This is a genomic window from Micromonospora chersina, from assembly GCF_900091475.1.
Classification (GTDB): domain Bacteria; phylum Actinomycetota; class Actinomycetes; order Mycobacteriales; family Micromonosporaceae; genus Micromonospora; species Micromonospora chersina.
In genome coordinates, this window is record NZ_FMIB01000002.1 from 1 (window position 1) to 115,343 (window position 115,343).

Sequence of the window (115,343 nt, forward strand, 5' to 3'; positions counted from 1 at the left end):
GGGCGTCGACCTGCTCACCGGGGAGGGCCTGGACCGGGCGCTGGAGGGCGCGCAGGTCGTCGTCAACGTCGCCAACTCGCCGACCTTCGACGACGCCTCGATCGACTTCTTCCGTACCACCATGAACACCCTGCTGGCCGCCGGGGAGCGGGCCGGCGTGGGGCACCAGGTGGTCTCTCGATCGTCGGCGTGGACCAGGTCCCCGAGCTCGACTACTACCGCGCCAAGACCGTCCAGGAGGACCTGCTGCGGCAGGGGCCCACGCCGTACTCCATCGTGCGTGCCACCCAGTTCTTCGAGTTCATGAACGCGGTCCTGTCCTGGACCGCCGACGACAGCACCGTCCGGCTGCCCGCCACCCGGATCCAGCCGATGGCCGCCGCGGACGTCGTCGACGCGGTCGTCGACGTCGCCACCGGGGCGCCGCTGAACGGCATCCGCAACGTCGCCGGCCCGGACGTGTTCGCCCTCGACGAGCTCGGCGGATCACCCTGACGACGACAACGACCGACGTCGGGGCGCATGTTCGCGGTGGCCGGGCAGGACGTACTGATCGGGGGCCCGGACGCGCACCTCGCGCCACGCACTACCGGGACTGGATCCGGTCCACCCGCTGACCTGGGCGCGGGCGCGCAACCGCCGGCGGACGTCTCCCGGGAGGCGTCCGCCGAGCCCGGGGGCGCCGTCCCGGATCACCGTGACTCCGGTCCGGCGGCTCGCGGAGGCGGTCGACCAGCTCGCGCGCCGCCTGGGCGAACCGCCGGTCGGACTCGCACGGCCGGTGTCCCTGGATCGGCGGCGGGACGCTGTCGCCGGGCGGGCCACCACCTCGGCGGGATCCCGCAGTCGGCGGTCCACGGCCGCGGCGCCCCGCCGACCGTGGCCGGCGCGCCCGGCCGGTGCGGGGAGAAGATCCAGCCGCCGACCGGGTCGGTGTCGCGCCACAGGTTCAGCCACCGCCAGCCGACCCGGGCGCCGACTCGTGCAGCACCTCGTCGTCGAGGTAGGCGGGAAGAGCCGGGCGTAGAGTCGGCGCAGGGGCGAGGCGTGGGTGAGCAGGGCGACCCGGTCGCTGATCCCGGGCGGCAACTGGAGCACCGTCGCGGCGGCCAGGACCGAACCGTGGCTGTGTCCCGTGAGCAGCACCGCGTGGCCCCGGCCGACCAGGTACGTGATCCGCCGGGTCAGCTCCGGCACGGCCCGTTCGGCGTAACAGGGTGGCGCGAAGGGGTGCGCGGCCCGGGGCCAGAACGTGCCCAGGTCCCACAGGACGCCGACGTGGCGCCGGAACTCCACCGTCCGGTAGGCGAAGATCGCGCCGACCACCAGGCCGAGGATGATCGCGGCGATCACCCAGCTGCCGAACGCGATGCCGAAGGTGACGAGGCCGGCCGGCACCCCGGCGTACCGCTCGAAGACGTCGCCGGGGCGCAGGTCCAGCACGCCGATGGTGGTGGTGGCCGTGCCGAGCCCGGCGAGGCAGGCGTAGACCACCGCCAGCGGGATCAGGCGCTCGGTGAACCGGGCCTTCGCGATCGCCCGCCGCACCTGCCGCAGCCGCGGCCCGGCTTCGGCCGGCGGGTCCGGATGGTCGCGCGCGACGATCGCCGCCGCGGCGCGCGACCGGCCGGGTCGGGTGGCCAGCGTCACCAGGCCCGCCACGGCAAGCGTGACGAGCGCCGCCCGGAAGAAGCCGTAGATCGCCCAGGTGTACGCCCGGGGCGGCCCGGCGGCCGGTCCCGCCGCGGGCGGCGCGTTGCGGTCCAGGAAGTCCGCCACCCGGTAGACCGTCTCGGCGGAGTACGCCACGGCCAGGCCGATCGCCGCGGCGGTGCTCGCCAGCGCTCCCAGCCCGAGCAGCGGCGTGGCGCCCGGCCGGCGGTCCCGGGGCCACAGCAGCACGGCTCCCAGCGCGGCAAGCAGGGCGGTCTGGGTGACGAACAGCCAGGTGAGGGTCGCGTCGTAGCCGGGGAGGCCACCCCCCTCGGGCCAGCGCGCCGGGCCGGTCAGGACGTGAAGCCCGACCACGACGGTCAGGACGACGGCGCTGGTCCGCAGCATGCTGGTGACCCGGTCGAGTCGCCGGTCCTCGGCGGCCCGGTCGATCAGCGCGGGCGTGCAGAGCATCACCACGCAGGCGGCCAGGACGGCGCCGGTCACGACGGCCAGCGCGACGGTGCCGGCCGAGGCGCCGGGGGAGGCGCGGGCGGCGAGCAGGGTGACGTCGAGTGTCGCGAACGCCGCCGCGACGTGGAGGGAGCGCAGCCGACCCACCAGCGGCTCCGCGTCCCACCTGCCGACGGTGCCGAGCCGGTGCCCGGAGACCCCCGCCTCGGGTGGGCGGAACGCGTCGAACGCCCGTCCCGGCCGGGTGCTGGCACGCCAGACCAGGCCGACGGCGGCGGCCGGGACCAGTCCCAGGACCGCCAGCCGCAGCCCGGCCGGTCGCCCGCCCAGCCAGGACAGCCAGCTGCGCCCGGCCAGGCAGTGCGGCGAGGCCAGGCAGCGCCAGGCGACGAGGTCCAGCGCGACGCCGGCGAAGGCGAGCACGTACAGCGCGGTGAGCGTGAGCGCCAGCAGGCGGCACAGCGCCCGGACCGTCGCGTCCGAGCCGTGGTTCCCCGGGCGCATCCAGATGGCCAGGTTGGCCAGCATGAACGGCAGCAGGAACACCAGCGACAGGGTCCGGCCCATGGTCCCGGAGGCAGGTCACCCCAGCGGTACGCCTCCACCGTCGCCCCGTCGGCGCCGGCGTCGGGACAGCGGTGGCGGAGCCGGTAGAAGCCGCCGTCGCGGTCGCCCGCGACCTGCTCGACCGGCGGCAGGTCCGGGGCCTGGCCGGCGCCCGCGCTGGCGGCCCCGTGCACCCGCAGCTCCACGACGTCGTCGGACGTCCCGGGCCCGCTGCGCCGCGCTGCTGCATCCGACATCGGCCCCCGAGCCGTCCTGAGGGTCCGAACCGGGTCGACCCGGTCGCGGCCCGCCCCGCGCCAACGGGCGGTCTACCCCACCCGGTCGGGCCCAACCCCGCGCCGGGTGCCGGTGCCGGGCGGGGTCGTTGCGCTCGCTGGTGCGGGTGGTCCCTGCGCACCACGGAGAGCAGCAGGCCGGCCGCGGCCAGGGCGGCTCCGGCGACGGCGGCGTACGCCGGGAGGTCGGTGGGAATGCCCAGGTAGACGGTGATGCCGAGGATGCGGGACAGGCCCCAGGGCAGCAGCGCCATCTGGTCGTTCCACACGGTCAGCGCCCGCTCCAGGCCGATCGCCGTGACCAGGCCGGCCAGCAGCCCGAGCGGCACGCCCGCAGCGGTCAGGGTCAGCCCGACGGCGCGGCGGCGCGGCAGGCCGTACCGGTCGCGGAGGACGACCGCGGTGGCCACGAAGAGCCAGCAGAACGCCGCGAACGCGACGGTGAGGTAGGCGGCGCGCAGCGCCGGCGCGGTCCAGAAGGCGAACCAGTACCGCCCCGGCCCGCGCCCGGCCAGCGCAGCCAGGAGCAGCGTGCTGCGCAGCAGCGCGACCCCGCCGACCACGGCCCACAGGTGGAACGGGTCGCGCCGGCCGACCACGAGGCGGACGACGAGGGCGAACAGCGCCCATCCGCCGAGGGTGACCAGCAGGTGCGCGGGGGCCGCGAACCAGGTGAACACGAGCCGGCTCGCCACCAGGACCACAGCCGGCAGCAGCCAGACCAGGATCCGGTCCGCCCGGGGCACGGGCGCCGGCAGCGCCGCCACCCGCCACGGCCGGACCGCGCCGAGCAGCAGCCCGCGCGCGGCGCCGCCACCGACCCCGCGACCCCGCAGGCCGAGCAGCACCACCGCGAGGATCAACGCGAGCAGCGCCCGGGCCGCCCACGCCATGGCCGGGTCCCGGTCCGCGCGCCGCGCCCCGAGGTCGGCGGCCGTGAAGTTGTACGCGGGCAGGTCCAGGTCGGCGCCGTAGCGCTGGCGGTGCGCGTCCCGCGCCGCGTGGTACGCCGTCTCGGCCGCGCGCCACCCCGCGTAGGCGTCGGGGGCGCCGGTGTCCAGCCACTGCGCGTGCCGCAGCACCATGGTCCGGTAGGCCGCCAGCGCCTCGAACAGGTTCACCTCGTAGTCGAGCGTGTCGGTGAAGTGCTCGCGCAGCCCGGCGTCGCGCCACGTGCCCGGGTCGGTGGCGGCGACCAGATCGCGCATGCGCCGGGCCAGCGCCACGGCCTGCCCGCCCTCGTCGATCGCCGCGTCGACCCGGTCGCCGGTCACCGCGTAGATGCTGTCGAGCGCGGCGGAGTCGCCGGTCGGGATGTCCCACTCGAAGATCCACATCATGGGCGGCGGCTCCAGCCCGAGCGCCCGCACCGACCGGTCGGCGTACGGCCCGATGTAGAGGCCCTTGGTGACCGCCTCCCGGGACAGCGCCATGGCCTGCCCGATCGCGGCGACGGTGGCCGGGTCGGCGGAGAACGTCCGGTACGCCCAGTCCGCCGTGACCTGCGCGGGGTCGGCGTCCGGGTCCCAGGCCAGCCGGGCGACGGCGTACGTGTTGAGGTCGTAGAGCTGCCAGAACCCGCTGCGCAGGTAGAGCGACATGGGCCCGGCGCGCAGCGGGCCGCCGTCCTGCGTCCAGTTCCAGACGCCCTCGACCCTCGGGTTGGCGGCGAGGAACGCGCGCAGCGCCTGGCGGTGCAGCGGGCCGAGGTCGTTGGGCAGCGCGCCGAACCCCTCGAACTCGCGCCGGGCCTGGAACTCCACGATGCGGCGGTGCGCGCCGGCCAGCAGTGTGGTGTTCAGCGGCAGGTGGCTGTAGAAGTCGCCGAGGACGTACTTGGTGGACACGATCAGGTGCGGGTCGTCGAACCCGCCCAGCACCCGCGCGTACGACCCGGGGTTGGTGTGCAGGTCGCCGACGGCGCCCACGCCGACGGTCCAGGTGCGGAAGATGATCTCCCGGCCGGCCTGTCCCGCGGTGTCGAGCAGCGCCCGCAGCATCGCGCGCACGGACGCCTCGGTGGTGACGGCGAGCTTCGAGGAGTAGTCCCAGCCGTCCCCGGCGTACACCTCGCCGCCCTCACCGACGCGGACCATCAGGCCGTCGACGAAGGGCAGGCTCTCGAACAGCTCGGCCAGCCCGGCCCGGTAGACCGCCCACAGCCGGGGATCGGTCACGTCGAGGCCGCCGACGGTCCTGGTCAGGTACGCCTCCAGCGGCGGCGACACCGCGAGCATGTCGGTGAGCAGGAAGACCTTCACGCCCATCTCCTCGGCGTACCCGAAGACCGGGCCGAAGGCCGCGACCATGGCCCGCGCGCGGTCGACGTGCGGGTCGCCGGGCGGGTAGACGGCGTGCCCGTCGCCGACCTTCGCGAAGGTGACGTACTCCAGGAAGCCCGGCACGACGACGGCGTTGTAGCCCTGCGCCACCGAGTGGTCGACGAACTGCCGGAACTGCGCCCCGATGCGGGCCACCGCGGCGGCGTCCACCCACGGCGCCCGCGGCAGCAGCGCCTCCCGGACCACGTCGGTGTTCAGGTTGTAGTCGTCGCCCGCCGCGAAGGCGGCCGGGTCCGGCTCGCGGCCCACCGAGCCGACGTCGGTCAGCCGTAGGCCGAGCCGGGGCGTGACCAGCCGGCCCGCGTCGGCGGCGGGCAGCGCCTCGGCGCCGGAGCGGATTCGGTCGGCGAGCCGGTACAGCCCGGCCGCGACGCCCGCCACGTCGCCCCCTCGACGGTCAACTCGTTCCCGCGGACGTCCATCCGGTACGACTCGGGCGCCGGGTCCGGCGCGGCGAGCACGCCCGCCCGCAGCGTGGTCACCGCCGCGAGGTCCGGTGCGCGCGGTCCGGCCGGTGCGTCGGTCCGGGGCGCGGTCGGGCCCGGCGGGGCCGGTGTGACGACCGGGCGGGGCAGGCCGCGGGAGACGAGCGCGTCCGCGACGGCGGCGGCGGCCTTGCGGGTACGCAACTCGTCCGGCACGACCACGGCGGCCAGCGGCGGCGCCGGCGCCGCGACCCGTGGGGGCGCGGCCGCGACGTCCTCGCGCGGCACGGTGGCGGGGCGGTGGCTCAGCCCGAGCGCGCCGTCGACGCCCCAGGCCACGCCCGCGCCGAGCAGCAACACGACGAGGGCGGCGGCGAGCAGCGGGTACGGCCGCCGGACCGGAGCAACGCGAATCACGCTCGCATGGTAGGGGCGCTTCCGCCGCCGCCGGCTCGTCGAATCCGGTGAGCGGCCCTCTCCGTCCGGACCCCGAAACGCAACTATTGGTTGCGCGAGGCGCGCCGCCGGGGTAGCGTCATGTGCAACCAAACGTTGCAGGAGGATGCCGTGGAATTCGGAACCATCGAGCGCGAGATCTACGTCGAGGCGTCGCCCGAGGTCGTCTTCGAGGTGGTGAGCAGCCCCGACCACCTCAAGCAGTGGTGGCCGGACGACGCCCGGTACGACCCGACGCCCGGGTCGACGGGGGAGATCGTCTTCGGCGATCCCGACGCGGGTGGGGCGGTGGTGCCGTTCACCGTCGTCGACGCGCGGCCCCCGCAGCGGTTCTCGTTCCGGTGGACGCAGCCGGCCGGCGAGGTCGCGGCGGAGGGCAACTCGCTGCTGGTCACCTTCGACCTGACCCCGTCCGGCGGCGGAACGCTGCTCAGGATGACCGAGACCGGCTTCCGCGAGATGGGCTGGGAGATCGCCGTCCTGGAGCAGCAGTACCGGGAGCACGTCACCGGCTGGGACTTCTACCTGCCGCGGCTGGTGTCGTACGCGGCGACGGTGGAGGTGCGGGCGTGAGCACCGGGGTGGCCGAGCAGGTCGACGACGATCTCTGGTCCGCGATCGGGGATCCGACCCGCCGGCGGATGCTCGACCTGCTGCTGGTCGAGGGCCACGGCACCGCGACCACGCTGAGTCAGCAGATGCCGGTCACCCGCCAGGCGGTGGCCAAGCACCTCGGCGTCCTCGACCGGGTCGGCCTGGTCCGGGGGACGCCGGAGGGCCGCGAGAAGCGGTACCGGGTGGACGACGCGCAGCTCGCCCGCGCGGTGGCCCAGCTGGCCTCGGTCGGATCGGCGTGGGACGCCCGACTGCAGCGCATCAAGCGGATCGCCGAGGCGATCCAGCGCACCCGACAGGACTGACGAACGAGAGCAGGGAGAGACGAGATGGTGGACATCCTGCACCGCGTCGGGGTCAAGACCCCGACGCCGGCGAAGGTGTACGAGGCGCTGACGACCGTCGAGGGCCTCGCCGGTTGGTGGACGGACGACACGAAGGGCAGCGCCGACGTCGGTGGTGTCCTGGAGTTCCGCTTCCCGCCCGGCGGCTTCGACATGGAGGTCGTCGAGCTGCGGCCGTCGGAGCGGGTGGCGTGGCGGGTGGCCGACGGCCCCGAGGAGTGGCTGGGCACCACGATCGACTGGGACCTGCGCCAGGACGGTGACTACACGATCGTGCTGTTCGCGCACCGGGGCTGGCGGGAGCCGGTGGAGTTCATGCACCACTGCAGCACCAAGTGGGGCTCCTACCTGATGAGCCTGAAGTCGCTCGTCGAGACCGGCGACGGGGCGCCGTCGCCGCGGGACGTGCAGATCAGCGACTGGCACTGAGCCCGGTGATGATGCCGTTCGAAACCATGCCGACCGGGTAGACGCCGCCCGTGCTCGCGCTCGACGGGCCACGGACGGAAGGGACGGCCATGACCAGGATCGGCATCATCATCGGGAGCACGCGTCCCGGACGCAACGGGGAGGCGGTGGCCCGCTGGGTGCACGAGATCGCCTCCCGGCGCGACGACGCCCAGTACGAACTCGTCGACATCAAGGACTTCAACCTGCCCCACCTCGACGAGATGGCGCCGCCGTCACTCGGCCAGTACACCCAGCCGCACACCCTGCGATGGGCCGAGAAGATCGCCTCCTACGACGGCTACGTCTTCGTCACACCGGAGTACAACCACTCCACCTCCGGCGCGCTGAAGAACGCGATCGACTTCCTCTACGCCGAGTGGAACAACAAGGCGGTCGGGTTCGTCAGCTACGGCAGCGTCGGCGGCACCCGGGCGGTGGAACACCTCCGCCTGGTTGTCGCCGAACTGCAGATGGCGGACGTACGGGCCCAGGTCGCGCTCTCCCTCTTCACCGACTTCGAGAACTTCAGCGTCTTCAAACCCGGTGACCACCAGGTCGGTGCGGTGAACACGATGCTCGACCAGTTGGCCGCCTGGAGCGGCGCCCTGGCGCACCTGCGCGCCGGCACCACGATGGCCACCCCGCAGTCCGGCGCGTAGCCGGCCGGACCGATGAGTTCCGCCCACCGAGGCGGTCTGCCGAGGGACGGAGTACGCACCGAAGGGGGAGGAATCCCATGGGCAGGCTCGTCGTGACGGAGTTCGTGACGCTGGACGGGGTGGCGCAGGCACCGGGGCAGCCCGAGGAGGACCGCGCCGGCGGCTTCGCCCACGGCGGGTGGCAGGCGCCGTTGCTGGACCACGAGTCCGGCGCCGCCATGTTCGCGCAGGCCAGCAGCATGGACGCACTGCTGCTGGGCCGCCGGACCTACGAGATCTTCGCCGACTACTGGCCGACGGCGCCCGCGGAGATCCCCTTCACCGGGCTGCTCAACCGGGTGCCCCGGTACGTGGCGAGCCGCACCCTCCACGAGCCGCTGGGCTGGGAGGGTGCGACGCTCCTCCGCGGCGCCCTCGCCGAGGCCGTCACCGGGCTCAAGGAACGCCACGACGAGGTGCACGTGATCGGCAGCCTCGACCTGGTGCAGTCGTTGCTGCGCCTCGGCGTCGTGGACCGCCTGAACCTGTGGCTCTACCCGCTGACGCTCGGCAGCGGCAAGCGGCTCTTCGCGGGCGGCACGGTCCCGGCGGCGTTCCGGCTCACCGAATCGGTCACCCACCCCTCCGGCGCGCTCCAGTTGACGTACGAGACGGCGGGCACCCCGACCTACGGCAACCTCGCGCATCCGGCCGACGGCCGGGACGGTTGACCCGCCTCGGTCCGGGCCGGTGGACAGCCAGTCAGCGGCTCGTCGCCGCCTCCCGGTCGCGACCCGCCGCGGCGCCGTCGAGGGCGTCCATGCGGTCAAGGGCGACGGCGCCATCCGCGCGGGCCCACGCATCGCCGGCGGGCGCCGCTCCCGCGCCGCGCCGCCCTGCCCGCAGGACCGCCAACCCCACCGTCACCGCGGACAAGGACAACACCGCCGCCTGCAGCAGCCGGCTTCTCCTGGCGCGCCTACGCTTCACCTGATCTCTCCCTTCACCACGGGTGTCTCCGGTCCCATCGTGAAGGCGCGGGAGCGAAAGCGCGGCACGTTCGGTGCGGTTGACCCGTTCGGGCTGTTCCGGCCGGCGTGGCGGCACACCCACCCCCGTGGCATCCCACCTGGCCAGCGGGCGGGCATAACTCCCGCGCCGGCGGGCATTCCCCGACCGGCCCGAGCCGAACACGACATATTCGACGCCGCCTCCGCGCGCACGTCAACGAGGCCCGATCCCGTCCTTCACAGGGGAGTCTGGCGTCGCGGGGGAGTTTCCCGGCCGCGTCGGCGGCCGGGAGCGAGGGAGGGAGCAGGGCCATGACGGCAACGAACCAGAGCCGCCCGCCGGGCGGCACCGGCGAGCAGGCCCGGCAGGAGGCTTCCCGGGTCGGCCAGGCCGCCACACAGACCGGTGGCAGGGTCGCGCACGCCGCGAGCGAACAGGGCGGGCACGTGGCCGCCGAGGCGTGGCAACAGACCCGGAACCTGACCGGGCAGGCCACGACGCAACTGCGGGACCAGGCCCGAACCCAGCAGCACAGGGCCGCCGACGGGCTGCGCGACCTCGGCCGCGAGCTGGGCTCGATGGCGGAGCGCAGCGGTGAGTCCGGCCTGGCCGGCGAGGCGGTGCGACGGGCGGCGGACGCCGCGCAGCGGGCCGCCGGGTGGCTGGACCAGCGGGAGCCCGGAGAGGTGCTGGACGAGGTGCGGGGGTACGCCCGGCAGCATCCGGGCACGTTCCTCGCCGGCGCCGTCGTGGCGGGTCTGCTGGTCGGCCGCCTCACCCGCAACATGACCGCCGCCGACGGGGCAGGCCCCGGCGCGCAGCCGGCCCAGCCCGCGCCGACAGCGCCGGCGTCGTCCGAGCGGACGGTCGAGGCGCCGTACGCCGGAGAGCAGCCGTACACCGGGGTGGCCCGGGCGCAGAACGTGTCGCCTCCCGGCCGGCCCGAGCCGGAGGTCCCGGGCGGGGTGGCGCCGTGAGCGCCCCGGAGAAGGAGCGGAGCCAGGCCTCCGTCGGTGACCTGCTGGGCGACGTGACCCGGGATCTCTCCACGCTGGTCCGCCAGGAGGTCGAGCTGGCCAAGGCGGAGCTGCGCGAGGAGGCGAGCCAGGCCGGCAAGGCCGGCGGGATGTTCGGCGGGGCGGCGCTGGCCGGTTTCCTGGCCGTGCTGTTCGTGTCGTACGCCGTGTGGTGGGGCCTGTCGAACGTGATGGACGAGGGCTGGGCCGCGCTGATCGTCGCGGTCGTCTGGGCGGTCGCCGCCGCCGTCCTGCTCGCCAACGCCCGGACGAAGATGCGGCAACTCCGTGCGGTCCTGCCGCGGACGAAGCAGACCGCGCGGGAGATGCCGCAGGCCATGCGAGGTCGGTGACCGAGCCAGGGAAGGAGCGGGTCATGTCCAACGATCCGGACCGGATCCGATCGGAGATCGAGAACACCCGCAGCGAGTTGAGCAGCGACGTGGATGCCTTGACCGACAGGATGAACCCGCGTCGGATCGCCGGTGAGCGCGTCGGGCAGGCACGCGGCGCGCTCAGCCGGGCAAAGGAGAAGGTGATGGGCGCACAGATGGACGGGCACGGCGTAGGCCAGCGGATGTCGCAGGCCACGGGTTCGGTCCGCGACGAGGCGCGGTCACTCGGACAGCAGTCGCGGGAGCAGGCGCAGGGCAACCCGCTCGCCGCCGGCCTGATCGCCTTCGGCGCCGGCCTGCTGGTCTCCTCGCTGATCCCGCCCAGCCGCCACGAGCGGCAGTGGGCCGGGCAGGCGCGGGGCATGGTCGGCGAGCACTCCGCCGGGCTGCGCGAGCAGGCGAGCCAGGTCGGTCACCAGCTCCGGGACAACCTGCGGGAGCCCGCGCAGCAGGCGGCCCAGTCGGTGCGGTCCACCGCCACCCAGGGCGCATCCGCTGTCCGGGACCAGGGTCGGTCGGCCGCCCACCAGGTTCGGGAGGAGACGCAGGCGGCCGCCGACGACCTCCGCCATCGGTGAGCGGACCCTGCTCACGCTTCAGACCGGGGCCTCGTACTGATCGTGGCGGGCGTACAGCGCGGTCCACTCCCGCCGGGTGAGCCGGCGGCCGGAGGTGACGATCTCGGCCAGTTCCCGGAAGTACGGCTCGCGGGGGGCGCCCGGCGTGAACAGGACCAGCATCGACGCCGCGAGACCCGAGTTGTTGGCGAAGGCGTGGATGCCGCCGGGCGGCACGTACAGGTAGTCCCCGGGCCCGGCGTCGATCCACCGGTCGCCGGTGAGGAGGGAGACCGTCCCGTCGAGGATGAAGAACGACTCGGCGAACGTGCGGTGGTAGTGGCCGCGGGGCGTGGTGTCGGCCGGGGGTGTGGCGGCCATGTCCCACCGGTAGAGGCCGAACGCGCCGTCGGTGGTCGCCCCGGTGGCCAGGTGACCCACCGTGGTCCGGCTTCCGATCACCACATCGGGCGGCGCGTCCGCCGGCCGGAAGGTGGCGGTCAGCGCGCCCGCGGGGCCGGAATACCGCGGCGGTGGATAGGACATGGGGGCTCACCTCGGCAGATCGTCGCTCTCGTCGGATTCGAGCCTACGAAGGCGGCCGGCCGGTCGGGGAGGGCCAATTCCAGGCCGTGCCGCTGGGCCGATGCGGGTCCTGCGGTGCACCTGAGCCCTCGATCACGGCGATGCGGAAACGGGGCAGTTCGGGCGTGGGGGAGCAGTAACGTGGCGGGCGAGAGGCCAGGCCACCAGGGAGGTCGCGATGAGCGCGACGGATGTCCGCCGCAACGACGCGAGCGGCACGCCGAGCCGGAACATCGACCTGAAGCTCGAGGTGGTCGTCATCCCGGTGGCGGATGTCGACCGCGCCAAGGAGTTCTACGGGCGCCTCGGGTGGCGGCTCGACCGCACGCCGCCCGGGATCGTCCAGTTCACGCCGCCGGGCTCCGGGTGCTCGGTCCAGTTCGGCCCCACCCTCACCGCCGCGGCGCCCGGGTCGGGCAAGGCGTACCTGATCGTCGCGGACATCGAGGCGGCCCGGAGCGCGATGCTCGCCGCCGGTGTGGAGGTGAGCGAGATCTTCCACCCCGGCCCGGGCGGCCCGGCCAGCGGTCCGGACCCGGAGCGCCGCAGCTACTATTCGCGCGCCGAGTTCAGCGACCCGGACGGCAACACCTGGCTGCTCCAGGAGATCACCGCGCGGCTGCCGGGGCGCGTCGAGTCCGACGCGCCGTCGTTCGCCTCCGGCAACGACCTGGCCGCGGCGCTCCGCCGGGCGGCCGCCGCCCACGGCGAGCACGAGAAGCGGACCGGCCAGACCGACCCGAACTGGCCCGACTGGTACGCGGCGTACCTGGTCAGTGAGCAGACGGGCGCGGAACCGCCGAGGTGAGCGGGCCGCCGGAGCGGCTCAGCCCACGGCGGTCGGGGAGGGCGGCGCGCTGCCGCCCTGCGGCGCCTCGGCGGTCATCAGCCGGATGATCTCGGCGCGGTCGGCGGCGGAGGGCACCCCGTACCCGGGCCGGTACCCGTACACCCGGTCCAGCGGGGTGGAGGCGGTGCGGCCGTCGAGCACCTCGACCGCGCCGGTGTCGATGAGCCCGGGGTGCTCGACGCCGCACGCCTCGGCGACCTTGAGCAGGTCGCGTCGCAGCGTCCGGACGTAGTTGGCGGCCCGCACCGACTTGCGGGCCGGGTCGACGCCCCGGGCCAGCCACGGGTTCTGGGTCGCCACGCCGGTGGGGCAGGTGTCGGTGTGGCACTTCTGCGCCTGGATGCAGCCGATCGCCAGCATCGCCTCCCGGCCGACGTTCACCATGTCGGCGCCGAGCGCGAACGCCACCACGGCGTTGTCCGGCAGCCCGAGCTTGCCGGCGCCGACGAAGACCACCTGCTCGTGCAGGTTCCGTTCGGCGAAGACCCGGTAGACCCGCGAGAAGCCCTGCTGGAACGGCAGCGACACCGAGTCGGTGAAGATCAGCGGCGCCGCTCCGGTGCCGCCCTCGCCGCCGTCGACGGTCACGAAGTCCACGCCCCGGCCGGTGTCGCGCATCAGGGTGGCCAGTTCCGCCCAGAAGCCCAGGTCGCCGACGGCGGACTTGATGCCGACCGGCAGGCCGGTCTCGGCGGCGAGCAGTTCCACCCAGTCGAGCAGGCTGTCGCAGTCGGAGAACTCGGCGTGCCGCGACGGGCTCACGCAGTCCTGTCCCTGGGGGATGCCCCGGGTGGCGGCGATCTCGGCGGAGACCTTGGCGGCCGGCAGCAGGCCGCCGAGGCTCGGCTTCGCGCCCTGGCTGAGCTTGATCTCCAGCGCCCGGACCGGCGCTCCGGCCACGAGGTCCTTGAGCCGGTCGAGACTGAACCGGCCGCGCTCGTCCCGGCACCCGAAGTACGCGGTGCCGATCTGGAAGACCAGGTCACCGCCGTTGCGGTGGTACGGCGACAGCCCGCCCTCGCCGGTGTTCTGCAGGCAGCCGGCCAGGGCGGCGCCCCGGTTGAGCGCCTCGACGGCGTTGCCGGAGAGCGAGCCGAAGCTCATGCCGGAGATGTTGACCACCGATTCCGGGCGGAACGCGCGGGCGCGGCCCCGGGCGGCGCCGAGCACCTTCGCACAGGGAAGCGTGACGTCGTGCCCGGCGGCGGGGGAGGACGGCGGCACCGCCCGGCCGAAGGTGCGGTGCTTGATGATCGGGTACCCGGGGGTGTACTCGATGTCGTTGTCGGTGCCGAACCCGAAGTAGTTGTTCTCCTGCTTCGCCGACGCGTACACCCAGCGCCGCTGGTCGCGGGTGAACGGCCGCTCCTCGTTGTTGCCGGCCACGATGTACTGGCGCAGTTCCGGCCCGATCGACTCCAGGAGGTAGCGGGCGCGGCCGAGGACGGGGAAGGTGCGCAGCAGCGCGTGGTCGCGCTGGAGCAGGTCACGGGCGGCGAGCGCCGCCACGGCGGCGACGGCGGCGGGTACGGCTCTTCGGGCCCAGCTCATGCCGCCACTCTTTCCGGGATCGCCGCCGGCCAAACGGCCCCGCGGGGAGCGTCGCCCCGGTCTGCCAATTTTCTTCAAACCGCCCGGCCGGGGGTCAGCCCGGCACGGGCCGGCCCATCTCCGCCAGGATGCCGGTGCCCTGGCCCAGCTCGATCAGGTATCCGTCGGGGTCGCGCAGGTAGCACCGGATCTCCATCCCGTGGTCCTTCGGCTCCGTCAGGAACTCGCCGCCCCGGGACCGCCACAGCTCGTAGACCGCCCGTACGTCGGTGACCCGGATGTTGAGCGCCCCGCTCAGGGTGTCGGGGTCGGCCGGCGCCCGCGCCGTCACGGTCGGCTTGTCGTCGGTCGGGCCGCCCTCGTCGTTGAGCACGAGGTAGCTGTTGTGCAGGCGGAGCACGGCCGGCCGCCGGTCCCGCACCACCGTGGCGCCGAGCACGTCGCGGTAGAACTCCCGCGAGCGGTCCACGTCCCGCACGATCAGCAGGTGGGTGACGACCAGGCCGTGCTCGGGCTGGAAGTAGTCCGGTGCCTCATCCGTCACGACGCCCCCTCCCTCGGCCCCGCCGGTTACCCGGGTGCGCGCGGGCCACACCCGTCCGGGGCCCGGCCGGGCGGCCGGGCCCCGGACCGCACCTGACGGCCGGGTGTCACCAGCCCACGGCGACCAGCAGCCACTCCGGGTCCGCCGCCGACACGAACGAGGACTGGTCGGCGACGTCGTCGTACGGGAAGCCGTAGGACCGGCCGCCGATGGCGCGGTCGTGCCAGAACTTCGCGTAGTAGTTGGCCGGCGCCTGCTGGTAGAACAGGCTCGGGTCCGACCACTGCGCCGACGGCAGGTGCGCGACGTGGCGGTTGAGCGCCGCGCAGCCGGCCGGGTTGCCGGCGAGCGGCCCGGCGCAGCCGAAGATGTCCGAGGTGGTGGCCGGCAGCCCCACCGACGACGCGTAGCCGCTGAGGTAGTTGGCGTACTGCCCGCCGGGCCGGAACTGCGGCGTGTTGCCCGGCGACGGGATGCGGTACGGCGCCTCGATGGTGGCCAGGTGCTTGAACTCGGCGGGCATGGCGTCCGCGAACCGCTGGAACGTCACCGCGCGGTCCTCGGTGAAGGTCGCCTCGGTCTCGCCGACGGCCACGTCCCGCCCGTCGTGGGCGCGCAGCCGCATGGCCAGCTTCAGGCCGAACGCGTCGACCCGCGTGGTGTTGCCGTTGAACTGGTCCGGCCCGACGGTGAACTCGATGAAGTCGCTGTACTGGCTGGTGGGCGACCCGAGGTGGAAGTACATCCGGCCGGCGGTGTTGACCGGCATGTCGAAGTAGGGCTGCTCCGCGATCGAGTGGGTCTGCCCGTTGTAGCTCCAGTACACCTGGCTGTCGGGATAGCGGCCGTTGGTCCGGTTGAGCACCTTCACCATGAGCACGTTCGCGGCCGGGGGGATCGAGCCGGTGTCGCCCCAGAACCCGCCCGAGGGCGGCGGAGTCGTCGGGGGCGGGGTGGAGCCGGACGTGGTGCGCACCGCGAACTCCCAGAGCGAGTAGCCGTAGGCGGTGGCCCGTGCCGTGCCGTACACCCGCACGTAGCGACCGGAGCCGGTCACGTCGAGCGTCTGGGTGCCGCCGCCCCCGGTGGTCGTGGCGTAGACGGTGGTCCACGGACCGTCCGGGTTGGCGGAGACCTGGACCTGGAAGGCCCGGGCGTACGCGGCCTCCCACTGGAGCGTGACCTGGCAGAGCGTCTGCGTCGCGCCGAGGTCCACGCGGAGCCACTGCGGATCGGCGAAGCCGCTGGACCAGCGGGTGCCGGCGTTGCCGTCGACCGCGGCGGAGGCCGGTGTGGTGGCGTTCTCGGTCGACGAGGCGACCGCCGGGCGGTTGAGCGCGGCGTTGCCGGCGCAGCCGGCGGACCCGATGGCGCCGTAGACCTGGAACTCCCAGAGGGAGTAGCCGTAGGCGGTGGCCCGGGTGGTGCCGTACACCCGCACGTAGCGACCGGTGCCGGAGACGGCGAGGGCCTGCGTGCCGCCGGTCCCGGTGGTGGTGCTGTACACGGTGGTCCACGGGCCGGCCGGGTTGTCGGCGACCTGGATCTGGAAGGCCCGGGCGTAGGCGGCCTCCCAGACCAGCCGCACCTGGTCGACAGTCGCGGTGGCGCCGAGGTCGACCTGGAGCCACTGGGGGTCGCCGAACTGGCTCGACCAGCGGGTGTTCGGGTCGCCGTCGGTGGCGGCGGAGGCGGGCGTGCCGGCGTTCTCGCTCGACGACGCGGTCGTGGGCCGCCCCTGGGAGATGAGGGCGGACGCGGCGCTCGCGGTGAACGGTCCGGCGGCGACGGTGCCGCCGGCGAGCAACGCCAGGACGGCGGCCAGGGCGGTGAGGAGGCGGCGGTGGTGGGGTGGGGCGGTGTGCATGGCATCTCCTACGGGTGTGATCCGGCGGAGAGCGCTCTCGGACCCGAGAGTCGGCCCCGTCCGCGCTTCTGTCAAGAGACCGGTCCGAGGGCCGGGAAAGATCGGTTCCGGACTTTCCCCATTTCATTGACTGATTGAAGCGACTCGATGGAACCTGTTCGCGAGCGCTCTCACCCTCTCGGCCATCAGCCCGTTCACGGGAGCCGCCATGCGCACGCCACCACCCCCGTCCCGCCGGCCGCGCCGTCTCGCCACCACGATCGCGGCGCTGCTCGTCCTGCTCGCCGCCTACCTGACCGTCCCCGTGCGACCTGCCACCGCCGCCGGGCCGCTGCTGTCGCAGGGGCGACCGACCACGGCGTCCTCCGTCGAGCAGGGCGCCACCCCGGCCGCCGCCGCCACCGACGGCGATCCCGGCACCCGCTGGTCCAGCTCCTTCAGCGATCCACAGTGGCTCCAGGTCGACCTCGGTGGCACCGCCACCGTGGACCAGATCGAGCTGGTCTGGGAGGCCGCCTACGCGAGGGCGTTCCAGCTCCAGGTCGCCACCGATCCGGCCGGCCCGTGGCAGACGATCTACAGCACCACCACCGGCACGGGTGGCACCCAGACCCTCGCCGTCTCCGGCACCGGCCGGTACGTGCGCCTGTACGGCACGGCCCGGGCCACCGGCTACGGCTACTCGCTGTGGGAATTCAAGGTTTACGGCACCACCGGCCCGGGCCAGCCCCCGAGCGGCCGGCCGATCTCCGAGTTCAAGACGGTCGCCGCGTCCTCCTGGGAGGGCGGCAACGCGCCCGCCGCCGCGCTCGACGGCCGGACGGCCACCCGCTGGTCCAGCCAGTTCAGCGACCCGCAGTGGCTGAGTGTCGACTTCGGCGGCGTGGCCACGATCAGCCGGGTCGTCCTCAACTGGGAGGCCGCCTACGCCACCGGCTACCGGCTGGAGACCTCCGCCGACGGGAACACCTGGACCACGATCTACTCCACCACTACGGGACGCGGCGGCGTCGAGCAGCTCGCGGTGACCGGCAGCGGACGCTACCTGCGCCTGTACGGCACCGCCCGGGCCACCGGCTACGGGTACTCGCTGTGGGAGTTCCAGGTCTACGGCGCCGTCGACGAGGCGGCCACCACGGCGCCGATGCTGTCCGGCCCCACCCGGCCGCCCGGCACGCTCAACCAGTTCGCGCTCACCGCCCCAGCCGACGGGGCGATGGTCACCACCAACCGCCGGCCCGTGCTCACCTGGGCCGCCGTCGCCGGCGCCACCCGCTACCAGGTGTGGATCAACATCAGCCGCACCGACTACGACTTCGCCGCGCCGGGCAACCTCCTCGACCTCTACACCAAGGTCGCCGAACCGACCGGCACGTCGTACACGCCGACCTGGGACCTGCCGGACCGCTGGACATACAAGTGGTACGTCACCGCCACCGGCGCCACCACGACCACCTCCACCATCCGGCGCTTCAGCGTCTACCTGCCCACGCTGGAGACGGTCGCCGACGGCGTCGGCATCGTCGGCGGCAGCCGCGACCTCAACCGCAACGGCGCCGTCGAGCCGTACGAGAACTGGCGGCTCCCGGTCGACACCCGGGTCGACGACCTGCTGGGCCGGATGACGGCCGAGGAGAAGGCGTACCAGATGTTCTACAACGCCCAGGCGTACCCCCGGGCCGGCTGGCACTTCGGCCCGGCCCAGGCGCAGGATCTGCACGACCAGCTCCTCGCGTCGTCCGGCACCCGGCTGGGCATCCCGTTCGTCTCGGCGGGCGACACCATCCACGGCTACCAGACCACCTACCCCATGCAGAGCGCCCTGGCCGCCGCCCGCGACTACGCCCTCGACTACAAGCTCGGTGACATGCAACGCCGGGAGCAGCTGGAGGTCGGCACCCGGGGCGTCCTGGGACCGCTGGCCGAGGTCGGCACGAAGGTGATCTACCCGCGCATCCAGGAGGGCAACGGGGAGAACGCGCAGGTGGCCGCGGCCCAGGTGCGGGCGCTGGTGGCCGGACTCCAGGGCGGCCCGGAACTGAACCCCGCCTCCGTGCTCGCGACGGTCAAGCACTGGCCCGGCGAGGGCGCCGGCGGTGAGGCGCTGATCGTGTACGACGGCGTGACGATCAAGTACCACATGATCCCGTTCCGCGCGGCCATGGAGGCGGGCGCCGTCAACATCATGCCCGGGTACGCGGGCAGCTCCTACCTCGATCCCGGCGGCCCGGGGGCCGGCGACAGCGCGCCGATCCTCGCGTACCTGCGGCAGAACCTCGGCTACCAGGGCCTGATCACCACCGACTGGCTGCCGTCCGGCTCGTGGGCCGGTGCGGCGAAGGCCGGCTCCGACGTCATGGGCGGCGCGGACCCCGGGGCGGCCGGCTTCTCGATGGCCACGTTCCTCGCGAACGTGCCGGCCGCCCGGATCGACGACGCGGTCCGCCGGGTGCTGCGGCTCAAGTTCCAGTTGGGCATCTTCGAGCGCCCGTACGGCGACCCGGTCAACGGCCCGTACCGGTTCCACCAGCCGGCGTACACCGCGCTGGCCAACCAGGCGTCCCGGGAGGCCATGACGCTGCTCAAGAACGACGGCGCGGTGCTGCCGATCCGGCTGAACGCCGGGGACAACATCGTGGTGGCCGGGCCGCGCGCCGCCGACACCACCGCCTGCTGCGTCTGGACGAGCTTCTTCCACGCCGAGTACGGCTCGCAGACCATGCTGGACGCGATCCGCACCCGGGCCGCCCGGGCCGGCGTCAACGTCTACTCGGGCGACGGGCCGAACCCGAAGCTGGCGATCGTGGCGGTGGGGGAGACCTCGTACACCCACGCGACCAACTGGCCGAAGGAACAGCCGTACCTGCCCCCGGACCAGCTCAAGCTGATCCAGGACTTCCGCGCCCGCGGGATCCCCGTGGTGGTCGCCCTGGTCCTGCCCCGGCCGTACGTCATCACCGAGTGGCGTGACCTGGCGAGCGCCATCGTCGTCACCTACCGGGGTGGCGAGGAGATGGGCCCGGCGCTGGCCGGCCTGCTGTTCGGCGACTACGCGCCGAGCGGCAAGCTGCCGTGGCAGCTCCCGCGCAGCCTGGCCGACGTGTTGCGGCCCGGCGGCACCGACGTGCCGGCCGACGCCGTCGAGTCCTGGGACCTGCCGTACGACCTGGGGGCCACCACTACCGAACGGGCCCAGATCCGGGCCAGCATCGACGCCGGACAGCCACCGGCGACGACGTACGGCAACCCGCTCTACCCGTACGGCGCCGGCCTGACCGGCTTCTGACCGCCGCGGGCGGTGGCGGGGTCGCCGGTGCCTCACGCGCCGGCGACCCCGCCCGTCCCGCTTCGGGAAGTCGCCGCCGTTCGCGGGCCGATGGTATGAATGCAGCGTGGCGCCGTCGCAGAACGCAGACCTGATGGGCAACGTCCGCGCTCTGGTCGAGGCCGCGCTGCCGGCCCGCCTGCCCGGAGCGCGCGTCGCGGCGGACCGTGACGAGATCGTCGTCCCCGTGCCCGGCGGCCGCGCCCGGGTGTCCCTGGTCCCGCTGCTGCGCGGCTGCGAGGACCAGCCCCGGCAGGCGTGGCCCGAGCTGGTGGCCGACTGGATCGCGACGGTCCGCCGGGAGCTGCCGGACAGCGTCTCGGCCGACCTCGGGCCGGTCGACCTCGCGCAGCTCCGCCTCCGCCTCACCCCGGCCGCCCCGACCAGCGAGACCGACGACTACCTGGCCGTGCCGTTCGGTGCGCACTTCACCGCGGCGGTGGTGGTGGACCGGCCCGGGCGGCTGGACCTGCTGACCCTCGCCCAGGCCGCGCGACTGGACCGCGAGCCCGCCGAGCTGGTGCGCATCGCCGTGCGGCAGACGGTGGAGCGCGAACTCACCACCCTCGACATGCGGGACCACGAGCTGCCCACCGGCGGATCGGTGCGCCTGCTCGCCGCCGACGGCAACCCGTACGTGACGACCGCCCTCATGTCGGTCAGGCGGTTCCTGCCCGAGGCCGCCGAGCACGGCGCGCTGGTCGCGGCGCCGCGGTACAGCGCGGTGCTGCTGCACCCCGTGGACCAGGGCCTGCGGGAGGCCGCCGTGGCGCTGCACCGCCTGGCCGGCTCCATGTTCGAGGCCGCCGCCGATCCCTGCTCCGAGCAGGTCTTCTGGTGGCGCGACGGCGAGTTCCACCCGGTGCGCGTCGTGCCGGGGGAGTCCGGCGGGGCCGTGCAGGTGCGGCTGCCCGAGGCGCTGGCGCCGGTCGTGGCGCGGCTGGACCCTCCTACGCGGTGAGCGCCCGGTCGAGCTTCCGGGCGGCCAGCGCCTGATCCCGCCGCGCGGTCAGGAACTCCAGCGCCGCCTCCCGTTCCCCGTCCTGCCAGGCCCGCACGAGCCCGTCGTGGAACGCGGCCTGCTCCGCGAGCTGCCGGGCGCCCGTGCCGGAGGTTCCGGCGGCCCGTTCGCGGCACAGCGCGACGAGCTGGGTCGCCGGCTCGACGGGGGAGGCGGTGCCGTTGACCACCCGCCACCCCGGCAGCTGGTGCCAGTGCGTGCGGCGCCGGCCCGGGTCCTGGGCGAAGTCCCGCTCGGCCACGTCGGCGAGGCGCTCGGCCGGCCAGCCGTCGATCTTCGCCAGGCCGGCGTCCAGCACGAACCGCCGCGCCTGCTCCACCGCCTGGTCGGCGGACAGGTCCAGGGTGGACGGGCCGGTGCGGACCTCGTCCATCCGGATGCCGTACGTCATGATCCAGCTGGTGAAGGGCGTCACGAGCGGCTGCACCCCGGCGGCGGCCCAGCCCACGGGCCGGGTGGGCGAGCCCGAGTAGCCGATCCAGGCCAGTGCCCAGTCCAGCGGCTCGCGCACCAGCACCGTGCCGAGGCCGGTGCCCCGCACGGACCACTCTCCCGGCAGGTCGGGCCGCAGCTCGGTGAGGACCTGCCGCCACCGCCGCGCCCTGTCAGCAGAGGACATACGCACCTTTCGCGGGTCGGTGGCCGGGCCGGGTCAGTCTACGCTCAGCGGACGTTGCGTCGGCCGTAGCTCCTCCGGCGGCTCGGGCAGGCCCAGCACCCGCTGCACCTTGTTGGCCCAGCTCGGCTCGATGCCGGTCTTCAGGCCGGTCTTGAGGTCGTACGCGTGCGCGACCTCCCAGTCGGTCTCCTCGGTCACCGGGTCCCTGTGCTGCCGCTCGAGGATGACGTCCGGCCGGAAGTCCTGGTCCTTCACCTTCGGCGTCTCGACCCCCTGGGCGTCGTAGCCGACCTCGGTGCGCAGCCGGAAACCCGTCTCCGGGTCCAGCATGGTGGTCGCCTCGCTGTCGATCGCGTTGGCCAGCCCACGGTGGGCCTCGGTGCCCATCGCCGTCCGCTCCACGATCAGGTCCGCCACGTCCTCGGGGTAGCCCTTCTCGATGAGCTTCTCCCGCTGCCGCTGGTAGCCCTCCTGCTGGAGGATCGAGTCCCGGTTCTGATCGACGTGGTCCCACGCGTCGTCGACCATCTCCTGGAGCTGGCCGGCGATCTGCTTGCGGGCCTTGGCGATCTCCTCCAGGCTCTTCGGGTCGTGCTTGTCCAGCTCCGGGTCGTTCTGCGGGCGCTGCGCGTCGGCGTCCCCCTCGGACCCGCCGGGCCTGCCGTCGGTCGACCTCGGGCCGCCGGGCCGGCCGCTCTCCGCCGCCTCCGTGACGGCCCGGTGGGTCTCGGCGACCGTGGTGGGCCGGCCGTGTTGTCCGCCACCCCGCTGCCGGGGCACGCCGCCGTCGCCGACCTCCCCGCCGTCGCCGACGTGCCCGCCGTCGCCGCCGTCACCGGTGCCGCCGTGCGGTCCCCTGGGCTTCGCCACGATCCCCCCGGTCAGCCGTTGACGAGCTTGGACAGGTTGGTGAGGCTGGTGACGAGCGCCGTGGTGTAGCTCAGGATCCGGCCCGCCCACTTCAGCACGGCGGCGGTGATCTGCGCGGCGATCACCGGGATGGTGACCACGAAGATCGCCTCGACCGCCCAGACGATGACGCGCGCCACGAGGTCCGCGATGAGGTCACGGACGATGTCGCGGGTGAACGAGACGAGGTTCCCGGCGGCCTGCGTGGCGGCCGCCATGGCCGCGGACGCGCCGCCCAGGCCGGCGATCGCGTCCACGTTGTTCTTCATCAGCGACTGGTACGCCTCGGCGGCGTGCCCCCGCCAGTCCGGCACGTCGCCGGCCAGGTGCGCCTGGAGGTCGGCCGCCATCCGCTGGAGGTGCCCGGCCATGTTGTCCCAGGTCGCCGCGTGCGAGGCGACCACGTCGGGCATGCCGGTCAGCCAGTCGAGCATCTCCCGCAGCGGCTCGAAGTACTCCATCGCCCAGCCGAGGCCGTTGGCCAGCAACGCGCTGAACGGGTCCAGCACCGTGGCGGCGACGTCCAGCCCGAAGGCCGCCCCGGCGAGCAGGTCGTCGACCCAGCCCTCGCTGCGGATCGCGTCGACCAGGCCCTCGACGCCGTCGGCAAGCGACGACCCCGTCCACACCTCCCGGGTGGACCGGACGCCCGCGACCAGCGACTCGTCGGTCATGCCCGCAACCGCCGGCCGATCGCGCTCATCGAACTCGCCGCGTCACCGTCCACGCCGTCGTAGTTGTCGGCGGTGCGGCGCAGCCCGTCGGCGACGAGCCGGAGGTTCTCGTCGACGTACGCGACAAGCTCGTCCTGGCGGGTGTGCCGGTCCTCCAGGATCCCCGAGATCCACCCGCACAGCAGCCCGTACGCCCGGTCGTCCCGGGCGATGTGCGCGCTCGCGCCGCGGACCGCCTCGAACCGGGCGCGCAGCGCCTCGATGTACGCGGCGTGGGCCCGGATCTGCTCGGTGTCGGCCACCCAGCCGGCCGGGCCGCTCATCGCCGCCAGCCGTGGCCGTCGTACGGGCCGGGCTCGCCCCAGCCGGACTCCGGCTCGGGGCGCAGCTGCCGGCCCACCCGCTCGGCGATCGCCCGCGCGGCCGACGAGTCGGTGCCGACGGTCTCCGCGATGATCTCCTGCGACCGCTCGGCGAGCTGCCCCTTCGCCCGCCGGATCGCCGCCATGACCGCCTCGGCCACCACCTCGGGGGAGACCCGCTGGATCTGGCGGCCCAGGCGCAGGTCCAGCAGCGCGCCGGCCGAGTCGACGGTGACCTCGGCCAGGCCGTTGTCGTCCTCGGCCGTGACCCGCAGCTCCTGGAGGCGGTCGCTCATCGCCTTCGTGTCGGCGGCGAGCTTGTCGATGCGGCCCTTCCAGGCCCGCATCTGGTCCATGGCGCCGTCCGGATCCAGCACGCCCCCGCCCAGAGCCCCGCTCACCATGCGCCTCCCCCGAGTAGGCCCGGATCCCGTGACGACTGCCGACGGGCAGCCCCCGCAGGGCGGCGTCGATTGTAGAACACACCGTCACGTTCGGGAGGCGCCGTCACTCCGGTGTGGACCGTCGACCGTCAGCCGGCCGGGCCGGTGCTCTCCCGGGGCAGGATCGCGTGCGGCGCGGCGATCCGGGCGGGCGGGGCGTCCGGGCGGTCGAGCCGGGCGACGGCCAGGGCGACCGCCGTCCGGGCGAGGAACGCCGGGTCGGCCGACACCGAGGTCAGCGTCGGTTGCGAGTAGCGGCCCTCCGCGCTGTCCCCGATCCCGATCACCGCCACGTCCGCGGGCACCCGCAGCCCGGCGTCGGCGGCGGCCCGCAGGGCGCCGATGGCGAGCCGGTCGGAGTAGCAGAAGACGGCGTCCGGGCGGTGCTCGTGGGCGAACAGCCGGAGGGCGGCCCGGTAGCCGTCCTCGTACCGGTGCTGGGCTGTGGTGCGCAGGTAGCCGGCGGGCAGGTCGAGGCCGGCGCGGCGCACCGCCCGCCGGTAGCCGAGGGTGCGCGGCTGCGCCGGTCCGGTCGCCTCACCGGGCCGGGCGCCGATGGCGGCGATCCGCCGCCGTCCGGTCCGGAGCAGGTGCTCGGTGGCGTCCGCCGCGGCCTGCGCGCCGTCGAGCGCGACCCGGTCGCCGCGCGGGTCACCGCCCTCGCCGAGCAGGACCAGGGGAATGCCGGTGCCGAACCGGGCGTCGACCAGGCCAGCGGGCGCCACGTCGGTGGCGACGAGGACGGCGTCGACGCCCGGCGGGCCGGCGGGCGGCGCGGCCGGTCCGGGGTCGGGTACGTGCGGCTCGACGACGACCCGGAAGCCCTGGCTCGTCGCCGCGCGCACGACCTCACGCGCCAGCCCCTGCAGGCCGGGCGCCTCGACGTCGGCCACGACAAGCGCGAGCAGGCCGGTGCGGCCGGTGCGCAGGGTGCGGGCCGCGAGGTTGGGCCGGTAGCCGAGCGCCCGGACGGCCTCCCGTACCCGGCGGCGCACGTCGTCGCTGACGTGCGGGTGGTCGTTGACGACGTTCGAGACGGTCTTCACGGACACGCGGGCGTGCCGCGCCACGTCCCTGAGCGTGGTGGCCACGATCCGTCCTCCCGCCGGGCCGCCGGCCGGCGACGGGACCGGGCGGTCCCCGTTCACACCGGCCAACCGGCTTCGCTGGTGTACCCACCGGACGATCCCAGAGGTGGCTACACCGGTCAAGGGATTACGCTGGTGTGGACGCGAGGAGGACGACGATGGGCGACGAGCGACCGGTGCCGGCCGCCGTGCGACTCGTGCGCGACTTCGTCAACACCTACGAGCCGCAGGTCGACGAGGAGTCGCTGGCCACGCCGGACGCGCTGCGGGACTGGCTCGTCGAGCGCGCGGTGGTCCCCGCCGGCGCCCGGCTCGGCCCGGCGGACCTCGCCGCGGCCCGCACGGTCCGGGAGGGCCTGCGCGCGGTGCTGCTCGGCCACGCCGGCCATCCCGCCGACCCCGGCGCGCTGCGACGCCTGGACGAGGCCCTGGCCGCGGCGCCCGTGCGGATGACGTTCGCGGACGGCGGGCCGCGCCTGGTGCCCGCCCGGCCCGGCCCCCTCGACGCGGCGCTGGCCGCCCTGGTCGACGCGATCCGGCAGTGCGCGCAGGACCAGGTGTGGACCCGCCTCAAGGTGTGCGACCGGGACACCTGCCGCTGGGCCTACTACGACGCCTCGCGCAACCAGGCCCGCCGCTGGTGTTCCATGGCCGGCTGCGGCAACTACGTGAAGATGCGCCGGGCCTACGCCGTCCGGCGCGACCGCCGGTCCCGGGCGCCGGACTCCTGACCCGGCAGCCGGTCGCCCGGCCCGGCCGGGTCCCCGCGCCCGGCGGGGCACGGTCAGGACGGGGCGGTGCCCCGTACCGCCCAGGCCCGGGCGGTGAGCCGGACGGACCCGTCCGCCCCGACCGGCAGGCGGCTGACGAGCAGGTCGCGCAGCGCCGCCCGGTCCCGCTCGGCCAGCGACGCCACGTACGCCGGCGCCGCGCCCTGGCCACCGAGGAAGGGCTCCCAGTAGGCGTCGACGTCGGCGAACACCGTGGGCACCACCACGGGCTCGACGGCCACCGCGATGAATCCGGCATCCGTCCACACGGCACGCAGCGCCTCCGGGCGGCACAGCGGGAACCGGCGCCCCTCGGACAGCTCCGCCACCGCCGGGTCGAGCGCCTCGGCCGCCGCCCAGAAGTGGCGCATCATGGCCATGCCCTCGGCGTAGTCCCAGACGTACGCGGCCGCCACCCCACCGGGCCGGAGGACCCGGGCGAACTCGGCCACCGCCCGCGCCGGGTCGGGCACGAAGTTGAGCGCCAGCCCGCTCACCACGACGTCCACCCGGGCGTCGCCCACCGGCAGCGCGCGGGCGTCACCGACCGTGAAGGCGGCCCGCGGGTCGTCGACCCGGTCGCGGGCGTGGGCCAGGAAGCCCGCCGCGGGATCGACGCCGGTGACGTGCGCGGGATCCGCCCCGGCCAGCACGGCGGCGGTCAGCGCGCCGGTGCCGCAGCCCACGTCGAGCCAGCGCAGGCCGGGCGGGACCGCCAGCCGGCGCAGGAAGTCACGCGCGACAAGCCGGCTCCACCGGCCCACGTACGCCTCGTAGGCCGCGCCATCGGCCCAGACCGGCTTCGCCACTCCGGCAGGATACGGCCGCGGGCCCGCGCCCACACGGCCGGCCGGACGCATGTGGCCTGCCGATCCGGGAACGCCCCCGCATGGCCAGGTACACGAAGCCGGAGCTCCGGGAGCAGCTCAAGGCGGAGATCCAGGCGTCCGACAAGGGCGGCCGGCCGGGGCAGTGGTCGGCGCGGAAGTCCCAGCTGCTCACGAACGAGTACAAGAAGCGCGGCGGGGGCTTCGAGGGACCCCGGGACCAGCGGCAGCGGTCGCTCCAGCGGTGGGGCGCCGAGGACTGGCAGACCCGGTCCGGCTCCACCCGGGCGCGCCGCGACGGCGAGACCGCCCGATACCTGCCGAAACGGGCATGGCAGCAGCTGTCGGAGGAGCAGCGCCGCGACACCGACACGAAGAAGCGGCAGGCGTCCCGGTCGGGGCGGCAGTTCGTCTCCAACACGGGGTCCGCGAAGCGTGCCCGCCGCGAGGCCTCCGCCGCCGGCCCGTTGTCGGACCTGCCGGTCACGGAGGCGGTCAAGCTGGTCCGCGGCCTGGACACCCGCCAGCTCCGCTCGGCGCTGCGGCGCGAGCGCGACGGCAAGGCCCGCAAGACGCTCCTGCAGCGGATGGAGGCGGAGCTGGCGCGACGCTGACCGAGGTGGCGTGCCGGGCGGGACACCACCCGCCCGGCACACCGCCGGTCACTGGTAGACGCGGACGTGGTCGACAAGCATCCGGGCCGGGAACGGCGTCGACGCGTCGGGCGCGCCGGGCCAGTCCCCACCGACCGCGAGGTTGAGGATCAGATAGAACGGGTGGTCGTAGACCCACGGGCCGCGGGTCGCCTCGACAGTGGCCTTGCTGGCGTAGAAGACCTCGGTGCTGTCGACGAAGAAGCGCATGCCCCGGCTGTCCCACTCCACGGCGTAGACGTGGAAGTCGGCCGACAGGTCGACGGTCCACACCCGCTCCTGACCGTAGCCCCCACCGCCGTTGTACGCGGGCGCGTGCAGCGTCGTGTAGCTGCGGTAGGTGTCCCGGCCGAGGATCTCCATGATGTCGATCTCACCGTTGTACGGCCACGGGCGCCCGGTCAGGAAGTCGGCGCCCATCATCCAGAACGCCGGCCAGAACCCGTTGCCCTTCGGCACCTTGACCCGGGCCTCCACCCGGCCGTACTGGACGTGGAACCGGTTGCCGGTGTTCATCCGGTGCGAGGTGTACGCCCGCCCGCCGGCGGACTCCCGACGGGCCTCCATGACCAGCTGCCCGGCGCCGTTCATGGCGGCGTTGCCGTTGTCCGTGTAGTACTGCAACTCGTTGTTCTGCCCGGTGCCCGGGTCGACGGTCCACTTCGCGGGGTCGGGCCGGCTGCCCGCCGGGCCGTCGAACTCGTCGGCGAAGACGAGCCGGGTGGCCGGGAAGGTCGGGTCCGGCGGCATGGGCGGGGGAGCGGTCGGCGCGCCGCCCGTGCCGTACACCTGGAACTCCCAGAGCGAGTAGCCGTAACCGCTGCTGCGGGCGGTGCCGTACATCCGGACGTAGCGACCGGTGCCGGTGACGTCGAGGGTCTGTTTGAAGCCGGCGCTCGTGGTGGTGCTGTAGATGGTGGTCCAGGTGGCCGCGTCCGTCGAGGTCTGGATCTGGTAGGCGGTGGCGTACGCCGGGTCCCACTGGAGGACCACCCGGTGGATGGTCGCGGTGGCGCCGAGGTCGACGTAGATCCATCCGGGGTCGACCCAGCCGGTGGTGGCGCTGGTCGCCCAGCGGGACGCCGGGTCCAGGTCGAACGCCCGCGCCGGGAGGCACTGCCAGCAGGCGCCGTCGTCCTGGTGGGACGAGGCGACCGCCGGCTTGTTGTACGACAGCAGCACGTCCCCGCCCGGCGGCGGGCTGGACGGTGGCGGGCTGGACGGCGGCGGGCCGCCCGAGGTGCGTACCGCGAACTCCCAGAGCGAGTAGCCCCACACCGTGGCCCGCGTGGTGCCGAGCACCCGGACGTACCGGCCCGAGCCGGAGACGGTGAGCTGCTGGTTGCCGCCGGTCGCGGTGGTCGTGCCGTAGACCGTCGTCCAGGCGACGCCGTCGGCGGAGACCTGGATCTGGTACGCCGTCGCGTACGCCGCCTCCCAGGTGAGGTCGACGCGGCAGATCGTGCGGGAGGCGCCGAGGTCCACGCGGATCCACTGCGGGTCGGACGCGGCGCTGGACCAGCGGGTGCCGGGGTTGCCGTCGACCGCCGCGGAGGCGGGGGTGCCGGCGTTCTCGGTCGACGAGGCGGTGGCCGGGCGGTTGAGGGCGGCGTTGCCGGTGGTGTCGCAGCCGCCGGCGGCGGTCGTGCCGTACACCCGGAACTCCCACAACGACACGCCGTAGGCGGTGCCCCGGGCGGTGGTGTACACGCGCACGTAGCGGCCGGATCCCGCCACGGTGAGCGTGTCCACGCCGCCGTCGCCGCTTGTCGTGCCGTAGACGGTCGACCAGGCCGCGCCGTCGGCGGAGACCTGCACCTGGTACGCCGTGGCGTACGCGGCCTCCCACTGGAGCACGACCTGGCTGACGGTCGCGGTGGCGCCCAGGTCGACCCGGATCCACTGGGGATCCGCGGCGGCGCTGGACCAGCGGGTTCCGGCGTCGCCGTCGACGGCGGCCGACGCGGGGAAGGCCGCGCTCTGGACGGACGACGCGGTGACCGGCCGGCCCTGGGAGAGCAGCGGGTCGGCGGCGCTGGCGGCGCCGGTGACGGCGGTGACGAGGGTCGCGACGAGGGCCGCCACCAGGGCGAGAACGGCGGCGGGCCGCCACCGGATGGGCGGAGGAGGGGCAGGGTGGGCCGGGACGGGACGGGGGTTCATGACGTCTCCAGGAGGGAGCGGCGGCCGTGACACGGGCCGGCGTGGGCCAGGTGTGCCCGGCCGCCGGGTGGTGGTGGGGGGCGGCGGCCGGGCCGGACGGCGGACACCGGTCGGCGACGACCGGCTGAGAAAGCGCTCTCTGGCAGACAGGGTCAGCCCGGTCATCGGGTGGTGTCAATAGAATCGAACGGTTCCGGAACCGATCGACCGGCTCGTCAGCTACCCGGTACCCGCCCACGAACGACCGCCGCCGGCCAGGGTCGGCCGGCGGCGGAGGTGGTGACGGGCGCTAGCGCGTCGCGAGGCCCGCGCTGATCGTCCGGGTCAGCGTGGCGTTGTCGTCGTCGCCGTCCAGCGACCAGACCATCGCCCCGGCCAGGCCGGCACGCCGGATGTACAGCGTCTTCTGGAACACGACCGCCGGATCGTCGTACGTCCAGAAGGTCGTGCCGTCGAACAGCCAGGCGTGCCCGGCTCGCAGGTCGCGGTGGACGGTGAAGCCCTTGCCGGGCAGGGTCTTGAGCTGCTTGTAGTCCTCATAGCCGGCCTCGAAGGTGGCCGGCGCGGGACCGGTCGCGGGCTTGAACAGCCCGTCGCCGCCCCCGGTGACGCCGGTCCAGCCGCGCCCGTAGTACGGGATGCCCAGCACCAGCTTCCCGCGCGGCGCGCCCCGGGCGAGCCACCCGTCGATCGCCACCTCGGCGGAGAAGTCCGGGTTGTCCGGCGCGCCGGTCGGCACGCGCAGCGCGGACTGCTGGTCGGTCACCTGGTCCCAGGAGCCGTGGAAGTCGTACCCCTGCACCGTGGCGAAGTCCAGGTACCGGAAGATCTTCCGGCCCTCGTACCCGGCGTCCATGGCCGCCGGGTTGGCCGGCAGGAACGCGGTCAGCGCGTAGTGCTTCCGGGTCTGCCGGCCGTACGCGTCGAGCTGCCGGCGGAACTCGGCGAGCAGCTTGGTGAAGTTCTCCCGGTCCTCGGCGCGGACCACGTTGCCCGGCTCGCCCGGCCAGTTCGGCCACTCCCAGTCCAGGTCGACGCCGTCGAAGACGCCCGCGGCGGCGCCCGGGCCGCCGCTGCCGCCGTCGAGGACCGGGAGGTTTCCCTTGAGGTAGAGGTCGATGCAGGACGCGACGAACGCCCGGCGGGACGCGTCGGTGCGCGCGGCGTTGGAGAAGTACGTCGACCAGCTCCAGCCGCCCAGCGAGATCATCACCTTCAGGTCGGGGTGGCGCTCCTTGAGCTTGGCCAGCTGGCCGAAGTTGCCGTTGAGCGGCTCGCCCCAGGCGTCGGCCACGCCGTCGACGCTCTCCTCCGCCGGGACGGGGCGCTGGTAGTCGGCCCAGGCGTCCCCCTCGCCGGGCCCGCCGTCCACGTAGCACCGTCCGTCCTCACTGACGTTGCCGAAGGCGTAGTTGACGTGGGTGAGGCGGTCCGCCGCCCCGGAGGTGTCGAGCTTCTTCACCGGGAAGGCCCGGCCGTAGATGCCCCACTGGGTGAAGTAGCCGACCCGGTGGTACCCGTCCCGGCGGGGCGAGCCCTCCGCGGCGCCCGCGGCGGTCGGTGGGGCGGCCGCGACCAGCATGGTCGACAGGGCGGCGAGGGCGGTGAGGCGGCGGTGGCGGAACGGTCGCATCGGCACTCCCAGGGGGCCGGATTAGTAAAGAGACCTTTCTGATCGATGAAGCTAAGCCGGTCGTGATTCGCGGTCAAGAGCGCCGCGTGGAGTTGCTAGGCTGGCAGGTGCGCGCGTCGGGAGACGGTGCGCTTGACTCGAAGGAGACCGACATGACGGGCGACGACGACATCTCCGGGTGATTCCCGGCCCCTCGTCGCATCCCTGTCCCGTCATCCGGGCGGCCGTGCCCTGCCCGGCTCCACCGTGAGGTCTCTCCGATGTCCGACGCCTGCGTCGTCTGCACCAACCTCTCCTTCTCCTGGCCCGACGACACCCCCGTGTTCCAGGACCTGTCCTTCACCGTGCCGCCCGGTCGCACCGGCCTGGTCGCGCCCAACGGCGCCGGCAAGACCACCCTGCTGCGGCTGATCGCCGGCGACCTCACCCCCACCGGCGGCGCCGTCACGGTGGACGGCCTGCTCGGCTACCTGCCGCAGAACCTGCCCCTCGCGGGCGACCTGACCGTGGCCCAGGTGCTGGGTGTCGACGCGGTGCTTCGGGCGCTGCACGCCATCGAGGCCGGCGACGCCCGCGAGGAGCACTTCACCACGGTCGGCGACGACTGGGACGTGGAGGAGCGCAGCCGCGCCGAACTCGACCGGCTGGGCCTGGGGGACGTCCCGCTCGACCGACGGCTGGCCACGCTCAGCGGTGGGCAGGTGGTCTCCCTCGGCCTCGCCGCGCAACTGCTCCGCCGCCCCGACGTGCTGCTGCTCGACGAGCCGACGAACAACCTGGACCTCGACGCGCGGCACCGCCTGTACGGGGTGCTCCAGGAGTGGTCCGGCTGCCTGCTGCTGGTCAGCCACGACCGGGCCCTGCTGGACCGGATGGACCGCATCGCCGAACTCGACCGCGGGGAGGTGCGACTGTTCGGCGGCAACTTCACCGCGTACGAGGAGGCATCCCGGGCGGCCCGGGAGGCGGCCGAGCGCACCGTGCGTGGCGCCGAGCAGGAGGTGAAGCGGGAGAAGCGCGAGATGCAGCAGGCCCGGGAGCGGGCCGAGCGGCGGGCCGGCAACGCCGCCCGCAACCTCGACAGCGCCGGCCTGGCCCGGATCGTCGCCGGGGGACTCAAGCGCAGCGCCCAGGAGTCCGCCGGGCGGTCCCGGCAGTTGCACGCCAACCGGGTGAGTGAGGCCCAGTCCCGCCTCGACGAGGCCAGCAGAGCGCTGCGCGAGGACCAGACGCTGACCCTGGACCTGCCGGACACCACAGTCCCCGCCGGACGGACGGTCGTGGCGGGGGAGCGGATGCAGGTCCACCACGACGGCCGGCCCGTCTTCGCTGGGGCGGGCGTGGACGTCACCATCCGGGGACCGGAGCGGATCGCCCTGACCGGCCCCAACGGCGCCGGCAAGTCCACCCTGCTCCGGCTGCTGCGCGGGGACCTCGACCCCGAGGGCGGGGAGGTGCGCCGGGGCGACGGCCGGGTCGCGTACCTGTCGCAGCGGCTGGACCTGCTCGACCCGGACCGGACGGTGGCGGAGAACTTCGCCGCGTACGCCCCGGACCGGCCACCGGCGGAGCGGATGAACCTCCTCGCGCGGTTCCTCTTCCGCGGCCCGCGCGCCCACCTGCCGGTCGGCGTGCTGTCCGGCGGGGAACGGCTGCGGGCCACCCTCGCCTGTGTCCTGTACGCCCAGCCGGCTCCCCACCTGCTGCTGCTGGACGAGCCGACGAACAACCTCGACCTGGTCAGCGCGGGCCAACTGGAGAACGCCCTGGGCGCGTACCGGGGAGCGTTCGTGGTGGTGAGCCACGACGAGCGGTTCCTCGCCGAGATCGGCGTGCGGCGGTGGCTCCGCCTCGACGGCGGCCGGCTCCGCGAGGTGCCCGCGCCCGACCCGGTCTGAGTCTCGTCGCGGCTCGGCGGAGACGGGGTCTGGACGGACTTAAACTTGCACCGCTAGTTTATGCCGCATGGACCTTCAGCTCTCCGCCGAGCAGGCGGCGGCCCGGCGGCTCGCCGCCGAGTTCGTCGACCGGGAGGTGGCGCCGCACGCGACGGCCTGGGACCGGCGGGAGGCGGTCGACCCCGACATCGTCGGGAAGCTCGGGCGGCTCGGGTTCCTCGGGCTCACCGTCCCCGAGGAGGACGGCGGGTCCGGCGGCGACCACCTCACCTACTGCCTGGTCCTGGAGGAGCTGGGCCGGGGCGACTCCGCCGTCCGGGGCATCGTCTCGGTGTCGCTCGGGCTGGTCGCGAAGTCCGTCGCCGGCCACGGCACAGCCGCGCAGAAGCAGGAGTGGCTGCCCCGGCTCTGCTCCGGCGCCGCGCTGGGCTGCTTCGCCCTCACCGAAGCGGACAGCGGCTCGGACGCGGCCGCGCTGCGCACCCGGGCGGAACGCGACGGCGGCGACTGGCTGATCACCGGCACGAAGACGTTCATCACCAACGGCACCACCGCCGACGTGGCCCTGGTCTTCGCTCGCACCGGCGGCCCGGGGCACCGGGGCATCACGGCGTTCCTGGTGCCCACCGGGGCCGCCGGGCTGACCCGGCGGGAGATCCACGGCAAGCTCGGCCTGCGCGGGCAGGCCACCGGGGAACTCCGGTTCGACGCCGTCCGGGTGCCCGACTCGGCGCGCCTCGGCCCGGAGGGCGGCGGCTTCCGGCTGGCCCTGGCCACCCTGGCCAAGGGCCGCATGTCGGTGGCCGCCGGCTGCGTCGGCATCGCGCAGGGCTGCCTGGACGCCGCGGTCGGCTACGCCGGGCAGCGCGTCCAGTTCGGCAAGCCCATCGCCGGGCACCAACTCGTGCAGCAGCTGATCGCCGGCATCGCCGTCGACACCGCCGCCGCCCGCCTGCTGGTGTGGCGGGTGGCCGACCTCGTCGACCGCGGCGAGCCGTTCGCCACCGAGTCGTCGATGGCCAAGCTCTTCGCCAGCGAGGCCGCCGTCCGCGCGGCCGACAGCGCCGTCCAGGTCTTCGGCGGGTACGGCTACATCGACGAGTTCCCGGTCGGCAGGTACCTGCGCGACGCCCGCGTGATGACCCTCTACGAGGGCACCAGCCAGATCCAGCAACTGCTCATCGGACGCGCGCTCACCGGCGTCAACGCCTTCTGAGCACAGGACGAACCCACCGACCCGGGAGGGCATCTGACATGAGGAGCTTCGCGCGTATCGAGGAGCCGGACGGCCGCCCGCTCCGGAGCGCGGCCCGATGACCGCGCTGTCGCTGGCCATGGTGCTGGCCGAGGCCGCCCGGCGGCACCCCGACACGGTGGCCGTGGTCGACGGCGACACCCGGGTCACGTACGCCGAGCTGTGGCGGCAGGCCCGGGGTTACGCCGCCGGGTTGCGGGAGCTGGGCGTCGCCCCGGGCGACCCGGTGGCCCTGCTGGCCCCCAACGTGGTCGACTTCCCCCGGGTCTACTACGGCGGCCTCGCCGCCGGCGCGGTGCTGGTGCCCGTGCACCTGCTGCTGACCGTCGACGAGGCGGTGCACGTGCTCCGCGACAGCGGCGCGAAGCTCCTGGTCTGCCACGGCTCGCAGCTCGCCCTGGGCGCCGCCGCCGCCGAGGCCGCGGGCGTCCCGCTGGTCACCGTCGGGCCGGCCGGCGCCGGTGCGCCCCGGCTGGAGGAGGTGAGCGGGCCGCTGCCGGCGCTGCCGTCGTACGTCACCCGGCAGGCGGAGGACACCGCGGTCGTGCTCTACACCAGCGGCACCACAGGCGTGCCCAAGGGCGCCCTGCTCACCCACCTCAACCTGGTCATGAACGCCACCGTCAACGTCTTCGACGCCAACGACGCGCGGTCCACCGACGTGGTGCTCGGCTGCCTGCCGCTGTTCCACAGCTTCGGCCAGACCGTGGCCATGAACGGCACCTTCCGCGTCGGCGGGACCCTGGTGCTGCTGAGCCGCTTCACCGGGCCGGCCGCCATCGACCTCATGCTGAGCGAGGGGGTGAACGTCTTCCACGGCGTGCCGACCATGTACGTGGCGCTGCTCGACGCGGCCCGGGACCGCGACACCCTGCCCCGGCTGCGCCTCTGCGTCTCCGGCGGCGCGTCGCTGCCGGTCGCCGTGCTGGAACGGTTCCACGCCGCCTTCGACACCACGATCTTCGAGGGCTACGGGCTCTCCGAGACCTCCCCCACGGCGACGACCAACCAGCCGCACTTCGGCACCCGGCCCGGGACTATCGGGCACCCGGTCTGGGGCGTGGAGGTGGAGATCGCCCGCGCCGACCTGGACGACCGGATCGAGCTGCTGCCCACCGGCGACCTCGGCGAGATCGTCATCCGCGGCCACAACGTCTTCGCCGGCTACCTGGGACGGCCGGAGGCGACCGCCGAGGCGCTCGTCGACGGTTGGTTCCGCAGCGGGGACCTGGGGCGCAAGGACGCCGACGGCTTCATCACCATCGTGGACCGCAAGAAGGACATGATCATTCGGGGTGGCTTCAACGTCTACCCGCGCGAGGTCGAGGAGGTCCTGGCCCGGCACCCGGCGGTCGGCCAGGTGGCGGTGATCGGCGTGCCCGATCCCCGGCACGGCGAGGAGGTCTGCGCCGTGGTCGTGCCCGACCCGGCCGGCCCCGGCCTGCCCGGCGAGCAGGAGCTGATCGACTGGTGCCGCGAGCACCTGGGCCGCCACAAGTACCCGCGCCAGGTCCGGTACGTCGACGCGCTGCCGATCGGGCCGAGCCACAAGGTGCTCAAGCGGGAACTGCGCCGCACGCTGGCGCCACCTGTCGACTGACCCGGTGAGCGGGTCCGCGCAGCCCCGGAACCGGTGGCTGCGCGGACCCGTCCGGACGGGCTCGCCGGCGCTACTGCCCGGATTCATCCTTTCGCGCCTTTTGTCTCATATAGGCGTTATGCCGAACATGGCTCATTAGGCTCCACGGTGTCATCCAGTCCTCGCCCGGGACATCCGGGAACCGGTCGCGCCAGCGGCCGGACCCGTCGCGCCCACGCCTGTTCGGCGTCGCGCCCGGGCGGCTGGGCCTCGGTCGCCGGCACCCACAGGAATGCGTGAGTCAACGATGATGGACGCGGACACCATGGTCCTGCCCCGGATCGGGCCGGGGGAGATCCGGGTCGAGGACCCGTGGGGCGAGGACCGCGCGGTCGGATCCCGAGCCCGCGCAAACCGTCCACCGGCCGACACCTCCCGGTGGCGGCTCGCCGCGTGGCTGCTTCCGGCGCTGCTGGCCGGGGCGCTCGGCGTCGTGGGAGCCGGCACGCCCGGCCTCCGCCTGGCGGAGCTGGCGACCTGGCGGGCCGCCACTTCCCCCTGGCCGGACCGGCTGCCCGGCGGCGACGTCACGCTCGTGCCGTACCACCTGCTCATGCGCGCCTGGGCGGCCGCGTTCGGCGCCTCCGACCTCGCCCTGCGCGTACCGTCCCTGCTGGCCGTGACGGCGGCCGCGGCGCTCGTCGGGGCGCTGGCCGCCCGGATGTTCGCGCCGGGCGCGGGGGTCCTGGCCGGAGTGATCTTCGCGGTGCTGCCGAGCGTCACCCGGTACGCCCAGGAGGCCCAGCCGTACGCGCTGGCACTGTTCGCCGCGGCGCTCGCCACGTGGTTCCTGCTGCCCGCCATGGACCGGCCGAGCCTGCGCCGCCTCGCCCCGTACGCCGCCGCCGTGGTCCTGCTGGGCCTGTGCCACGCCGTGGCGCTCCTGCTGCTGGTCGCGCACGGCTGGGTCGTGCTCGCCTTCCGGCGCGGGGCGGCCGGCCGGTGGCTGGCCGCCGCGGCCCTCGGCGCGCTCCCCGCCGCCGCGCTGCTCTGGTCCGGGGTACGCGCCGGCGGCCAGATCGCGCCGGCGGCCCGCCCCGACCTGTCGGCCCTCGCCGCGACCCCCGGGGAGTTGTTCGGCGTCGCCGCGCTGGGTGCGGTGCTGCTGGGGCTGGCGCTGTTCAGCCTCCCGCTGCGGCACGCGGCGGCGGTCTGCACGGCCTGGGCCGTGGTGCCGCCGCTCGGCCTGCTGCTCGTGGCGCAGGCGACGCCGGTCTGGTCACCGTCGAGCCTGCTCTTCACGCTGCCGGCCTGGGCGGTGCTGGCCGCGGCCGCGTTGTCCCGGGTGCGCGCCCGCTGGTGGGTGGTGGCGCCGGTGGCGCTGGCCCTGATCGGCGCGCCGGCCCAGGAGGCCCTCCGCGCGCCCGACGGGCACGGGCAGGCCACCCGCGAGGTCGCCGAGATCGTCGGCGCCCGTCGGTTGCCCGGCGACGGCGCGGTCTACGGCGACGCGGACGCGCGGACCCTGGTGGCCCGCTATCTGCCGGCCGACCGGCGGCCGACGGACCTGCTCGCCGCGGCGCCGGGGCACGGCTGTGCCGGTTGCCTGTGGGGCGTCCGGCGGCTGTGGGTGATCCGCCCCGGCGACCGCACGGATCCCGTGCCGCCCGTCGGCGGCGCGACGGAGCGGCTGCTCAGGACCGGATACCGGGTGGCGCAGGTCTGGCACCCGACGGGGTTCACCGTGGCCCTTCTGGTGGACGAGCGCGGCGCACTCTAACCGATCCGTACCTTCCGAACCCCACTGCCCGCGCAGGATCGGCCTCTGTCGGGTTCGTGGCGAGAGCACCATGGGGGAAATGTGGCCATCGCCGCCGACACACGTCCGTCCCGGACCACCACACCGGGCACCTCGGGCAACCGCCCACCGGCGCCCGCCCCGGGCGGACCGCCCGCCCGGAACGGACCGGACCGGCGGCAGTTGAACATCCGGGCCCGCCTCGCGTACGCCAGGTGCGGCGCCACCGCGGGGCCGCTGGTCGCGCCGGGGCGCGCCGGCGCGGCCGTGGAGTTCCGGCACGTCGCCTCGCCCGCGGCGCGGCTGGTGCTGACCCTGCTCGTGCTGGTCAACAGCGCGGCCGGGCTGCTGTTCGTCGGCTGGCTGCTGCTGCCGCAGCACGTGCCCGGCCCCGGCGTGGTCGGGCCCGGCGGCTGGGAGACGATCGCGGCCCGGCTGGCCTTCTGCGTGGTCGTCGGCGTCGAGTTGATCCGCCTGGCGCAGAACGTGGTGGTGTGGGTGTTCGCGTTCCACGCCCGGGACCCGGTGCCGGTCGACCCGCCGGTCGGCCTGCGGGTGGCCCTGCTCACCACGATCGTGCCGAGCAAGGAGCCGCTCGACGTGGCGGAGCGGACGCTGCGCCGGCTGCGCCAGCTCGTCTACTGCGGCCAGGTGGACGTCTGGATCCTCGACGAGGGGGACGACCCCGCGGTGAAGGAGATGGCCGCGCGGCTCGGCGTCCACCACTTCAGCCGCAAGGGCCGGCCGGAGTACAACCAGCCCGGCGGGGAGTTCCGGGCCCGGACCAAGTCCGGCAACCACAACGCCTGGCGGGCCGAGCACGAGAACCGGTACGACGTGGTGGCCAACGTCGACCCGGACCACGTCCCGCTGCCCAACTTCCTCGAACGCACCCTCGGCTACTTCCGCGACCCGGACGTCGCCTTCGTGGTGACCCCCCAGGTGTACGGAAACATGCACCAGAACTTCGTCGCGCACGGCGCCTCCGTGCAGCAGTACCTCTACAACGGCCTCATCGCCCGTGGCGGGAACGGGCTGGACGCGCCGCTGCTCACCGGCACCGGCCACCTCTACCGGCCGGCGGCCTGGCGGACCATCGGCGGCTACCAGGACTCGATCATCGAGGACCACCTGACCAGCATCCGGATCCACGCCGCGACCAACCCCGAGACGGGCAACAAGTGGAAGGGCGTCTACACGCCCGACGTGGTGGCCATCGGCGAGGGCCCGACCTCCTGGGCGGACTACTTCAACCAGCAGAAGCGCTGGGCCGCCGGGATCTGCGAGATCCTCGTCCGGCCCGAACTGCGCGCACCGCGCGAGCTGCCGTCCCGGCGCCGCTGGCAGTACCGCCTGCTCCAGTTCTACTACCCGAGCGTCGCGGTCAGCCTGCTGCTGGGCAACCTCGCCACCGCCATGTACCTGCTCACCGGGATCGGTTCGGCGCAGCTCGACGTCACCGTGTGGGCGGTGCTCTGGGGCTCGACCTTCGGCACCTGGTTCGTGCTGTGGCTCTGGCTGCGCCGCTTCAACATCGCCCCGCACGAACGGGAGGAGATCGGCCTGGTCGGCATGGCGCTGGCGCTGTTCGCCGGGCCCGTCTACGTGGCCGCCGGGTTCACCGCTCTGCTGCGCCGCAAACTCGGGTTCGTGGTGACGGCCAAGGGGCGGCTGCGCACCATCGAGTCGTTCCGCACGTTCCGGCTCCACCTCTGCTGGGCGGGCGTCTCCGCCGCCCTGCTCGGCGCGAGCGTCGTGCTGGACAACAGCTCACCCCTGCTGCGGGTGTGGCCGGTGCTGACCCTCCTGACCGGTCTCGGTCCGCCACTGATCGCGCTCGTGTCGAACCTGCGGGCCGGCCGGCAGGACGACGAGGCGGACGTGCCCGCCCCCGCTCGCGCGGAGGCCGAGGAGGTCCATCCGCCGAGGTCACGGGTCGCCGTCGAGGAGGTCCTGCGATGATCAGGTTCACCTTTCCGCGGATCGTGCTGGTGTTGGCCGGCGCGCTGCTGCTGACGTACGCCTTCGCCGTGGCGCCCACCGTCAGCCCCGAGCGCCGGGGCGGGACGGTGACGGCCGAGGCGAAGGCGCCCCGACCCCGGGGACCCTTCCCGCCGGCGGGGAAGACCTTCATCGGTGTCATGACCGACAAGGGTCCCCACGACTTCACGCCTGTGGACCGGTTCACGGCGGCCGCCCGGCACCAGCCGCAGCTCATGCTCTTCAGCGAGGGGTGGGCGTCCGCCACGTTCGACCGGGCGCTCTTCGACCGGATCCGCGACCGCGGCATGATGCCGATGCTGGGCTGGGAACCCTGGGACTACCGCCTCGACGAACGGGCCCGGCAGCAGAAGCTGACCGCCCAGCAGATCGACGCGATCCGCTCGGATCAGCCCGACTACCGGCTGTCCCGCATCGCGGGCGGCGAGTTCGACACGTACGTGCGGTCCTGGGCCGAGGGCGTGAAGTCGCTCGGCTACCCGGTGGCCATCCGCTTCGCCCACGAGATGAACGGCTACTGGTACCCGTGGTGCGAGCTGGTCAACGGCAACCAGCCGGGTGACTACGTGAAGGCCTGGCGCCACGTGCACGACGTGTTCCGGGCGGCCGGCGCCACGAACGTCACCTGGGTGTGGAGCCCGAACGTCAGGTACACCGACCTGACCCCCGCCATCTCCACCTACTACCCGGGCGACGACTACGTGGACTGGGTGGGCGTCACGGGCTACTACGGCAAGTACGACTTCGCGCCGTACCTCTCCTTCGACGAGGTCTTCGAGAAGACCATCGCCGAGATCCGCACCGTGAGCAGGAAGCCGATGGTCGTCACCGAGACCGGCGCTTCCGACCACATCGGGCGGAAGGCGGAATGGATCACGGAGGCCTTCCAGACCCTGCCCCGGTATCCGTTCATCATCGGTCTGATCTGGTTCGAGGTGAACAAGGAACTCGACTGGCGCGTCGTCAGTTCCCCGGCCGTGACGGCGGCCTTCGCCGGGGCCGTCGCCGCTCCCCGCTACCAGGTCACCTGGTCGCCGGACATGCTCCCGCGCACGAATCTGGCGGACTGATGAGGGTCACCGTACCCCGGGTCCTCATGGTGCTGGTCGGCGCGCCGCTGCTGACCTACGCGGTCGCCATGGCGCCGGCCACCGTGTTCGGAGACCGGGAGGACGCCCGGCCCGACCGGCGCGCGGAGGCCGGGCCGGCCGCGGAACTCTTCCCGCCGGCCGGCAAGGCGTTCGTCGGCGTCATGACGGAGAAGGGCCCGCAGGACTTCGCGGCGGCGGACGCGTTCGCGGCGGCCGCGAGGTACCGGCCGCAGGTGATGATGTTCAGCTCGTGGTGGGGGACCGACAGGTTCGACCGGACGCGGTTCGACCGGATCCGTGACCGCGGCATGCTGCCGCTGCTGGCCTGGGAGCCCTGGGACAACACGGTGGACGAGGCGGCCCGCAGGAAGGGCCTGCCGGTCCGGGAGATCGATCAGCTCCGGTCGAACCAGCCCACCTACCGGTTGTCCCGCATCGCCGGCGGGGACTTCGACGGCTACCTGCGGTCCTGGGCGGACGGGATCAGGTCGCTCGGCTATCCGGTGGCCATCCGGTTCGCGCACGAGATGAACGGTGACTGGTATCCGTGGTCCGAGGCGAGCAACGGCAACCGGCCGGGGGAGTACGTCCGGGCGTGGCGCCACGTGCACGACGTCTTCCGGGCGGCCGGGGCCACCAACGTGACCTGGGTGTGGAGCCCGAACGCCAGGTGGGACGACTCGACGCCGAAGCTCTCCGGGTTCTATCCGGGCGACGACTACGTCGACTGGGTCGGGCTCTCGGGCTACTACGGCATCGGGTTCCACTCGGACTACCGGTCCTTCGACGAGATCTTCGGCCCCACCATCACCGAGATCCGCGCGTTCAGCGGCAAACCGTTTGTCGTGACCGAGACCGGCGCCTCCGACGCCACGGGGCGCAAGGCCGAATGGATCACCGAGACCTTCCGCGCGCTGCCACGCCACCCGGAGATCATCGGGCTCATCTGGTTCGAGGTGGACAAGGAACTGGACTGGCGCATCGTCAGTTCGCCGGCCGTGGCGCGGGCCTTCGCCGCGGCGGTCGCCGACCCCCGCTACCGGTTCGGCTGGTCGCCCGACATGCGCCCGCGCGCAACGGTGGGAAGCTAGTTTTCCGGACAGAAAGGGGCAATGGGGATAAACTCGCTGGGTGGAGAGGGTCATGACGTGGTTCGGTTGACCCGGCCGCGGGTCTTCATGGTGGCGATCGCCGCGCTGCTGCTGGCCTACGCCTTCGCCCTGGCGCCGGTCACCGCGGGCCGGGGCGGGAAGGGCGCCGCGTCCGGCCCGCCGACGACAGCCGAATCGGGCACGGTGGTGCCGGCTGGCGCCGACGGCCCGCCACTCCAACCGGCCGTGGAGTTCTTCCCGCCCGCCGGCAAGGCGTTCTTCGGCGTGATGACGGACAAGGGGCCGTACGACTTCACGGCGGTGGACCGCTTCGCCGCGGCCGCACGGCGCGAGCCGCAGGTGATGCTCTTCGGCCTGGGCTGGGAGTCCGGCACGTTCGACCGGGTGCTCTTCGACCGGATCAAGGATCGCGGCATGCTGCCCATGCTGGGTTGGGAGCCCTGGGACTACCGCGTGGACCAGGCGGCCCGGAAGCAGAAGAAGCTGAGCGCCCGCCAGATCGACCGGCTGCGGTCCACCCAGCCGCGTTACCGGCTGTCGCGGATCGTGAACGGCGACTTCGACGGCTACCTGCGTTCGTGGGCCGAGGGCGTGAAGTCGCTCGGCTACCCGGTCGCCATCCGGTTCGCCCACGAGATGAACGGCGACTGGTACCCGTGGTGCGAGAAGGCCAACGGCAACCGGCCCGGCGAGTACGTCGAGGCGTGGCGGCACGTGCACGACCTCTTCGAGCGGGCGGGAGCCACAAACGTCATCTGGGTGTGGAGCCCGAACGCCAGGTGGAGCAAGACGACCGCCCACCTCTCCGGCTTCTACCCGGGCGACGACTACGTCGACTGGGTGGGCACCACCGGCTACTACGGCACCGGAACGTGGTCCAGATACTCGTCCTTCGACGCCATCTTCGGCCCCACCATCGCGGAGATCCGCACCTTCAGCCGCCGGCCGCTGGTGGTCACCGAGACCGGCGCCAGCGACGCCGACGGCCGCAAGGCCCAGTGGATCCGGGAGACCTTCCGGGCGCTGCCGAAACACCGGGACGTCATCGGGCTCATCTGGTTCGAGGTCGACAAGGAGGTGGACTGGCGTATCGCCGGCTCACCCGCCGCCGCTACCGCGTTCGCCCAGTCGGTCGCCGCGCCGCGCTACGACCTCCGCTGGTCACCCGACCTGCTCCCGCGCACCGAGCTGGAGTAGCTCACCCGTCGCACCCCGGCGGGCGGCCGGATCGGGGCAGCAGCCGCGCCGCCACCCGTCGCAGCGGGCGGCCGTTCCCGGCGAGCTTCCGCATGCGCCGCCAGGCCGTACGCCCCGGCGGGCCGGCCGCCCCACCCGCGGCGTCGGCCGCCTCCTGGAGCGTCCGGGACGGCGGCTCCTGCGGGCCGAGCGCCTGCTGGGAGGTCCGGCCCTCCTGGTCGACAGTGGTGTCGACGGTCCCGACCGCCGCCTCGACGATCTGCGGGTTGCGGTCGACGGTGCTCAGGGCCCGGTCGAGGATGCCGTTCAGCTCGTCGAGCCGGACCTCCAGCATCGCCTCCGTCGTCACGCCCCGGACGTCGACGCGGGCCGTGCCCAGCCGGGCCTGCACCCCGACGTCGAGCTGGAGCAGGCTGCCCAGCCGGGCGCGCAGCGACACATGCGCGTCGACATCGTCGCCCTCCACGCAGACGTCGTCCACCCGCAGGTGGGGGATCTGGAGGACCACATCCGGGTCGGACATCGTCGGGGCGCTGTGGTGCGCGCCGGCGGGCTGCCGGCGGTCACCCTCTGCCGCCTCGCGCGGATCCTGCCTCCCACTGCCCACCTGACCTCCGTCGCCCGTCGCCGGTCCGCCGCCGTGCCATTCCCCGACAGGGCGACGGCACACCTGGGGGCCCGGACGGATCGGGCTCACACCAGCCCGCGTACCGCCCTGAGCGCCGCGTCGACGTCCGCCTCGCTGTTCGCGATGGTCGCGCCGAAGCGCAGGTAGGACGGGTTGTACGGGGTGCTGCTGGCGATCACGCCGGCGGCGTACAGCCGGCCCACCGCCTCACCCAGCGGGATGTCGGGCACCTGGCAGCAGACCACCCCGGCGGAGAGCTCGGCCGAGCGCGGGGTGACCAGCCGGATGCCGCGGATGCCGGCGAGGCCCTCCTTGAGCCGGTCGGCCAGCTCGCGGTTGCGGGCGGCGACCCGGTCGGGACCGATCCGCCGGTGGAACTCGAACGCGTCGGCGAGCGCCCACCGGTGCTCGAAGCTGTGGTAGCCGCCGGGCGTGTGCGCGGGCCCCGGCGGCGTGGGTTGCCCGCCCGTGCCGGCGTACAGCCAGCGGCCGATGCTGCGCCGGTCGAAGGTGGGGATGACCGCTGTCATCCGGCTCCACGCCCTGGTGCTGCCCCAGACCAGCCCGGTGCCCCGCGGCCCCAGCAGCCACTTGTGGCAGCCCGAGACCAGCACGTCGCAGCCGAGCTGCTCCGGGGTCGCCGCGTCGGCGGCGAAGCCGTGCACCCCGTCGACGCAGACCAGCGCCTCGGGGCTGCGGGCGCGGACCGCCTCGGCGAGCCGCCGGACGGGCAGCTTCACCCCGGTGCTGGAGTGCACCCAGGTCAGGGCGACCACGCGGGTGCGGGCGGACACCGCGGCCGCGAGGTTGCCGACCATCTCGTCGACGCTTGTCACCGCCGGGTCGCGGTAGAGGCGCACCCGGCGCACGGTCACCCCGTCCCGCTCGGCGCGCAGCCGCAGCGACTCGTGGGTGGCGTAGAAGTCGTGCTCGGTGGTGAGCACCTCGTCTCCCGGCCCCAGCCGGACCGCCGTGTAGACCAGCCCGAGGCCCATCGTGGTCGAGTCGGTCAGCGCGATCTGGTCGGGGCGGGTGTCGAGGTGGCGGGCCGCCGCCCCGAGCACCGCGCCGTCGAGGCGTTCCTCGTTGGCGCCCAGGTAGCCCATCGCGTCGCGGTCGAGCCCGTCCCGGTGTGCGGCGACGGCGGCGCGGACCGGGGCGGGGTGGGGCGCGAAGACGAAGGTGGCCAGGTGCGCGCGGCCGCGGTCGAGCGCGAACTGGGCCCGCACGCTGTCCCAGTTCGCCGGGTCCAGGGCCGGCGCGTCGCTCGCCGCCGGGTCGGCCGCCTCCGGTCGCTCCGGCTCGCAGCCGGTGGCCAGGCCGGTCACCCCGGCCGCCGCGGTCACGCCGAGCAGATTCCGTCGGGTGAGCTGCATCCGCCCATCGTCCACTGTCCACGTCACGGTCAGGTCACCGCGCCGACGACAGGTGATTTCGCCGATGCGGCCGCCCGCGACCAGCTCCAATACTGACACATGTCGATGGATCTCCGACCCGACAAGGAGCAACCGACGTGCGATCAGCCACCACCACCCGTCCCCGTACCCCCGTCACCGCCCTGGCGCGGCTCGCCGTGGCGGCCGTCCTGGCCGTCGGCGGCGCCGTGGCCGTCCCGGCCGGCGCGCAGGCCGCCGACAACCCCTACGAGCGCGGACCCGCGCCCACCAGCGCCATCCTGGAGGCCAGCCGCGGCCCCTTCGCCACCTCGTCCTACAGCGTCTCCTCGCTGAGCGTCACCGGCTTCGGCGGCGGGGTCGTCTACTACCCGACCAGCACCAGCGAGGGCACCTTCGGCGCCATCGCCATCTCGCCCGGCTACACGGCCACCTGGTCGAGCCTCAGCTGGCTCGGACCGCGGATCGCCTCGCACGGCTTCGTGGTCATCGGCATCGAGACCAACACCCTGCTCGACCAGCCCGACAGCCGGGGGCGCCAACTCCTGGCCGCGCTGGACTACCTGACCCAGCGCAGCAGCGTGCGCGGCCGCATCGACGCCAGCCGGCTCGCCGTGGCCGGGCACTCCATGGGCGGGGGCGGCACCCTGGAGGCGGCCGCCGCCCGGCCGTCGCTGCAGGCCGCCGTCCCGCTCGCTCCGTGGAACCTGGACAAGACCTGGAGCGGGGTGACGGTGCCGACGCTCATCGTCGGTGGCGAGAGCGACACCGTCGCCCCGGTCGCCACCCACTCGGAGCCGTTCTACAACAGCATCCCGGCGTCGTCCGAGAAGGCGTACCTGGAGTTGAACGGCGCGAGCCACTTCTTCCCGCAGTCGGTGAACACGCCGATGGCCAAGCAGATGGTGGCCTGGCTGAAGCGCTTCGTCGACAACGACACCCGGTACGAGCAGTTCCTCTGCCCGGGCCCGAGCGGGCTGGCCATCGAGGAGTACCGCAACACCTGCCCCAGTTCCTGAGCCGCGAAACGCGGGGCGGCCGCCACGGTGGCCGCCCCGCCAACCTGTCTACACTCGGTGTGCACAAAGGAGGCGGACGGGATGGGCGCCACCGGCCGGGTCGACGGACGGACCGCGCGGGCCGCGCGTACCCGGGCGGCGATCGTCGAGGCGCACCTGGGGCTGGTCGGCGAGGGTGACCTGCGGCCGACGGGCGATCGGATCGCCGAGCGGGCCGGCGTCTCGCTCCGCACGCTGTGGACCAACTTCAAGGACATGGAGACGCTCTTCGAGGCCAGCGGCGAGGAACTGCTCCGCCGGCAGGACGCCGCGTGGCGGCCCGTCCCGGCGGCGCTGCCGCTGGCCGAGCGTGTCGACGCCTACTGTCGGCAGCGGGCCCGGCTGCTGCAGCTCATCGCCCCCTCCGCCCGGGCCGCGCAACTGCGCGAGCCGCTCTCGCCGCAACTGCACCGCAACCGCCTCAAGCACGTCGATCGAGTCCGCAACGAGGTCGAACGGCTCTTCGCGGCCGAGCTGGACCGGGCCGGTGCGGGGCGGGAGCACCTGGTGCACGCGCTGGTGGCGGCGAGCATGTGGTCGGCCTGGTCCATGCTGCGCGACGGGTTGGGGCTCGACGTGGGCGCCGCCCGGGCCGTGATGGCGCGCACCGTGGCGGCGTTGCTGGCGGATCCCGCGGGGCCGGCTCTTTTCCGGGAGGTTGCCGAGAGGTAAAACTGAACGCATGGTTAGTGCATTGAGAGTGCAAATAACCTTGCACGGTCGCGACGGCGAGTGCCGGGCGATCCGTCACCTTCTCGACGGGCCGGACGGCGGCGCACTGCTCCTGCACGGCGAGCCCGGCTCCGGACGCGGCGCGCTGCTGGCGTACGCCCGGCGGCACGCCGGGGAGCGGGCCGTCCTCGCCGGCGCCGGGCTGGCCGCCGAGGCGACCCTGCCGTACGCCGGCCTGCAACGCCTCCTCGATCCGGTGCTCGACCGGTCCGGCTCGCTGCCCGACCCGCAGCGGCGGGTGCTGCGGCGCGCCCTCGCCGGCGGCGGCTGCCCGGCCGCGCGGCGGCTGGCCCTGGCCACCGCCGTGCTCGCCCTGCTGGCCGCCGCGGCCCGCGACCGCCCCGTGCTGTGCACGATGGACGACGTCGACGCGGGCGACCCGGAGACCGCCGAGACGCTCGCCGTCGTGGCCCGCCGGCTGCACCGGCTGCCGGTCGCGCTCCTGCTCACCGCCGGCGGCGCGGCGGCCGCCGACGGCATCCCGGCCCACCGGCTGTCCCCGCTGGACGAGGAGCAGTGCGCGGCGTTGCTCGCCGACCGCCGGCCCACGCCGCCGCCGGCCGCGGTGGCCGCCGCCCTGGCGGCGGCCAGCTGCGGCAACCCGCAGGGGCTCGTCGACCTCGCCGACGCGCTCACCCCCGCGCAGTGGCACGGTGAGGAACCGCCGCCCGCGGGCCCACCGGCCGACGGGGCGCTCGGCGCCGCCTACCGGGCCCGCCTCGACCGGCTTCCCGCGGACACCCGCCGGGTGCTGCTGCTCGCCGCGCTCGACAGCGACGGGGACCCGGCCACCCTGGCCCGCGCCGCGCGGACCGCCGGACTGTCCGTCGAGGCGCTCGCGCCGGCCGAGGCCGCCGGCCTGCTGCGCGCCGGCCCGGCGGGCGTGACCTTCCCCAGCCCCCTGGCCCGGACGATGATCGGGGCCGTCACGCCGCTGGCCGACCGGCGGGCGGCCCACCTGATGCTGGCCCGGGCGCTGGACGGCCGGCCGCTGCGCCGGGCCCTGCACCGCGCCGCCGCCACCGACGGCCCCGACCCGGCCCTCGCCGACGAACTGGAGGCGGCGGCCGCCGACGACGCCGACCGAACCGACGCCGCCGCCGCGCTGCGCCGCGCCGCCGAACTCAGCGACGACCCCGCCCGCACCGTCCAACGGGCGGTCGCCGCCGCCCGCTGCGCCTGGACGGCCGGCCACCCCGACGAGGCCCGACGCCTGCTCGCCGGGCTACCCGCCGACCCGGTCGCGGCCGGCCACGCCGACCTGCTGCGCGGCGAGCTGCAACTGCGCTGCGACGCACCGACCACGGCGGTCGCCACGCTTCTCGCCGCCGCCCGGGCGGTCGCACCGGTCGACCGCGGTGCGGCCCTGCTCGGCCTGGTCCGGGCGGGCGAGGCCATCTGCCTCACCGGCGACCACTACCGGTACGCCGAGGTGGCCCGACGGGCGTGGGCGCTGCGCCGACCCGGCGACCCGCCGGCCCTGGAACTGCTGACCACGTTCGCGGCCGGCGTCGGGGCGACCCTGCGCGGTGACCACGACCAGGGTGGACCCGCCCTGCGCCGGGTCGTCGTGCTGGGCGGTCGGCTGGCCGGACCGGCGCTCACCCCGGCCGCGCTGCTCTGTGGCGCGGTCGCCGGACTGCTGGTGGCCGTGGACGGCGCGGCGCACCGGCTCGCCGACCGCGCCGTCGAGCTGGCCCGGGCCCGCGGCGACCTCTCCGTGCTGCCCCGCGCCCTGGAGCTGCGGGCGGTCGCCGAGTACTGGCTGGGCCGGCACGCCACGGCCGCCGAGACCGCCCGCGAGGGGCTGGCGACCGCCCGCGCCACCGGCCAGCGCACCTGCGCCCGGGTCCACCTGGGCATCCTCGCCGTGCTGGCCGCCGTACGGGCCGACCGGGCCACCAGCCTCGCCCGCATCGCCGAGATCGGCGACGGCGCCACCCCGGGCAGCCGCCCCTACGCGTACGCGCAGTGGGCGCTCGGCGTGCTCGACCTCGTCGACGGCCGGCACGCCGACGCGGCCGCCCGGCTGGCGTCGCTGGCCCGCACCGGCACCGCCCGAGGTCAGGTGCTCGTGCAGGTGATGGCCACGCCCTACCTGGTGGAGGCCGCCGCCCACGACGGCGGGCGGCCCACCGCCGCGCTCGCCGTCTTCGACCGCTGGGCCAGCAGCACGGCCAGCCCGTCACGGCGCGCGCTCTCCGCCCGCTGCCACGCGCTGCTGGCGCCCCGGGGCAGCGCCGAGGCCGAGCGGGAGTTCCGCACGGCGCTGCGGCTGCACCCCACCGACACCGACCGGTTCGAGCGGGCCCGCACCGAGCTGCTGTTCGGCCGGGACCTGCGCCGGGCCCGCCGGCCGCGGGACGCCCGGGCGTACCTGCACCGGGCACGGGAGACGTTCACCCTGCTCGGCGCGACGGTCTGGGCCGAACAGGCCGGCGCGGAGCTGCGCGCGGCGGGGGAGTCGGTCGGCTTCTCGCACCGGCCGCCGGCGCAGCTGCTGACCGGCCAGCAGCTGCACATCGCCCAACTCGTCGCCGAGGGAGCCACCAACCGGGAGATCGCCAGCCGGATGTCGCTCTCCACCCGGACCATCGACCACCACCTGCGCAACATCTTCCACCGGCTCGGCGTCCGCTCCCGCACCGAGCTGGCCCGCCTCTTCGCCTAGGGCTTGCAGGTGTGCGACTGCGGACGGTCCGCAGTCGCACACCTGGGTGTGTCCGGCTCAGGCGCTGCGATCGGCGCCCTGCTGTTCCAGCGTCTCGGCGAACTCCTGCCACTCCTGCGCGCACTGCCGCGCCACGTTGGCGATGACGTACGCGCAGTGCGGCGGTACCTTCTCGACCAGCCCGTCCCATTCGTTGTTCTGGATGGCGCGGGCGAACATCCAGCGCAGCAGCTCCCGCCCGGAGTCCGTGAAGCGCAGCGACGGGTCCTGCTTGAGCCCTTGGAGCATGGAGACGAGGTTCGGTCGGGGCGCGGGCGGGGGGTCCTTCGGTTCGAGCGTGAGGTGCGCCCCGCCGGGGCGCCGGTTGGTGGCGCACCGGGCGGGCGGCAGCGGGTCCTCGCCCCGTTGCAGCCGGTTGCGCACGTCGCGTGCCGTGGACGGGGACACCCCGGCGTTCTTGGCGATCTCCCGCAGTGACGCGTCGGGCTGGCTCTTGATGTAACTGACCGCCTTGAGCCGGCCCTCCACGTTGTTCAGTGGCCGGACCCGCCCGTCCCGGCCGATGCGGGCCGTCACCTGTTCGCCCGCGCCGCCCTGGGACTCCAGGCGGCGGCGGATGTTGCCGATGGTGCGGGCGCTCAGCCCGGTGGACGCCGCGATGGTCCGGTCCGACCAGGACGGGTGGCTGGTGATGATGCGTTCGGCGGCGGTGGTGCGCTCGGCCACCGACAGCGGCAGGCCGTGCGCGATGTTCGCCTTGACGCCGAGGACGAACGCCTCGCGCTCGGAGCCCTCGAACATCCGCGCCTCGATGACCTCGTCACCGCGGATCCGGGCGGCGCCGAGGCGGTGCGCCCCGTCGATGACCCGCATGGTGGCGCGGTGCACGATGATCGGCGGGAGCGGGGCGTCGATGCTGGCCAGCATGCGCGTGTGCTCGGGGTTCTCGCCGTGCAGGCGGGGTGAGTCGAGCATCTGGAGCGATTCGACGGGCAGTTGTTCGATGGGCAATTTATCAATCAGTTCGCTGTAATTCTGCTCCGCCTTCATTCGATCAGCGAAATCGTTTACCATCTGATGTTCCAACACCAACCCCCCGTTGGCTCTGATTCCCCTCAGCGCGGTGATGTGTCGACCTGGCGTTGAACGGGACCGACCGCTCGCGTAACGCCGCGACGTATCGATGACTGACTCTATCCACCACGGGGCTCCGCTGCAAAGTATTGCACGCGGGATTAGTGCGGGACGCGACTGCGGAGCGCTTGACCGCGGCGTCGATCCATGATCCGCACGTACGAGTGGCGCGCGAACGGGACACAATACCCAAAGCGCACGGTTCCCGATCGGTGGCGATGCGTGGTGTCCGCCATTCCTGATGAATGCTGGCGTGACGGTTTTTTCGGACGCCGGGCAGGACCTGGGCGACCGAATCTGCGGCAGATGAGGTGCTTGCCGGGTTCGCAGCGGATGCCGGTACTGACCGGCTGTGTCCGGACAAATAGGCACGGGATTGCCGGTCTGCGTGCGACTGGACGCCGAAGGCGCCGCACACGGTCCGTCAACCCGCGGCGGTGGCGTTCGCGTAAATCCCTCGCACATCACGGTTCGGTTAACCAGTAGGAAAAGATTGGTGGACGGGGGCGCCGCCGAGATACGTGCGTAAACGGATACTGCGGAGGGCTGGCCCGTCCTCCGTGCTTTCCGCCGAATTCGCAGGTCATCGCGCGGTTCCGGCACGGGATTGCGGCGCGTCGAGCGGGTGGCCGGACACATTCGGCCGCCCAACCCGCTGTCGGATATCGGCGTCCCGACGCCGTGTGGCGAGCGCCACACATCGGTGGTCTCTCTCGCCGCCCTATTCACAGAGAAGGAGGTGGCGACGCGTTTTCGCGCCGCCACCTCCCTCCGAGCGGATCAGGACGCGGCCGCCTCCGCCTCGACGAACCGGGCGAGCCGCGTGACGCCCTCGTCGATCTCCTCCTGGGTGAGGTAGCTGATCGACAGCCGGATCCCGTGCTTGCCGCCGCCCTCCGGATAGAAGTACGACATCGGCGTCCAGATCACGCCGAAGTCCCGGGCGCAGCGGGCCAGCGCGGCGTTGTCGGCCCGGAACGGCACCGTCAGGGCGAGGAAGAACCCGCCGGCCGGCCGGTTCCACCGCACGCCCAGTTCGGACCGGCGCGGCGCCGGCAGCCGCTCGTCGAGCCGCTTCAGGGTGTGCCGCATCGCCTCGCCGTAGTAGGCGGACGTCTCGGCGTTCAGGTCGGCGGCCGTCCCGCCCGCGGCGAGCAGCATGCCGGCCACCGCGGCCTGGCTCAGCGGCGAGGTGTTCACGGTGACCATGCTCTTGATCTTGCTGAGCTCGTCGGCCAGCAGGCCGGTGCCGCCCGCGCCGTCCGCGACCTCCTGGTCGGCCACGGCGAAGCCCACCCGCGCCCCGGGGAAGAGCGTCTTGGAGAACGAGCCGAGGTGCACCACCCGCCGGGCGGTGTCCAGCGACTTGAGCGTGGGCAGTTGGCGGCCCGGGCTCACCAGCCGGTACGGGCTGTCCTCCAGCACCAGGAAGTCGTGCTCCTCGGCAAGCCGGAGCAACTCGTGCCGGGCCGCCAGCGACATCGACAGCCCCGACGGGTTGGTGTGGTCGGGGATGACGTAGCACGCCCGGGGGCGGCGACCCCGCGCCCGCTCGGCGCGCAGCGCGGCCACCAGGTCCTCCGGGTGGAACCCGTCCTCCCGCTCCGGCACCGCCGTGGTCGCGATGTCGAGCAGCCGGGCCGCGCCCGTGATGCCGACGTAGCAGGGGCTGGAGACGAGCAGAGCGTCCTCCGGGCCGCGGATGAGGGCCCGCAGCGCCAGCACCATCGCCTCCTGGCAGCCGACCGTGACCACCACCGACTCCGCCGGCACGTCGATGCCCTCGTCGCGGCGCAGCCAGTCGGCGATGATCTCGCGGATCCGGCCGGCTGCCGGGCCGTACTGGAACATCGCGTCCTTGATGGCGGCGGGGGAGCGGCCCTGCGCGGCGAGGTGGTCCAGGTACGCGCGGATGCTGTCGAAGACCTGGTCGAGGTCGAAGAACCCGTCGAACGGGCGGCCGGGCGCGAACGAGATCGCCCGCGGGTAGCGGGAGGTGACCTCGTTGAGGAAGTTCATCGTGTCCAGCAGCGGATCGGAGAGGCTGTCGTGCAGCTCGTCCCGGCGCAGGACGCGCCCGGAATCCGGATTCGGCAACGTGGTCATCTCACTCCCGTCGTGGTGGCGCACCGGTCTGGCGCGGGCTCACCGGCCCAGCCAGACCGGCGCGCGTTTCTCGGCGAAGGCCCGCGGGCCCTCCACGGCATCCCGGCTGGCGCGGCGGCGCTCCTCCCAGCCGTACCGGCCGGCGAACGCCTCCGGCAGCGGCCGGTCCAACGCCCCCAGCACCGCCTGCTTGATCGCCCGCAGCGCCAGCGGCGCGCAGGCCAGCAGGTCGGCGACCCAGTCGGCCACGCAACGGTCCAGCTCGGCGGCCGGCACCACCTCGTTGACCAGCCCCAGGGCGTAGGCGGTGCCGGCGTCCATCCGGCGGCCGGTGAGCAGGTAGCCCATCGCCGCCTTCAACGGCACCTGCCGGCTGAGCCGGAACGCCCCGCCCGCCCCCGGCACCAGACCGAGGCGCGGCTCGGGCAGGGCGAAGACGGCCCGGTCGGAGGCGACGACCAGGTCGCAGGCCAGGGCCAGCTCGAAGCCGCCGCCGAGGGCGTACCCGTCGACCCGGGCCAGCACCGGCTTGGACAGGTCGAACCGCTCGGTGAGCCGGGGCCAGCCGGGCTGTCCGCGCGAGCCGAAGCTGCTCGGTGGCACGCCGTCGGCGTCCAGCCGGGCCCGCTCCCGCAGGTCCTGTCCGACCGAGAAGGCCCGGTCCCCGGCGCCGGTCAGCACGACGACCCGGATGTCGTCGTCGGCCTCCACGTCGTCCCAGACCTCGGCCAGCTCGGCGTGCATGCGCAGGTCCATCGCGTTCAGCACCTCCGGCCGGTCCAGCGTCACCCGGGCGACGTGGTCGGCCTTCTCGTACCGCACGCGGGGGGTCACCGGGGCGGTCCTCCCGGGCGGCCGAACCGGCCCACCTTGCCGATCACGTCGTCGCTGTAGAGCCGCAGCGCCTGCTGCACCGCGAACTCGGCCAGGTAGCGGCGGAACTCCTCCGGCGACTCCTCGCCCACGCTCAGCATCCGCCGGTTCGGCGCCACCGCCGGCTGCCGCAGCCGGGCCACCGCGTCCTCGACCGCCGCGTCCACCGCGGCCGGCTCCACCACCTCGTCCAGCAGCAGGCGCGCCTCCGGCTCGATGGCCCGGATGCGGCGGCCCAGCAGGATCACCTGCCGGGCCAGCCGGGGTCCGGCGATCCGGGTCAGCCGCAGGTTGGCCACCCCCGGCACGATCCCCTCCTGGGCGGCCGGCAGGCTGAGGTACGCGTCGTCGGCGGCGATCACGTGGTCGAAGACCAGCAGCAGCTGCATCCCCCCGCCGATGGCGAAGGTGTCCACCGCGGCGATCCACGGCTTCTGCACCGTCGGCGCGTGCCACGGCGCATCCTCGTCGCGCAGCCCGCCCCGGATCTTGGCCAGGTAGCCCAGCTCCCGGCGGAGCAGGAAGCCGGTCAGCGTGATCTGCCCGGCGTGCAGCGCCTTGAGGTTGATGCCCGCGCTGAACACCCGCCGCCCCTCGTACCGGGGATGGCTCATCACCCCGCCCCGCACCACGCCGACCTCGACCCCCGGGTCCAGCAGCGCCAGGTCGACGGCGGTCTCCATGTCGTCGACCTGGCGCTCGTCCTCGGCGTTGAGGCAGTCGTCGCGGCACATGGTGATCCGCGCCGCCCCGTCCTCCCGGCGCAGCCGCACCGAGCCGAGGTCGAGCGCGCCGGTGCGACGGAACTCGGGCAGCAGCTCCCGGGCCCGGGGCGTGGGCCGCAGCATGGCGTCCATCAGGCGCCGGCCGGACGTGGGGGAGCCGAGCACGCGCCCCAGGAAGAGGCCCTGGTCGATCTCGTGCCCCTCCTTGCGCAGCTGCGGGCGGGCGCGCTGGGCCCTGAGCCGCGCCGCGTCGGGCACCAGCCCGGGGAAGGCCCGGGCGGCCGCCGCGCAGAGCTCGGCCAGCCGCAGCTCCCGGCCGGCGGTCACCTCGTCGTAGACGGCGTCCACGTGCGCGTCGAGGAAGGCCGCGCGCAGCCGGCGTACCCGGTCCTTGGCGCTCTCCGCGGCGGCCCGCTGGTGCGGCGAGCGCAGGTCCGGCACGGGCAGCGCGGCGAGCACCGCCTCCACCCGGCGCGCCTCCCGGGTGAGGGCCGCGCGGGCGGTGGCCAGGTCGGCCCGGACGGCCTCCGCCGCCGGGGCCTCGGAGAGCACGCCGGTCACGACGCCTCCTCCCGCCGGCGCAGCATCCGGTCGCAGGCGGCGAGGTGGACGCCGAGCGCCTCGTCGAAGCCGGCAGTGGCCGCCTCGAAGAGCAGCCGCCGCCGCACCGCCAGCTCCGCGCCGGGCAGCCCGGCGGCCCGGCCGGCCGCCGCGGCGAGCGCCGCGGGGACGTCGTCGGTCACCTCGTCGAGCAGGTGCCCGGCCAGGGCGGTGGCGGTGTCCAGCGGCGTGCCGTGCAGGACCGCCCGGCGGACGGCGGCCCGGTCGGCGCACTGCTGGGTGAGCCGGTAGACGGCCATGCCCGGCCAGGTCACACCGGTGACCAGCGGCAGCACCAGGCGGGCCGCGCCGGCTGCGATCCGGTGGTCGGTGGCGAGCAGGGCGTCCAGCGCCGCGCCGCCGCAGTCGCCGTGCGCCACCGCCACCGAGGTCGCCGGCAGGCACTCCAACCGGCGCAGCTCGCGTTCCCAGCGACTGACCAGGGCGACGGTGAGATCGTCGGCCCAGCCCGGACCGGGCGCGCCCGACAGGTGCAGGACGACCAGCCGGTCGCCCCGGTCCTCCACCCGGTCGCAGAGGGCGCGCAGCGCGGCGACCGTCTCGGTGGTCAGGGGGGCGGCGCCGTCGACGCGCAACGTCGGCAGGTCCGGCTCGGGGCTCGTCTCCGCGAAGCCGTTCGCGGTCGGCGCGGTCACCACTGGACCAGCGCCGTCTCGATGGTGGATCCCGGACCCATGGTCATCATGACGCCGTGGTCGCCACGCCGCACCACGCCCTCCTCTATCAGCCGCCGGTAGGAGAAGAGGAACGAACCGCTCGACAGATTGCCGTGGTCGCGCAGCACGCCGATGGTGTGCCGGACGTCGTGCCGGGACAGACCGAGGTTGACGCGTACCGCGTCGATCACCTTCTTCCCGCCGGAGTGCACCAGCCAGTGCCGGATGTCGCTGCGGCGCAGGTGGTGCTCGCCGAGGAGCCGGTCGACGACCCGCTCGGCGTGCGCGCCGACCACGTAGGGGATGTCCGGGTCCAGGTAGAAGCTGAACTTGTGCTGGTCGTCGTCCCAGTCGTAGCGCATGGCGCCCATGGCGTCGGTGATCAGGTGACTGGCGAACGACAGGATCCGCGGCCCGGCCGGCTCCGCGGCGGCGTCGCCGTCCGCCGGGGCGACCAGGGCGATCGCGGCCGCGCCGTCACCGAACAGGCTGTTGACCACCGCCGTGCGCATGCTCCCGTCGATCACGTACGCGGCGGAGCACGCCTCCGTGCACACCATGAGGGCGAGCCGGCCGGGGTGGGCGGCGGACCAGGCGGCGGTCCCGCCGAGGGCGTTCAGGCCGGCGTTGCAGCCCATGCCCACCACGTCGACCCGGTGGCAGCGGACCTCGATGCCCAGCTCCCGGATGAGGAAGGCGCTCAGCCCCGGGGTGAGGAAGCCGGTGGTGGTGACGCAGCACAGGTAGTCGATGTCGCGCGGGTCGGCGCCGATGCGGGCGAGGCATTCGCGTACGGCGTTCGCGCCCATCTCGACGGCCAGCCGCCGGTGCTTGGCCAGGAGCGCGCCCTGGCTCTCGGGCAGCACCGTGCCGGCGGCGTCCCGGGGCGGCAGGGTGAGGTGCCGGCGGTCGATGGCGCTGTTGAGGAAGACCGACCGGATCCGCGGGTCGGTGATGTCGAAGATGTCGAGCAGCTCCCGCTGGCTGTAGGAGTCGGCGGTCACCGCGGTGCCGACCCCGGTGATCCGGGCCGCCGGCGGGGCGGCCGGGCGGCTGCGGGGGCGGGTGGCGGGAAGGCGGAGGACGCCCTGCTCGGGGGCGCTGAGCGTGGTGGTCATCGGAAAGTCCATCCCCACATGCGGGGCTTGCTGCGCGGACGGCACACGACCGTGGTCATGTCGGTCACCCTCTCCAGTCGGACGGCGGGCCCTCCCCGGGCGGTCGGCGGCGCGGGGCCGTCGCGGCGGGTCGGGGAAGCGGGGTCGGGGCGCGGGCGGCGGGGCGCCCGGGCCGACCGGTCTCGGCGCCGCGTCGGCACCCCGGCGGCGGCGCGGATCGTACTGTGGCACCGCTTCCTGCCCCGATCAATCGGGCACGGACCGGCGACCGGGCACAGTGGCCGGTCGCGGCGGGTGTCCAACTGACGGCGAAGCGCAGTCGCACAGCAACCCTCCCCGGGCCCGTGACCGGCCCGGTAGCGGCGCATTGATGGACGCCGTGACGGTGGGCCATAGTGACCGTGCGTAGGAAACGGGCAGCTCTCGGCCTCGGCTCCGTCCGGCGGGGCGACGGCTGTCGCGCTCGCGCCGGCCTCCGGCCCGGCGGACGGAAACCCCTCTTGGTGATGGTCGGCGGTCCCTGCCGTGTCGGCGTGGACGCGTCCCCTTCCGCCATCCCCGGCTGCGAAAGGAAGCTCCGTGGTTGCACGAGAGATTGAATACGTCGAGCTGTACGTGGGCGATCAGCAGTCCGCGGTCGACTACTTCGTCTCCCGCTTCGGATTCCGGCAGGTCGCCGAGTCCGCGGTGGACGACACCCGCTCCACCCTGCTCCGGCACGGCACCGTGAAGATCATCGTCACCGCGGGCCCGAAGACCTGGAAGTTCCTCGACGGGCACGGCGACGGCATCGCCGACATCGCGCTGACCTGTGACGACGTGGACGCCACAGTCGAGGCCGCCGCGGCGGCCGGTGCCACCGTGAGCCGCTCCTTCCGCGGCCACCCCGTCGTCACCGGCTTCGGCGACGTCGGCCACACCCTGCTGCCCGCCACCGGCGGCCCGGCCGACCGGCTCCCGGCGATCGGTGACTGGACGCCGTCGACCGCCCCGGACGGCCCCGCCGGCCGCATCCGCAAGCTCGACCACGTGGCGGTCTGCCTGGCCGGCGGCACCCTCGAACAGCACGCCGACTACTACGGCGCGGCCCTCGGGCTGAACCGGTACTTCAGCGAGTACGTGGCGGTGGGGGACCAGGCCATGGACTCCATCGTGGTCCGCAGCGCCTCCGGCGAGGTGACCTTCACCCTGGTCGCGCCGGACCCGACCAAGAGCCCGGGGCAGCTCGACGCGTTCCTCGGCCGCAACGGCGGCCCCGGCGTGCAGCACCTCGCCTTCCTTGTCGACGAGATCGTCCCCGCGGTACGCGAGTACGGTGCCCTGGGCGTGGAGTTCCTCAACACCCCGGACGCCTACTACGAGATGCTCGCCGACCGGTTCACCGGGATGACCGAGGAGATCGGCCAGCTCCGCGAGACCAACGTGCTGGCCGACCGCGACGAGTGGGGCTACCTGCTCCAGCTCTTCACCCGGTCGCCGTACGAGGCGAACACCCTCTTCTACGAGCTCATCCAGCGACGCGGCTCGCGCGGCTTCGGCAGCCGCAACATCCGGGCGCTGTACGAGGCGGTGGAGCGGGACCGCCTCATCGCCGACTGACCCCGACGGCGGGCCGGCCCGGTCCGGCCCGCCACCCCGCCCGACACCCGCGACCGACCGCCCGACGACCGCTCGGCCGATGGCGGCGGCGGGCCGGGCACGTTTAGCTGACTACCACGGGGTGGGCCGGAAGCCTGTCGATGGCGTGGTGGTGGTCGGCATGTTGGCGATTCGTAGCGGCGCCGCGTTCGACGGCGTCGGTCCTGCCCTGGTCGAGCGGCCCCTGGTGCTCGTCGACGAGGGGCGGATCGCCGAGGTGCGGGCCGGGGGTGTGCCACCGCCCGGCGCGGAGGTGATCGACCTGGGCGGCGCGACGCTGCTGCCCGGCCTCATCGACGCCCACGTACACCTCGTCTTCGACGGCAGCGCGGACCCGGTCGGCGCCATCGAGCGGCTGTCCGACGAGGAACTGCTCGATCGCATGCGCACCGCGGCGCGCACCTGCCTGGCGGCGGGCATCACGACCGTGCGGGACCTGGGCGACCGGGCCTATCTGGCGGTGCGGCTCCGCGACGAGCTGGTCGCCGAGCCGGCTGCCGGTCCAGAGATCCTCGCGGCCGGCCCGCCCGTCACCACCAGCCAGGGCCACTGCTGGTTCCTCGGCGGCGCGGCGGACGGGGTCGACGGCGTCCGGGCGGCGGTACGCGCCCGCGCCGAGCGCGGCGTCGACGTGATCAAGGTGATGGCGACCGGTGGCGAGATGACGCCCGGGACGCGTTCGCACGAGGTGCAGTACGGCCCGGACGAGCTGCGCGCGGCCGTCGAGGAGGCGCACCGCCACGGGCTGCCCGTGGCGGTGCACGCCCATGGCGTGGCGGGGATAGAGAACGCCGTCGCCGCGGGCGTCGACACGATCGAGCACTGCTCGTTCATGACTGTCGACGGGGTGGACTCACGCCCGGATCTCATCGCGGCGATCGCCCGGGCGGGCATCGTCGTCTCGACGACCCTCGGGGTCGTTCCCGGATTCGCACCCCCGCCGCGGATATCCGCCCGGCTCGACGGGTTCCTGGCCAACGTGCGCCAGATGCGGGACGCCGGCGTCACGGTGGTGTGTGGCAGCGACGCCGGCATCGGGCCGCCGAAGCCCCACGACGTCCTCCCGTACGGCGCCGCGATGCTTGTCGAGTGCGGTTTCCCGCCGGTCGCGGCGCTGCGCGCGGTGACCTCGTCGGCCGCGTGGGCGTGCCGGGTCGGCGAGCGCAAGGGGCGGCTGGCGCCCGGCTTCGACGCCGACCTGCTCGCCGTGGACGGCGATCCCCTCGCCGACATCACCGCCCTCCGCGCCGTCACGGCCGTGTTCCGCGCCGGCAGTCGGGTGCGCTGAGATCGGCCTCCAGGCGCGATCGACCAGGACGTGCGCGCCTGTTTCCGGACGCGCACGTCCTGGTCGACAACGGCGGGTGCGGGGTCAGGCGGGGTGGGCGGCGGGGAGGAGTGGATCGGGGTCGGCGCCGCGCTGGTGGGCGAACTGGGTGCGGTACAGCTCGGCGTACAGGCCGTCGAGGGCGAGCAGCTCCTCGTGCGTGCCGCGCTCCTGGATCCGCCCGCCGTCGATGACCAGGATCTGGTCGGCGTCCAGGATGGTGGAGAGGCGGTGCGCGATGACCAGCGAGGTACGCCCGGCCAGCGCCGTCTTCAGCGCCCGCTGGATGGCCGCCTCGGACTCGGAGTCCAGGTGGGCGGTCGCCTCGTCGAGGACCACGATGGGCGGGGACTTCAACAGCAGCCGGGCCACCGCGAGGCGCTGCTTCTCGCCGCCGGACAGCCGGTAGCCGCGGTCGCCGACCACGGTGTCCAGCCCGTCGGGCAGCTCCGAGATGGGCTCCCAGATCCGGGCCGCCTCGCACGCCTCGACCAGCTCCCGCTCGGTGGCGTCGGGGCGGGCGTAGAGCAGGTTGGCCCGGATGGTGTCGTGGAACAGGTGCGCGTCCTGGGTGACCACGCCGACCGTGTCGCCGAGCGAGCGCAGGGTCAGCTCGCGGACGTCGTGCCCGCCGATCCGCACCGTGCCGGCACTCGGGTCGTAGAGCCGGGGCACCAGGTGGGTGATTGTGGTCTTGCCTGCGCCGGACGGCCCGACCAACGCGGTCAGCGCGCCCGCCGGCGCCACGAAGCTCACGTCGGTGAGGATCTGGGTGCTGCCGCCCTTCTCGCGGCCGGGCAGCGAGATGGTCTCCAGCGAGGCCAGGGAGACCTCGTCGGCGGCGGGGTAGCGGAACGTCACCCCGTCGAACTCCACGTCCGGGGCGGTGCCGGCCGGGGTGGCCGGCAGGTCCCGGGCGCCCGGGCGCTCGGCGATGAGCGGCTTCAGGTCCAGGACCTCGAAGACCCGGTCGAAGCTGACCAGGGCGGTCATCACGTCGACCTGGATGTTCGTGAGCTGGTTGATCGGGCCGTACAGCTGGAGCAGCAGGGCCACCATGGCGACCAGGGTGCCGACGCCGAGGCGGCCGTCGATCACGAGGCTGCCGCCGAAGCCGTACACCAGTGCGGTGGTGACGGTGGCGAGGAGGGTGGCCAGGATGAACAGGATCCGGCCGTGCACCGCCATGGAGATGGCGATGTCGCGGACCCGGGCGGCCTTGCCGGAGAAGGTCTTCTCCTCCTCGGCCGGGCGGCCGTAGAGCTTCACCAGCATGGCGCCGGAGACGTTGAACCGCTCGGCCATCATCGAGCCGAGTTCGGCGTCGATCTGCATGCCGCCGCGGGCCAGCCGCTCCAGCCGCCCGGCGACCAGCTTGCCGGGGAGGAAGAAGATCGGGATCAGCACCAGCGCCGCCACGGTGAGCGGCCAGGACAGCCAGAACATGGTGACCAGCACCAGGACCAGGGTCAGCACCGTGGAGACCGTCTGGGACAGCAGCGAGGTGACCGCCTGCTCGGCGCCGACCACGTCGGTGTTGAGCCGGCTGACCAGCGACCCGGTCTGGGTGCGGGTGAAGAACGCCAGCGGCTGCCGCTGCACGTGGGCGAAGACCCTGGTGCGCAGGTCGTAGATGAGGCCCTGCCCGACCCGCCCGGAGAACCAGGTCTGCGCGTAGATCGCCACGACGTTGACCAGGGCCAGCCCGGCGACAAGTGCGGCGAGCCCGACCACCACCGACTTCTTACCGGGGATGATGCCGTCGTCGATGATCATCTTGAGCAGCAGCGGGCTCGCCACCGTGATGACCGACTCGACGATCGTGGTCAGCAGCACCACGAGCAGGGACCAGCGGTAGCGCAGGGCGTACGGCAGGATCCGGCGTACGGTGCCGGGTTTGATCTTCTGCGGTTCAACCAGATTCTCGACGCGGAGACCGAGCACGCCCAAACCTGGGCCGTCCATCGTGGCCACGGAACCCTCTTCGTGGTCGCGCCGTCGCCGGGGTGGCCGGCGGGCGGCTAGTGGGTGTCGAAAAATTCGATGAGCGCCCGGTTCAGCTCCTCCGGGCGCTCCAGGTAGCCGAGGTGGCCGCAGTCGGGGATCTCGACCAGGTCGCAGTCGGGGATCGCCTCGGCCACCTCGGCGCACAGGTGCGGCGGGGTGATCAGGTCGTCGGCGAAGGCGACCACCCGGCACGGGGCGGTGACCCGGCCCAGCGCCGCGAGCCGGTCGCCGGTCAGGTCGGCCCACGCCTGGCCGCTGGACGTGAGGCCGGCACCGGACAGCTCGAAGAGGTCCAGCCAGCCGGCCACCGCCGTGTCGTCGTTCAGGGTGGCCGGCGAGAACATGGTGAACACCTTGTGCGCCGCCTCGTACGCGGCGGGCAGCCGCAGCCCCGACTCGATGAGCGCGAGATCGGCCTCGTGCTGGGCCCGCCGGGCCGCGTCCAGCCGGCCCCGGGTGGCCACCAGCACCGCGCACCGCACCAGCTCGGGGTGGTCGATGGCCAGCTCCTGGGCGATCATCGCGCCCAGCGAGGTGCCGACGATCCGGCACGGGGCCAGGTCCAGCGCCTCGATGAGGCCTCGGGTGTCGGCCACCATGTCGGCCAGCGCGTACTTGCCGGCGGGCGCGTCCGACGGTGGGATGCCCCGGTTGTCGAAGACGACAGTGGCGTAGCCGGCCCGGTGCAGGGCGGGGGTCTGGTGTATGGTCCAGGCCCGCCCGGCCGAGTCCGAGCCCATGATCAGGAGAACCGGCTCGCCCGCGCCGGAGCGCTGGTAGGCGAGCCGGATCCCGTTGCTGGTCAGGAAGTCCATGGTGGGGACGTCACCAGCGCCATTCGCGCTTGTTGAACAGGTGCTCGCCGGTCAGCCCCCGGTCGGCGCACCAGCTCAGGAACTCCTCGATCTGCTTGAGCTGGTAGGTGTCCTCGGTGTACGTGGTGGCCATGACGTGGCCCTGCCAGCTCTCCTCGCCCATCGCGTAGATGTAGCCCTCGTCCGCGCCCAGCTCGGTCATGATCTGGCCTGCCTGGGCGGCGTTCGAGCCGGACAGCTTGCGCGAGTCGCTCATCTTCTTGCTGACCGGCCTGGTGAGCAGGCCCTTGTAGAGCCAGGTCAGCGGAGCGCCGTCGCACTCCATCCCGAGGAAGGCGATGTCCGCCTTCCCGAGGTGGCCGCGCACGTAGCGGTAGAGGGTCGGGTCGATGCCGGAGGAGTCGGCGCCCACGAAGATCGACTTGCCGGCCAGCCGGAGCCAGTAGGTCGACTTGCCGCGGATGTCGAGGTCGGCGTGCTCGCCGAGGAACGGCGTGGCGGTCACCGTGCCGCCGGGGAAGGCCACCTCGTCGAAGTCGTCCACCTCGATCACCGGCAGGCCCAGGTGCTTGAGGTAGAGCCCCATCGAGGGGTCCGGCAGGTTGCCCCGGGAGGTGCGCGGCACCACCACGGCGCCGATCCGGCCGCGCAGCTGGAGCAGCGTCTCCAGCACGATGTGGTCCTGGTGGCCGTGGGTGATGAGCACCAGGTCGATGTGGTCCGGCAGGTCGTCCAGGGTGAACCGGTCGCCGTGGCGGTTGTCGGTGCTGATGAACGGGTCGGTCACGATGGCCGCCTGCTCGGTCTGGAACACGAGGCAGGCGTGGCCGTAGTAACGGATCCGGCCGCCGCCGTCGATGTGCCGGTCGGGGGAGAGGCTCGGCCGGTCGGTGAGCAGCCGGTCCAGCGCGCCCGCCTGGCCGTCGTCCAGCTCCAGCGCCTCGCGCAGCCGGTCCAGCGTGGTGGGGCGGACCCGGGCGGCGACAAGCTCGGCCAGGCCCGGGTGCCGGAACGGCAGCGGCAGGTCGAGCACGCCGGGCTTCGGCAGCCGCGGCGTGCTGAGGATGAACGGCCGCTCCACGCCGTCGTCGAGCGAGAGCTGCACCGACTGGCGGCCCTCGTCGTACGCGGGGCTGTGGTACAGCAGCGCCTCCAGGAAGTGCAGCGATGCCTGGTTGCTGGTGTCGTACGCCATCTCCACCAGGCCCTTCAGCGCGGCCGGCAGCTTCGGGTAGAGCGGCGTGAGGTCGAAGCCCGTGGCCTCCTGGCGGATCATGTCCTCGGCCTCGGCGACACCGGCCGCGAAGGCCAGCATGTCCGCCCGGTCCTCCTTGATCGACTTGACCAGGTCGGCCACCTCGCCGGCGCGTTCCTCCTCGATGCCGACGAAGTAGCCGCCCCGCATCGCCGGGTTGGTGCTCGCCGCGACGTGCACCGACGGGTTCTGCAGGTACGACTCGAGCAGCGGCAGGTGCAGGAACGCCAGGTTCATCGACGCCTGCACGGGCGCGACCGTGTGCAGCCACGCGTAGAACCGGTCGACAAGCGGTTCGAGGATCACGTTCGAGCGGAGATACCTCGGCTCGGCGGCATCGCCCATGTCGTCTCTCCATCCTGGGTGTCGTACGCCGGAGCGCGACCGGCGGAAGAGGTAGGCCGCGGCACGCCGAGCGGACGGCGCGTCACAGGACACGGCACTGCGCTGCCAGCGACGCCGGTGGGTGGACCCGGCGCGGGCGCGGTTCACTATGGCACCGTGCCGGGAGGCGGTACAGCCTGTGCGCGGACACCCCACGAGGGGTGTGCGACAGGTGCGCGGGCGGGTGTGCAACCGGCGCGATGTCGCAGTTGAACAGGGCCGTGCACGGGTGTTCCGGGCTTGTTGATCGTCCGCTCGGGGCTGCGCCATAGTGGACCGCCGTGGAGCCCGTGCATCCACGACCGTACATGCACCGACCATCCACGCGGCGGCGTCCGGCCGCCGGCCCGGCGGCGTGGTGGCGCCGCCCGAGACCCGCTTGACGTCGCCGTCGAGCCGTACCGCTCCCCACTGACGCGCCCGGCGGCTGCCGGGTCGAGGAGGTACCCCATGTCCGAGACCGACCTGGCGGCCTACCGGCTGACGCCCGACCTCGTCCGGTCCTGGCTTGTCGAGCGGGTCGCCGACTACCTGCGCTGCCCGGCGGAGGAGATCGACGCGGACGCGCCGCTGACCGAGTACGGGCTGGACTCCGTGTACGCCTTCGCGCTCTGCGGCGACATCGAGGAGACCTTCGGGCTGACGGTCGAGCCCACCCTGCTCTGGGAGGCGGACTCGCTGGCCGCCGTCGCGACCGAGCTCGTGGCGCTGGCCGGGAAGTGAGGCGGAGGTGACAGTGGTGTCGGGACAGGAGCCCCGCGAGCTGACCGCCGCCCAGCTCGGCGTCTGGTACGCCCAGCAGCTGGCGCCGGAGAGCCCGGTGTTCAACGTGGGCGAGTATCACGAGCTGCACGGCGACGTCGACGTCGACCTGCTGGTCCGGGCGCTGCGCGGGGCGCTGGCCGAGGCGGACGCCCTGCGGCTGCGCTTCCGGGTCGACGGCGGCACGCCCCGGCAGCACGTCGCCGACCCGGTGCCGCACCCCGTCCACGTCGCCGACCTCAGCGCCGAGCCCGACCCGCGGGCCGCCGCCGAGCGGTGGATGGCCGACGACCTGGACCGCCCGGCGGACCTGCGCGACGGCCCGCTCTGCGGGTTCGCGGTGTTCCGCATCGCCCCGGACCGGGTGCTCTGGTACCAGCGCGCCCACCACCTCCTCCTCGACGGCGGCAGCCTGGCCGCCCTGGCCGCCCGGGTCGCGCAGCGGTACACCGCGCTCGCCACCGGCACGGCCGAGGGGGCCCCGCTGCCGCCGCTGTCCGTGCTGCTCGACGCCGACCGCGCGTACCGGGAGTCGCCGGAGCGGGACCGGGACCGGCGGTACTGGCGCGACGCCCTCGCCGAGCTGCCGGACAGCGTGACCACCGGCGGGGAGCACCTGCGCCGGCTGCCCCCGCGCCCGCTGCGGCACCGGCACGACCTCACCCCGGACACCGCGGCCGGCCTGCGCGCCGCCGCCCGCCGGCTGCGTACCGGCTTCGCCACCCTGGCCGTGGCCGCCGCCGCGCTGCTCCAGGCGCGCACCACGGGGGAGCGGGACGTGGTGGTCGGCGTGCCGGTCGCCGGCCGGACCACCCGCCGCGAGCTGGGCGTGCCCGGGATGACCTCGAACGTGCTGCCGATCCGGCTGCGGGTCCGGCCGGCGGCCACCGTCGCCGAGTTCCTGCGGGAGACCGGCGAGGCGGTCCGCGCGGGCCTGCGCCACCAGCGCTACCAGCACGGCGAGATCCTCGGCGACCTCGGCCTGGTCGGCCGGGGCTCGCTGCGCGGCCTCACCGTCAACGTGCTCACCCTGGACCGGCCGCTGCGCTTCGGCGACACCGTGGCCACCCGCACCGGCCTGGCCGGCGGCCCCGCCCACGACGTCACCGTCGACCTGTACGAGCGGGCGTCCGACGGGACCATGCAGACGCTTGTCGAGCTGAACCCGGAGCTGCACGAGCCGGACGCCGGCGCGGTGATCTCGCGCCGGTTCCGGACCGCCCTGGCGCTGCTCGCCGGCGCCGCGCCCACCGACCGGGTCGGCCGGCTCGACCTGCTCGACGCCGACGAGCGGCGGCGGGTGGTCGTGGAGTGGAACGACACGGCCGCCGACGTGGGCGCGGAGAGCGTGCCGGCCCGGTTCGCGGCGCGGGTCGCGGCCGACCCCGAGGCGGTCGCCCTGGTCTGCGGTGACCGGCGGCTCACCTACCGGGAGCTGGACGCGCGGGCCAACCGGCTGGCCCGGCTGCTGCGCGAGCGGGGTGCCGGGCCGGAACGGGTCGTGGCGCTGTGCCTGCCCCGGGGTGCCGAACTGGTCACCGCGATCCTGGCCACCTGGAAGGCCGGCGCCGCCTGGCTGCCCGTCGACCCGGACCTGCCCGCCGAGCGGGCGGCCCACCTGCTGCGGGACAGCGGCGCGGTGGTCCGGGTGTGCGCCGGCCCGCAGCCGGCCGACGGTCCGGCCGCCACGGTCGACGTCCACGACCCGGCCCTGGCCGCCCTGCCCACCACCGCCGTCGGGATCGAGCCGCTGCCGGCGCAGGTGGCGTACGTGATCTACACGTCGGGCTCGACCGGGCTGCCCAAGGGCGTGGCGGTCACCCACGCGGGGCTGGCCAACTACCTCGGCTGGGCGGCGGGCGCGTACGCCACCGGCGGCGGGGCGCCGCTGCACTCGTCGCTGGCCTTCGACCTGACCGTGACGAGCGTGCTGCTGCCCCTGGTCACCGGGTCGGCCGTCGTGGTCAGCGAGGAGGGTGGCGCGACCGGGCTGGCCTCGCTGATCCGGACCGAACCCGGCTTCGGTCTGGTGAAGGTGGTGCCGGGTCACCTGCCGCTGCTGGCCGAGCTGCTGCGGCCGGAGGAGGCCGCCCGCTCCTGCCGGACGCTCGTGGTCGGCGGGGAGGCGCTGCCCGGCGCCGACGTCCGTGCCTGGCTGGACCGGTCGCCGGAGTCGGTGGTGGTGAACGAGTACGGCCCGACGGAGACGGTCGTCGGCTGCTGCGTGTTCCAGGTGGCCGCCGGCGACCCGGTGGCGGATGTCGTCCCGATCGGCCGGCCCGTCGCGAACACCCGGCTGTTCGTGTTGGATGAGGCGTTGCACCCGGTGCCGCCGGGCGCGGTCGGCGAGCTGTACATCGCCGGCGCCCAGGTGGCCCGCGGCTACCCGAACCGTCCCGGGCTGACCGCGTCGCGCTTCGTGGCGTGCCCGTTCGTGGCCGGGGAGCGGATGTACCGCACCGGTGACCTGGCCCGCTGGACGGCTGACGGTCAGCTCGTCTTCCTGGGGCGCACCGACGACCAGGTGAAGATCCGCGGCTACCGCGTCGAGCTGGACGAGGTGCAGGTGGCCGTCGCCGCCCACCCGTGCGTGGCCCAGGCCGCCGTCGTGGCCCGCGCCGACGCCGCCGGCGAGCGGCAGCTCGTCGGCTACGTCGTACCCGCCGACCGGGAGGCCGACCCGCGCGCCCTGGCCGACGCGGTCCGCGCCGACCTCGCCGACCGCCTGCCGCACTGGATGGTGCCGGTCGCCGTGGTGGTGCTGGACGCCCTGCCCCTGGCCCCCAGCGGCAAGGTCGACCGCCGGGCCCTGCCCGCCCCCGACCTCACGGCCACCGCCGGCCGCGCGCCCGCCGACCTCCGCGAGGAGGCGCTCTGCCAGGTGTACGCCGAGGTGCTCGGCCTGCCCCGGGTCGGGCCGGACGACGACTTCTTCGCCCTCGGCGGGAACTCGCTGCTCGCCGTCACGCTGCTGGAGCGGCTGCGCTCCCGCGGGCTGTCCGTGTCGATGCGCACGCTGTTCCGCACCGCCACCCCGGCGCGGCTCGCCGCCGAGGCCGGGCCCGAACCGGTGCCCGTGCCGCCGAACCGGATCCCGGCCGGCGTCACCGCGCTCACCCCGGCCATGCTGCCCCTTGTCGACCTCGACGAGGACGCGCTCGCCCGGCTGGTCGCCGCCGTGCCCGGCGGCGCCGCCAACGTCGCCGACATCTACCCGCTCGCCCCCTTCCAGGAGGGCCTCCTCCTGCACCACCTCACCCGCGGCGAGCACGAGGTGGACGTCTACCTCTCCTCGGCCGTGCTCCGCTTCGACTCCCGGCCCGCGCTCGACGGCTTCCTCGACGCGTTCCAGCGGGTGGTCGACCGGCACGACATCTACCGCACGGCCATCGTCTGGGAGGGGCTGCCCGAGCCCGTCCAGGTGGTGCTCCGCGCGGCCCGGCTCCCGGTCGAGGAGACCGTCCTCGACCCGGCCGGCGGCGACCCCGCCGACCAGCTCATGGCCGCCGGCCTGCCCCGGCTGCCGCTCGACCGGGCCCCGCTCCTGCGGTTCCGGGTCGCCGCCGAGCCGGGCACCGACAGGTGGCTGGCGCTGTGGCAGGTGCACCACCTGGTCCGCGACCGGACCACCACCGAGGTGCTCTTCGCCGAGCTGCGGGCGTTCCAGGCCGGACGCGGCGACGACCTGCCGGCGCCGCTGCCGTTCCGGGACTTCGTGGCCCGGCTGCGCGCCGGCGCCAGCCGGGCCGAGCAGGAGGCGCACTTCGCCGCGCTGCTCGGCGACCTCACCGAGACCACCGCCCCGTACGGGCTGGTCGACGTGCACGGCGACGGCAGCGGCATCACCCGCGCGCACACCGTCATCGACGGCCCGGCCGCCGCCCGCGTCCGCGAGGTGGCCCGCGCCCGGAACCTCAGCCCCGCCACCGTCCTGCACCTCGCCTGGGCGCGGGTGCTCGGCGCCGTCTCCGGCCGGGACGACGTGGTCTTCGGCACCGTCCTGTTCGGCCGGATGCAGGCCGGCGCCGGCGCCGACCGGATCTCCGGGCCGTTCCTCAACACCCTGCCCGTGCGGGTCCGCCTGCGCGGCACCGTCGCCGACGCCCTCACCGCGCTGCGCGACCAGCTCGCCGAGCTGCTGGTCCACGAACACGCCCCGCTCGCCGTCGCCCAGCAGGCCAGCGGGGTACGCGGCGGCAGCCCGCTGGTCACCTCGGTCTTCAACTACCGGCACGGCGCCACCGTGCAGGAGGCCGACGTCGACCTGCCCGGCGTCGAGCTGCTCACCGCCGAGGAGCGCACCCACTTCCCGCTCAACGTCTCCGTCGGCGACCTCGACCGCGGCTTCGCGGTCACCGTCGACGCGGTCGCCCCGGCCGAGCCGGCCCGGATCGCCGCCCTGCTGGAGACCGCCCTGGACGGCCTGGTCACCGCGCTGGCCGACGCGCCGGACACGCCGCTGCCGGCCGTCCCGGTGCTCGACGCCGAGTTCCGCCGGCGGGTGCTGGTGGAGTGGAACGACACCGCCGCCGACCTGGGCGCGCAGACCGTGCCCGCCCGGTTCGCGGCGCGGGTGGCGGCCGACCCGGACGCGATCGCCGTGGTGTCCGGCACCGACCGGGTCAGCTACCGCGAGCTGGACGAGCGCGCCAACCGGCTCGCCAACCATCTGCGCTCCACCGGCGTCGGCCCTGAGTCGACGGTCGGCATCTGCCTGCCCCGCGGCACGGCCGCCCTGGTGGCCATCCTGGCCACCTGGAAGGCCGGCGCCGGCTACCTGCCGATCGACCCCGGCTACCCCGCCGAGCGGGTCGGGTTCATGCTCACCGACAGCCGCGCCGCCGTGCTGCTCGGCACCACCGACCTGCTCGACGAGCTTCCCGTCGGCCCGGTCCCCACCGTGGACCTGGACGACCCCATGGTGGCCGCCACCCTCGCCCTGTGCCCGCCCACCGCGCCCGAGGTCCGGCTGCTGCCGGCCCAGGTGGCGTACGTGATCTACACGTCGGGGTCGACCGGGCTGCCGAAGGGCGTGGCGGTGACCCACGCCGGGCTCGACAACTACATCGCCTGGGCGGCGGGCGCCTACCGGATGGCCGCCGGCGGCGGGGCGCCGCTGCACTCGTCGCTGGCCTTCGACCTGACGGTGACGAGCGTGCTGCTGCCGCTGGTCACCGGCTCGGCCGTGGTGGTGAGCGAGGACGGCGGGGCGACCGGCCTGGCGTCGCTGATCCGGGAGACCGCCGGCTTCGGCCTGGTCAAGGCGGTCCCCGGCCACCTGCCCCTGCTCGCGGAGCTGCTGACCGCCGAGCAGGCCGCCCGGTCCTGCCGGACGCTCGTGGTCGGCGGCGAGGCGCTGCCCGGCGCGGACGTCCGCGCCTGGCTGGACCGGTCGCCGGACTCGGTGGTGGTCAACGAGTACGGCCCGACCGAGACCGTTGTCGGCTGCTGCGTGTACGAGGTCGCCGCCGGCGACCCGGTGGCGGACGTGGTGCCCATCGGCCGCCCCATCGCCAACACCCGGCTCTACGTGCTGGACGACGCGCTGCACCCGGTGCCGCCGGGCGTGGCGGGGGAGCTGTACATCGCCGGCGCGCAGGTCGCCCGCGGCTACGCGAACCGCCGCGGGCTGACCGCGTCGCGCTTCGTGGCGTGCCCGTTCGTGGCCGGGGAGCGGATGTACCGCACCGGTGACCTGGCCCGCTGGACGGCTGACGGTCAGCTCGTCTTCCTGGGCCGCACCGACGACCAGGTGAAGATCCGCGGCTACCGCGTCGAACCCGACGAGGTGGCCCAGACGCTCACCGGCTGCCGGGGCGTCTCCCGCGCCGCCGTGATCGCCCGCGAGGACGTCCCCGGCGACCGGCGCCTCGTCGCGTACGTGGTGCCCGACGACCCCGACGCCGACCGCGACCGCCTCGCCGGCGCCGTCGGGGCGCACGCCGCCGCCCGGCTCCCCGACCACCTCCGGCCCGACGCCGTCGTGCTGCTCGACACGCTGCCGCTCACCTTCAACGGCAAGGTCGACCGGGCCGCCCTGCCCGCCCCCGACCACGCCACCGGCGGCGGAGCCGACCGCGGCCCTGCCAACGCCCGCGAGGCGGCCCTCTGCGGCGCCTTCGCCGAGGTGCTCGCCGTGCCCACGGTCGGCGTCGACGACGACTTCTTCTCCCTCGGCGGTCACTCGCTGCTCGCCACCCGGCTGGTCAGCCGGGTCCGCGCCCTGCTCGGCGAGGAGCTGCCCATCGAGGAGCTGTTCGCCACCCCCACCCCGGCCGAACTGGCCGCCTGGCTGGCCGCGAACGCCGACCACGCCGCCGACACCCGACCCGCACTGCGCCCGATGCGCCACAGGGAGGCGTCCTCGTGATTCCCATGTCGTACGCCCAGCGGCGGCTCTGGTTCCAGTGGCAGGTCGAGGGGCCGAGCGGCACCTACAACAGCCCGACGATCGTGCGGCTGGCCGGCCGGCTCGACCCGGCCGCGCTCGACACCGCACTGCGCGACGTCATCGGGCGCCACGAGCCGCTGCGCACCGTCTTCCCGGCGACCGGCGGCGAACCCGCCCAGCGGGTGCTCGACCCGGACGAGCTGACCTGGGAACTCACCCGGGTCCGGGTGACGCCCGCCGCCGCCGCGCCGCCGGTGCCGCTGGTCGCCTTCGCCGAACTGCCCTGGGACCGGCCGACCCCCGAACTGCCCGCCGTCGCCCCCGCCACCGACCTGCCCGGCGCCGAGATCACCGCCGCCGAGTTGCCCGCCACCGTCGCCCGGGTCGCCGCGTACGCCTTCGACCTGGCCACCGAGATCCCCGTCCGGGCGTGGCTGTTCACCGTCCAGCCCGACGAGCACGTCCTCGTCGTGGTGGTGCACCACATCGCCACCGACGGCTGGTCCGGTGAGCCGTTCGCCCGCGACCTCGCCGCCGCGTACGCGGCCCGCGCCGCAGGGCGGGCGCCGGAGTGGACGCCCCTGCCGGTCCGGTACGCCGACTACGCCCTCTGGCAGCGGGACCTGCTCGGCGCCGCCGACGACCCGGACAGCCGGCTGTCCACCCAGCTCGCCTGGTGGCGGGAGGCGCTGGCCGGCGCCCCCGAGGAACTGCCGCTGCCCACCGACCGGCCCCGCCCGGTCGAGCCCTCGTACCGCGGCCACACCCGGGGGCTGAGCCTCCCCGCCGACGTGCACCGGCGGCTCGCCGCGCTCGCCCGGCGGCGCCGGGCCACCCTGCCGATGCTCTACCAGGCCGCCACGGCCGTCACCCTGTCCCGGCTGGGCGCCGGCACCGACCTGCCGATCGGCACGCCCGTCGCCGGCCGCGCCGACGAGGCCCTGAACGACCTCGTCGGCTTCTTCGTCAACACGCTCGTCGTCCGGGCCGACCTCACCGGCGACCCGACCTTCGCCGAGGTCCTCGACCGGGTACGCGGCGCCGCCGTGCGCGCCCTCGCCCACTCCGACGTGCCGTTCGACCGGCTGGTCGAGGAGTTCGCCCCGGCCCGGGTGCTCGGCCGGCACCCGCTCTTCCAGGTGGTCGTCGCCCCGCTCGACACGGGCGCCACCCTCGACCTCGACGGGGTACGCGCCGACGCCCTCACCGTCGGCCGCCCGACCGCCCGGTTCGACCTGGAGGCCACGCTCGGCGAGACGTACGACGGGCAGGGCCGGCCGGCCGGTGTCCGCGGCGTGGTCACGGCGGCCGCCGACCTGTTCGACCCGGCGACCGTCGCCCGGCTCACCGCCTGCCTGGGCCGGGTGCTCACCGCCATGGCCGACGACCCGGACGCCCGGGTCTCCGCCGTCGACCTGCTCGACGCGGCCGAGCGGCGGCAGGTCCTGGTCGACTGGAATGACACGGCGGTGCCGGTGGCGGACGTGTCGGTGCCCGAGGCGTTCGCCGCGCGGGTGGCCGCCGACCCGGACGCGATCGCCGTGGTGTCCGGCGAGGTGTCGCTGTCCTTCGCCGAGTTGGATGCCCGGGCCGAGCGGCTGGCGCGCCGGCTCGTGGCGGCGGGCGTGGGTCCTGAGTCGGCGGTGGCCGTGGTGCTGGAGCGTTCCGCTGAGCTGCTGGTGGCGCTCCTGGCGGTCCTGAAGGCCGGTGGGGCCTATCTGCCGTTGGACGTGGCGTGGCCGCTCGCGCGGATGCGGACGGTGGCCGCCGACGCGGGGGCGCGGGTGGTGGTGCTGCATGAGGCGACGGCGGGGCACGAGTTCGTGACCGGCGCCGAGGGGCTGACGCTGCTGCGGGTGGATCTGGCCGGCTCGCCTGACGCCGTCGCGGAACTTCCGGCGGCGGTGTCGCCGTCGTCGGTGGCGTACCTGATGTACACGTCGGGCTCGACCGGTGTGCCGAAGGGCGTGGTGACGACCCACCGGGACGTGGTGCGCCTGGCGCGGGACCGGTGCTGGGGCGAGACGCCCCGCGTCCTGTTCCACGCGCCGCACGCGTTCGACGCGTCGACGTATGAGATCTGGGTGCCGCTGCTGTCCGGCGGGGCCGTGGTCGTCGCCCCTGCGGGGGTGCCGGACGTGGCGGCGATCCGTGCTCTGGTGACCGGCCACGACCTGACCCACGTCCACGTGACGGCGGGCCTGCTGCGGGTGCTGGCCGACCGCGACCCGGCCTGCTTCGCCGGGCTGCGCGAGGTGCTCACCGGCGGTGACGTGGTGCCCGCGCAGGCGGTGCGCCGGGTTCTGGACGCGAACCCTGGCCTGCGGGTGCGGCAGCTCTACGGGCCCACGGAGATCACCCTCTGCGCCACGCAGCACGAGGTCACCGATCCCGCCCAGGTCGGCGATGTCCTGCCGATCGGCCGGCCCCTGGACAACACCCGCGTGTACGTCCTGGACGACCGGCTCCAGCCGGTCCCGGTCGGCGTCCCGGGCGAGCTGTACGTGTCCGGGGCCGGTGTGGCCCGGGGCTACCTGGGCCGCGCCGCCCTGACCGCCGAACGCTTCGTGGCCGACCCGTTCGACGGCGGCCGGATGTACCGCACGGGCGACCGGGTGAAGTGGAACGCCGACGGGCGGCTCGTCTTCGCCGGGCGCACCGACGACCAGGTGAAGATCCGCGGCTACCGGGTCGAGCCCGGTGAGGTCGAGGCGGTGCTGGCCGCCCACCCGGCGGTGGCGCAGGCGGCCGTGCTGGTCCGCGAGGACAGCCCCGGGGACAAGCGCCTGGTCGCCTACCTGGTGCCCGCCGAGGCCGGACAGCCCGTCACCGACACCGTGCGGCAGCACACCGCCGAGCGGCTGCCCGGGTACCTCGTGCCCTCCGCGTTCGTGGAGCTGGACACCCTGCCGCTGACCGGCAACGGGAAACTCGACAGGGCCGCCCTGCCGGCGCCGCAGACTGTCGCCACGAGGGCGGGGCGGGCCCCCGCCGACGCGCGGGAGGAACTGCTCTGCGCGGCGTTCGCCGAGGTGCTCGGCCTGCCCGCCGTCGGCGTGGACGACGACTTCTTCGCCCTGGGCGGGCACTCCCTGCTGGCCGTGTCCCTGGTGGAGCACCTGCGCCGGCGTGGGGTGGCGGTGTCCGTGCGTACCCTCTTCGTCAGCCCCACGCCGGCCGCGCTCGCCGCCGTCGCCGGCCCCGAGGCGGTGGCCGTGCCGCCGAACCTCATCCCGGCCGGCGCCACCGCGCTCACCCCGGAACTGCTGCCCCTTGTCGACCTCACAGCGGCCGAGGTCGACGCCGTGGTGGCCACCGTGCCGGGCGGCGCGGCAAACGTGGCAGACGTCTACCCGCTCACCCCGCTCCAGGAGGGCATCCTCTTCCACCACCGGATGGCCGACCAGGGCGGCACCGACGTCTACGCCATGCCCTTCGTGCTCCGCGCCGACACCCGGCAGCGGGTCGACGAGTTCCTCGACGCGCTGCGTCGGGTCGTCGACAGGCACGACGTCTACCGCACCGCGATCGTCTGGGAGAACCTGCGCGAGCCCGTCCAGGTCGTGTGGCGCCGCGCCGACCTGCCGGTCACCGAGGTGACCCTGGAACCCGGCGGCGACCCCGTCGACCAGCTTCGCGCCGCCGCCGGCGGCTGGCTGGAGCTGCACCGCGCACCGCTGATCGGCGCGCACGTCGCCGCGGACCCGTCCGGCGACGGCTGGCTCGTGCTGCTGCGCATGCACCACCTCGTGCAGGACCACACCTCCCTGGAGGTGGTGCTCGACGAGATCCGCACCCTCCTGGCCGACCGCGCCGACCGCGCCGACCGGCTGCCCGCGCCGCTGCCGTTCCGCGAGTTCGTCGCCCACTCCCGGCACGGCGTGCCCGAGACGGCGCACCGGGAGTTCTTCGCCGGGCTCCTCGGCGACGTCACCGAGACCACCGCCCCCTACGGCCTGCTGGACGTGCACGGGGACGGCACCGACGCCGCGCAGGCGCAGCTCGCCGTGACCGACGACCTCGCCGGGCGGATCCGCACCCTGGCCCGGACGCTCGGCGTCAGCCCCGCGACGCTGTTCCACCTGGCCTGGGCGCGGGTGGTGGCCGCGGTGTCCGGCCGCGACGACGTCGTCTTCGGCACCATGCTGCTCGGCCGGCTGTTCGCCGGCCCCGGCGCCGACCGGGCCCCCGGCCTGTTCATGAACATGCTGCCCGTCCGCGCCCGGCTCGCCGGCCGGACCGTCCGCGACGCGCTGGGGGAGATGCGCCGGCAACTCGCCGACCTGCTCACCCACGAGCACGCGCCGCTGGTCCTCGCCCAGCAGGCCAGCGCCCTGCCCGGCGGCAGCCCGCTGTTCACGTCGATCTTCAACTACCGGCACAACCAGGTCGACGTCCGACGCTCCGGCACCGGCATCGACGGGGTCGACGCGCTGCTCACCAAGGAACCCACCAACTATCCCCTCGACGTGTCGGTCAACCAGGGCCCGGACGGCTTCGAGGTGATCGTCGAGGCCACCGCCCCCGCCGACCCGGCCGAGGTCTGCCGGCTCCTGGTCACCTGCCTGGCCAACCTTGTCGCCGCCCTCGAACACGCCCCGGACACCCCCATCGCCGCGGTCGACCCGCTCGGCCCCGCGCAGCTCGACCGCATCCTGCGCGAGTGGAACGCCACCGCCGTGCCGGTGCCGGACGGCCTCGTGCCCGCGCTGTTCAGCGCCCAGGCCACCCGCACACCGGACGCGGTCGCGCTGGTCGGCGGCGAGGTCGAGTGGACCTACCGGGAGGTCGAGGAACGCGCGAACCGGCTGGCCCGGCACCTGGTCGCCGCCGGCGTCGGCCCGGAGTCCGTGGTCGCGCTCATGCTGGAACGCTCCCCGCAGCTGCTCGTGGCGATCCTCGGTGTGCTCAAGGCCGGCGGCGCGTACCTGCCCGTCGACCCGGACCAGCCGCGCGAACGCGTCGGCCACGTGCTGTCCGACGCCCGGCCCGTGGCCGTCCTCGCCCAACTCCGCACCGCCCCGTGGGTGCCGCTCGACGTGGCGACCGTCGTCGTCGTGGACGCCCCGCCGACCGTGGCCACGCTGGCCGCGCTCGACCCGACCCCGCTCACCGACGCGGACCGGTCGGCGCCGCTGTTGCCGGGTCATCCGGCGTATGTGATCTACACGTCGGGGTCGACGGGTCGGCCGAAGGGTGTGGTGGTCTCGCACGCCGGGTTCGTGAACCTGTCGGCCAGTCATGGCCGGTTCGGGGTGGGCCCCGGTGCGCGGGTGGCGCAGTTCGCGTCGGTGGGTTTCGACATGTTCTGCGAGGAGTGGCTCCTCGCTCTGTGTTCGGGTGCGGCGCTGGTCACGGTGCCGCCGGAGCGGCGGCTCGGCGCGGATTTCGCGGCGTTTCTGAACGAGCAGGGGGTCACCCACGCGACCCTGCCGCCGGCGGTGGTGGCGACCATCCCGGACGGCGCCCTGGATCGGTCGTTCGTCCTCGATGTGGGTGGTGACGCGTGCCCGCCGGAGTTGGTGGCCCGGTGGACGGCCGAGGGTCGGGTGATGTTCAACAGTTACGGCCCGACCGAGACGACGGTGAACGCGGCCGTGTGGCGGTGCCGGGCGGATCTTCCCGGTGGCGCGGTGCCGATCGGCTCCCCGATCGCGAACACCCGCGCCTACGTCCTGGACGACGCCCTGAACCCGGTCCCGCCCGGCGTCATCGGTGAGCTGTACGTCTCCGGTTCCGGGCTCGCCCGTGGCTATCTGGGTCGGGCGGGGTTGACGGGGGAGCGGTTCGTGGCCTGCCCGTTCGAGCCCGGTGCGCGGATGTACCGCACGGGTGACCGGGTGCGGTGGACGGCCGACGGGGAACTGGTGTTCGCGGGTCGGGCGGACGACCAGGTGAAGATCCGCGGGTTCCGCATCGAGCCCGGCGAGGTCGAGGCCGTGCTTGCCGAACACCCCGACGTCGCCCAGGTCGCCGTGATCGCCCGCGAGGACAGCCCCGGCGACATCCGGCTCGTCGCATACGTCGTACCCGCCGACGGGGCCGAGCGGGACGGGCTGGCCGAGACGCTGCGGGGGCACGCCGCCGGGCGGCTGCCCGCGTACATGGTGCCCGCCGCCGTGGTGCTCCTCGACGCGTTCCCGCTCACCGTCAACGCCAAGCTCGACCGGAAGGCGCTGCCCGCCCCCCGGTACGCCGCCGGCGCCGGCCGGGCACCCACAAGCGCCCGCGAGGAACTGCTCTGCGACGCGTTCGCCGAGGTCCTCGGCGTCGACCGGGTCGGCGTCGACGACGACTTCTTCGCCCTCGGCGGGCACAGCCTGCTCGCCGTCTCCCTCGTCGAGCGGCTGCGGCAGCGCGGCGTCACCGTCTCCGTCCGCGCCCTGTTCACCACCCCCACCCCGGCCGGGCTGGCCGCCGCCGCCGGTCCCGGGACGGTGGCCGTGCCGCCGAACCTCATCCCCGACGGCGCCACCGCCCTCACCCCGGCCATGCTGCCGCTCGTCGACCTCACCGAGGCCGAGGTCGCCACGATCGTGGCCGCCGTGCCCGGCGGGGCCGGCAACGTGGCCGACGTCTACCCGCTCGCCCCGCTCCAGGAGGGGCTGTTCTTCCACCACCTCATGGCCGACCGGGACGGCACCGACGTCTACGTCACGCCCACCGTGCTGCGCTGCGACAGCCGCGAGCGGCTCGACGCCTTCCTGGCCGCCCTCCAGCAGGTGGTCGACCGCAACGACGTCTACCGCACCGCGATCGTCCACGAGGGGCTGCGCGAGGCCGTCCAGGTCGTCGTCCGCCACGCCGACCTGCCCGTCCACGAGGTCACCGTCGACCCCGCCGACCCGGTCCAGGCGCTGCTCGCCGCGGCCGGCGGCTGGATGGAACTGCGCCGCGCGCCGCTTGTCGACGCGTACGTGGCCGCCGAACCCGGCGGCGACGGCTGGCTCGTGCTGGTCCGCATCCACCACCTCGTGCAGGACCACACCGCCCTCGAGGTGCTGCTGCACGAACTGCACGCCTACCTGGAGGGGCGCGGCGACACGCTGCCCGCCCCGGTGCCGTTCCGCGAGTTCGTCGCCCAGGCCCGGCTCGGCGTGTCCCGCGCCGCGCACGAGCGCTGGTTCGCCGACCTGCTCGGCGACGTCACCGAGACCACCGCCCCGTACGGGCTGCTCGACGTGCACGGCGACGGCGCCGCGTACGTCCAGGGGCGGCGCACCGTCGAACCGGCGCTCGCCGCCCGGGTCCGCGACCTGGCCCGTACCCTCGGGGTCAGCCCCGCCACCCTGTTCCACCTGGTGTGGGCGCGGGTCCTCGGGGTCCTCGCCGGCCGCGACGACGTGGTCTTCGGCACCGTCCTGTTCGGCCGGATGAACGCGGGGGCCGGCGCCGACCGGGTCTCCGGCCTGTTCATCAACACCCTGCCGGTGCGGGTCGGCCTGCGCGGCACCGTCGGCGGCGCCCTGGCGGCGCTGCGGGACCAGCTCGCCGACCTGCTGGTGCACGAGCACGCCCCGCTCGCCGTCGCCCAGGCGGCCAGCGGCGTGCCCGGCGGCAGCCCGCTGTTCACGTCGATCTTCAACTACCGGCACAACCAGGTCAGCGCCGAGGAGGCCGGCGCCGCCCTGCCCGGCATCACGGTGGTCTCCGCCCGCGACCTCACCAACTACCCGGTCACCGTCGCCGTGGACGACGACGGGACCGGCTTCGACCTGGTCGTCGAGGGGCCCGTCGACGCCGACGGGGTGTGCGCGCTGCTGCGGACCGCCCTGGCCGGGATCGTCGCCGCGCTGACCGACCGACCGGACACCCCGCTGGACGCCGTCGACGTCCTCGACGCCGACGAGCGCGCCCGGCTGCTCACCGCCTGGAACCCGGCCCCCGTGCCGGTGGCGGACCGCACCCTGCCGGACCTCTTCGACGCGCAGGCGGCCCGGGCTCCGGAGGCGGTCGCGCTCACCTTCGACGGCCGGCACCTCACCTACGCCGAGGTCGCCGAACGGGCCAACCGGCTGGCGCGGCTGCTCGTCGCGCGCGGCATCGGGCCCGAGGACCTGGTCGGCGTGCTCATGGACCGCACCCCCGACCTCGTGGTGGCGTTGCTGGCCGTGCTCAAGGCCGGCGCCGGCTACCTGCCCGTCGACCCGGCGTACCCGGCCGAGCGGATCGGCTTCGTGCTCGCCGACGCCGGCGCGGTCTGCGCGGTCACCACCGCGGCCTCCGCCGCGGCAGTGCCGGCGGGCGTGCCGCCGCTGGTCCTCGACGACCCCGCGGTACGCGAGACCCTCGCCGGCCTGCCCGGCACGCCGGTCACCGACGCCGACCGGACCGCGCCGCTGCGCTCCGGGCACCCCGCGTACGTGATCTACACGTCCGGCTCCACCGGCGCCCCGAAGGGCGTGCTCATCCCGCACCGCGACGTGGTGGCGCTGTTCGCCGCGACGGAGGGGCTGTTCGGATTCGGGGCGGACGACGTGTGGTCCTGGTTCCACTCGTTCGCGTTCGACTTCTCGGTCTGGGAGATCTGGGGTTCCCTGCTGCACGGCGGCCGGGTCGTCGTGGTGCCGTACGCCGTCTCCCGCTCCCCGCAGGAGTTCGCCGACCTGCTGGTCCGCGAGCGGGTCACCATGCTCAGCCAGACCCCGTCCGCCTTCTACCAGCTCATGGACTCCGACGTGCTCCGCGACGGGGCGCTGCGCGCGGTCGTCTTCGGCGGTGAGGCCCTGGAGCCGGCCCGGCTGGCGGACTGGTGGGCGCGGCACGGGGAGTCCGGGCCGCGGCTGGTCAACATGTACGGCATCACGGAAACCACCGTGCACGTCACCTACCAGGCCCTCGAACCGGCCGACGCGGACGCCGGCAGCGTGATCGGCCGGGGCCTGCCCGGCCTGTCGGTGTACGTCCTCGACGAGCGCCTCCGGCCGGTGCCGGCCGGCGTGGCCGGCGAGGTCTACGTGGCCGGCGCCCAGCTCGCCCGCGGCTACGTGGGTCGCGCCGCCCTGACCGGGGAACGCTTCGTGGCCTGCCCGTTCGGCGCGCCGGGCGGCCGGATGTACCGCACCGGCGACCGCGCGAGGTGGACGACCGACGGGCGGCTGGTCTTCGCCGGCCGCGCCGACGACCAGGTCAAGGTGCGCGGCTTCCGCATCGAGCCGGGCGAGATCCAGGCCGTCCTCGCCGACCACCCGGCCGTCGGGCAGGCCGCAGTGGTGGCCCGGCAGGACACCGGCGACACCCGCCTCGTCGGCTACCTGGTGCCCGCCGAGGGCGCCGCCACCGACGGGCTCGCCGAGGCGGTCCGCGGCTTCGCCGCCGAGCGGCTGCCCGCGTACATGGTGCCGGCCGCCCTCGTGCTGCTCGACGCGCTGCCGCTGACCGTCAACGGCAAGCTCGACCGCCGCGCCCTGCCCGCACCCGAGTACACCGCCGCCACCACCGGCCGCGCACCCGCCACCCCCGCCGAGGAGCTGCTCTGCGCCGCATTCGCCGAGGTGCTGGGCCTGGACCGGGTCGGCGTGGACGACGACTTCTTCGCCCTCGGCGGCCACTCCCTGCTCGCCATCGCGCTCGTCGAACAGCTCCGCCGGCGCGGGCTGAGCGTGCCGGTGCGCGCCCTGTTCCAGACCGCCACCCCGGCCGGCCTGGCCGCGGTGGCCGAACCGCACCGCGTGCAGGTGCCGCCGAACCTCATCCCGGACGGCGCCACCGCCCTCACCCCGGCCATGCTCCCGCTTGTCGACCTCACCGAGGCCGAGCTGGCCCGCGTCGTGGCCACCGTTCCGGGCGGCGCCGCCAACATCGCCGACGTCTACCCCCTGGCCCCGCTCCAGGAGGGCATCTTCTTCCACCACCTGATGGACGACGACACCGACGTCTACGCCCTGCCGTACGTGCTGCACCTCGACACCCGCGACCGCCTCGACGCCTTCCTGGCCGCGCTGCGCCACCTGGTGGCCCGCAACGACATCTACCGCACGAGCGTCGTCTGGGACGGGCTGCGCGAACCGGTCCAGGTGGTGTGGCGCCACGCCGACCTGCCCGTCGAGGAGGCCACCCTCGACCCGGCCGCCGACCCGGTCGAGGCGCTGCTCGCCGCCGCCGGCACCCGGATCGACCTCGGCGCCGCCCCGCTGATGCGCGCCCACGTGGCCGCCGCCCCCGACGGCGGCTGGCTGCTGCTCCTGCGTATCCACCACCTCGTCCAGGACCACACCACCTTCGACGTGGTCCTCGATGAGCTGCGCGCCGTTCTCACCGGCCGCGCCGAGGAACTGCCGCCGCCGCTGCCGTACCGCGAGTTCGTCGCGCGGGCCCGGCTCGGGGTCTCCGACGAGGAGCACGAGCGGTACTTCGCCGACCTGCTCGGCGACGTCACCGAGACCACCGCCCCCTACGGCCTCACCGACACCCACCACGACGGCACCACCGCCGTCCAGGTGCAGCTCACCGCCGACCGGGCGCTCACCGCCCGGGTCCGGGACCTGGCCCGGGCGTACGCGGTCAGCCCGGCCACGATCCTCCACCTGGCCTGGGCCCGGCTGCTCGGCACGCTCGCCGGCCGCGACGACGTGGTCTTCGGCACCATCCTCTTCGGCCGGATGAACGCCGGCGCCGGCGCCGACCGGGCCCCCGGCCTGTTCATCAACACGCTGCCCGTGCGGGTACGGCTCGCCCGGCACGGCGTCGCCGACGCGCTGACCGCCCTGCGCGACCAGCTCGCCGACCTGCTCGTGCACGAGCACGCCCCCCTCGCGCTCGCCCAGCGCGCCAGCGGCGTCCCCGCCGCCGCCCCGCTGTTCACCTCGCTGTTCAACTACCGGCACAACCTGCCCACCGACGGGCACCCGGGCGCCGGCCTGGACGGGGTCACGGCGGTCCTGCACCGGGACAACACCAACTACCCGATGGTCGTCTCCGTCGACGACGACGGCACGGACTTCGCGCTGGTCGTCGAGGCGGTCGCCCCGGCGGACCCGACCCGCGTCGGTTCGCTGCTGCTCACCTGCCTGGACAGCCTCACCGCCGCGCTGGAGCAGGCGCCGCAGACCCCGCTCGGCGCCGTGGAGGTGCTGGACGCCGCCGAGCTGCGCCAGGTGGTCGAGGAGTGGAACGCCACCGAGGCGCCGGTCACCGACGAGCCGGTGCCCGCGGCGTTCGCCCGGCGGGTGGCCGCCGACCCGGACGCCGTGGCCGTGGCCGCGGCCGGGGCCGCCGCGCTGTCGTACCGGGAACTGGACGAGCGCGCCGACCGGCTGGCCCGCCGGCTGGTCGCCGCCGGAGTCCGCCCCGAGACGCCGGTCGCGGTGGTCATGGAACGCTCCGCCGAGCTGGTCGTGGCGCTGCTGGCCGTGCTGAAGGCCGGCGGCGTCTACCTGCCGCTGGACGTCGCCTGGCCGGCGGCCCGGATGCGGGCCGTCGCCGCCGACGCGGGCGCCCGGGTGGTCCTGGTGCACGCGCCGACCGCCGGGCACGACTTCGTCACCGCCGCCGCGGCCGAGGGCGCGACGGTCGTCGCCGCGGACACCGACGAGGACGGCCCCGGCGTGCTGCCGGCCCCGGCGCCGCCGTCGGCCGGGGCGTACCTCATGTACACGTCCGGCTCGACCGGGGTGCCGAAGGGCGTGCTCACCACCCACCGCGACGTGGTGCGCCTGGCCGCCGACAGGTGCTGGGGCGAGACGCCCCGGGTGCTGTTCCACGCGCCGCACGCCTTCGACGCCTCCTCGTACGAGATCTGGGTGCCGCTGCTCTCCGGCGGCACGGTGGTCGTCGCGCCGCCCGAGGCGGTCGACGGCCCCGCGCTGCGCGCCCTGGTCACCGGTCACTCGCTGACCCACGTGCACGTCACCGCCGGCCTGCTCCGGGTGCTCGCCGAGCAGGACCCGGCCTGCTTCGCAGGGGTCCGGGAGGTGCTCACCGGCGGCGACGTGGTCCCGGCCGGCGCGGTCCGCCGCGTCCTCGACGCCAACCCGGGCGTCCGGGTCCGGCAGCTCTACGGCCCCACCGAGGTCACCCTCTGCGCCACCCAGCACGAGGTAGCCGACGCCGGCGAGGTCGGCGGCGTGCTGCCGATCGGCCGGCCGCTGGACAACACCCGCGTCTACGTCCTCGACGACGCCCTCGCCCCGGTGCCCGTCGGGATCACCGGCGAGCTGTACGTCGCCGGCGCCGGGCTGGCCCGCGGCTACGCCGGCCGGCCGGCGCTGACCGGCGAGCGGTTCGTCGCCGACCCGTTCGGCTCCGGCGGGCGCATGTACCGCACCGGCGACCGCGTGCGGTGGGACGACGACGGCCGGCTGGTCTTCGCGGGCCGCGCCGACGACCAGGTGAAGATCCGCGGTTTCCGGGTCGAGCCCGGCGAGGTCGAGGCGGTCCTCGCCGCCCACCGGGCGGTGGCGCAGGCCGCCGTGCTGGTCCGCGAGGACACCCCCGGCGACAAGCGGCTCGTCGCCTACCTGGTGCCCGCCGAGGCCGGCGCGCCGATCGCCGACACCGTGCGGGAGTACGCCGCCGAGCGGCTGCCCGCCTACCTCGTGCCGGCCGCGTTCGTGACCCTCGACGCGCTGCCGCTGACCGTCAACGGCAAGCTCGACCGGGCCGCCCTGCCCGCCCCCGACCTGGCCGGCGGCGGCACCGGCCGGGCCCCGGCCACCGTCCACGAACAGCTGCTCTGCGAGATCTTCGCCGAGGTGCTGGGCCGGACCGCGGTCGGCGTGGACGACGACTTCTTCGCCCTCGGCGGGCACTCGCTGCTCGCCACCCGCCTGGTCAGCCGGGTCCGCGCGGTCTTCGAGGTGGAGGTCACCGTCCGGACCCTCTTCGAGGCGCCCACCCCCGCCGCGCTCGCCGCCCGGCTGGCCGGCGCCGACCGGGGCCGGGCCGCGCTCACCCGAGGGGTACGCCCCGAGCGCGTCCCGCTCTCCTTCGCCCAGCGCCGGCTGTGGTTCCTGGCCCAGCTCGACAGGGCCGCCGCCACCTATCACATCCCGGTGGCGCTGCGCCTCACCGGCGACCTGGACCGGGCCGCCCTCGACGCGGCGGTACGTGACGTCCTCGACCGGCACGAGGTGCTGCGGACCGTCTACCCGGTCGCCGACGGCGAGCCGTACCAGCGGGTGCTGCCCGTGGCGGAGGCCGGCGTGCGGCTCGACCTCGTGGAGGTGGCCGCCGACCGGGTCGCCGGCGCGGTGGCCGAGGTCGCGTCGCGCCCCTTCGACCTGGCCGTGCAGGCGCCGCTGCGGGCGACGCTGCTGGCCGTCGCGCCCGACGAGCACGTGCTGGTGCTGGTCGTGCACCACATCGCCGGCGACGGCTGGTCGATGGGCCCGCTCGCCCGTGACCTGTCCGCCGCGTACGCGGCCCGGCACGCCGGCCGGGCTCCCGAGTGGACCCCGCTGCCCGTCCAGTACGCCGACTACGCCCTCTGGCAGCGCGACCTGCTCGGCGCCGAGGACGACCCGGACAGCCTCATCGCCCGGCAGGTCGCCCACTGGCGCACGGCCCTCGCCGGTGCGCCGGAGGAACTGGCCCTGCCCACCGACCGGCCCCGCCCGGCCGAACCGAGCCATCGCGGCCACCCGGTCGACGTGACAGTCCCCGCCGACCTGCACCGCGACCTCGTGGCGCTGGCCCGCGCGTCCGGGGTGACCCTCTTCATGACCGTGCAGACCGCCCTGGCCGTGGTGCTGTCCCGGCTCGGCGCCGGCAACGACCTGCCCATCGGCGCGGCCGTCGCGGGCCGTACCGACCAGGGCCTCGACGACCTCGTCGGGTTCTTCGTGAACACCCTCGTCATGCGCACCGACCTGGCCGGCGACCCGACCGTCGCGGAGGCCCTGGCCCGGGTCCGCGACACGGCCCTGGACGCCTTCGCCCACCAGGACGTGCCGTTCGAGAAGCTGGTGGAGGAGCTGGCCCCGGCCCGCTCGCTGGCCCGGCACCCGCTGTTCCAGGTCCTGCTCACCCTCCAGAACACCACAGGCGACGGCGCCGGGCCGGCCCTGGACCTGCCCGGCGTGCGCGCCACCCCGCTCACCACCGGCGACGTGCCGGCCAAGGTGGACCTCGACCTCAGCATGAGCGAGGCGCTCGGCCCGGACGGGACGCCGGCCGGGATGACCGGCACCCTGCTCGCCGCCGCCGACCTCTTCGACCGGTCCACCGCCGAGCGCATCGCCGACCGGCTGGTCCGGGTCCTGCGGACCATGGCCGCCGCCCCCGACACCCGGATCTCCGCCGTCGACCTGCTCGACCCGGCCGAACGGCAGCGGCTGCTGGTCGACTGGAACGACACGGCCGTGCCGGTGGCGGACGTGTCGGTGCCCGAGGCGTTCGCCGCCCGGGTGGCGGCCGACCCGCACGGGCTGGCCGTGGCCTCGGGCGATGGATCCCTGTCCTACCGGGAGCTGGACGCCCGCGCCGAGCGCCTCGCGCGTCGCCTGGTCGCGGCGGGAGTGGGCCCGGAGTCGTCGGTGGCCGTGGTGCTGGAGCGGTCCGCCGACCTGCTGGTGGCGCTGCTGGCGGTCCTGAAGGCCGGCGCGGCCTACCTGCCGCTGGACACCGCCTGGCCCGTCGCCCGGATGCGGACGGTCGCCGCCGACGCGGGCGCCCGCGTGGTGCTGGTCCACGAGGCGACGGCCGGGCACGAGTTCGTGACCGGCGCCGACGGGCTGACACCGCTGCACGTCGACCGGTCGGGGGCGGTGGAGGTCGACAGCGTCGACGGGCCGGTGTCGCCGTCGGCGGCGGCGTACCTCATGTACACGTCGGGTTCCACGGGCGTGCCGAAGGGCGTGGTCACCACCCACCGCGACGTGGTGCGCCTCGCGCGGGACCGCTGCTGGGGCGAGACGCCGCGGGTGCTGTTCCACGCGCCGCACGCCTTCGACGCCTCCGACTACGAGATCTGGGTGCCGCTGCTGTCCGGCGGGACCGTGGTCGTGGCGCCGCCGGAGTCGATCGACGGGGCCCGGCTGCGGGCGCTCGTCGCCGGCCACGACCTGACCCACGTGCACGTGACGGCGGGCCTGCTGCGGGTGCTGGCCGACCGCGACCCGGCCTGCTTCGCCGGGCTGCGCGAGGTCCTCACCGGCGGTGACGTGGTGCCCGCGCAGGCGGTGCGCCGCGTGCTCGACGCCAACCCTGGCCTGCGGGTGCGGCAGCTCTACGGCCCCACGGAGATCACCCTCTGCGCCACCCAGCACGAGGTCACCGACCCCGCCCAGGTCGGCGATGTCCTGCCGATCGGCCGCCCCCTGGACAACACCCGCGTCTACGTCCTGGACGACCGGCTCCAGCCGGTCCCGGTCGGCGTGCCCGGTGAGCTGTACGTGGCCGGGGCCGGCGTGGCCCGGGGCTACCTGGGCCGCGCCGCCCTGACTGCCGAACGGTTCGTGGCCGACCCGTTCGACGGCGGCCGGATGTACCGCACCGGCGACCGGGTGAAGTGGAACGCCGACGGGCGGCTCGTCTTCGTCGGGCGCGCCGACGACCAGGTGAAGATCCGCGGCTACCGGGTCGAGCCCGGCGAGGCCGAGGCCGTGCTCGCCGCGCACCCCGCGGTGGCACAGGCCGCCGTGGTGGTCCGCGAGGACACCCCCGGCGACAAGCGCCTCGTCGCCTACCTCGTGCCCGCCGAGGCCGGCACGCCGGTCACCGACGCGGTCCGGCAGCACGCCGCGCGGCGGCTCCCCGGCTATCTGGTGCCCTCCGCCTTCGTGGAGCTGGACGGCCTGCCGCTGACCGGCAACGGGAAGCTCGACCGGGCCGCCCTGCCGGCGCCGTCGGCCGTCGCCGCCGGAGGCGGGCGGGCGCCCGCCGACGCGCGGGAGGAACTGGTCTGCGCGGCGTACGCCGAGGTGCTCGGCCTGCCCTGGGTCGGGGTGGACGACGACTTCTTCGCCCTGGGCGGGCACTCGCTGCTCGCCGTCTCCCTCGTGGAACACCTGCGCCGGCACGGGATCACCGTGTCCGTGCGTACCCTCTTCGTGAGCCCGACCCCGGCGGGCCTCGCCGCCGCCGCGGACGGCGCGACCGTCGCCGTGCCGGACGGGCGGATCCCGGAGGGCGCCGAGGCCGTCACGGCGGCCATGGTGCCGCTTGTCGACCTGACCGACGCCGACCTGGCCGCCGTGGTGGCCCGGGTGCCCGGCGGCGCGTCCAACGTCGCCGACATCTACCCCCTGGCGCCGCTCCAGGAAGGCATCTTCTTCCACCACCTCATGGCCGACCGGGACGGCGACGACGTCTACGTGCTGCCCACCGTGCTCGGCTTCGACGACCGCGCCCACCTGGACGGCTTCCTCGCCGCCCTCCAGCGGGTGGTCGACCGGCACGACGCCTACCGCACCGCCGTCGTCTGGCAGGACCTGCCCGAACCCGTCCAGGTGGTATGGCGCCGCGCCGAGCTGCCGGTCACCGAGGTGACCCTCGACCCCGGCGGCGACCCCGTCGACCAGCTGCGCGCCGCCGCCGGTGGCTGGCTGGAGCTGGACCGGGCGCCGCTGCTCACCGTGCACGTCGCCGCCGAGCCGGACGGGCCGGGCTGGCTGGCGCTGCTGCGCATGCACCACCTCGTGCAGGACCACACGGCCCGGGACGTGGTGCTCGACGAGGTCCGCGCGTTCCTCACCGGCCGGGACGACGAGCTGCCCGCGCCCGTGCCGTTCCGGCGGTTCGTGGCCGAGGCCCGGCTCGGCGTGTCCCGCGCCGAGCACGAACGGTACTTCGCCGGCCTGCTCGGTGACGTCACCTGGACCACCGCCCCGTACGGCCTGGTCGACATCCACGGCGACGGCAGCGACGCAGGGCGCGCCCACACCGCCCTCGACGCCGGCCTGGCCGACCGGCTGCGCGCCACCGCCCGCACCCACGGGGTCAGCCCGGCCACCCTGTTCCACCTGGCCTGGGCCCGGGTCCTCGCCGCCGTCTCCGGCCGCGACGACGTGGTCTTCGGCACCGTCCTGCTGGGCCGGCTGAGCAGCGGCGCCGACCGGGTGCCCGGCCTGTTCATGAACACCCTGCCGGTCCGGGTCCGGCTCGCCGGCGCCGGCGTGGCCGACGCGCTCACCCAGGTGCGGCACCGCCTGGCCGAACTGGTCGCCCACGAGCACGCCCCGCTCGCGGTGGCCCAGCAGGCCAGCGGTCTGCCCGCCCAGGCGCCGCTGTTCAGCTCGCTGTTCAACTACCGGCACGCGCAGCCGCCCGCCGTCGACCCCGACGACCCGCTCAGCGGCGTGCGGACCCTGTTCACCGAGGAACGGAACAACTACCCGGTCACCGTCTCCGTCGACGACCACGGCACCGGCTTCACGGTCACCGTCGACGCCGTCGCGCCCGCCGACGCCGACCGGGTCGCCGCGCTGCTGCACACCGCGCTGGACCAGCTCACCGCCGCTCTCGACCGGACCCCCGACCTGCCCGTCGCGGCCGTCGACGTCGGGCCGGTGCAGACCCCGGCCCCGGCCACCCGGGCGGTGCTCGTCCCGGCCGCCGAGGTGGCCGAGGGCGGCGGGCGGGCGCCCGCGAACGCGTACGAGGAGCTGATCTGCCAGGCGTACGCGCAGGTCCTCGGCGTCGAGCGGGTCGGCGTCGACGACGACTTCTTCACCCTGGGCGGCAACTCCCTGCTCGCCACCCGGCTGGTCAGCCGGATCCGCTCCGCGCTCGCCGCCGAGGTCTCCATCCGGGCGCTCTTCGAGTCGCTCACCCCGGCCCGGCTGGCCCGCCGCCTGCACCGCGCCGCCCCCGGCCGGCTGCCGCTGACCGCCCGGGAACGCCCCGGGCGGCCGCCGCTGTCCTCCGCGCAGCGCCGGCTCTGGTTCGTCGGCCAACTGGAGGGCAGCACCGCCAGCTACAGCAACACCATGGCGCTGCGGCTCACCGGCGCCCTCGACGTGGCCGCGCTGCGGTCGGCGCTGCGTGACGTGGTCGGCCGGCACGAGGCGCTGCGCACCGTCGTCCCCCTCCACGACGGCGAGCCGTACCAGCGGGTGCTGCCGGCCGACGAGGTCGACCTGGACCTGCCGGTCGCCGAGGTGACCCCGGACGGGCTCGCCGACGCCGTCGCCGGGGTCACCGGCCACGCCTTCGACCTGGCCACCGAGATCCCGGTCCGCGCCTGGCTGTTCGCCATCGCCCCCACCGAGCACGTCCTCGTGCTGGTGATCCACCACATCGCCACCGACGGCTGGTCGATGGCCCCGTTCACCCGGGACGTCTCCGCCGCGTACGCGGCCCGCGCCGAGGGGCGGGCGCCGGAGTGGACGCCGCTGCCCGTGCAGTACGCCGACTACGCCCTCTGGCAGGCCGAGCTGCTGGGCTCCGCCGACGACCCGGAGAGCACCCGCAGCCGGCAGCTCGCCTGGTGGCGGGACGCCCTCGCCGGCCTCCCGGAGGAGATCCCGCTGCCCACCGACCGGCCCCGCCCCAGCGTGGCCGGCCACCACGGCGACGAGGTGCCGGTGGAACTCGGCGCGGCGCTGCACCGCCGGGTCGTGGAGCTGGCCGCGGCGGAACGGGTCACCGTCTTCATGGTCCTCCAGGCCGCGTTCGCCGCCCTGCTCAGCCGGCACGGGGCCGGCACCGACGTGCCGATCGGCACCGCCCTGGCGGGGCGCACCGACGAGGCCCTCGACGACCTGGTCGGCTTCTTCGTCAACATGCTGGTGCTGCGCACCGACGTCTCGGGCGACCCCAGCTTCACCGAGCTGCTGCGGCGGGTCCGCGCCACCGACCTCGCCGCGTACGCCCACCAGGACCTGCCCTTCGAGGACGTGGTGGAACGGCTGGTCCCGGAGCGGTCCCTGGCCCGGCACCCGCTGTTCCAGGTGGCCCTCGCCGTGCAGAACGCCCCCGAGGCCGAACCCCGGCTGCCCGGGCTGACCGTGGCGGCCGAGCCCGCCGCGCACGGCCTGGCCCGCTACGACCTCACCCTCACCCTCGCCGAGCGGCACGACGAGCGGGGTGGGCCCGCCGGGCTGGGCGGCGTGCTGGAGTTCCGCACCGACCTGTTCGACAGGTCCACCGTGGCCGGTCTCGCGCAGCGGCTGGTCCGTCTCCTCGACGCCGTGCTCACCGACCCGGAGCGGCCGCTGAGCCGCGTCGACCTCCTCGACCCGGCCGAGCGGCGACGGCTGCTCGTCGACTGGAACGCCACCCGGCGGGACGTGCCGCCGGCCACCGTGCCGGAGCTGTTCGCCGCGCAGGTCGCCCGCCGCCCGGACGCCGCCGCGCTGCACGCCGGCGACACCACCATCGGGTACGCCGACCTGGACGCCCGCGCCAACCGGCTGGCGCGGCTGCTCGTGGCCGGCGGCGTCGGGCCGGAGTCCGTGGTCGCCGTGGTGCTGGACCGCTCGGTCGACCTGGTCGTCGCGTTCCTCGCAGTGGTCAAGGCGGGCGGCGTCTACCTGCCCGTCGACCCGGCCCACCCGGCCGCCCGGGTGGCGTACCTGCTCGACGACGCCCGCCCGGCCCACGTGCTGACCAGCCCGCAGCGGCGCGACGTGCTGCCCGCCGGCGCGGACCTGCCGGTCACCGTGCTCGGCGCACCGGAGACCGACGCCGCGCTCGCCGCCCTCGACCCGACCGACCCCACCGACGCCCACCGGGTCGCCCCGCTGCGCCCCGAGCACCCGGCGTACCTCATCTACACCTCCGGCTCCACCGGCCGACCCAAGGGCGTGCTGGTCACCCACCGCGGCGTGGCCGCCCTGGTCACCACCCAGGTGGAACGCCTCGGCGTCACCCCGGACAGCCGGGTGCTCCAGTTCGCCTCGATCGGCTTCGACGCGGCGGTCTGGGAACTCGTGATGGCGCTCGGCACCGGCGCCGCCCTGGTCACCGCCCCCGCCGACGACCTGCTGCCCGGCGCCGGGCTGGCCGGCGTGCTGGCCCGGCACCGGGTCACCCACGCCACCCTGCCGCCGGCCGTGCTGGCCGCGTCCCGCACCGGCGACCTCGACCCGGTCACCACGCTCGTCTCCGCCGGGGAGGCGCTCGGCGCGGACCTGCTGGCCCGGTGGGCGCCCGGCCGCCGGTTCGTCAACGCGTACGGGCCGACCGAGACGACCGTCTGCGCCACCATGTCCACCCCGCTGCGCCCCGACGACGCCCCCGACATCGGCGCCGCGATCCTCGACACCCGGGTGTACGTCCTCGACGACACCCTCGCCCCCGTCCCGGTCGGCGTGCCCGGTGAGCTGTACGTCGCCGGGGCCAGCCTCGCCCGCGGCTACGCCGGCCGGCCCGCCCTCACCGCGGAACGCTTCGTGGCCTGCCCGTACGAGCCGGGGGAGCGGATGTACCGCACCGGCGACCGGGTGCGCTGGGACGCCGACGGCCGGCTCACCTTCGCGGGCCGCGTCGACGACCAGGTCAAGATCCGCGGCTTCCGGGTGGAGCCGGACGAGGTGGCCGCCGTCCTCACCGGACACCCGGGCGTCGCGCACGCCGCCGTGGTGGCCCGCGAGGACGTCCCCGGCGACCCGCGCCTGGTCGCCTACCTGGTCCCCGCCGACCCGGCGCCCGCCGACCTGACCGCCGACGTGCGCGGGTACGCCGCCGACCGGCTGCCCGCCTACCAGCTTCCCGCCGCGTTCGTCACGCTGGCGGCCCTGCCGCTGACCGTCAACGGCAAGGTCGACCGCGCGGCGCTGCCCGCGCCCGACTGGGGCGCGGCGGCCGGCCGGGCACCGGCCACCCCGCAGGAGGAACTGGCCTGCGCCGCGTACGCCGAGGTCCTCGGCCTGCCCGCGGTCGGCCCCGACGACCACTTCTTCGCCCTCGGCGGCCACTCGCTGCTCGTGACCCGGCTCGCCAGCCGGGTGCACGCGGCCAGCGGCGTGGACGTGCCGATCCGGGTGCTGTTCGAGAACCCCACGCCGGCCGGGCTCGCCGCCTGGCTGGCGTCCCAGGCCCGCCCGGCGAGGAAAACCCGCCCGGCGCTGCGGCCCATGCGCAAGCAGGAGGAGAACTGATGGTCCCGTTGTCGTTCGCGCAGCGCCGGTTGTGGTTCCTGTGGCAGCTGGAGGGCCCCGGCGCCACCTACAACATCCCGGTCGCCCTGCGCCTCGACGGCGACCTCGACCGGGCCGCGCTCGCCGCGGCGGTACGGGACGTCCTCGACCGGCACGAGGTGCTGCGCACCATCTTCCCGCTGCACGACGGCGAGCCGATCCAGCAGGTGCTGCCGCTCGACGCGACCGGCTTCGCGCTGTCCGTTGTCGACGTCGCCGCCGGGGAACTCACCGCCGAGGTCGACCGGGCCATGGCGTACGGCTTCGACCTGGCCGGGGAGATCCCGCTCCGCGCGTGGCTCTTCGCGGAGTCCCCGACCGGGCACGTGCTGGTGCTTGTGGTGCACCACATCGCCGCCGACGGCTGGTCGATGGGCCCGCTGCTGCGCGACCTGGCCGGCGCGTACGCCGCCCGCCGCGCCGGTCACGCCCCCGACCACCCGCCGCTGCCCGTCCAGTACGCCGACTACGCCCTCTGGCAGCGGGAGGTGCTCGGCGACGAGGACGACCCGGAGAGCCTGGTCGCCGAGCAGGTCGCCTACTGGCGGCGCACCCTGGCCGGGGCGCCCGAGGAACTGCCGCTGCCGGTGGACCGGCCCCGCCCGGTCACCCCCTCCTACCGGGCCCACACCGCCGAGCTGAGCCTGCCCGCCGACACCCACCGGCGGCTGCTGGAGCTGGCCCGCGCCCACGGCGCGACCCTGTTCATGGTGCTGCACGCCGCCACCGCCATGCTGCTGTCCCGCCTCGGGGCGGGCCGCGACGTGCCGCTCGGTTCGCTGGTCGCCGGGCGCACCGACGAGGGCCTCAACGACCTGGTCGGCTGCTTCGTCAACAACCTGGTCATCCGGGTCGACCTCACCGGCGACCCGACCTTCCTGGACGTGCTCGACCGGGTCCGGGAGACCGCCCTCGACGCGTTCGGCCACCAGGACGTGCCGTTCGAGAAGCTGGTGGAGGAGCTGGCCCCGGCCCGCTCGCTGGCCCGCCAGCCGCTGTTCCAGGTGATGGCCACCGTGGAGACCGCCGACCTGTTCTCCGCCCGGGGCACCGCCACGCTGGAGCTGCCCGGCCTGCGGGTCACCCCGCTCTTCGGCGAGCAGGCCGTCCGCGGCCTCGACCTGGACCTGGTGCTCAGCGAGTCCTACGCCGACGGCGCGCCGGCCGGGCTGCGCGGCTCCCTCGTCGGCGCCGCCGACCTCTTCGAAGCCGACACCGTGGCACGGATCGCCGGCCAGGTCGCCCGGGTCCTCGCCGCCGTCGCCGCCGACCCGGGGCTGCGGCTGCGCACCCTCGACCCGCTCGGCGCGCACGAGCGGGACCGCATCCTGCGGGACTGGAACACCACAGCCGTGCCGGCGCCGGACGGCCTCGTGCCCGCGCTGTTCAGCGCCCAGGCCGCCCGTACCCCCGACGCGCCCGCCGTGATCAGCGACGGCGTGAAGCTCAGCTACCGCCAGCTCGACGAACGCTCCAACCGGCTGGCCCGGCACCTCGTCAAGGCCGGCGTCGGACCCGAGTCGGTGGTGGCGCTGCTGCTCACCCGTTCCGCCGACCTCATGGTGGCCATCCTCGGCGTGCTCAAGGCCGGCGGCGCGTACCTGCCGATCGACCCGGACCAGCCGGCCGACCGGATCGGCCACGTGCTCGCCGACGCCGCGCCGGTGCTGGCCCTCGCGCAGACCGCCACCGCCGGGAGCGCGCCCGCGGAGCTTCCCGTGCTGCTCCTCGACGACCCGGCCACCCGCCGCCGGCTCGGCCGCGCCCGCAAGACTTCGCTGACCGACGCCGACCGGTCGGCGCCGCTGTTGCCGGGTCATCCGGCGTACGTGATCTACACGTCGGGGTCGACGGGTCGGCCGAAGGGTGTGGTGGTCTCGCACGCCGGTTTCGCGAACCTGTCGGCCAGTCATGGCCGGTTCGGGGTGGGCCCCGGTGCGCGGGTGGCGCAGTTCGCGTCGGTGGGTTTCGACATGTTCTGCGAGGAGTGGCTCCTCGCTCTGTGTTCGGGTGCGGCGCTGGTCACGGTGCCGTCGGAGCGGCGGCTCGGGGCGGACTTCGCGGCGTTCCTGAACGAGCAGGGGGTCACCCACGCGACGCTGCCGCCGGCGGTGGTGGCGACCATCCCGGACAACGCCCTGGACCCGTCGTTCGTGCTCGATGTGGGTGGTGACGCGTGCCCGCCGGAGTTGGTGGCCCGGTGGACGGCCGAGGGTCGGGTGATGTTCAACAGTTACGGCCCGACCGAGACGACGGTGAACGCGGCCGTGTGGCGGTGCCGGGCGGATCTTCCCGGTGGCGCGGTGCCGATCGGCTCCCCGATCGCGAACACCCGCGCCTACGTCCTGGACGACGCCCTGAACCCGGTCCCGGCAGGCGTAACCGGTGAGCTGTACGTCTCCGGTTCCGGGCTCGCCCGTGGCTATCTGGGTCGGGCGGGGCTGACGGGGGAGCGGTTCGTGGCCTGCCCCTTCGAGCCCGGCGCGCGGATGTACCGCACGGGTGACCGGGTACGGTGGACGGCCGACGGGGAACTGGTGTTCGCGGGTCGGGCGGATGACCAGGTGAAGATCCGCGGGTTCCGCATCGAGCCCGGCGAGGTCGAGGCCGTGCTGGCCGAACACCCCGACGTCGCCCAGGTCGCCGTGATCGCCCGCGAGGACAGCCCCGACGACATCCGGCTCGTCGGCTACCTGGTGCCGACCGAGGGCGCCGACCACGACGGGCTCGTGGCCGCCGTGCGCGCTCACGCCACCGAACGGCTCCCCGGCTACATGGTGCCGTCCGCGCTCGTCCCGCTCGACGCGCTGCCGCTCACCGTCAACGCCAAGCTCGACCGCGCGGCGCTGCCCGCCCCCGACTACGCCGAAGGCGCCGGTGCCGGGCGGGCCCCGGCCACCGTCCGGGAGGAGCTGATCTGCCAGGCGTTCGCCGACGTGCTCGGCGTCGACCGGGTCGGCGTCGACGACGACTTCTTCGCCCTCGGCGGCCACTCGCTGCTCGTGGTGTCGCTTGTCGAGTGGCTGCGCCGGCGGGGCGTGCCGGTGTCCGTCCGGGCGCTGTTCACCACCCCCACCCCGGCCGGCCTGGCCGCCGTCGCCGGCAGCGGCGACGTGGTCGTGCCGCCGAACCTCATCCCCGACGGCGCCACCGCCCTCACCCCGGCCATGCTGCCGCTCGTCGACCTCACCGAGGCGGAACTGGCGACCGTCGTGGCCGCCGTGCCCGGCGGCGCGGCCAACATCGCCGACGTCTACCCCCTGGCCCCGCTCCAGGAGGGCATCTTCTTCCACCACCTCATGGCCGACCGCGACGGCGACGACGTCTACGTCACCCCCGTCGTCGTCCAGTTCGACGACCGGCGCCGCCTCGACGACTTCCTCGCCGCCCTCCAGCGGGTCGTCGACCGGACCGACGTCTACCGCACCGCCGTCCTCTGGGAGGGCCTGCGCGAACCCGTCCAGGTGGTGCTGCGCCACGCCGAACTCCCCGTCGCCGAACTGCGCCTCGACCCGTCCGGCCCCGACCCGGCCGACCAGCTCCTCGCCGCCGGCACGGCCGGCATGGACCTGCGCCGCGCGCCGCTCATGACCGCCGGCGTCGCCGCCGAACCCGGCACCGGGCGGTGGCTCGCCCTCATCCGCGTCCACCACCTCGTCCAGGACCACACGGCGCTGGACGTGCTCCTCGACGAACTCCGCGCCTACCTCGCCGGGCGCGGCGACGAACTGCCCCCGCCGGTGCCGTTCCGCGAGTTCGTCGCGGCGACCCGGCTCGGCGTCCCGCGCGCCGAGCACGAGCGCTACTTCGCCGACCTGCTCGGCGACGTCACCGAGCCGACCGCCCCGTACGGGCTGCTCGACGTGCACGCCGGTGGCATGGCCTCCGCCCAGGCCCACCTGCGCGTCGACGGCGACCTGGCCCGCCGGGTCGGCGAGCTGGCCCGCGCCCACGCGGTCAGCCCCGCCACCCTGTTCCACCTCGCCTGGGCCCGGGCCGTCGCCGCCGCCTCCGGCCGCGACGACGTCGTCTTCGGCACGGTCCTGTTCGGCCGGATGAACGGCGGCGCGGGCGCCGACCGGGTCGCCGGCCTGTTCATCAACACGCTGCCCGTCCGGGTCCGCCTCGACCGGGACAGCGTCGCCGACGCGGTCACCGGCATGCGCGACCAGCTCGCCGACCTGCTCGTGCACGAGCACGCCCCGCTCGCCCTCGCCCAGGCCGCCAGCGGCCTACCCGGCGGCAGCCCCGTCTTCACGTCGATCTTCAACTACCGGCACAGCCAGCCCTCCGCCGCGCGCGAGGAGTTGGACGGCATGCGGGTGGTCTCCGCCCGCGACCTCACCAACTACCCCCTCGCGGTGGCCGTCGACGCCGACGAGGCGGCCTTCAGCCTCACCGTCGACGCCATGGCCCCCGCCGCCCCCGCGAAGGTCGGCGCCCTGCTGGTCGCCTGCCTGGACAACCTCGTCACCGCCCTGGCCGACGCGCCGGCCACCCCGCTGCGCGCCGTGGCCGCCCTCGACCCGGCCGAGCGGCGGCAGGTCCTGGTCGACTGGAACGACACGGCGGTGCCGGTTGCGGACGTGCCGGTGCCGGAGGCGTTCGCCGCGCAGGTGGAGGCCGATCCGGACGGGCTCGCCGTGGTCTCCGGTGACGTGTCGCTGTCCTACGCCGAGTTGGATGCGCGGGCCGAGCGGCTGGCCGGTCGCCTTGTGGCGGCGGGTGTGGGCCTGGAGTCGCCGGTGGCCGTGGTTATGGAGCGCTCGGCGGAGTTGCTGGTGGCGTTGCTGGCGGTGCTGAAGGCCGGTGGGGCCTACCTACCGTTGGATGTGGCGTGGCCGCTCGCGCGGATGCGGACGGTGGCCGCCGACGCCGGCGCCCGGGTGGTGGTGCTGCATGAGGCGACGGCCGGGCACGAGTTCGTGACCGGCGCCGAGGGGCTGACGCTGCTGCGGTCGGATCTGGTCGGCTCGCCTGACGCCGTGGCGGATCTGCCGGCGGCGGTGTCGCCGGTGTCGGTGGCGTATCTGATGTACACGTCGGGCTCGACCGGTGTGCCGAAGGGCGTGGTGACGACCCACCGGGACGTGGTGCGCCTGGCGCGGGACCGCTGCTGGGGCGAGACGCCGCGGGTGCTGTTCCACGCGCCGCACGCGTTCGACGCGTCCACGTACGAGATCTGGGTGCCGCTGCTGTCCGGCGGGGCCGTGGTCGTCGCCCCTGCGGGGGTGCCGGACGTGGCGGCGATCCGTGCTCTGGTGACCGGCCACGACCTGACCCACGTCCACGTGACCGCCGGTCTGCTGCGGGTGCTGGCCGAGCAGGACCCGACCTGCTTCACCGGGATCCGGGAACTGCTGACCGGCGGTGACGTGGTGCCCGCGCACGCGGTGCGCCGCGTCCTGGACGCGAACCCCGACCTGCGGGTGCGGCAGCTCTACGGCCCCACGGAGATCACCCTCTGCGCCACCCAGCACGAGGCCACCGACCCGACCCAGGTCGGCGACGTCCTGCCCATCGGCCGCCCCCTGGACAACACCCGCGTGTACGTCCTCGACGACCGCCTCCAGCCCGTGCCGGTGGGTGTACCGGGGGAGCTGTACGTGTCCGGGGCCGGTGTGGCCCGGGGCTACCTGGGCCGCGCCGCCCTGACCGCCGAGCGGTTCGTGGCCGACCCGTTCGACGGCGGCCGGATGTACCGCACCGGCGACCAGGTGCGCTGGACGCCGGACGGGACGCTCGTCTTCGTCGGCCGCGCCGACGAGCAGGTGAAGATCCGCGGCTACCGGGTCGAGCCCGGTGAGGTCGAGGCGGTGCTGGCCGCCCACCCGGCGGTGGCGCAGGCCGCCGTGGTGGTCCGCGAGGACACCCCCGGCGACAAGCGCCTGGTCGCCTACCTGGTCCCGGCCGGGGCCGGCGCGGAGGTCACCGACACCGTGCGGGCGTACGTCGAGGAGCGGCTGCCCGGATACCTGGTGCCCGCCGCGTTCGTGGAGCTGGACACCCTGCCGCTGACCGGCAACGGCAAGCTCGACCGGGCCGCCCTGCCCGCCCCCGACTGGACCGCCGGCGGCACCGGCCGCGCACCGGCCACCGCCCAGCAGGAACTGCTCTGCCAGGTCTTCGCCGACGTGCTCGACCTGCCCGCCGTCGGGATGGACGACGATTTCTTCGCCATCGGCGGGCACTCCCTGTTCGCCACCCGCCTCGTCGGCCGGATCCGCGCGGTCTTCGGCGTGGAACTGCCCATCCGCGCCCTGTTCGAGGCCCGCACCCCGGCCGCGCTGGCCGACCGGCTGGACCGCGCCGGCGCGGGCCGTGTCGCGCTGACCGCCCGGCCGCGCCCCGAGCGCGTCCCGCTCTCGTTCGCGCAACGCCGGCTCTGGTTCCTCGGCCAGTTGGAGGGGCCGAGCGCCACCTACAACATCCCCGTCGCGCTGCGGCTCACCGGCCACCTCGACCGGGCCGCCCTCGACGCTGCGCTCCGCGACGTCCTGGCCCGGCACGAGGTGCTGCGCACCGGGTACGCCGTCGCCGGCGGCGAGCCGTACCAGCGGGTGCTGCCCGTCGAGGAGACCGGCTTCCGCGTCGAGGTCGTCGAGGTGACCGCCGACGAGGTGGCCGACCGGGTCGCGGAGGCCGCCGCGTACCCCTTCGACCTGGCCGCTGACCTGCCGTTGCGCGCCACCCTCCTCGCCGTCGCCCCCGACGAGCACGTGCTGGTCCTCGTCGTGCACCACATCGCCGGCGACGGCGCCTCCATGGCCCCGCTCGCCGCCGACGTCTCCGCCGCGTACACCGCCCGGCTCCGCGGCGAGGCCCCCGACTGGGCGCCGCTGCCGGTGCAGTACGCCGACTACGCCCTCTGGCAGCGCGACCTGCTCGGTGCCGAGGACGACCCGGACAGCCTGGCCGCCGCCCAACTCGACCACTGGCGGCGGGCCCTGGCCGACGTACCCGAGGAACTGGACCTGCCCGCGGACCGGCCCCGCCCCACCGAGGCCAGCCACCGCGGGCACCTCGTCGACCTGGACGTCCCCGCGGAGCTGCACGACAGGTTGCACCGGCTGGCCCGCCGGCACGGCGTCACCCTGTACATGACCCTTCAGGCCGGGCTGGCCGTGCTGCTGTCCCGGCTCGGCGCCGGCACCGACGTGCCGGTCGGCGCGGCGGTGGCCGGGCGCACCGACCCGGCGCTCGACGACCTCGTCGGGTTCTTCGTCAACACCCTGGTCATGCGCACCGACCTGACCGGCGACCCGACGGTCGCCGAGGTGCTCACCCGGGTGCGGGAGAACTCGTTGCAGGCCCTCGCCCACCAGGACGTGCCCTTCGAGCGGCTGGTCGAGGAGCTGGCGCCGGTCCGCTCGCTGGCCCGGCACCCGCTGTTCCAGGTGATGCTCACCCTCCAGAACGCCGACCGGTCCGGCGGCCCCCGCGCCGACCTGCCCGGCCTGACCGCGACCGTGGTGCCGACCGGCGCGGTGCCCGCCAAGTTCGATCTGGACGTCAGCTTCGACGAGACGTACGACGCCGACGGCGCTCCCGCCGGGCTGCGCGGCGCGCTGATCGCCGCGGCCGACCTGTTCGAGCCGGACACCGCCGCGCGCCTCGCCGACCGCCTCGTTCGGATCCTTGACGCGCTCACCCGAGACCCCGGACGGCGGATCGGCGCGCTGCCCCTGCTCGACGCCGACGAGCGCCGCCGGATCCTCACCGACTGGAACGCCGCCCCGGTGCGGGTCCCGGAGGTCACCCTGCCCGACCTGTTCGAGGCGCAGGCCGCCCGCACCCCCGACGCCGTCGCGCTCACCGACGGCGACATCCGGCTCACGTACGTCGAACTCGACGCCCGCGCCGACGCGGTGGCCCGCCGGCTCGTCGCGCACGGCGTGGGGCCGGAGTCCCTGGTCGGTGTGGTCATGGCCCGCACCGCCGACCTCGTGGTGGCGCTGCTCGGCGTTCTCAAGGCCGGTGCCGCGTACCTGCCTGTCGACCCGGCGTACCCGGCCGAGCGGATCGCCTTCGTGCTCGCCGACGCGGCCGCGGCCTGCGTGCTCACCAGCACCGCACACGTGGCGGTGGTGCCGCCCGGCGCGCCCGTGCTGGTGCTGGACGAGCCCGACCCGGCCGCCGGCACGGGCCGCGCGGTCCGCACCCGCCCGCTGCGCCCCGAGCACCCGGCGTACGTGATCTACACGTCCGGGTCGACCGGCACCCCGAAGGGCGTGCTGGTGCCGCACCGCGACGTGGTGGCCCTCTTCGCCGCCACCGGTGACCTGTTCGACTTCCGCGCCGACGACGTGTGGACCTGGTTCCACTCGTTCGCGTTCGACTTCTCCGTCTGGGAGATCTGGGGCGGCCTGCTGCACGGCGGCCGCGTCGTCGTGGTGCCGTACGCCGTCTCCCGCTCCCCGGAGGAGTTCGCCGACCTCGTCGCCCGCGAGGGCGTGACGATGCTGTCGCAGACCCCGTCGGCCTTCTACCAGCTTCTCGCCGCCGGCCTGCGGCCCGGCGCGCTGCGCGCCGTCGTCTTCGGCGGCGAGGCCCTCAACCCGGCCCGGCTGGCCGGCTGGTGGGCCCGGCACGGCGAGACCGGGCCGCGGCTGGTCAACATGTACGGCATCACCGAGACCACCGTGCACGTCACCTACCAGGCCCTCGAACCGGCCGACGCGGACGCCGGCAGCGTGATCGGCCGCGGCCTGCCCGGCCTGTCGGTGTACCTGCTCGACGAGTGGCTCAACCCGGTGCCGCCGGGCGTCGTCGGTGAGCTGTACGTGGCCGGCGCCCAACTCGCCCGCGGCTACGTGGGCCGGGCCGGCCTGACCGGGGAGCGCTTCGTGGCCTGCCCGTTCGAGCCGGGGGAGCGGATGTACCGCACCGGCGACCGGGCGAGGTGGACGGCGGACGGCCGGTTGGTCTTCGCCGGGCGCGCCGACGACCAGGTGAAGATCCGCGGCTTCCGTATCGAGCCCGGCGAGGTGGCGGCCGTGCTCGCCGACCACCCCGCCGTCGGGCAGGCCGCCGTGGTGGCCCGGCGGGACACCGGCGACACCCGCCTCGTCGGCTACCTGGTGCCCGCCGAGGGCGCCGAACAGGCCGACCTGGCCGGGGCCGTCCGCGACTTCGCCGCCGCGCGGCTGCCCGGCTACCTCGTGCCGTCGACCCTCGTGGTGCTGGCCGCGTTGCCGCTGACCGTCAACGGCAAGCTGGACCGCAAGGCCCTGCCCGCCCCCGACTACGCGGGCACGGCCGGCGCCGGCCGTGCGCCGGCCACCGCCCGGGAGGAGCGGATCTGCCAGGCGTTCGCCGAGGTCCTCGGCATCGACCGGGTCGGCGTGGACGACGACTTCTTCGCCCTCGGCGGGCACTCCCTGCTCGCGGTCTCCCTCGTCGAACGGCTCCGCGAGCGTGGCGTCAGCCTGTCCGTGCGGGCCCTGTTCACCACGCCCACCCCGGCCGGGCTGGCCGCCGTGGCCGGCGGCGGCGCGGTGGCCGTCCCGCCGAACCTCATCCCCGACGGCGCCGACGAGATCACCCCGGCCATGCTGCCGCTTGTCGACCTCACCGACGCCGAGGTCGCCACAGTGGTGGCCGCCGTCCCCGGCGGCGCGGCGAACGTGGCCGACGTCTACCCCCTGGCCCCGCTCCAGGAGGGCATCTTCTTCCACCACCTGCTCGACGACGGCGCCGACGTCTACGTCACCCCGACAGTGGTTCGCTTCGACTCCCGGGACCGGCTCGACGCGTTCCTGACCGCCCTCCAGCGGGTGGTCGACCGCAACGACGTCTACCGCACCGCGATCGTCCACGAGGGGCTGCGCGAACCCGTGCAGGTGGTGCTGCGGCACGCCCCGCTGCCCGTACGCGAGGTCGCGCTCGACCCGGCCGGCGCCGAACCGGTCGACCAGCTGCTGGCCGCCGCCGGCGACCGGATGGACCTCGGCACGGCGCCGCTGCTGCACGTGCACGTGGCCGGGGAGGCCGGCGGCGCCTGGCTCGCCCTGCTCCGCGTCCACCACCTCGTGCAGGACCACACCGCCCTGGACGTGGTGCTCGACCAGCTCCAGGCGTTCCTCGACGGGCGCGGCGACGAGCTGCCGCCGCCCGTGCCGTTCCGCGAGTTCGTCGCCCAGGCCCGGCTCGGGCTCTCCCGGGAGGAACACCAGCGGCACTTCGCCCGCCTCCTCGGCGACGTCACCGAGCCGACCGCCCCGTACGGGCTCACCGACGTGCACGGCGACGGCGCCGCGGCGGTGCACGCCCACGTCCGGGTCGACGACGCGCTCGCCGAGCGGATCCGGGCGGTGGCCCGTACCCACGGGGTCAGCCCCGCCACCGTGTTCCACCTGGCCTGGGCCCGGGTGCTCGGCACCGTGTCCGGCCGGGACGACGTGGTCTTCGGCAGCGTCCTGTTCGGCCGGATGAACGCCGGCGCCGGCGCCGACCGGGTGCCCGGCCTCTTCATCAACACCCTGCCCGTCCGGGTCCGGCTCGCCGGGCACGGCGTCGCCGAGGCGCTCGACGGCCTGCGCGCGCAGCTCGCCGACCTGCTCGTGCACGAGCACGCCCCGCTCGCCCTCGCCCAGGCCGCCAGCGGCCTGCCCGGCGGCAGCCCCGTCTTCACGTCGATCTTCAACTACCGGCACAACCAGGCTCCGGCCGGCGCGGGCGACGGCATGCGCGGCATGCACACCGTCTTCGCCCGCGAGCAGACCAACTACCCCCTCGACGTCGCCGTCGACGTGGACGGGCCGCACTTCGGGCTCACCGCCACCGCCGTGTCGCCGGTCGACCCGGCGCAGGTCTGCGCCCTGCTCACCACGGCCCTGGCCAACCTGGTCACGGCCCTCGACGAGGCGCCCGGCACGCCGCTGGCCGCCGTCGGGGTGCTCGACGCCGACGAGCGGCGCCGGGTGCTCCCCGCGCCGCCGGCCGGGATCCGGCCCACGGCGACAGTGCCGGACCTGATCGCCGCGCGGACCGCCGCCGACCCCGGCGCGCTCGCCGTCGTGGGCGACGGCGTCACCCTGACCTACGCCGAGCTGGACGAGCGCTCCGCCCGGCTGGCCCGGGCGCTGCTGGCCCGCGGTCTCGGCGCCGAGTCGGTGGTCGGGCTCTGCCTGCCGCGCGGACCCGAGATGGTGGTGGCCGTCGTCGCCGCCTGGCGGGCCGGCGTCGGGTACGTGCCGCTGGACCCGGAGTACCCCCTCGACCGGCTGGAGTTCATGCTGGCCGACAGCGGCGCCGCCCTCGTGGCCGGCCCCGGCGAGCTGGTCGACCGGCTGCCCGGCCGGCCGGCGCTGCGCCTCGACGACCTCGGCGCGGACGACGCCGACCGGACGCTGCCCCGGGTCACGCCCGAGCAGCTCGCCTACGTCATCTACACCTCCGGGTCGACCGGCCGGCCCAAGGGCGTCGCCGTCGCGCACGCCGCCCTGACCAGCATGGCGGTGCACTACGGCCCGGTGCTCGGCGCCGCCCCCGGCGTCCGGGTGCTCCAGTTCGCCTCGTTCAGCTTCGACGCCTCCGTGCTCGACGTGGCGGTCACCCTGGTGGCCGGCGGCACCCTGGTGGTCGCCGCGCCCGCCGAGCGCGCCGACACCGCGCGCCTCACCGCCCTGGTCCGCGACCAGCGGATCACCGCCACCAGCGTGGTCCCGTCCCTGCTGGCCACCCTCGACCCCGCCGAACTGCCCGACGTGCGGACCATCCTGGTCGGCGCCGAGCCCATCAGCACCGCCCAGGCCCGCGCCTGGTCCGCCGGCCGGAACCTGGTCAACACGTACGGGCCGACCGAGGCGACGGTCATGGTCACCGCCGGCGCCGTCGACGTCGGCCCCGACGGGCGGGTCCCCATGGGCGGCCCGGTCGCCGGCAACCGCCTCGTCGTGCTCGACGACCGGCTCCAGCCGGTGCCCGTCGGCGTCACCGGCGAGCTGTACGTGGCCGGCCGGCAGCTCGCCCGCGGCTACGTCGGGCGGCCCGGCCTCACCGCCGAACGCTTCGTGGCCTGCCCGTACGCGCCGGGGGAGCGGATGTACCGCACCGGCGACCGGGCCTTGTGGACCGCCGACGGGCAGCTCGTCTTCGCCGGCCGGGCCGACGACCAGGTGAAGATCCGCGGCTTCCGGATCGAGCCGGGTGAGGTGCGCGCCGTGCTGGCCGACCACCCGGCCGTCGCGCAGGCCGCCGTGGTGGTCCGCGAGGACATCCCCGGCGACCCGCGGCTCGTCGCGTACCTGGTGCCCGCCGAGGCCGGCGCGCCCATCGCCGACGCCGTGCGGGAGCACGCCGCCGAACGGCTGCCCGCGCATCTCGTGCCGGCCGCGTTCGTGACCCTCGACGCGCTGCCGCTGACCGTCAACGGCAAGCTCGACCGCGCCGCCCTGCCCGCCCCCGACCACGGCGGCACGGCCGGCCGGGCCCCGGTCGACGCCCGCGAGGAGCTGCTCTGCGCCGCCTTCGCCGACGTGCTCGGCCTCGACCGGGTCGGCGTGGACGACGACTTCTTCACCCTCGGCGGGCACTCGCTGCTCGCCACCCGCCTGGTCAGCCGGGTCCGGGCGCTGCTCGGGCTGGAGGTGCCCATCCGGGCGCTGTTCGAGGCGCGTACCCCGGCGGCGCTCGCCGCCCGGCTGCGCGACGCGCGAGCCGGCCGGGTCGCGCTGACCGCCCGGCCCCGCCCCGACCGGGTGCCGCTCTCCTTCGCGCAGCGCCGGCTGTGGTTCCTCGGCCAGCTCGAAGGACCCAGCGCCACCTACGACATCCCGGTGGCGCTGCGCCTCACCGGCGACCTGGACCGGGCCGCGCTGGACGCGGCGGTGCGGGACGTGCTCGACCGGCACGAGGTGCTGCGCACCGTCTACGAGGTCGCCGACGGCGAGCCGCACCAGCGGGTGCTGCCGGTCGCGGAGACCGGCGTCCGGGTCGACGTGGTCGAGGTGCGCCGGGCCGAGCTGGCCGCCCGCGTGGCCGAGGCCGCCGCGTACCCGTTCGACCTGGCCGTGGAGGTGCCGCTGCGCGTCACCCTCTTCGCCGCCGCACCGGACGAGCACGTGCTCGTGCTGGTGGTGCACCACATCGCCGCGGACGGCTGGTCGATGGGCCCGCTGTCCCGCGACGTCGCCACCGCGTACGCGGCCCGCCGCGCCGGCCGGGCCCCCGAGTGGACCCCGCTGCCGGTGCAGTACGCCGACTACGCCCTCTGGCAGCGGGAGCTGCTCGGCGCCGAGGACGACCCGGACAGCACCGTGGCCCGGCAGGTCGCCCACTGGCGGGCGGTGCTGGCCGGCGCGCCCGAGGAGCTGGAGCTGCCCACCGACCGGCCCCGCCCGGCGCAGCCCTCGTACCGGGGGCACCTGGTCGAGGTCGACGTGCCCGCCGACCTGCACCGCGACGTCGTCGGGCTGGCCCGCGCGACCGGGGTGACCGTGTTCATGGCCGTGCAGGCCGCCCTCGCGGTGGTGCTGTCCCGGCTCGGTGCGGGCACCGACGTGCCGATCGGCGCGGCCGTGGCCGGGCGCACCGATCAGGGCCTCGACGACCTTGTCGGGTTCTTCGTCAACACCCTCGTGATGCGCACCGACCTGTCCGGTGACCCGACCGTGGCGGAGCTGCTGGCCCGGGTGCGGGAGACCGCCCTGGACGCGTACGCCCACCAGGACGTGCCGTTCGAACGGCTCGTCGAGGAGCTGGCCCCGGCCCGCTCGCTGGCCCGGCACCCGCTGTTCCAGGTGCTGCTCACCCTCCAGAACCTGGCCACCGGCGCCGGTTCCGCACCCCGGCTGCCCGAGCTGTCCACCGAGTCGTTCCCGACCGACGACGTGCCGGCCAAGTTCGACCTGGACGTCAGCCTCACCGAGGCGTACGACCCGGACGGCGCGCCGGCCGGGATGAGCGGCACCCTGATCGCCGCCGCCGACCTGTTCGACAGGCACACCGTCGAGCGCGTCGCCGGCTACCTGGTCCGCGTCCTGGGCGGGCTCGCCGCCGACCCCGGCGCCCGGCTGAGCACCGTCGACGTGCTCGACCCGGCCGAGCACCGGCGGGTGGTCGAGGAGTGGAACGCCACCGACGCCGAGGTGCCCGCCCGGCCCGTCGCCGACCTCATCCGCGACCGGGCCGCCGCCACCCCGGGTGCTCTCGCCCTGCTCGCCGGGGAGACCCGGCTCGACCACGCTGAACTGGCCGCCCGGGTGGACCGGCTCGCCGCGTACCTCGCCGTCCGCGGCGCGCGCCCCGGCGTGCTGGTCGCAATCTGCCTGGACCGGACCGCCGACCTGGTCGTCGCCCTGCTCGCGGTGCTGCGCACCGGCGCCGCCTACCTGCCGATCGATCCCGGGTACCCGGCCGAGCGGGTCGGCTGGATGCTCACCGACGCCCGGCCCGCGCTGCTGCTCACCACCACGCGGGCCCGCGCCGGCAACGCCGCCCTCGCCGGTGCCGCCGGCGCGCTGCTGCTCGACGACCCGGCCACCGTGTCCGGGCTGGCCGAGGCCGCCCCCGCGCCGGCGGCCACGCCGCGCCCCGAGCACCCGGCGTACGTCATCTACACCTCCGGATCCACCGGCCGGCCCAAGGGGGTCGTGGTCCCGCACGGCGCGCTGGCCAACTTCCTCGCCGCCATGGCCGCCACCACCCCGCTCACCCCGGACGACCGGCTGCTCGCCGTCACCACTGTGGCCTTCGACATCCACGTGCTGGAGCTGTACCTGCCGCTGCTCGCCGGCGCCGCCGTGGTCCTCGCCGACGAGGCAGTGGTCCGCGACCCGGCGGCCGCCGCCGCGCTGATCCGCCGGGCCGGGGTGACCGTCGCCCAGGCCACCCCCGCCTGGTGGCACGCCCTCGCGGCCGGGCACGCCGACGCGCTGGCCGGGCTGCGGGTGCTGGTCGGCGGTGAGGCGCTGCCGCCCGCCCAGGCCGCCGCGCTGACCGCCCGGGCCCGCTCGGTGACCAACCTGTACGGCCCGACCGAGGTCACCGTCTGGGCGACCACCGCCGAGCTGGGCGGCGAGCCGGCCGGCCAGGTGCCGATCGGCCGTCCCCTGTGGAACACCCGGGCGTACGTGCTGGACGCCGCGCTGCGGCCCGTCCCGGTCGGCTGCCCCGGCGAGCTGTACCTGGCCGGCGCCCAGGTGGCCCAGGGCTACCAGAACCGCCCCGACCTCACCGCCGAGCGCTTCGTGGCCTGCCCGTACGGGACCGCCGGGGAGCGGATGTACCGCACCGGCGACGTGGTCCGCTGGCGGGCCGACGGGAGCCTCGCGTTCGTCGGCCGCGCCGACGACCAGGTGAAGATCCGCGGCTTCCGGATCGAGCTGGGCGAGGTGGAGGCCGCGCTGGCCGGGCACCCCGCCGTCGCCCGCGCCACCGCCACCGTCCGCGAGGACAGCCCCGGGGACCGGCGGCTCGTCGGCTACGTGGTGCCGGCCGGCCCCGCCGGGGTGGACGTCGCCGCGCTGCGCGGGCACCTCGCCGGGCTGCTGCCGGCGTACCTGGTGCCGTCGACGGTCGTGGTGCTCGACGCGCTGCCGCTGACCGCCAACGGCAAGGTGGACCGCCGGGCGCTGCCCGCCCCGGACCACGCCGCCGGGGCCGGCCGGGCCCCCGCCGACGCCCGCGAGGAGCTGTTCTGCGCCGCGTTCGCCGCCGTGCTCGGCCTGCCGGCCGTCGGGGTGGACGACGACTTCTTCGCCCTCGGCGGGCACTCGCTGCTCGCCGTCGCCCTGGTGGAGCACCTGCGCGGGCTCGGCGTGACAGTGCCGGTGCGGGCGCTGTTCACCACGCCCACCCCGGCTGGCCTGGCCGCCGCCACGGGCGTCGCGTCGGTGCCCGTGCCGCCCAACCGGATCCCCGACGGCGCCCGGGAGATCGGCCCGGAGATGCTCCCGCTGGTCGACCTCACCCCGGAGGAGCTGGCCACCGTGGTCGCGGCGGTCCCCGGCGGGGCGGCCAACGTCGCCGACATCTACCCGCTCGCCCCGCTCCAGGAGGGCATCCTCTTCCACCACCTGATGGCCGACCGGGACGGCGACGACGTCTACGTGCTGCCCACCGTGCTCCGGTTCGCCACCCGCGACCGGCTCGACGACTTCCTCGCCGCCCTGTCGGCGGTGGTGCGCCGGCACGACATCTACCGCACCGCCGTGGTCTGGGCCGGGCTGCGCGAGCCCGTGCAGGTCGTGGCCCGGCACGTCGAGCTGCCGGTGGAGGAGGTGAGCCTCGCCGGCGCCGCCGACCCGGTCGCCGCGCTGCTCGCCGACGGCGGCGCCTGGCTGGCGCTGGACCGCCCGCCGCTGCTGCGGGTGCGGGTGGCCGCCGAGCCGGGCACCGGCCGCTGGCTGGGCCTGCTGCGCATCCACCACCTCGTGCAGGACCACACCGCCCTGGAGACGCTGCTCGCCGAGGTGCTGGCGTTCCTGACCGGGCGCGGCAACGAGCTGCCCGACCCGCTGCCGTTCCGCGAGTTCGTGGCCCGGGCGCGGCTCGGCGCCTCCCGCGACGCCCAGGAGGCGCACTTCCGGGCCCTGCTCGGCGACGTCACCGAGACCACCGCCCCGTACGGCCTCACCGACGCGCACGGCGACGCCGCCGACCTGCGCGGCGCGCAACGCTTCGTCGCCGACGACCTGGCCGACCGGGTACGCCGGCTCGGCCGCTCCCACGGCGTCAGCCCGGCCACCCTGTTCCACCTGGCCTGGGCGCGGGTCCTCGGCGCCCTCGCCGGCCGGGACGACGTGGTCTTCGGCACCGTCCTCTCCGGCCGGCTGGGCGCCGGCGGCGGCGACGCCCGGGTCCTCGGCCCGTTCATCAACACCCTGCCCGTGCGGGTACGCCTCGACGGCGGCGCCGGCGACGCGCTGGCCGCCCTGCGCCTCCAGCTCGCCGAGCTGCTGGCGCACGAGCACGCCCCGCTCACCGTCGCCCAGACCGCCAGCGGGGTGCCGAACGGGCAGCCGCTGTTCACGGCCCTGTTCAACTTCCGGCACAGCGCGCCCCCGGCCGGCGGGCCCGCCGACGACGGGGTGGACGGCATCGAGCAGGTGGCCTCCCGGGAGCGGAGCAACTACCCGGTCACCGTCTCCGTCGACGACCTGGGGGAGCGGTTCCTGCTCAGCGTCGACGCGGTGGCCCCGGCCGATCCGGACGACGTGTGCGCGCTGCTGCACACCTGCCTGGCGCACCTGGTCGACACGCTCACCGACGCGCCGGACACCCCGCTGGCCGCCGTGCCGGTGCTGGACGGCGACGGCCACCGGCGGCTGGTCGAGGAGCCGAACCGCACCGGCCGGGGCGTGCCGGCGCTGACCGTCCCCGGCGCGTTCGCCGCGCAGGTGGCGCGTACCCCGGACGGGGTGGCCCTTGTCGACGCGGCCGGCGCCTGGACGTACGCCGAACTGGACGCCCGCGCCGGCCGGCTGGCGCGGCTGCTGCGCGACCGCGGGGTCGGGCCGGAGACCGTGGTCGGCGTGCTGGTGGACCGCTCCGCCGACCTCGTCGTGGCGCTGCTGGCGATCCTCCGGGCCGGCGGCGCCTACCTGCCCGTCGACCCCGGCTACCCGGCCGGCCGGATCGCCGACATGGTCGCCGACGCCGCGCCGCGGCTGCTGCTCACCACGAGCGCGGTGACCACCGCGCTGCCGGTGGCGGTCGACCGGCTGGTCCTCGACGACCCGGCCACCCGGGCCGCGCTCGACGCCGCCGACCCGGCCGGGCCCGCCGCACTCCGCCCCGACCACCCGGCGTACGTCATGTTCACCTCCGGCTCCACCGGCCGACCCAAGGGCGTCGTGGTGCCGCACGCGGCGATCGACCGGCTGGTCCGCGCCCCCGGGGTGGCCCCGCTCGGCCCCGGCGACGTGGTGGCGCAGCTCGCCTCCGTCTCCTTCGACGCGGCCACCTTCGAGATCTGGGGCGCCCTGCTCACCGGCGCCACCCTGGCCGTGGCCCCGCCCGGCGCGCTGTCGGTGGCCGAGCTGAGTGCCTTCCTCACCGACCGCCGGGTGAGCACGCTCTGGCTGACCGCCGGCCTCTTCCACGAGGTGGTCGACGCCGACGTCACCGCGCTGGCCGGCCTGCGCCAGCTGCTCGCCGGCGGCGACGTGCTCTCCCCGGCGCACTGCCGCGCCCTGCTGGAGCGGCTGCCGCACGTCCAGCTCGTCAACGGGTACGGCCCGACGGAGAACACCACATTCACCACCGTCCACCCGGTACGCCCCGACGACCTGACCGGGCCGGTGCCCATCGGCGCGCCCGTCCCGGACACCCGGGTGTACGTCCTCGACGCGGCGCTGCGGCCGGTCCCGGCCGGGGTGGTCGGCGAGCTGTACACCGCCGGCGCCGGCCTGGCCCGCGGCTACGCCGGCCGGCCCGGCCTCACCGCCGAACGCTTCGTGGCCTGCCCGTTCGCGCCCGGGGAGCGGATGTACCGCACCGGCGACCTGGTGCGCCGCGACCCCGACGGGCGGCTGGTCTTCGTCGGCCGGGCCGACGCGCAGGTCAAGCTGCGCGGCTTCCGCGTCGAGCCCGGCGAGGCCGAGGCGGTCCTCGCGGGCCACCCGGAGGTGGCCCGCGCCGTGGTCACCGTCCGCGAGGACACCCCCGGCGAGAAGCGGCTGGTCGCGTACGTGGTGCCAGCCGACAGGTCCGCGCTGGGTGACGCCCTGGTGGCCGCGCTGCGCGCGCACGCCGCCGACCGGCTCCCCGACTACCTGCTCCCCGCCGCAGTGGTGCCGCTGCCGGCGCTGCCGCTGACCGCCAACGGCAAGGTCGACCGGGCCGCCCTGCCCGCACCCGAGCAGAGCGCCGGGAACGGCCGGCCGGCGGCCACCGCCCGGGAGGAGATCCTCTGCGGCGTCTTCGCCGAGGTGCTGGGCCGGCCCACGGTCGGGCCGGACGACGACTTCTTCGCCCTCGGCGGGCACTCGCTGCTGGTCACCCGGCTGGTCAGCCGGGTCCGGGTGGTGCTCGGCGCGGAACTGCCCATCCGCGCGGTGTTCGAGGCGCCCACCCCGGCCGGCCTGGCCGACCGGCTCGCCCGGGCCGTCGCGCCCGACCGGCCCGCGCTCACCGCCCGGCGCCGCCCCGACCGGGTGCCCCTGTCGTACGCGCAGCGGCGGCTGTGGTTCCTCGGCCGCCTCGAAGGGCCGAACGCCACCTACAACATCCCCCTCGCGCAGCGGATCGACGGGCCGGTGGACACCGACGCGCTGGCCGCCGCGCTACGCGACGTGGTCGGCCGGCACGAGGTGCTGCGCACCGTGTTCCCGGTCGCCGACGGCGAGCCGTACCAGCGGGTGCTGCCGCTCGACGGGTGCGGCTTCGCGCTCCGCGTGGTGCCGACGCCCGCCGACCGGCTCGCCGACGCGGCCGGGGAGGCGGCGGCCACCTCCTTCGACCTCGCCGTCGACCTGCCGGTGCGCGCCTGGCTGTTCACCGCCGGCCCGACCGAGCACGTGCTCGTCCTGCTGGTGCACCACGTCGCCGGCGACGGCTGGTCGATGGCCCCGCTGGCCCGCGACCTCGCCACCGCGTACGCGGCCCGCCGCGCCGGCCGGGCCCCCGAGTGGACCCCGCTGCCGGTGCAGTACGCCGACTACGCGCTCTGGCAGCGGGACCTGCTCGGCGCCGACGACGACCCGGAGAGCGTGCTCGCCCGGCAGGTCGCCTACTGGCGGGCCGCCCTGGACGGCGCGCCGGAGGAACTGGAGCTGCCCGTCGACCGGCCCCGCCCCGCCGAGGCCGGCCACCGCGGCCACGACGTGCCGCTGCGGGTGCCCGCCGAGGTGCACGCGCGGCTGCGCGAGGTGGCCCGGGCCGAGGGCGTCACCGTCTTCATGGTGCTCCAGGCCGCCTTCGCCACCCTGCTGTCCCGCCTCGGCGCCGGCCGGGACGTGCCCATCGGCTCGGCCATCGCCGGCCGCACCGACCAGGGGCTCGACGAGCTCGTCGGCTTCTTCGTCAACACGCTCGTGATCCGCACCGACCTGAGCGGCGACCCCACCTTCCGCCGGCTGCTGGCCCGGGTCCGCGCCACCGGCCTGGCCGCCTACGAGAACCAGGACGTGCCGTTCGAGCGGCTGGTAGAGGAGCTGGCCCCGGCCCGCTCGCTGGCCCGGCACCCGATCTTCCAGGTGATGCTCACCCTCCAGAACACGGCCGCGGCCGGCGGCGAGCTGGCCGGGGCCCGCACCGGTGGCCTGCCGGTCGGGCTCACCGCGGCCAAGTTCGACCTGGAGGTGACGATCGGCGAGGCGTTCGACGCCGACGGCACGCCCGCTGGGCTGGACGGCGCGCTGATCGCCGCCGCCGACCTGTTCGACAGGGCCTCGGCGGAACGGATCGCCGACCGCCTGGTCCGGGTGCTCGACGCCGTCACCCAGGACCCGGACCTGCGGGTCAGCCAGGTCGACGTGCTCGACTCCGACGAGCGGCGGGCCGTGCTCGCCGGCTGGAACGACAGCGCCCTGCCGGTGCCGTACACCACCGTGCCGGCGCTGTTCGCGGCCCAGGTCGCCCGCACCCCGGACGCGACGGCGGTGACCTGCGGCGGGACCCGGCTGACCTACGCCGAACTGGACGCCCGGGCCAACCGGATCGCCCGGCACCTCGTCGGCCGGGGCGTCGGACCGGAGTCGGTGGTGGCGGTCTGCCTGCCCCGCTCGGCCGACACGATCGCCGCCCTGTTGGGCGTCTGGAAGGCCGGCGCCGCGTACCTGCCGGTCGACCCGGCGTACCCGGCGGACCGGGTCGGCTTCCTGCTCGGCGACGCCGAGGCGGTCTGCGTGCTCACCGCGACCGGCCCGGCGGCGACGCTGCCCGCCGGCGCGCCGGCGACCGTGCTGCTGGACGACCCGGCTGTCGCGGCCGAACTGGCCGCCCTGCCCGGCGCCGACCTCACCGACGCCGACCGGCGGGCCCCGCTGCTGCCCGGGCACCGGGCGTACGTCATCTACACCTCCGGCTCCACCGGCCGGGCCAAGGGCGTGGTGATCGAGCACCGCACCGCCGTCGGCCTGCTCACCTGGGCGGCCGGGACGTTCAGCCGGGAGGAGTTCTCCCGGGTGCTCGCCGCCACCTCGCTCAACTTCGACGTGTCGGTCTTCGAGCTGTTCGGGCCGCTGGTCTCCGGCGGCAGCATCGAGGTGGTCCCGGATCTCCTGGCGCTCACCGACCGGGCGGGCGCCGGCTGGTCGGCGAGCCTCATCAGCGCGGTGCCCTCCGCGCTGTCCCGGGTCCTCGGCGACGACGTGCGCGCCGCCGCCCGCACCGTGGTGCTGGCCGGCGAGGCGCTCACCGCGTCGGCGGTCAACCGGGTCCGCGGCGCGCTGCCCGGGGTGCGGGTGGCGAACATCTACGGCCCGACCGAGGCCACCGTCTACGCCACCGCCTGGTGGACCGACGACGACGTGGCCGGCGTCCCGCCCGTCGGCCGGCCGATCGCCAACACCCGCGCGTACGTCCTCGACGACCACCTCACCCCGGTCCCGCCGGGCGTGGTCGGCGAGCTGTACCTGGCCGGCACCCAACTCGCCCGCGGCTACCTGGGCCGGGCCGGGCTCACCGGGGAGCGCTTCGTGGCCTGCCCGTTCGACGGCGACGGGCAGCGGATGTACCGCACCGGCGACCGGGTCCGCTGGTCGGCCGACGGGCAACTGGTGTTCGCCGGCCGGGTCGACGAGCAGGTGAAGATCCGCGGGTTCCGGATCGAGCCGGGCGAGGTGCAGGCCGCGCTGGCCGCCCACCCGGACGTGGCCGAGGCCGTGGTGCTGGCCCGCCAGGACGTGCCGGGCGACCCGCGGCTGGTCGGCTACGTCGTGCCGGCCGGCCCGGACGTCGACGCGGCCGGCCTGCCCGAGGCGGTCCGCGGGCACCTCGCCGGGAGGCTGCCGGCGTACCTGGTGCCGGCCGCCGTGGTGGTCCTCGACGCGCTGCCCGTCACCGCCAACGGCAAGCTCGACCGGCGTGCCCTGCCGGCCCCCGAGTTCGGCGCGGGCGCGGGCGCCGGGCGCGGCCCGGAGACCCCCCGCGAGGAGACCATCTGCGCGGTCTTCGCCGCGGTGCTCGGGCTGCCCGCCGTCGGCGTGGACGACGACTTCTTCGCCCTCGGCGGGCACTCGCTGCTGGCCGTCACGCTTGTCGAGCGGCTGCGCCAGCGTGGCGTGTCGGTGTCGGTGCGGGCGCTGTTCCAGACCCCGACGGTGGCCGGGCTGGCCGCCGCCGCCGGCCGGGAGCAGTTGGCCGTGCCGGCGAACCGGATCCCCGCCGGCGCGGACCGGCTCACCCCGGAGATGCTGCCGCTGGTCGAGCTCACCGACGAGGAGATCGCCACGGTGGTCGCCACCGTGCCGGGCGGCGCGGCGAACGTCGCCGACGTCTACCCGCTCGCCCCGCTCCAGGAGGGCATGCTCTTCCACCACCTCATGGCCGGCCGGGACCGCGAGGACGTCTACGTCATGCCGGCCCTCGTGGAGTTCGACTCCCGGGCCCGGCTGGACGCGTTCGCGGCCGCGTTGCAGCAGGTCATCGACCGCAACGACGTCTACCGCTCGGCGGTGGTCTGGGAGGGGCTGCGCGAGCCGGTGCAGGTGGTGTGGCGGCGGGCCATGCTGCCGGTGCGGGAGGTGACCCTCGAACCGGGCGACGGCGACCCGGCTGACCGGCTCCGGGAGACCGTCGGGCTGGCCATGGACCTGGGCGCCGCGCCGCTGCTGAGCATCCACGCCACGCCCCGCCCCGACGGGACCTGGCTGGCGCTGCTCCGGGTGCACCACATGGTCCAGGACCACATGGGCCTGGAGGTGCTGCTCGACGAGGTCCGGGCGATCCTGCTCGGCCGCGGCGACCAGCTGCCCCCGCCGGTGCCGTTCCGCGACTTCGTGGCGCAGGCCCGCGCCGGGATCTCCACCGACGAGCACCAGCGCTACTTCGCCGACCTGCTCGGCGACGTGACCGAACCGACCGCCCCGTACGGCCTGCTCGACGTGC

Annotated in this window: 58 protein-coding genes and 1 pseudogene (1 of these 59 running past the window's edge); 31 read left to right on the forward strand and 28 right to left on the reverse strand. The window is 75.1% G+C overall.

Translation table 11 applies throughout. The features are described 5' to 3' along the window. The first annotated feature begins 189 nt into the window (after positions 1-189). Complete coding sequence (locus tag GA0070603_RS31685) at positions 190-495, forward strand: SDR family oxidoreductase (RefSeq protein WP_208862756.1); 306 nt, start codon at positions 190-192, stop codon at positions 493-495. On the opposite strand, the gene GA0070603_RS00080 is transcribed toward GA0070603_RS31685, so the two are convergent. From GA0070603_RS00080 to GA0070603_RS31695, 3 genes and pseudogenes are all read right to left on the reverse strand, one after another. After that, positions 487-2,694 carry a hypothetical protein gene (locus tag GA0070603_RS00080; protein ID WP_244282317.1) on the reverse strand — a complete coding sequence of 736 codons (2,208 nt, stop codon included), beginning with the start codon at positions 2,692-2,694 and terminating at the stop codon, positions 487-489. The two genes, GA0070603_RS31685 and GA0070603_RS00080, sit on opposite strands and share 9 nt — an antisense overlap. 1,738 nt (positions 2,695-4,432) lie before the next feature. Beyond that, positions 4,433-5,278, reverse strand: a pseudogene (locus tag GA0070603_RS32450) (hypothetical protein); the annotation flags it as partial. A gap of 296 nt (positions 5,279-5,574) precedes the next feature. Next, on the reverse strand, positions 5,575-6,153 hold the full coding sequence (locus tag GA0070603_RS31695; protein WP_091305369.1) for a hypothetical protein: 579 nt from the start codon (positions 6,151-6,153) through the stop codon (positions 5,575-5,577). 150 nt (positions 6,154-6,303) lie between these two features. On the opposite strand from GA0070603_RS31695, the gene GA0070603_RS00090 reads away from it, so the two are divergent. The 5 genes from GA0070603_RS00090 (at position 6,304) to GA0070603_RS00110 (ending at position 8,970) form a co-directional block, all read left to right on the forward strand. Next, complete coding sequence (locus tag GA0070603_RS00090; RefSeq protein WP_091305374.1) at positions 6,304-6,765, forward strand: SRPBCC family protein; 462 nt, start codon at positions 6,304-6,306, stop codon at positions 6,763-6,765. After that, positions 6,762-7,112: an ArsR/SmtB family transcription factor gene (locus GA0070603_RS00095; RefSeq protein ID WP_091305378.1), complete on the forward strand. Its 351-nt coding sequence runs from the start codon at positions 6,762-6,764 to the stop codon at positions 7,110-7,112. Before GA0070603_RS00090 ends, GA0070603_RS00095 begins: the two co-directional genes overlap by 4 nt. 24 nt (positions 7,113-7,136) lie before the next feature. After that, positions 7,137-7,580, forward strand: a complete 444-nt coding sequence (locus GA0070603_RS00100; protein WP_091305382.1) for an SRPBCC family protein — start codon at positions 7,137-7,139, stop codon at positions 7,578-7,580. Positions 7,581-7,669: 89 nt separating this feature from the next. Continuing rightward, the gene (locus GA0070603_RS00105) at positions 7,670-8,260 is read left to right on the forward strand and encodes an NADPH-dependent FMN reductase (protein WP_091305384.1); all 591 of its coding nucleotides are present in this window, start codon (positions 7,670-7,672) and stop codon (positions 8,258-8,260) included. A gap of 77 nt (positions 8,261-8,337) precedes the next feature. Next, complete coding sequence (locus tag GA0070603_RS00110) at positions 8,338-8,970, forward strand: dihydrofolate reductase family protein (RefSeq protein ID WP_091305387.1); 633 nt, start codon at positions 8,338-8,340, stop codon at positions 8,968-8,970. Positions 8,971-9,001: 31 nt separating this feature from the next. Here the strand turns inward: GA0070603_RS00110 and GA0070603_RS00115 are convergent, their stop codons facing one another. Continuing rightward, positions 9,002-9,229: a hypothetical protein gene (locus tag GA0070603_RS00115; protein ID WP_091305390.1), complete on the reverse strand. Its 228-nt coding sequence runs from the start codon at positions 9,227-9,229 to the stop codon at positions 9,002-9,004. A gap of 332 nt (positions 9,230-9,561) precedes the next feature. Between GA0070603_RS00115 and GA0070603_RS00120 the strand changes: the two genes are divergently transcribed. The 3 genes from GA0070603_RS00120 to GA0070603_RS00130 are packed head-to-tail and all read left to right on the forward strand — an operon-like array spanning position 9,562 to position 11,239. Next, positions 9,562-10,227, forward strand: coding sequence for a hypothetical protein (locus GA0070603_RS00120; protein WP_091305394.1), 666 nt, complete (start codon positions 9,562-9,564; stop codon positions 10,225-10,227). After that, entirely contained in the window at positions 10,224-10,619 is a 396-nt protein-coding gene (locus GA0070603_RS00125) for a phage holin family protein (protein WP_091305396.1), read from the forward strand. Before GA0070603_RS00120 ends, GA0070603_RS00125 begins: the two co-directional genes overlap by 4 nt. Before the next feature lie 23 nt (positions 10,620-10,642). After that, positions 10,643-11,239, forward strand: a complete 597-nt coding sequence (locus GA0070603_RS00130; RefSeq protein ID WP_091305399.1) for a DUF3618 domain-containing protein — start codon at positions 10,643-10,645, stop codon at positions 11,237-11,239. 18 nt (positions 11,240-11,257) lie between these two features. Here the strand turns inward: GA0070603_RS00130 and GA0070603_RS00135 are convergent, their stop codons facing one another. Continuing rightward, a complete protein-coding gene (locus GA0070603_RS00135) occupies positions 11,258-11,764 on the reverse strand; it encodes a cupin domain-containing protein (protein ID WP_091305402.1) in 507 nt (168 codons plus the stop codon). Between the two features lie 217 nt (positions 11,765-11,981). Here GA0070603_RS00135 and GA0070603_RS00140 point away from each other — a divergent pair, with 217 nt between their 5' ends. Continuing rightward, the gene (locus GA0070603_RS00140) at positions 11,982-12,611 is read left to right on the forward strand and encodes a VOC family protein (protein WP_091305404.1); all 630 of its coding nucleotides are present in this window, start codon (positions 11,982-11,984) and stop codon (positions 12,609-12,611) included. Between the two features lie 18 nt (positions 12,612-12,629). On the opposite strand, the gene GA0070603_RS00145 is transcribed toward GA0070603_RS00140, so the two are convergent. From GA0070603_RS00145 to GA0070603_RS00155, 3 genes are all read right to left on the reverse strand, one after another. Next, positions 12,630-14,204, reverse strand: a complete 1,575-nt coding sequence (locus GA0070603_RS00145) for an FMN-binding glutamate synthase family protein (RefSeq protein ID WP_091305407.1) — start codon at positions 14,202-14,204, stop codon at positions 12,630-12,632. Between the two features lie 94 nt (positions 14,205-14,298). After that, entirely contained in the window at positions 14,299-14,748 is a 450-nt protein-coding gene (locus GA0070603_RS00150; protein WP_091305409.1) for a VOC family protein, read from the reverse strand. A gap of 106 nt (positions 14,749-14,854) precedes the next feature. Continuing rightward, positions 14,855-16,615: a discoidin domain-containing protein gene (locus GA0070603_RS00155; protein WP_091305412.1), complete on the reverse strand. Its 1,761-nt coding sequence runs from the start codon at positions 16,613-16,615 to the stop codon at positions 14,855-14,857. 208 nt (positions 16,616-16,823) lie between these two features. Here GA0070603_RS00155 and GA0070603_RS00160 point away from each other — a divergent pair, with 208 nt between their 5' ends. Further along, positions 16,824-19,901, forward strand: a complete 3,078-nt coding sequence (locus GA0070603_RS00160) for a discoidin domain-containing protein (protein ID WP_091305414.1) — start codon at positions 16,824-16,826, stop codon at positions 19,899-19,901. Between the two features lie 133 nt (positions 19,902-20,034). Next, a complete protein-coding gene (locus GA0070603_RS00165; protein ID WP_091305416.1) occupies positions 20,035-20,901 on the forward strand; it encodes a hypothetical protein in 867 nt (288 codons plus the stop codon). Here the strand turns inward: GA0070603_RS00165 and GA0070603_RS00170 are convergent. The 6 genes from GA0070603_RS00170 to GA0070603_RS00195 form a co-directional block, all read right to left on the reverse strand. Beyond that, the gene (locus GA0070603_RS00170; protein WP_139131778.1) at positions 20,891-21,580 is read right to left on the reverse strand and encodes a hypothetical protein; all 690 of its coding nucleotides are present in this window, start codon (positions 21,578-21,580) and stop codon (positions 20,891-20,893) included. The two genes, GA0070603_RS00165 and GA0070603_RS00170, sit on opposite strands and share 11 nt — an antisense overlap. Before the next feature lie 33 nt (positions 21,581-21,613). Then, on the reverse strand, positions 21,614-22,450 hold the full coding sequence (locus GA0070603_RS00175; protein ID WP_091305421.1) for a hypothetical protein: 837 nt from the start codon (positions 22,448-22,450) through the stop codon (positions 21,614-21,616). Between the two features lie 11 nt (positions 22,451-22,461). Then, complete coding sequence (locus tag GA0070603_RS00180; RefSeq protein WP_091305424.1) at positions 22,462-23,163, reverse strand: WXG100 family type VII secretion target; 702 nt, start codon at positions 23,161-23,163, stop codon at positions 22,462-22,464. Continuing rightward, entirely contained in the window at positions 23,160-23,486 is a 327-nt protein-coding gene (locus tag GA0070603_RS00185; RefSeq protein ID WP_091305427.1) for a hypothetical protein, read from the reverse strand. Before GA0070603_RS00185 ends, GA0070603_RS00180 begins: the two co-directional genes overlap by 4 nt. Further along, the gene (locus tag GA0070603_RS00190; protein ID WP_244282319.1) at positions 23,483-23,926 is read right to left on the reverse strand and encodes a YbaB/EbfC family nucleoid-associated protein; all 444 of its coding nucleotides are present in this window, start codon (positions 23,924-23,926) and stop codon (positions 23,483-23,485) included. Before GA0070603_RS00190 ends, GA0070603_RS00185 begins: the two co-directional genes overlap by 4 nt. A gap of 131 nt (positions 23,927-24,057) precedes the next feature. After that, complete coding sequence (locus tag GA0070603_RS00195; protein WP_091321301.1) at positions 24,058-25,059, reverse strand: LacI family DNA-binding transcriptional regulator; 1,002 nt, start codon at positions 25,057-25,059, stop codon at positions 24,058-24,060. Between the two features lie 155 nt (positions 25,060-25,214). Between GA0070603_RS00195 and GA0070603_RS00200 the strand changes: the two genes are divergently transcribed. Further along, positions 25,215-25,787 (forward strand): CGNR zinc finger domain-containing protein, encoded by a 573-nt coding sequence (locus tag GA0070603_RS00200; protein WP_091305429.1) that lies wholly within the window; start codon positions 25,215-25,217, stop codon positions 25,785-25,787. 53 nt (positions 25,788-25,840) lie between these two features. On the opposite strand, the gene GA0070603_RS00205 is transcribed toward GA0070603_RS00200, so the two are convergent. After that, the gene (locus GA0070603_RS00205) at positions 25,841-26,635 is read right to left on the reverse strand and encodes a class I SAM-dependent methyltransferase (RefSeq protein ID WP_244282321.1); all 795 of its coding nucleotides are present in this window, start codon (positions 26,633-26,635) and stop codon (positions 25,841-25,843) included. 80 nt (positions 26,636-26,715) lie between these two features. Here GA0070603_RS00205 and GA0070603_RS00210 point away from each other — a divergent pair, with 80 nt between their 5' ends. Continuing rightward, complete coding sequence (locus GA0070603_RS00210; protein WP_091305433.1) at positions 26,716-27,267, forward strand: DUF5872 domain-containing protein; 552 nt, start codon at positions 26,716-26,718, stop codon at positions 27,265-27,267. A gap of 48 nt (positions 27,268-27,315) precedes the next feature. Here the strand turns inward: GA0070603_RS00210 and GA0070603_RS00215 are convergent, their stop codons facing one another. After that, a complete protein-coding gene (locus tag GA0070603_RS00215; RefSeq protein ID WP_208862758.1) occupies positions 27,316-29,469 on the reverse strand; it encodes a discoidin domain-containing protein in 2,154 nt (717 codons plus the stop codon). 289 nt (positions 29,470-29,758) lie between these two features. Further along, positions 29,759-31,102 (reverse strand): glycoside hydrolase family 18 protein, encoded by a 1,344-nt coding sequence (locus GA0070603_RS00220; protein WP_091305439.1) that lies wholly within the window; start codon positions 31,100-31,102, stop codon positions 29,759-29,761. 260 nt (positions 31,103-31,362) lie between these two features. Here GA0070603_RS00220 and GA0070603_RS00225 point away from each other — a divergent pair, with 260 nt between their 5' ends. From GA0070603_RS00225 to GA0070603_RS00260, 8 genes are all read left to right on the forward strand, one after another. Next, positions 31,363-33,000: an ABC-F family ATP-binding cassette domain-containing protein gene (locus GA0070603_RS00225; protein WP_091305441.1), complete on the forward strand. Its 1,638-nt coding sequence runs from the start codon at positions 31,363-31,365 to the stop codon at positions 32,998-33,000. A 67-nt stretch (positions 33,001-33,067) separates the two neighbouring features. Next, positions 33,068-34,216 (forward strand): acyl-CoA dehydrogenase family protein, encoded by a 1,149-nt coding sequence (locus GA0070603_RS00230; RefSeq protein WP_091305445.1) that lies wholly within the window; start codon positions 33,068-33,070, stop codon positions 34,214-34,216. Positions 34,217-34,313: 97 nt separating this feature from the next. After that, on the forward strand, positions 34,314-35,855 hold the full coding sequence (locus tag GA0070603_RS00235; RefSeq protein WP_091305449.1) for a long-chain-fatty-acid--CoA ligase: 1,542 nt from the start codon (positions 34,314-34,316) through the stop codon (positions 35,853-35,855). A 286-nt stretch (positions 35,856-36,141) separates the two neighbouring features. Next, entirely contained in the window at positions 36,142-37,614 is a 1,473-nt protein-coding gene (locus GA0070603_RS00240) for a glycosyltransferase family 39 protein (RefSeq protein ID WP_091305452.1), read from the forward strand. Between the two features lie 81 nt (positions 37,615-37,695). Beyond that, positions 37,696-39,594 carry a glycosyltransferase family 2 protein gene (locus GA0070603_RS00245; protein WP_091305455.1) on the forward strand — a complete coding sequence of 633 codons (1,899 nt, stop codon included), beginning with the start codon at positions 37,696-37,698 and terminating at the stop codon, positions 39,592-39,594. Further along, positions 39,591-40,703 (forward strand): glycoside hydrolase family 26 protein, encoded by a 1,113-nt coding sequence (locus GA0070603_RS00250; protein ID WP_091305458.1) that lies wholly within the window; start codon positions 39,591-39,593, stop codon positions 40,701-40,703. Before GA0070603_RS00245 ends, GA0070603_RS00250 begins: the two co-directional genes overlap by 4 nt. Continuing rightward, positions 40,703-41,815 carry a glycoside hydrolase family 26 protein gene (locus GA0070603_RS00255; RefSeq protein ID WP_244282322.1) on the forward strand — a complete coding sequence of 371 codons (1,113 nt, stop codon included), beginning with the start codon at positions 40,703-40,705 and terminating at the stop codon, positions 41,813-41,815. The genes GA0070603_RS00250 and GA0070603_RS00255 overlap by 1 nt, the downstream gene beginning before the upstream one ends. Before the next feature lie 57 nt (positions 41,816-41,872). Continuing rightward, positions 41,873-43,033, forward strand: coding sequence for a glycoside hydrolase family 26 protein (locus GA0070603_RS00260; RefSeq protein WP_091305461.1), 1,161 nt, complete (start codon positions 41,873-41,875; stop codon positions 43,031-43,033). 1 nt (position 43,034) lies between these two features. On the opposite strand, the gene GA0070603_RS00265 is transcribed toward GA0070603_RS00260, so the two are convergent. Then, complete coding sequence (locus GA0070603_RS00265; protein WP_139131779.1) at positions 43,035-43,640, reverse strand: hypothetical protein; 606 nt, start codon at positions 43,638-43,640, stop codon at positions 43,035-43,037. Positions 43,641-43,726: 86 nt separating this feature from the next. Beyond that, complete coding sequence (locus tag GA0070603_RS00270) at positions 43,727-45,037, reverse strand: aminotransferase class V-fold PLP-dependent enzyme (RefSeq protein WP_244282323.1); 1,311 nt, start codon at positions 45,035-45,037, stop codon at positions 43,727-43,729. A gap of 137 nt (positions 45,038-45,174) precedes the next feature. Between GA0070603_RS00270 and GA0070603_RS00275 the strand changes: the two genes are divergently transcribed. The 3 genes from GA0070603_RS00275 to GA0070603_RS00285 all read left to right on the forward strand — a co-directional run bounded on the left by GA0070603_RS00275 (position 45,175) and on the right by GA0070603_RS00285 (position 49,516). Beyond that, complete coding sequence (locus GA0070603_RS00275) at positions 45,175-46,074, forward strand: alpha/beta hydrolase family protein (RefSeq protein ID WP_091305469.1); 900 nt, start codon at positions 45,175-45,177, stop codon at positions 46,072-46,074. 81 nt (positions 46,075-46,155) lie between these two features. Then, on the forward strand, positions 46,156-46,785 hold the full coding sequence (locus tag GA0070603_RS00280) for a TetR/AcrR family transcriptional regulator (RefSeq protein WP_091305472.1): 630 nt from the start codon (positions 46,156-46,158) through the stop codon (positions 46,783-46,785). Between the two features lie 40 nt (positions 46,786-46,825). Further along, positions 46,826-49,516, forward strand: coding sequence for a helix-turn-helix transcriptional regulator (locus GA0070603_RS00285; RefSeq protein ID WP_244282324.1), 2,691 nt, complete (start codon positions 46,826-46,828; stop codon positions 49,514-49,516). 57 nt (positions 49,517-49,573) lie between these two features. Here GA0070603_RS00285 and GA0070603_RS00290 read toward each other — a convergent pair whose 3' ends face one another. From GA0070603_RS00290 to dpgA, 6 genes are all read right to left on the reverse strand, one after another. Then, complete coding sequence (locus GA0070603_RS00290; protein WP_091305478.1) at positions 49,574-50,566, reverse strand: ParB/RepB/Spo0J family partition protein; 993 nt, start codon at positions 50,564-50,566, stop codon at positions 49,574-49,576. 864 nt (positions 50,567-51,430) lie between these two features. After that, on the reverse strand, positions 51,431-52,756 hold the full coding sequence (locus GA0070603_RS00295; RefSeq protein ID WP_208862759.1) for an aminotransferase-like domain-containing protein: 1,326 nt from the start codon (positions 52,754-52,756) through the stop codon (positions 51,431-51,433). 39 nt (positions 52,757-52,795) lie between these two features. Continuing rightward, positions 52,796-53,590 (reverse strand): enoyl-CoA-hydratase DpgD, encoded by a 795-nt coding sequence (gene dpgD / locus GA0070603_RS00300; RefSeq protein WP_208862760.1) that lies wholly within the window; start codon positions 53,588-53,590, stop codon positions 52,796-52,798. Next, the gene (gene dpgC, locus GA0070603_RS00305; RefSeq protein ID WP_208862761.1) at positions 53,587-54,915 is read right to left on the reverse strand and encodes a (3,5-dihydroxyphenyl)acetyl-CoA 1,2-dioxygenase DpgC; all 1,329 of its coding nucleotides are present in this window, start codon (positions 54,913-54,915) and stop codon (positions 53,587-53,589) included. Before dpgC ends, dpgD begins: the two co-directional genes overlap by 4 nt. After that, a complete protein-coding gene (dpgB, locus tag GA0070603_RS00310; protein WP_208862762.1) occupies positions 54,912-55,610 on the reverse strand; it encodes an enoyl-CoA-hydratase DpgB in 699 nt (232 codons plus the stop codon). The genes dpgC and dpgB overlap by 4 nt, the downstream gene beginning before the upstream one ends. Next, positions 55,607-56,749 carry a 3,5-dihydroxyphenylacetyl-CoA synthase DpgA gene (gene dpgA, locus GA0070603_RS00315; protein ID WP_208862763.1) on the reverse strand — a complete coding sequence of 381 codons (1,143 nt, stop codon included), beginning with the start codon at positions 56,747-56,749 and terminating at the stop codon, positions 55,607-55,609. The genes dpgB and dpgA overlap by 4 nt, the downstream gene beginning before the upstream one ends. 579 nt (positions 56,750-57,328) lie before the next feature. Between dpgA and hppD the strand changes: the two genes are divergently transcribed. Together hppD and GA0070603_RS00325 are read left to right on the forward strand one after the other, a co-directional pair. Continuing rightward, positions 57,329-58,348: a 4-hydroxyphenylpyruvate dioxygenase gene (gene hppD / locus GA0070603_RS00320; RefSeq protein WP_091305483.1), complete on the forward strand. Its 1,020-nt coding sequence runs from the start codon at positions 57,329-57,331 to the stop codon at positions 58,346-58,348. A 160-nt stretch (positions 58,349-58,508) separates the two neighbouring features. Then, on the forward strand, positions 58,509-59,675 hold the full coding sequence (locus GA0070603_RS00325; RefSeq protein WP_091321312.1) for an amidohydrolase family protein: 1,167 nt from the start codon (positions 58,509-58,511) through the stop codon (positions 59,673-59,675). An 84-nt stretch (positions 59,676-59,759) separates the two neighbouring features. Here the strand turns inward: GA0070603_RS00325 and GA0070603_RS00330 are convergent, their stop codons facing one another. From GA0070603_RS00330 to GA0070603_RS00340, 3 genes are all read right to left on the reverse strand, one after another. Further along, entirely contained in the window at positions 59,760-61,658 is a 1,899-nt protein-coding gene (locus GA0070603_RS00330; RefSeq protein WP_208862764.1) for an ABC transporter ATP-binding protein, read from the reverse strand. 77 nt (positions 61,659-61,735) lie between these two features. Next, positions 61,736-62,536: an alpha/beta fold hydrolase gene (locus GA0070603_RS00335; protein ID WP_091305485.1), complete on the reverse strand. Its 801-nt coding sequence runs from the start codon at positions 62,534-62,536 to the stop codon at positions 61,736-61,738. A gap of 10 nt (positions 62,537-62,546) precedes the next feature. Further along, a complete protein-coding gene (locus GA0070603_RS00340) occupies positions 62,547-64,136 on the reverse strand; it encodes an MBL fold metallo-hydrolase (RefSeq protein WP_091305488.1) in 1,590 nt (529 codons plus the stop codon). A 489-nt stretch (positions 64,137-64,625) separates the two neighbouring features. On the opposite strand from GA0070603_RS00340, the gene GA0070603_RS00345 reads away from it, so the two are divergent. The 4 genes in view from GA0070603_RS00345 to GA0070603_RS00360 are tightly spaced (at most 16 nt apart) and all read left to right on the forward strand, a layout consistent with a single transcriptional unit that may run on beyond the window. Then, positions 64,626-64,898 (forward strand): acyl carrier protein, encoded by a 273-nt coding sequence (locus tag GA0070603_RS00345; protein WP_091305490.1) that lies wholly within the window; start codon positions 64,626-64,628, stop codon positions 64,896-64,898. 16 nt (positions 64,899-64,914) lie between these two features. Next, the gene (locus GA0070603_RS00350; protein WP_167544458.1) at positions 64,915-71,307 is read left to right on the forward strand and encodes a non-ribosomal peptide synthetase; all 6,393 of its coding nucleotides are present in this window, start codon (positions 64,915-64,917) and stop codon (positions 71,305-71,307) included. A gap of 5 nt (positions 71,308-71,312) precedes the next feature. Next, positions 71,313-92,309 carry a non-ribosomal peptide synthetase gene (locus tag GA0070603_RS00355; RefSeq protein WP_091305496.1) on the forward strand — a complete coding sequence of 6,999 codons (20,997 nt, stop codon included), beginning with the start codon at positions 71,313-71,315 and terminating at the stop codon, positions 92,307-92,309. After that, on the forward strand, positions 92,309-115,343 hold the 5' portion of the coding sequence (locus GA0070603_RS00360) for a non-ribosomal peptide synthetase (RefSeq protein ID WP_091305499.1). It continues 3,206 nt past the right edge of the window; only the first 23,035 of its 26,241 coding nucleotides appear in the window; the start codon lies at positions 92,309-92,311; its stop codon lies beyond the right edge, outside the window. The genes GA0070603_RS00355 and GA0070603_RS00360 overlap by 1 nt, the downstream gene beginning before the upstream one ends.

Coding starts and splice junctions, on each gene's coding strand:
- GA0070603_RS00080 (WP_244282317.1), bottom strand. CDS start 2,694: ATGGGCCGGACCCTGTCGCTGGTGTTCCTGCTGCCGTTCATGCTGGCC.
- GA0070603_RS00100 (WP_091305382.1), top strand. CDS start 7,137: ATGGTGGACATCCTGCACCGCGTCGGGGTCAAGACCCCGACGCCGGCG.
- GA0070603_RS00105 (WP_091305384.1), top strand. CDS start 7,670: ATGACCAGGATCGGCATCATCATCGGGAGCACGCGTCCCGGACGCAAC.
- GA0070603_RS00110 (WP_091305387.1), top strand. CDS start 8,338: ATGGGCAGGCTCGTCGTGACGGAGTTCGTGACGCTGGACGGGGTGGCG.
- GA0070603_RS00120 (WP_091305394.1), top strand. CDS start 9,562: ATGACGGCAACGAACCAGAGCCGCCCGCCGGGCGGCACCGGCGAGCAG.
- GA0070603_RS00130 (WP_091305399.1), top strand. CDS start 10,643: ATGTCCAACGATCCGGACCGGATCCGATCGGAGATCGAGAACACCCGC.
- GA0070603_RS00135 (WP_091305402.1), bottom strand. CDS start 11,764: ATGTCCTATCCACCGCCGCGGTATTCCGGCCCCGCGGGCGCGCTGACC.
- GA0070603_RS00140 (WP_091305404.1), top strand. CDS start 11,982: ATGAGCGCGACGGATGTCCGCCGCAACGACGCGAGCGGCACGCCGAGC.
- GA0070603_RS00145 (WP_091305407.1), bottom strand. CDS start 14,204: ATGAGCTGGGCCCGAAGAGCCGTACCCGCCGCCGTCGCCGCCGTGGCG.
- GA0070603_RS00155 (WP_091305412.1), bottom strand. CDS start 16,615: ATGCACACCGCCCCACCCCACCACCGCCGCCTCCTCACCGCCCTGGCC.
- GA0070603_RS00160 (WP_091305414.1), top strand. CDS start 16,824: ATGCGCACGCCACCACCCCCGTCCCGCCGGCCGCGCCGTCTCGCCACC.
- GA0070603_RS00165 (WP_091305416.1), top strand. CDS start 20,035: ATGGGCAACGTCCGCGCTCTGGTCGAGGCCGCGCTGCCGGCCCGCCTG.
- GA0070603_RS00170 (WP_139131778.1), bottom strand. CDS start 21,580: ATGTCCTCTGCTGACAGGGCGCGGCGGTGGCGGCAGGTCCTCACCGAG.
- GA0070603_RS00180 (WP_091305424.1), bottom strand. CDS start 23,163: ATGACCGACGAGTCGCTGGTCGCGGGCGTCCGGTCCACCCGGGAGGTG.
- GA0070603_RS00185 (WP_091305427.1), bottom strand. CDS start 23,486: ATGAGCGGCCCGGCCGGCTGGGTGGCCGACACCGAGCAGATCCGGGCC.
- GA0070603_RS00200 (WP_091305429.1), top strand. CDS start 25,215: ATGGGCGACGAGCGACCGGTGCCGGCCGCCGTGCGACTCGTGCGCGAC.
- GA0070603_RS00210 (WP_091305433.1), top strand. CDS start 26,716: ATGGCCAGGTACACGAAGCCGGAGCTCCGGGAGCAGCTCAAGGCGGAG.
- GA0070603_RS00215 (WP_208862758.1), bottom strand. CDS start 29,469: ATGAACCCCCGTCCCGTCCCGGCCCACCCTGCCCCTCCTCCGCCCATC.
- GA0070603_RS00220 (WP_091305439.1), bottom strand. CDS start 31,102: ATGCGACCGTTCCGCCACCGCCGCCTCACCGCCCTCGCCGCCCTGTCG.
- GA0070603_RS00225 (WP_091305441.1), top strand. CDS start 31,363: ATGTCCGACGCCTGCGTCGTCTGCACCAACCTCTCCTTCTCCTGGCCC.
- GA0070603_RS00230 (WP_091305445.1), top strand. CDS start 33,068: ATGGACCTTCAGCTCTCCGCCGAGCAGGCGGCGGCCCGGCGGCTCGCC.
- GA0070603_RS00235 (WP_091305449.1), top strand. CDS start 34,314: ATGACCGCGCTGTCGCTGGCCATGGTGCTGGCCGAGGCCGCCCGGCGG.
- GA0070603_RS00240 (WP_091305452.1), top strand. CDS start 36,142: ATGATGGACGCGGACACCATGGTCCTGCCCCGGATCGGGCCGGGGGAG.
- GA0070603_RS00250 (WP_091305458.1), top strand. CDS start 39,591: ATGATCAGGTTCACCTTTCCGCGGATCGTGCTGGTGTTGGCCGGCGCG.
- GA0070603_RS00255 (WP_244282322.1), top strand. CDS start 40,703: ATGAGGGTCACCGTACCCCGGGTCCTCATGGTGCTGGTCGGCGCGCCG.
- GA0070603_RS00270 (WP_244282323.1), bottom strand. CDS start 45,037: ATGCAGCTCACCCGACGGAATCTGCTCGGCGTGACCGCGGCGGCCGGG.
- GA0070603_RS00280 (WP_091305472.1), top strand. CDS start 46,156: ATGGGCGCCACCGGCCGGGTCGACGGACGGACCGCGCGGGCCGCGCGT.
- GA0070603_RS00290 (WP_091305478.1), bottom strand. CDS start 50,566: ATGAAGGCGGAGCAGAATTACAGCGAACTGATTGATAAATTGCCCATC.
- GA0070603_RS00295 (WP_208862759.1), bottom strand. CDS start 52,756: ATGACCACGTTGCCGAATCCGGATTCCGGGCGCGTCCTGCGCCGGGAC.
- dpgA (WP_208862763.1), bottom strand. CDS start 56,749: ATGACCACCACGCTCAGCGCCCCCGAGCAGGGCGTCCTCCGCCTTCCC.
- GA0070603_RS00325 (WP_091321312.1), top strand. CDS start 58,509: ATGTTGGCGATTCGTAGCGGCGCCGCGTTCGACGGCGTCGGTCCTGCC.
- GA0070603_RS00335 (WP_091305485.1), bottom strand. CDS start 62,536: ATGGACTTCCTGACCAGCAACGGGATCCGGCTCGCCTACCAGCGCTCC.
- GA0070603_RS00340 (WP_091305488.1), bottom strand. CDS start 64,136: ATGGGCGATGCCGCCGAGCCGAGGTATCTCCGCTCGAACGTGATCCTC.
- GA0070603_RS00345 (WP_091305490.1), top strand. CDS start 64,626: ATGTCCGAGACCGACCTGGCGGCCTACCGGCTGACGCCCGACCTCGTC.
- GA0070603_RS00355 (WP_091305496.1), top strand. CDS start 71,313: ATGTCGTACGCCCAGCGGCGGCTCTGGTTCCAGTGGCAGGTCGAGGGG.